Raw genomic sequence first — 113,145 nt, forward strand, 5'->3', positions numbered from 1 at the left:
ACTTGCCATCGGCGTCGTCGTTGGTGCTGGCGGATTGAGTCGCCTGGCCGGTGTGGCGGTGGTCAGTCGCCGAGAGCCTCGGCGATCTCGCATTCGCCGTCCAGGAGCACCGTCTCGTGATTACGGATCTTTCGTTGCCCCAATAGATAGACCAGGGCCTGGGCCACGTTGGCTCTGGAGATCTGGTTGTTGCCCCCGGTCTCGTCCAGCGACGTGGCCACACGGCCGGTGGCGTCGTCGTCGGTGAGCCGGCCTGGCTTGACGATGACATGGTCCACCTTGCTGCTGCGCAGGTAGGCATCGGCAGCGAACTTGGCGGCCATGTAGGGCCTGAGCTTCTCCGGCGCCTGCAGCGGCTGCTCGGCGCGCATGGCGCTGACCATCAGCATGCGATCCAGCCCCTGGCGGCTGGCCTCGTCCGCCACCCGCGTAGCGGCGTAGAGGTCGATCAACAGCGTCTTGTCGGGCCCGGTGTTCGGGCCGGAGCCGGCGGTGAACAGCACCTGTTCGCAACCTTCGAAGGCGGAGGCGAAGTCGCCCTCCAGGTCGGCGACGACCGTCTCGATACCTTGTTGCTCGAACCAGTCGCGTTGCTCGGCGCTACGGATCATGGCGCGAATCGGATGTCCCTGGCGGTGGGCGATGGCGCAGACCTGGCGGCCGATCTGGCCGTTGGCACCTATCACGAGTGTGGTCATGTCGGCCTCCTTGTCGATACCTGGAAATAACCATGGCGTCGATGGGGAAGACTTTCAACGGGGGAGACTTTCAATGGGGAGGCGAATCGATGGCGACGCCGCCCGCAGGCCAGTACCCTGTGCGTCTTTCCCTCACCCACCCGCTCAGGAGCAGCGATGAATCCTCAGGACCTGGAACGCCTGGTTACCTTGCCGATGCCTTTCGGCAAGCATCAAGGCACCTTGATCGCCGATCTGCCCGGGCCTTACCTGGCGTGGTTTGCCCGGGTCGGGTTTCCCCCCGGAGAGATCGGACGCCTGCTGGCGCTGATGCACGAGATCGACCACAACGGCCTGAGCGACCTGCTGGAGCCGTTGCGACGCCGCGGCTGAGCGGCGCCACCTGGCGGGGAGAACCGGTCGCCGTCGTCAGACCGCACCCTTGTCGGTCTAGCTTAAACCGCGTCCTTGTCGGTCGAGGTCAGACAGCATCCTTGTCGGTCTCGCCGGTACGGATACGAATGACCTGCTCAAGGGGGGTGGCTGAAGACAGCTGCCATCGTCGGTCAGACCGCGTCCTTGTCGGTCTCACCGGTACGGATACGAATGACTTGCTCAAGGGGTGTGACGAAGATCTTGCCATCACCGATCTTGCCGGTGTTGGCGACCTGGACGATGGCTTCGATGACCTGCTCGGTCATACCGTCGTCGACCGCCACCTCAAGCTTCACCTTGGGCAGAAAGTCGACCACGTACTCGGCTCCCCGGTACAGCTCGGTGTGGCCCTTCTGACGGCCAAAGCCCTTCACTTCAGTGACGGTGATGCCCTGAACACCGATCTCGGAGAGCGACTCGCGGACGTCGTCGAGCTTGAATGGCTTGATAATCGCGGTCACCAGTTTCATGGCGGGTTCCTCATCCTGTCCGTGTGGGGGCGGCGTCGGTCGTGCCTGGCGCCAACCCGTTGGCGGCGCGCCGTTGCGCCTGTCCTGACTAGTGTGACAAAGCATACCCCTGGCGAACAGCAATAAAAAAGGCCCCCGAAGGGGCCAGGAGGAGCACGCCAGCTCACTGGTGTCGCGGGTAAGCTCAGGCTTACTTCTTGGCGACGTTAAACTCGGGGTAGGCTTCGAGACCACATTCGGCCAGGTCGACGCCTTCGTATTCTTCTTCTTCGCTGACACGCACACCCATGATTGCCTTGATGATCAGCCACACGACCAGGCTAGCGGTGAAGACCCAGGCGAAGATGCCGATGATGCCGAGCATCTGTGCGCCGAAGGTGGCGTCGGCGTTGTTCAGCGGGACCGCCAGGACACCCCAGATACCGGCCACACCGTGGGCGGAGATGGCACCGACCGGATCGTCCAGGCGCAGCTTGTCGAGGACCACGATGGCGACCACCACCAGGACACCGCCGACTGCACCGATCAGGGTGGCGCCGAGGGCCGTGGAGGACAGCGGGTCGGCGGTAATGGAGACCAGGCCAGCGATGGCGCCGTTCAGGGCCATGGTCAGGTCAGCCTTGCGGAACCAGATCTTGGCCAGGATCAGCGCGGCGATGACACCCCCGGCGGCGGCAGCGTTGGTGTTTACCAGCACCTGGGCCATGTTGTTGGCGGAAGACACGTCGGAGAGCTTGAGCTCGGAGCCGCCGTTGAAGCCGAACCAGCCCAGCCACAGGACGAAGGTACCCAGGGTCGCCAGCGGCATGTTGGCACCGGGGATGGCGTAGATGGCGCCGTTCTTGCCGTACTTGCCCTTGCGCGGACCGAGCACCAGCACACCGGCCAGGGCTGCAGCGGCACCCGCCATGTGGACAATGCCGGAACCTGCGTAGTCGGAGAAGCCTGCTTCGGACAACCAGCCGCCGCCCCAGGTCCAGTAGCCGGAGACCGGATAGATCACGGCGGTCATGACCACGGCGAAGGCCAGGAAGGCCCACAGTTTCATGCGCTCGGCGACAGCGCCGGAGACGATCGACATGGCGGTGGCCACGAACACGACCTGGAAGAAGAAGTCGGCGCGGGCCGAGTAGTAGGGCGCGTCTTCACCACCTGCCAGCACCGCATCGACGCTGTTTTCGGCGCCGATCAAGAAGCCGAGGTTGGGGATGAAGCCGCCGGCGTCGGAGGAGTACATCAGGGCGTAGCCCACCAGCAGATACATGGTGCAGGCGACCGCGAACAGCACGATGTTCTTGGTCAGAATCTCGGCGGTGTTCTTGGCCCGGACCAGGCCGGCCTCGAGCATGGCAAAACCGGCGGCCATCCACATGACCAGGGCGCCGCAGATAAGGAAGTAGAAGGTGTCCAGCGCGTAGCTGAGTTCACTGATATCGACCATGGAAGTGTCTCGCTATATTTTTATCGGAAGTCGGGTCAGGGGACGGGGATCAGACCGCGTCGGAGCCGCGCTCGCCGGTGCGAATGCGGATGACGTCTTCCAGCGGCGTGACGAACACCTTGCCGTCACCGATCTTGCCGCTGTTGGCCGCGTTGCAGATGGCTTCCAGCACGCTGTCCAGTCGGGCCTCGTCGATCGCAACCTCGACCTTCACCTTGGGCAGAAAGTCGACGACATACTCGGCGCCGCGGTATAGCTCGGTGTGGCCCTTCTGGCGGCCGAAGCCCTTGACCTCGGTCACGGTGATGCCCTGGACGCCGTTGTCGGCCAGCGCCTCGCGGACGTCGTCCAGCTTGAAGGGCTTGATGATGGCGGTGATCAGTTTCATGGCATGGCTCCCTACGTGCATAAGGTGGCGGCTTGTTTCCGCTCGGTGCATGGATATCTATGCATAGCGATATACGTGCCATAAATTTGGCGAAAGCTTTGTTTACAATGGCTTGTGGTTGTTTTGGAAAGCGAGAGACGAAAAACACCCGCGAGTTTGCGGCACTGCATCAAAGTAAATGCACTGTTTTGGTGCTGGCGCGTATTGGTGGTGCGTCATTGGTGAGCATGTTGTGCTTGGTAGAGTGTTGGGCCGCGTGCTGCGTCGCGTGCCGGGGCGCGTGTAGGTATCAGGGAGTCGCCAATGCGCCGGGCGCCAATGGGCAAGGGCCACGAAGCATGCGTTGGGCGCCCGGCTTGCGTATCCTGTCGGCAACGGAGTTCCCATCGACGTTTCAAGGAGAGCCATCATGGTCAGTCAGGATCGCATCAGCCGTTTGGCACAGCAGATCGGCGAGCGCTTGCAGGGCGCCTCCCAGGCCCCGGAAGACATCCAGAAGGGGGTCCAGCAGGTGGTGCGTGGCGCCTTCGATCGTCTCGAACTGGTGTCACGCGAGGATTTCGACATCCTCATGGACGTGTTGCAGCGCACCCGCTCCCGGGTCGAGGCGCTGGAAAAGCAGGTGGCGGCGCTGGAGAGCCTGGTCGAGGAACGTGCAGCGCCCGCTGGCGAAGCGACCGCGGCGCCTGCCGTGGCCGAGGAAGCCGCCGAGGTGCCGGTGCCGCCGGTGCCGGAACAGGGCAAGCAGGACGAGGCGTCGAGCGGTTCAGCCGACAAGCCCTCCGCCTGAGGCTTCGGACGCAGAACGTCACAAGATATGCCGGCCCGCCCTGGCGGGGGGCCGGTATGCGGCGCCGGTGAGGTGGGCGTGCTCTACTGGTCATGAGCCTTCCGTCAGGCAGGGAGCCCATGACGCTTGCCATCATTGCCACCCGTGCGGGACTGGGGCTGGACGCCCCCGAGGTGCAGGTCGAGGTACACCTGGCCAACGGCCTGCCGGGCATGACCCTGGTCGGCCTGCCCGAGACCGCAGTGCGCGAAAGCCGCGAACGGGTGCGCAGCGCCCTTGCCACCTGCGGCCTCGACTACCCGCTACGCCGTATTACCCTGAATCTTGCTCCCGCCGATCTGCCCAAGGAGGGTGGACGCTTCGATTTGCCCATCGCGCTGGGTCTGCTGGTGGCTTCCGGCCAGTTGCCCGCCGCCGCACTGGAGGGTGTCGAGTGCGCCGGCGAACTGGCCCTCGATGGTCGGTTGCGGCCAGTAACCGGCATGCTGCCCTTCGCCATGGCTACCCGTCAGGCCGGGCGGCGCCTGATCCTGCCCGAGGCCAACGCCGATGAGGCGGCCTTGGTCAACGGCCTGGAGGTGCTGCCGGCGGCACACCTGCTCGACGTCGTCGCCCACCTGGCCGGGCGCATTCCCCTCGCTGCTCACCTACCCGCCGCACCGCCGCAAGACGGGCCTGCGGCGCTGGATCTGTGCGATGTGCGTGGCCAGTATCAGGCCCGGCGAGCGCTGGAGGTGGCGGCGGCGGGTGGGCACAACCTGCTGTTTGCCGGGCCGCCCGGCACCGGCAAGACGTTGCTGGCCAGCCGACTGCCCGGGCTCTTGCCGCCGCTTGGCGATGACGAGGCGCTGGAGGTGGCGGCGATTCGCTCTGTGTGCGCGCTTCCCCTGTCCGATGGCTTTGGCCGTCGTCCGTTTCGTTCGCCCCACCACACCGCCAGCGCGGTCTCGCTGGTCGGTGGCGGCTCGCGTCCGCGGCCCGGCGAGATCTCGCTGGCCCATCGCGGCGTGCTGTTTCTCGACGAGCTGCCGGAGTTCAGTCGCCAGGTGCTGGAGGTGTTGCGCGAGCCGCTGGAAAGCGGCGAGATCCATATTGCCAGGGCCAGCCACGAACGACGATTTCCTGCTCGTTTTCAACTCGTTGCAGCAATGAATCCTTGCCCCTGCGGCCATCTGGGGGATCCGCGCCAGGACTGTGTATGCACCGCGTCCCAGATCCAGCGCTATCAGGCGCGCCTGTCCGGCCCTTTGCTAGATCGCATCGACCTGCAGGTGGAGGTGCCGGCGCTGCCGGTGGAACAGTTGACGTCGCATCGGCCGGGGGAAAGCACCGAGATGGTGCGCCGACGCGTGATGGCGGCGCGTCAGCGTCAGCAGCAGAGGGGAACGCTCAACGCCCAGCTCGCCGGCGCCGCGCTGGAGCGCGCCTGCGCCCTGGAGGTGGCCGAGCGCACCTGGCTGGCGCAGTCGCTTGAGCGCCTGCGGCTGTCCGCCCGGGCCTACCACCGGGTGCTGCGGGTGGCGCTAACCCTGGCCGACCTGGCCGGGCGCGAACATCCGAGCCGTGATGACCTGATCGAGGCCATCGGCTATCGCCAGCTGGATCGGCTGTTGCGCAAGGGCTGACGGGCGCCGCACGGTCGCTCCATGCACCCGTTTTCGCCAGGCATAGTCCCTGCCCGGGTCCAGGCTTCGCCCGAGAAGTCGACGAGCGCAGGCACTTTTCAGCAAGCCCTAGAGCGCATCGGCGTCGAAGGCGCCGCTGATGACCGTGGACCACAGCGCGGCACCGTCGCCGGGGCGGCGCAGGCGGAGTTCGAAGCGGTAGGGCAGAAGCTCGCGGTCAGACAGCGTCAGGCGCGGGCCATCGGCGATCAGTCGGCTGTCGACCAGCCATTGATTGGTGTCGGCGGCGGGGGTATCACCGGGCTGCCAGTCCAGCACCTGAGGGCCGTCGTCGATCGCCAGCAGGCCACGGGTCAGGCTCTCCTGGACACGGCCGACGCCGAGCTCCAGCTTTTCGTCGACCTTGGGCGGGGACAGCAGCAGCACCTGATCGGCCAGGGTTTCCCCTGCCAGGGCCGGCGCCTCGGCGACCCGCTCGGCCGCCTGTTGGCCAAGGCCCAGCAGCGCCTGGCGCAGCGTCTCGGGGCGCTCGGGGGCGCTGGCACAGCCGGCCAGCCAGACCAGCAGCACCAGCACCAGCCAGGGCAGCAGGGAGGCGTGGCTGCCGGCGCGGTGTACCGTCTGTCGGGTCAAGCGTCTGGGCATTGAGATGACATCCTTTTCGGTAGAGGCCCTTCACTGAGCTGTTGTTCCAGAAATTGGCGCACTTCGGCGAAAAGGTCCAGGCGGATGGCCTCGGCCTCGTTGACCAGATGGTGGCGGGCTTGCGGGTGACAGCAGATGTGAGCGCCGGGAAACTTCTTGCCGAGTACCGCCAGATTCCAGGGCCCGTCCACCGTCAGGTCCTTCTCGCCTTGCAGGATCAGGGTCGGTAGCTGGCATGGGGGTAGCTGCATCAGGCGGGGCATCCAGCGGCGCATGGCGCTGACCCAGCCGGTGGGCAGGCGCACGGGCTGGAGCGGGTCCTGTTCACGCAGAAAGGTGGCGAAGTCGTCATCATTGGTGTTCGCCCGAAACTTGCGCGGCACGCTGGAGACAAAGGGGCTGACCAGGCGATGGACCCAGGCTGCTCGGGTCCAGCCCCAGGGTCTGACCAGGGGCGCCAGCAGCACCAGCGCCGACCAGTGGCCGTCATCGCCCCGGCTCAGGGCATCGGTGGCCAGGATGGCGCCGCCGGTGCTCTGACCGACGCCGACCCAAGGTCCCTGGGCCAGGCCGGCTTCGCTCAGGTGCTGCTGAAGCGTACGCAGGCAGTCGCCGTAGTCGGCAAAGTCGTCGATGTCGGCACGATCCCCACTGGACAGCCCGTGTCCCGGCAGATCCCACAGCACCACCGTGAGCTCGAGTTCCAGCAGCAGCTCGAGCAGGTGGCGGTACAGGCCCAGGTGGTCGTAGTAGCCGTGAACCACCACCGCGGTGCCCCGAGGGCGGGGCGGGCGCCATACCTGAGTCCACAGGCGGAAGCGTGGCGTCTCGATATTACCCGCGTGCAGCGTTACCCCTTCGGTGAGCAGGACATCGAGCCGATAGTGCGCCAGATAGCGTTCAAGGGTCGTTGCCATGGCCGGGGCGGCTGTCGCCACCAAGCCTTCGCCTTGTCTTGCCACCGGGGTCAGCCGTTCGATGGTCTCAAGGGGCGTGTAGTCGGTCATAGCGTCCTCCGCTGGGAAGGGGCGGTGGCGTGCGTTGCTCGGCACTCGGTTGTGCTGGGACGGCCAGATGGCGTGGAGGGTAGCGTCATCACCCTGCGCCTGATTGCACCCTGACCGATCGTTGGCCACCTGCTTCTTCTGACACCGTCCGGAGGCCGTCGTTGCTCACCTGTGCCATGGAGGTATGGCCTTCGGCGTCAGATGAGGGAGTCGCCAGCACACGTCAACACCTTCCTGTCTGGGCTTCCTTGCCTGTTCCATGCTAGCGACCCATCGAGTTCGGCACCACTGTTTCCCAATCGACAAGGCCCTCGACAGCTCATCATTTGGTCTAGCCTTGAGCGGTAGAGCGGGGTTTTCGGTTTACAAATGGAATGATTTTCCACAAAATCATTCTGGAGCAGTCACCTTTTCCCCTGTCCGGCTGGAAGGTGCCAGGGGGGCACCCAAGGCCCAACGAGGAGCTAGACCCAATGACGCAACGCATTTCTCGCCATCGCCTGCAGGTGGCCGCCGAGCTGGACCAGTTCATCACCGAACAGGCGCTGCCTGGCACGGGGATCGATGCCGATGCCTTCTGGAAGGGCGTCGATGCCATCTTCCACGACCTGACGCCGACCAACCAGGCCCTGCTGGCCGAGCGCGACGCGCTGCAGCAGAAACTCTCGGCCTGGCACAGTGAGCACCCGGGGCCGGTCAACGACATGGCCGCTTACCAGGCCTTCCTCAAGGAAATCGGCTATCTGGTCGATCCGCCGGCCAAGGTCGAGGTGACCACCGAAAACGTGGATCGCGAGATCGCTTCCCAGGCGGGCCCCCAGCTGGTGGTGCCGGTGAACAACGCACGCTACTCGCTGAACGCCGCCAACGCGCGTTGGGGTAGCCTCTACGACGCGCTGTATGGCACCGACGTGATCAGCGAAGAGGATGGCTGCGAGAAGGGCTCGAGCTTCAACCCCAAGCGCGGCGAGAAGGTCGTGGCTTACGCCCGCAATGTGCTGGACCAGGCGGCACCGCTGGCGACCGGCTCCCACCGTGACGCGGTCAAGTACTTCCTGCGCGATGGCCACCTGGTGGTGTCTCTGGACGGCGGCCGCGAGACCGGCCTGAAGGAGCCGGGCAAGCTGGTGGGCTACCAGGGCGACGCCTCCGCGCCGAGTGCCGTGCTGCTGTCCCACCATGGCCTGCATCTGGAAATCCAGGTCGATGACAGCCACCCCATCGGCAAGACCGACCCGGCCCACGTCAAGGACGTGGTGGTGGAAGCCGCGCTGACCTCCATCATGGACTGCGAAGACTCCGTGGCGGCGGTGGATGCCGAGGACAAGGTGGGCGTCTACGCCAGCTGGCTGGGCCTGATGAAGGGTGACCTCACCGCCGAGGTGGCCAAGGGCGGCAGTTCCTTCACCCGTCGCCTGAATCCGGATCGCGACTACGTCACGCCGGATGGTTCCGAGCTGACCCTGCCGGGACGCTCGCTGCTGTTCGTGCGCAACGTGGGTCACCTGATGACCAACCCGGCAGTGCTCGACGCCGACGGCAACGAAATGCCCGAGGGCATTCTCGACGCCATCATGACGTCGCTGATCGCCCTGCATGACCTCAACAAGGGTGACGATCAGCCGCGCAACTCGCGCACCGGCTCCGTCTATATCGTCAAGCCGAAGATGCACGGTCCCAAGGAAGTGGCCTTCGCCAACACCCTGTTCGGGCGTGTCGAAGACCTGCTGGGCATGGCCCGCAATACCCTCAAGATGGGCATCATGGACGAGGAGCGCCGCACCTCGGTCAACCTCAAGGCCTGCATCAACGAGGCCACCAGCCGGGTGGTGTTCATCAACACCGGCTTCCTCGATCGCACCGGTGACGAGATGCACACCGCCATGGAGGCGGGCCCCATGCTGCGCAAGGGCGACATGAAGGGTGCCGACTGGATTCAGGCCTACGAGCGCAGCAACGTGCTGGTCGGACTGGCCTGTGGCCTGCGCGGACGCGCCCAGATCGGCAAGGGCATGTGGGCCATGCCGGACCTGATGGCGGCGATGATCGAGCAGAAGATCGGCCACCCCAAGTCGGGCGCCAACACCGCCTGGGTGCCGTCTCCCACCGCTGCAGCGCTGCATGCCCTGCACTACCACCAGATCGACGTGGCCCAGGTCCAGCGCGAACTCGAGGAGCTGGACGAAAGCGAGCAGCGCGATGATCTGCTCAAGGCGCTGCTGACCGTGCCGGTGGTCGCCTCCGCCGACTGGAGCGACGACGAGATCCAGCAGGAGCTCGACAACAACTGTCAGGGCATCCTCGGCTACGTGGTGCGCTGGGTCGAGCAGGGCGTCGGCGCCTCCAAGGTGCCTGACATCCACGACGTGGGCCTGATGGAAGACCGCGCTACCCTGCGGATCTCCAGCCAGCACATTGCCAACTGGCTGTACCACGGCGTAGTCGACGCGGCGCGTGTGGAAGAGACGCTCAAGCGCATGGCCAAGGTGGTGGACGGTCAGAACGAAGGCGACCCGGCCTACACCCCGATGAGCCCTGACTTCGACAAGTCCACCGCCTTCCAGGCGGCCAGCGACCTGATCTTCAAGGGGCGTGAGCAGCCGGCCGGCTACACCGAACCGCTGCTGCACCACTGGCGTCAGGTCCACAAGGCGAAGTAACACACTCGGGACGCCACCGAGTACGCCAAGCAAACGCCGCGATCCAGGCGGCGTTTCCCTGGACACACCCCCGGGACTCCCCGGGGGTGTGTCGTTGTGTCGAGGGGAAAGCGCACAGCAGCGAGGGCGTTGAGGCGTCGTATCCGGGCTTGAGTTATGGTGAAGCTATCACGAGCCGGATTGCCTTCAGGGAGAGAACCATGACCGTGATGACCGCCGCCGCCATCGAGGACTTTCTGGACGACGTCTTTCCCCAGCGCATGGGCACCATCGAAGCCGTCTCGGAGATGCGGGCCACCATGAGCCTGGCCATCGAGGATGAACACTTGCGGCCCGGCGCCAGCGTCTCCGGCCCGACCATGATGGGACTGGCGGACGTCTGCCTGTACGTGGCCATCCTGGCCCAGATCGGGCCGGAGCCCATGGCGGTCACCAGCAACCTCAACTGCCACTTTCTACGGCGCGCCCGGGGTGATCGCGATCTGATCGCCAACGCCCGCTTGATCAAGCTGGGACGCCGCCTGGCGGTGGGTGAGGTGGAGTTGTTCTCTGACGGAGACGAGGCGCCGGTGGCGCACGTGACGGCGACCTACGTACTGCCCGATAACGACTGAGAGGCTATCTCACACGCGGGCTCGCCATAGTCCCCAGGCCAGCGCCAGCCAGCCAAGCAGCAACAGCACGCCGCCGAGCGGTGTGATCAGCCCCAGTGGGCCGAGCCCGACGCCGTAGAGCCCGGCCAGGGCCATGGCGTACAGCGAACCCGAGAACAGCAGGATACCTGCCGACCACAGCCTCAGTGCCGTCAGCTGGGCGGCCAGCGGCTGCTGGGCCCGCCAGGCCAGCAGCGCCAGGCCTGCCAGGGTGTGCCAGGCCTGGTAGCGCACCCCGGTGGTAAAGGCGGCGGTCAGACGCTCAGGCAGGCGTCCGTCGAGGCCATGGGCGGCGAAGGCGCCGAGCGCCACCATCAGGGCGCCGGACAGGGCGAGGGTGATCCACCAGTGACGATCCGGCATCGAGGCTCCTTGACGACGAGAGAGAGGAATCTGCCCTCAACCGTACCCCGCGGCGGCCCGAGCCGCTACAATGTTGCCCCCGCGACATCTTGATAATGAGGTGGCCATGCAGATTCAGCTAAATGGTGAGTCCCACGCCCTCGACCGTGAGCAGACCGTGGCGGAGTTGATCGACGCCCTGGGTCTGGGCGGGCGCCGCATCGCCGTCGAGCTCAACGAGGACATCCTGCCGCGCAGCCAGCACGGCGAGACCCGCCTGGCGGATGGCGATCGCATCGAGATCGTCCATGCCATCGGCGGCGGCTGAGGCGAACCACCCGCCAGCAGATACCGACGACTATAGAGGTGCCGCTCGAAGGCGGCCTGGTTCCGTTTCGTGAGAAGGACTTGAGCATGACCGACATCTTTCAGGACAGCCCGCTGCGGGTCGCCGACCACGCCTTTTCCTCGCGTCTCCTGGTGGGCACCGGCAAGTACAAGGACTTCGACGAGACCGGCGAGGCGATCGCCGCCAGTGGCGCCGATGTCGTGACCTTCGCGGTGCGTCGCACCAACCTGGGGCAGGAGGCCGGTGAGCCCAACCTGCTCGACGTGGTGCCGCCGGAGCGCTATACCCTGCTGCCCAATACCGCCGGTTGCTACAACGCCAAGGATGCCGTGCGCACCTGTCGGCTGGCGCGGGAACTGCTCGACGGCCACAAGCTGGTCAAGCTCGAGGTGCTGGGGGACGACAACACCCTCTATCCCAATGTGGTGGAGACCCTCAAGGCCGCCGAGACGCTGGTCGCCGATGGCTTCGACGTGATGGTCTACACCAGTGACGACCCCATCGTCGCCAGGGAACTCGAGGCCATCGGCTGCTGCGCGGTGATGCCGTTGGGCTCGCTGATCGGCTCCGGCCACGGCATCCAGAATCCGCACAATGTGCGCCTGATCATCGAGCAGGCCAAGGTCCCGGTGCTGATCGATGCCGGCATCGGCACCGCCTCCGAGGCAGCCCTGGCCATGGAACTCGGCTGTGACGGCGTGCTGATGAACTCCGCCATCGCCCACGCGCGCCAGCCGGTGCTGATGGCCGAGGCCATGAAGCATGCCGTGCAGGCGGGACGCCAGGCGTTTCTCGCCGGCCGCATGCCGCGTCGCGGCGCCGAGGCGTCATCGCCGTTCGCCGGCCGCATCAACGCCTGAAGCCGGCAGGAGCGGCATGGCCCGGCCTGCCGCTCCTGCTCAGCTTTCTCGCCCTGACACTTTCACCACGCCCCCAGACATCATCATGACCGACCAAGATCGCCCCGACGAGGGCAAGACCACCGGCCCGGAAGGACCGGACGCACCGCTGCATCGCCGTGGTATCAAGAGCTATGTGCTGCGGGCCGGGCGCATGACCCAGGCGCAGACCCGTGGGCTTGAGGAAGTCTGGCCGCGGCTGGGACTGACCCTCGCCCAGGGGCGCCAGGACCTCGATGCGCTGTTCGGCCGCCAGGCGCCCAGGGTGGTCGAGATCGGCTTCGGCATGGGAGCGTCGCTGATCGAGCAGGCCGAGACCCATCCGGACACCGACTTCATCGGAATCGAGGTACACGCCCCGGGCGTCGGCAAGTTGCTCGACGAAGCCGACAAGCGTGGGCTGACCAACCTGCGGGTCTACCGCGAGGATGCCCTGGCGGTGCTGGAGCAGTGCCTGCCCGAGGGCAGTCTGACCACCCTGCAGCTGTTCTTCCCCGACCCCTGGCCGAAGAAGAAGCATCACAAGCGGCGCATCGTCCAGCCGGCGTTCGTCGAGCTGGTGCGGACTCGCCTGGCCAGCGGTGGAACCCTGCACATGGCCACCGACTGGGAAGCCTACGCCGAATGGATGGCCGAGGTGATGGAGGCAGCCCCGGGCTACCTCAATACCGCGACCCCGGAGACGGCGCCCTATGTGCCGCGTCCCGACTTTCGTCCGCTGACCAAGTTCGAGGCGCGGGGCGAACGGCTCGGTCACGGTGTCTGGGACCTGATCTTCCGCCGCGTCGACTGACGCCGGCATCGGCGGCGCGGCCCTGGCCGCGTCCCCCGGCCGCCAGCGCCCACAGGGCGCCACCCAGCGACAGCACCAGTCCCGCCAGGCCCAGCCCATCCGGGCGCTCGCCGAACAGCGAAAGCGTCATCAACAGCGTCACCGCCGGGGTCAGCGCGATCAGCGCCGAGGTCGGGGTCACCCCGAAGCGCCCCAGGCACGCCACGAAGAAGCCGTAGCCACCGAAGGTGGCCAGCACCACCAGCCAGCCAATGGTCAGCCAGGCGTCCAGCGTCGCCGGAGGCAGCGCCGGCAGGCCTGGTTCGAGCATCACCGCCGCCAGCATGAACACCAGCGTTGCCGCGCTCAGCTGCAGCGCCAGGCGGGTGATCAGTGACAGCGGCACCACACCGCCATTCTCCTCGCCGGGCCTGGCGGTCGCCGGCGGCGTCAGGATGCTGCCGATCGATACCGCGGCGACTGCGACCAGCGGCAGCAGGTAGGCCCACCAGGGGGCGCCGCCGACGCTGCGCATGTCGCCAGCGATCATCGCCATGGCGCCGAGCGTCGCTACCCCCATGCCCCACCATTGCGCGCTGTCGCTGCGCTCCTTGAGCAGGTGCCGTGCCAGTAGCGCCGCCGCCAGCGGCTGCAGCGCGCCGATCAGCGCCGCCACCGAGGCGCTCACACCTTCGGCCACCGCCACCAGCATCGTCAGCAGGTAGACGCCCACCGTCAGACCACCGGTCAGCAGCTCGTGGCCTGCCTGGCGCCAGCTCGGGCGATGCCCCGGATGGCCCAGACGACAGACGACCAGCATCCAGGCCAGCAGGGTCGCCAGGGCAAAGCGCCAGGCATAGAGCCCCATCACCGGCACGTCCAGGTCCACCGCCATGCGACTGCCGACGAAACCGCTGCTCCAGCAGACCACGAAGCCCGTGGCGACCATCAGGGCACCCGAGTGCTTGCCCAGTTGCCGGGGAAGCTGGTGGAGCAGGGGGATCAGGCGGGGTAGCAGCGTCTGCATGGGGCCTCCTTGAGCACGGGTGGATGACGGCAGCGCTGGATAGACGAAGCGCTGGATGAGCAGTCTGCCGTGGTGCTAGCCTTTCGAGTAGCGAAACGTTTTTCACGCTGACTTCAATAATATTGAAGTCTTCGGGTAGGGTGGTCTGGCGCCATAGGGGGAGTAACGATGACCGAGAACACGGGAGCGGCGCTGGATCTGGAGGCGCTGCGCAGCTTTGTGACGGTGGCCCAGCAGGGCAGTCTGGCGGCGGCGGCGGAGTTGCGACACCGCACCGTCAGTGCCTTGAGCATGCAGATCAAGCGCCTCGAGCAGCGTCTCGATGCGCGCCTGCTGATCCGTGGGCCGCGCGGAGTGTCGCCGTCGCCGGCCGGCGAGGCCTTGCTGCAGGAGGCGCGTGAGCTGCTGCGCCAGCACGACGGCCTGGTGGCGCGACTGACCGGACAGGGACTCAGCGGGCGGGTGCGCTTCGGCATGCCGGAGGGCTACGCCCCGCATCTGGTCGAGCAGGTGCTGCCTGACTTTCTGGCCAGCCACCCCAATGTGCTGCTGGAGGCGGTCACGGCGCCCAGCGGAGAGCTGGCCCGGCGCCTGGAGCGCGGTGAGCTGTCGCTGGCGGTGGCGCTGGACCGTCCGCATCAGCTGACCAATGGCGAAACGCTGTGGCAGACCTCGCCGGTGTGGGCGGCGTCCCGTGAGTTTCGCGTCGCCGACGAGGCGCCGTTACCGCTGGCGCTCCATCCGCTGGACTGCCCATTCCGCTCGCTCGGGGTCGAGGCCCTGGAGAGTCAGGGGCGCGACTGGTACGCGGTCTTCACCAGTACCAGCATCCATGCGGTGGAAAAGGCCGTGGAAGTCGGCCTGGCCGTGAGCATCCTCGATCGCCAGCGGCTGACGCCGCGCATGCGCGTGCTGGATGAGGCCGAGGGCCTGCCCCACCTGGGTACCAGTGACGCCTGCCTGTACTTCAGCCGGCGCATCGCCGCAGCCTCATGGCCGGCGGTGGAAGCCCTGGCGGGGCTCTTGCGCCAGCGTCTGAGCGGTGCAGGCCCCTGGGCTGCGAATAGTCGCGAGGCCAGGCCGCTGGCACTGGGGTGAGATGAACGAGAGCGGTGAGACGCAGGGAGCGGTGCGACGAACAGGAGCCAAGGCCTTGGGGGCGAGGCTGAACAGAAGCGTCGATGGCCAGAAAAAAGAAAACCGCTCCCGGGGGAGCGGTGAAAGGACCGTGACTAGCAATGAGGAGGAGAAACCAGATAGCGACTGGCAATGTCTGGTATCTGGTGTCGGCGGCTCATCAACGCCGACAACCTCAGCGTAAATCATTCTCATTTTCTTCGTCAAGCGTAACGAGAATATTTTTTATTAAGGCGGTGTGTCCGCTCACACTCGCTGGCTTTCTGCCAAGGGGAACGCATGCGAGGGGCGGCGCCAAGACAGCAGGCGAAACCGGGCGGAGGCTCGGGATGGCGGAATCAAGCGGTGGCAGGACGTCGTGGGCAACGAGGCGAAGGAGCGCTGGCCGCGGGACCGAACCAAGCGGCCATGAAAAAGCCGCTTCCAGAGGGAAGCGGCGAAAGGACCGTGACTAGCAATGAGGAGGAGAAACCAGATAGCGACTGGCAATGTCTGGTATCTGGCGCCGGCGACTCATCAACGCCGACAACCTCAGCGTAAATCATTCTCATTTGTTTCGTCAACACAAACGAGAATCTTTTTTAATAAAGCCTCGCCTGGCCCCTCAGGTCAGCTGCATCCACAGCGGCAGGCTGATCATCGCCGCCAGGGTCTGGGCGGTTATCAGTCCGGCCATCAGCTCAGCGTCACCACCCAGCTGGCGTGCCAGAATATAGGCGGAGGTGGCGGTGGGCAGGGCGGCGTACAGCAGCGCCACATCCTGGCTGACAGGGTCGAGGCCCAGCAACCACGCCAGCATCAGCACCAGCGCCGGCATCAGCACCAGCTTGACCAGGCTCGAGACCCACAGGCCAAGATCGCGCCTCAGCAGGGCCTGGGGTCGCAGTGCCACCCCTACGGCCACCAGCCCCAGCGGCAGCGCCGCTCGTCCCAGCAGCTCCAGGGTTCCTGCCGACCAGCCTGGCAGGCCGATCCCCGAGAGATTGAGCCCGATGCCGATCAGGCAGGCGAGGATCAGCGGGTTCTGGGCCAGGGCGAGCAGTGAGCGCCATAGACCCGAGCGGCCGAGGGTGCCCGCGGCGATAAAGGTCAGCACGCACAGCACATTGACCGTGGGAATCATCAGCGCCAGGGCCACCGCTGCCACCGTGGCGCCCTGGGGACCGTGCAGCGCAGCGGCGCCGGCGACGCCGACATAGGTGTTGAAGCGCACCGCGCCCTGGAAGACAGAGGTAAAGGCGGCGGCGTCGAGATTCAAACGGGGCTTGAGCCACCACAGCAGGGCGGAGAGCACCAGCATGGTGCCCAGCAGCACCAGGGCGAGCCTGGCCACCGGTACCTGGCTGATGTCCGCCCTGGCCAGGGTCGCCACCAGCATGGCGGGAAACAGCAGAAAGTAGATCAGGCGCTCCATGCGCGCCCAGAAGTCCCCGCCTGGGATGCGTCCGACACCCAGCACGGCGCCAAGCAGGATAAGCAGAAAAAGCGGGCCCAGGGCCGCAGTGATGGAGGCCATGTACGTTCCTTGTCCGGGCGAGGCCGGTGGCAGAATAGTGCGCCGTCGAGCGTGAGTAAGCGCGCGTTGACGGCTGCGACATTGTCGCGCAGGGGGCGTCGGAGTTTTGCTGATAAGCTTACCCTACGCCCATTCCCTTTGGAGGCAGCCCTCCGACATGCATTCGCGCCAGTCCCCAGCCTCGCGCGGCGCCCGTCGTCCTCGGCTTCGCCTGCTGATCACGGTGACCGTGGTCACCTTGCTGATCGCCCTATGGTACCTGCTGCGCTACGAGTTTGGCGATCACCAGGAGACGACCTGGTATCCGGCCGCGCCCGGCTGCGATCTGCACCAGGGGCCCTGCGGCGTCGGCCTCGAGGAGGATGAGCGGCTGACCCTGGCGATCCCGGTGGAGGGTGACATTCGCCCGCTGGAGTCGTTGCCCCTCGAAGTACGCATCGACGGCGTGGAAGCGCAGAACGTACGGGTGGTGTTCGAAGGGGTCGGCATGGACATGGGCGAGCATCGCTTCCACCTCGACGCCGTGCAAGGCGGCGAACCGGGCCGCTTTCAGGGGGTGGGACAGCTCGGCATCTGCACCCGTGAGCGCATGACCTGGCGTGCCCGGGTCAGCTTCGATGCGCCGCGTGGGCGTCTCGGAAGTACCTTCGATCTGGACGTGGAGCGAAGCCTGCCATGACCCGACGGCAACGACAGCAGCAACGACGACACGGCTTCGATCGACGGACCCTGGGGCTGGTCCTGGCGGCGGTGGTGATGCTGGCGGCGGCCCTGTTGTGGACCTTCAAGCCCTGGCAGCCCGTCGAGCAGGACGGGCTGGTCGCTGGTGAGATACGCCTGGCGTCGACCGTGGGCGATTTTGCGCTGAGTGATCTCGATGATGACCAGCTGGCGGTGATCTTCTTCGGCTACACCTGGTGTCCCGACGTCTGCCCCATGAGCCTGGCGGTGGTGCGCCAGGCGCGCCAGGCACTGCCCGAAGAGCAGCGTCGGCGGGTGGTGCCGTTGATGATTTCGGTGGACCCCGAGCGTGACACCCTGGAGCGGTTGTCGGAGTACCTTGAGGCCTTCGGCGACGACTTCATCGGCGCCACCGGTAGCCAGGCCGAGCTTGCCGATATCGGCGAGCGCTACGGCGTCGTCTGGCGCAAGGTCGAGACGCCGGAATCCGCCGTGGAGTATCTGGTGGATCACTCGGCCTCGCTCTATCTGGTGGACGCCAGCGGCGAAATCATCGAGCGGGTATTGCACGCCCCGACCCCGGGGCCGCTCTCGGCGGCGCTGGATCGGGCGTTGAACTAACTTCCTGCCAAGCCTAGGCCTCTAGGCAAGCAGGCGCCTCAGGGCGCCTGCTGTAGCCTGTCGAGGGCGCTCAACCTGCCCGCGCTCTTGGCAAATCCCTTGCCACGCCTCAGGGCGCTTCCTGCAGTCTATCGACCATTTGCATCAGGGCGCTGACCTGACGGCCGTCCCGGCTGTCATGCAAAGGGTCGCGCTGCCAGGTACTCTCGCTGAACCCCCACCAGTCCCAGCATCCCTTGGGATTGGCCAGGCTGGCCTCGGCCTGGGGGTAGAGCACCACCAGGTCGTTGCTCTCGGCGTAACGGTTCAGGCCGCTTGCCCGAGTGAATGGCGTCGCCGCGCCTTCATCGTCATCCACGCCCATCTGGCAGCCATGCAGCGCCACCACCAGTGCGCAGTCGCCGCTCTCGCACTGCTTCGGCAGATAGACAAAGCCGGTGTCGGCGAGTCCCTTGGCGTCGAACTCGCTCTGGTCGAAGGCCAGCAGGCGCTGGTCGTCGGCCTCGCCGGCGGGCGCCAGATCGTCCCACCACCAGCCCAGCGCCTCGCCGGCCAGGTCCAGGCCGCAGTCGAGCAGGAAGGGCGCACCGCCCTCTTCGCAGTCGGCCAGGTCCGCCTCGCCAGCGGCGTCCAGCGCCGGCCAGCCGTGCCCCGCGCCGTCCTGAAACACCGCCTTCAGTTGATCATCGTCGGCGAGCCAGTCACGCCATTGTCGAGCGGCGGCGTGTCCGACGTCGGGATCGATGGTGCCATCGTCCTCACCGTGCCAGAGATACACCTTGAGGTCGTCGAGCGATTCAGCGCTACCCGCGCGATCGAGCTCGCGGTAGTCCGCAAGGCGGCTGTCGATCGCCGCCAGGTCGGGGTCGCCAAGGCGAGTGAACATGCACTGACCCAGCGCCACTCCCAGCTCGCCCCGGGCACAGCCCCAGGGGCCGGCGGCGACCAGCCCGAGCGCATCGAAGCGCTCGGGCCAGGCCACCGCCAGCTGCGCGGCCATGTAGCCGCCGGACGAGACACCGATGGTGGCCAGACGGTCCTTCGAGAGACCCAGCGCGGGCAGGGCGTCGGGGGAGTCGGCCGAGGCCTGTGGTGCCAGCACGAAAAACGCCAGCCCCGCGAGGAGGCTGGCGTTGGCACGACTAAGGTGAGTCATCGACTCAGCCTTCGTCGCTGGGGTTCACGTCAAGCAGCTCGACCTTGAAGATCAGGGTCTCGTTGGGGCCGATGGGGCCCTGGCCACGCGCGCCGTAGCCCAGCTCCGGCGGAATCACGACTTCCCAGGTGTCGCCCACGTTCATCATCTTCAGGGCTTCCTGCCAGCCCTCGATGACCTGGCCCACCTGGAAGGATACCGGCTCGCCGCGCTCGTAGGAGCTGTCGAACACGGTGCCGTCGATCAGCTTGCCTTCGTAGTTGACCTGCACGGTGTCGCCGGCCTCGGGGGAGGCGCCGTCACCTTCCTCGAGCTCCTTGTACTGCAGCCCGGAGTCGGTAGTGGTAACGCCGTCCTTGTCGGCGTTCTCGGCCATGTAGGCCTCGCCTTCCTGCTTGTTGGCGTCCGCCTGCTGGGCCATCTCTTCGGCACGTTGCTGCTGTTCTTCAGCGCGCTTGGCCATGGCCTCTTCCTGGAACTTGGTCAGGGCGGCGGCGATCTCCTCGTCGGTCATGTCGAGGCCGTCGTCGGCGAACACGTCCTTGATCGCCTCGCTGAAGGCATCCGTGTCGAGGTCTTCCACGTCTTGCTTGATGCTCTGGCCCAGGGTCACACCCAGGCTGTAGCTAAGCTTTTCCTGGTCGCTCTCGGGGGTGGAGAAGGCCATGGGAGCGGCGCCCAGCAGGGCGATCAGGGAGGCGGAAGTCAGCAGTGTCTTCATGGAAATCCTTGGCTGGCGCGTTGGCCGTAGTGTGAATGTCGTTGTTGTGACTGTAACAGGGGCAAAAGGGTTCCGCACCCGCCGTGCGTTACCCCCTACGAGGCAGGCCCGGGCATGACCCGGGCCTGTGGTTGCGGCTGCGTCTGTGGTTGCCGTGATGAGTGTGGCGCTAGACCACCAGGGTCGGGCACTGCGCCGACCCCGACACCCGCTGGGCGACACTGCCCAGGATCAGGCTGGCGTCGCCGTTGGTGCCCTGGGCGCCGATCACGATCAGATCGCACTCGCGCTTGCGAGCGAAGCGCACGATGGTGCGCGAGGGGCGGCCTCCCTTGACGAAGGCGCGCACCTTTTCCAGCGGCACCCCCAGTTCCACCGCGTGGTTCTTGGCGTGCACGGCGATCTCCGAGGCGTACTCCTTGAGGGCATCGTCGGGCAGGTCCAGCTTGTCCGGGCGAACCATCGACAGGGAGGCCTCGAGCAGACTGTGGTGCTTGAACACGCATAGGATGTAGAGCTCGGCGCCGGTCAGGTACTGCAGCCCCACGGCCTTCTCCAGCGCCTTGAGGGCGCCCTTGGAGCCGTCCACCGCCACCAGGATTCGATTGAACATCGGTCTCTCCTCAAGCTTGGTCTCCGCGCAGCTGACAGACGCCGCCTAGCGGAAGGCGACGTCGCGCAGGAACAACGCAATCTGCGGGAACATGATCAGCAGGGCCGCGGCCAGGATCAGCAGGAACACGAACGGAGGTGTGCCCTTGATCACGTCCAGATAGGGCCGCTTGAAGATCGCGATGGCGGTGAAAATGTCGCAGCCGAAGGGTGGCGTCGCCGAGCCGATGGCCACTTGCAGGGTGATCAGGATACCCACCAGCACCGGGTCGAGTCCGGTGGCCTCGATGGCCGGCGCGAAGATCGGCGTCAGCACCAGGATGACCACGATTGGGTCGACGAACATGCAGGCGACGAAGAAGGCGATGCAGATGGCGATCAGCACGCCCGTGGGACCCGCTTCGTTGATCCCGGCCGCCTCGAGCATGGCCTGCGGGATCTGGGCGAAGGAGATGATCCACGAGAAGCCGTTGCCCACGGCGACCAGGATGAACACCACTGCGGTGATCAGGCCGGTGGACTTGGCGATGGCGTAGATGTCGTTCATCTTCAGCGATCGGAACACCACGAACTCCAGCAGCACCGCGTACAGCACGCAGGCCGCGGCGGCCTCGGTGGGGCTGAAGATGCCGCCGTAGATGCCGCCGACGATGATCACCGGGAAGCCCAGCGGCCACAGCGCCTGACGCACCGCGGAGAGACGCTCGCTCCAGGACGCCTTGGGCTCGGTGGGGACGTCGCGGATCACCGCGTAGAGCACGCAGTAGATGGAGAACATCAGCAGGATCAGCAGGCCCGGCCCGATGCCGGCGATGAACAGCTCGCCGATGGAGGTGCCCGAGATCACGCCGTAGATGATCATGCCGATGCTGGGCGGGATCAGAAAGGCGATGTCACTCGAGTTGATGATCAACGCCAGGGTGAAGGAGTCGGAGTAGCCGGCCTTGAGCATGCGCGGGCGCAGCGGCGAGCCCACCGCTACCACGGTGGCCTGGGTCGAGCCGGACACGGCGCCGAACAGGGTGCAGGAGGCCGCGGTGGATACCGCCAGGCCGCCCTTCACGTGGCCGATGAAGGCCATGACCATGTTGATCAGGCGCTCTGCCGACTGGCCGCGGGTCATGATGTCGGCGGCGAGGATGAACATCGGCACGGCGATCAGCGAGGCCGGCCGGATGCCCGCCATCATCTGCTGGATCAGCGTGTCCATCTGGTCCAGGCCGTTGAACATCATGAAGAAACCGATGACCGCCGCGGTGATCAGCGGGATCATCATGGGGAAGCCCAGCAACAGCAGGGCGATCATGGTGGTGACCATTATGGTTGTCATTGGGGCTGTCCTCCTGCTGCCACCGTCGCGTCACTCATACTTCGGTCTCCGTATCCTTGTAGCCATCCAGCACGCCGGTCGACAGGTAGACGTCGCGGGAGGTCAGGTTCTTGATGGCGGTGAGCAGGTACTGGATACCGGTGATCAGAAAGCCCAGCGGTACCCACAGGTAGATCCAGAAGATCGGGATGCCAAGGGCGGGCAGAATGCGTCCCTTGTCATACAGGTCGACGATGTAGATCACCGAGTAGTACAGCAGGAAGAACATCACCAGAGAGGTAAACAGGGAGATGAAGATCATCAATGCCTTGCGGCCACCTACCGGCAGGGCATCGTAGATCGCCGACATGCGAATATGGCGCCCGTGGCGCGCCGCATAGCCGATACCGGCAAAGGTGATCATGATGATCAGAATGCGGTTGATCTCGCCGCTGAAGAAGATGCTCTCGCCGAGCACGAAGCGGCCAACGACGTTGGCGATGGTATTGGCCGCCATCAGCAGCACACCCACTGCAAGAATGATGGCTTCCAGCTTGCTGATCCACGTATCGATGGTGCCCAGAAAACCAGGCAACCCCGAGTGGTAGTGCTGTTCGGATTCTTCTTCGGTCATGATGGGATCCTTGGTCGGGAATTCCGGGAGAAACGCACGTACCTGTATCGCAGCGTACGCCCTCTGGGTCGCGGTTCGCAGCCATCTGGTCAACGCTGGATGCACGCAGCGCGCCTGGCGTGGCGGCGACTGTCGGGTCGCTATTCAGGGCTCTGGAAACACAAAAGGGGCAGCCGGGTAGGGCTGCCCCTTTCGGGAGCGATGGCTCAGACGAGGATTACTCCTCGCCGGACTGAACCGCTTCCAGGTCAGCCTTGAACTGGTCGAGCAGTTCCTGACCGCCTTCACCGGTCATCTCGATGAACTTCTCCTCGACCTGCGGAGCGCGATCCTTGAAGGCCTGGATCTGTTCGTCGTCCAGGCGAGTCACGGTGACCTCGTCAGACGCTTCCTGGATCTTGCCGAGGGCTTCTTCGGCGAGGCCCTGGATGTGCTCGATGGTGGTGTCGTAGGCGGAGTCGGTGGCGTCCTGGACGAGTTGCTTGTCCTCGTCGGACAGGCCGTCATAGAAGTCCTGGTTGGCCATCATGGCGGTGGTGAACCAGCCGTGGCCGGTGAAGGTCAGGTTCGGGGAGACCTCGTACAGACCGCCGGACTCGATCCAGAAGATCGGGTTTTCCTGACCGTCGATGATGCCGGTCTGCAGACCGCCGTAGACCTCGCCCCAGGGCAGCGGCGTGGGAGTCGCGCCGAAGGCGTCGTAGGTCTCTGCCAGCAGCGGGTTGGTCATGGTGCGGATCTTCTTGTTGTCGAAGTCCTCCGGCGAGGTGATCGGCTCGTCGGCGGTGACCACCATTTCCCCTTCCGGGTACATCTGCATCAGCTTCAGCCCGTGCTCGGCGTAGAGCTCGGGGAACATCTCGTTGATCGCCTTGCTCTCGTCGAAGAACTTCAGCACGGTTTCTTCGTCGGTGGGCAGCAGGTAGGGAATGAAGAAGATCTGGGCTTCGGGAATCAGCGCGCCGGTGAAGCCGGGAGACTGGTTGACGAACTGCAGGATGCCGTTCTGGGTCTGCTCCATGATGTCGTCGGATTCACCCAGTTCGCCGAAGCGGTAGACCTGGACGGAATGGTCGGAATTCTCCTCGACGTACTGCTTGAACGCCTGGGCAAAGACGTCCTGGACATCGCCCTCGTACTCTTCGTGGGCGTAGCGCCAGTTGTCGGCCATGGCGGTGGAGGAAAGACCCAGCATCAGGGCGCCGATGCTGGCGGTGGTCAGCAGCTGTGTTGCCTTCATTCTTGTGGTTCCTCTGCAGGTGTTGGAGCTATGGGCGGATCGCGCTCGCCTGTTGTATTGCTTCGTGTCTCGCTTCGGAATCTCGGACCTTGTGCTATTGGCGCGAACAAGATCGATCATGCAAAAAATGCAGGAATTCTCATGCAGTTAACGTCAGGCTAGCGCGCTGCCGGAAGAGGGTCAAGCTGGCTTTCCACGCTTCTTATGGCCATAAGTTGCGTTTTTTTCTGCCGTTGTTGGCTAGAAAGCAGCACATTTTCTAGACCTTGGAGTCTGGCGGGTATCGGCGAGAAAGCCAGTTCGTTCAGGCTAATTTTCATGAGCATCTGCAGGCATTGTTGCTCGGCTTCGAGCTCCGCCTGCTTGATCCGCGAGCGAACGCTCGCCACCTGCGAGTCGGCTTGCGCCTGGGGCTTCAGATCCCTGCGCAGTCGGCGCAGAGGCTGGGTGACCTCGCGCTGCCAGGCGGCGACCTCTGACGGCAGCGCACCTGCCTGGGCGCCCTGTTGATACAGCCAGCATCGCCACAGCAGTTCACACACATCCCAGCCGTGCTCATCCTGCAGCGTCAGGCAGGCTTGCTCGACGCCTGGCCGGGCATAGATTGCCAGGGCGAAGTCCCATAGCGGCGAAGTCGCCAGGCGAGGGCGCAGGCGAGCGGTGAATTCGGTAGAATCGGGGTCCAAGACGATATCCTTCTTTTATTAGAGAAGCTCGCGGGTGCCCGGCCCGGCGGGCTCATCCCGATGGAGCCGTGATGATTGCACTGCGCCAAGTAACCTTGCAACGCGGCGCCGAGCCGTTGTTCGAGGGTGCCGACCTGACCCTGCACGCCGGCCACAAGGCCGGTATCGTGGGCCCCAATGGCGCCGGCAAGTCCAGTCTGTTTGGCCTGATCCTCGGCGAGATCGGCGCCGACAAGGGCGCGGTCGAGATGAGTGGCGGCCAGCGCATTGCCCATATGGCGCAGGAAGTCGAGGCGCTGTCTCGCCCCATCATCGAGTACGTGCTCGACGGGGATGCGGAGCTAAGGCGTACCGAGGTTGCCCTCGCCTCTGCCCAGGCCGACGGTGACCATCACCGCGAGGCCGAACTTCACGGCGCCATCGAGGCGCTGGACGGCTACAGCGCGCCAGCCCGCGCGGCCCAGTTGCTGGTCGGGCTGGGCTTTGCCCAGCACGATCTGGACAAGCCGCTGTCGGCGTTCTCCGGTGGTTGGCGCATGCGAGCCAACCTGGCGCGTACCCTGTTCATGCCCTCCGACGTGCTGCTGCTCGACGAGCCGACCAACCACCTGGACCTGGACGCGCTGCTGTGGCTAGAGCAGTGGCTGACGCGCTATCCCGGCACCCTGTTGCTGATCTCCCACGACCGCGACTTTCTCGATGCGGTGTGTGACCACATCGTGCACTTCGATCGTCGCAGCCTGGTGCTCTATCGGGGCAACTACACCACCTTCGAGCGGACCCGCGCCGAGAAGCTGGCGCTGCAGCAGGCCCAGGCCGAGAAGCAGCAGGCGCGTCGCGAGGAAATCGAGAAGTTTGTCGCCCGCTTTCGCTACAAGGCGACCAAGGCGCGCCAGGCCCAGAGCCGACTGAAGATGCTCGAGCGCATGGGCGACATCGCCCTGGCCCACGTCGATTCCCCCTTTCACTTTAGCCTGCCGGCGGCGGACAAGACGTCCCATCCGCTGCTGGTGATCGATGACGCCAGCCTGGGCTATCGTCGTGAGGACGGCAGCGAGCGCACCCAGCTGTCCGACGTGAAGCTGACCCTGCTGCCGGGACAGCGCATCGGACTGCTCGGTCCCAATGGCGCGGGCAAGTCGACCCTGATCAAGTCGCTGACCGGCGATCTGCCGCTGCTCTCTGGCCGTCGGGTGCCCGGCGAGCACCTGGCGGTGGGCTACTTCGCCCAGCACCAGCTCGAAGGCCTCGATCTCAAGGCGACCCCCTTCACCCACGTGCAGCGCCTGTCGCCCCAGGCCGCCGACAGCGATATCCGCAACTTCCTGGGTGGCTTCGGCTTTCCGGGAGACGACGTGTTTGCCCGGGTCGAGCTGTTCTCCGGCGGCGAGAAGGCACGCCTGGCGCTGGCCCTGATTGCCTGGCAGAAGCCCAACCTGCTGCTGCTCGACGAGCCGACCAACCACCTGGACCTGGAGATGCGCGAGGCGCTGACCGAGGCGTTGGCGTCGTTCGAAGGGACGGTGATCGTGGTATCCCACGACCGCCACCTGCTCAAGGCCACCGTCGACGAGTTCTGGAAGGTCGCCGACCATCGGGTCGAACCCTTCGATGGCGACCTGGAGGATTACCGGGCCTGGCTCAAGTCACGCCTGGAAAGCGATCGTCGCGCGGCCAGGGAAGACAAGGCCGACAGGGCCGAGGCTGGCCAGGCCGCCCCGCGGGAGGATCGCAAGGCCTCGCGCCGCGCCGCCGCCGAGCTGCGCGAGAAGCTCAGGCCCTTGAAGCGCGAGCGGGACAAGGCCGAAAAGGCCATGGAGAAGGTCCAGGCTGAACTCGGCGAGGTGGAAGCGCAGCTCGGCGACGCCGAGCTCTACACCGACGCGGCGCGCAAGCAGGAACTGACCGACTGTCTGGCGCGCCAGGGCGAGCTCAAGGCGCGCCTCGAGGAGCTGGAGGCCGACTGGCTCGCCGCCGAAGAGGCGCTCGAGGAAATGAACGAGGCGCTGTCGGGCTGAGCCACGCTCGGTTCGATAGCGCCTCGGGTCGCTGGGTCGCCCGATAGCAGGGGCGAGTGGGTGTGGCGAACGGCTATTGCGAGTCGCACCGGGGTGAGGCGGGCACGCTAGCGGGAGCCGTGTCGCTGGCTTCCATGCGCGCGGCCAGCCGCTCGCGCTCGGCCTGCTCGTCGGCCAGGCTCTTGTGAGGCAGCAGCAGATTGAGCAGCACGGCGGTGAGCGCCGCCACCACCACGGGTGATCCACCGATCGCCATCTCGATCGTGTCCGGCAGCGCGGCGATGGCCTGCGGCGCCGCGGCGAGCCCGAGGCCCAGCGCCAGCGCCAGGCTGGCGATGGTCATGTTGCGCCCGGACAGCTCGTCGCGGGTCAGCAGCTGGATACCGGTCATGGTGATCATGCCGAACACCGTTATGGTGGCGCCACCGAGCACCGGATAGGGAATGGTGGTCATCAGCGCGCCGAACTTCGGCATCAGTCCCGCCGCCAGCAGAAACAGCGCCGCCAGTGCCAGCACCGAACGACTGATGACCTTGGTCATGGCGACGATACCGACGTTCTGGCTGAACGACGCCGTCGGCAGAGCCGCGAACAGGGCACCGACCAGAGTGCACAGGCCGTTGCCCAGCAAGCCCCCGGACAGCTCCCGATGGCCCAGCTCGCGATTCATGCCACCGATGGTGGTAGCGGATAGATCACCGATGGTCTGCACCGAATTGACCACGCAGATGATCACCATGGACAGGATCGCCACCGGCGCGAATTCGAGCGTCACGGGGAGCGGGCGCGGCGCACTGAACCAGGCAGCCTGATGCACCGCAGTGAAGTCCACCATGCCCAGCGCGAGTGCCAGCGCGTAGCCCACCACGATGCCGCAGATGATCGCGGCGAGCTTGATGAAGCCCCGCCCGAACTGGGAAATCGCCAGCACCACGGCCAGAGTGACCAGCGCCACCAGCCACTGCCTGCCGCCACCGTAGTCAGCGCTGCCCTTGCCCCCGGCCATGTAGTGGATGGCGATGTCGTAGAGCGACAGGCCGATCACCAGCACCACCACCCCCGCCACCACCGGCGGAAACAGGTGACGCAGCGGGCGTATACCGAACCCGACCAGCAGCATCGCCGTGCCGCCGATCAACTGGGCGCCGAGGATGCCGCCGAGGCCATACTGGGCGCCCACGGCGGTCAGGGTGGGCACGTAGGCAAAGCCGACACCGAAGATGGTCGGCAGGCGGGCACCGAAGCGCCAGACGCCGAACAGCTGGATCAGCGTCGACAGCGCCGAGGCCACCAGCGAGATCTGGATCAGCAGCAGGGTTTCGGCGGTGGAGGCGCCGATGGCACCGGAGACGATGATCGGCACCGTGATGGTACCCATGATCATGGCGAGGATGTGTTGCAGCGACAGTGGCAGGGCACGGCTCAGTGGTGGCCGGCCGTGGAAGTCGAAGACCGAGACGCTGACGGGGTAGCGGGCGTTGTTCATGGATACGATCACCGGTTGTTTTTGTATACAGGTGATTGTGGTAAATGTTTCCATAAACATCAAGGCGAGACGGGGCGAAACGAGGCAGCCTGGTTTACCGCCCCGCCGACATCGCGTTGCATCGGGCTTTTGAAGATCAGACAGGCGGCAGGACGCCGCGTGCGCTGCCTATTGGCGCTCGGCGCCAGGAGGGGGGCTCAGCTCTCCAGGAGAAAGGTCACCGGCCCGTCGTTGATTAATCGTCCTGAAGGTGAGCTGCATGTTGGTGCTCGCGCCAGGAGGGGCTCTCAGCTCTCCAGGAGAAAAGTCACAGGCCCGTCGTTGATCAACCGTCCTGAAGGTGAGCTGCATGTTGGCGCTCGCGCCAGGAGGGGGCTCTCAGCTCTCCAGCAGAAAGGTCACCGGCTCGTCGTTGATTAATCGTTCTGAAGGTGAGCTGCATGTTGGCGCTCGGCGCCAGGAGGGGGCTCTCAGCTCTCCAGCAGAAAGGTCACCGGCCCGTCGTTTATCAATGCCACCTGCATATTGGCGCCGAACTCGCCGCTGGCCACCGGCGCATGGCGCTGGCGGGCCTGGTCGAGCAGGTAGTGAAACAGACGATCGCCTTCGGCCGGCGGCGCCGCGCTGGAGAAGCTGGGACGCAGCCCCTTGCGGGTATCCGCGGCCAGGGTGAACTGGGATACCAGCAAGAGGCCACCGCCGGCCTGCTGCACATTGAGATTCATCTTGTCCTGGTCATCGGCGAACACGCGATAGTGCAGCAGCTTGTGCAGCAGGCGGTCGGCCGAGGCCTCGTCATCTCCTTTTTCCACCCCGACCAGGGCCAGCAGGCCGTGGTCGATGGCGCCGACGGTGCGATCCTCGACCTCGACACTGGCACGGCGGACACGTTGGATCAGGGCTTTCATGCAGGGCTTCCTCTGGCAACGGGTGGGGGATTGCACACAGCAGGGCCCGCTAGCCTAGCACGGGCCTGCCTGGCCAGGGAGGCGCCGGCGTCACCGCCCCAGCAGAGCGTCGCGGAAGTCGCGGTCCAGGGGATCTTCACCGAGCCAGATGGCGAACATGGCGTTGGCAAGCGCCTTGTCGTTGGAGCGGTACAGCGGGGCACCATTGAGCGCCAGGATCAGGCTCTCGCCATCCCAGGTCAGCGAATAGCGGTCGCCCGGCGCGACCGAGCGATAGCTGTCGACCAGCGCGGTCAGTGGGCGGCGAATCGACGGAAAGTCCACGGCACCGACCTGCTCGCGTACGGTCTCGAGGGTGGTGCTGGCGAAGTCATCGGCCTCGATGGCATGGAAGTAGTGCAGCACCAGCCGGCGCGGGACGTCGGACTCGGGAGCGGGGCGGGGGTACCCCGCGGCCTGGTAGTAGGCGCCGGCGTAGGCGTCCCACACCAGATAGGTGAAGAGCCCGTGGCCGATCATCTCGTAGCGTCGGCCGTCGTCGATCTGGGTGGCAAAGCTAGCGCTCTTGACGCTGACCTGCTGCGTCGACGTCTGGGCGTTGGCCTCGGGGGGCGCGGCCATGGTCAGGGTCAGACAGGTGATCAGGCTGACGGCGGCAAGCAGCCGAACCAGCGGGTGCTGTCGGGGTTGTCGCGAAGGCATGATGAAACTCCCGTGACATGATGTTGTACACATCATGGCGCGAGATATGACTTATGTACAGTTTTTGTAGAGCGTTCTTCCCGTGACTACCAGGCGCGGCACAGCATGATGTCGCAACGGGGCTCCGCCAGCAGACGCTTGGTAATCTGACTGCGTCTGCCCGCCTGACTGCGGTTGCCCAGCGCCAGCAGATCGGGAGGCTGACGGCGCAGATGGGCGATCAACACGTCCAGGGGGTCGCCCTGTTCCAGCACCAGTTCCAGTTCCGGCACCCGATCGAATTCCGCCATCAGGTGGTCGATCTCCTGTTCGAGCTGCTGTCTAAGTCGGATGACCTCACGATCGCGCCACTGGGCGAAGTCGGTATCGGAGCCGAGTTCGCGCTCGCCCGGCACGTCCCAGGCGTGGAGCAACTCGAGGCGGGATTCCGGAAAGTGTCGCAGGGTCTCGCGCAGGGTGCGACGGCAGGTCAGGGAGAAATCCACCGGGACCAGGATGTCGTTCCACGGCTCTGCGGGGGGCTGGCTGACGGTCAGCACCGGACAGGGGGCGCTCAACAGCACCCGGGCCAGGGTGGTGCCGCCGATCAGGTCGGGGTGTCCGCGCTTGCGATGGGTGCCGAGGATGATCATCTCGGCGTTGCGATCGTGGGCCTCACGGATGATCTCGGCGTAGGGGGCGCCGGTCACCGTCTGCACCAGCAGCGGCGGTTCGGCCAGTGCGTAGTCCTCGCGCAGGTCGGTGGCGATGGCGTGGATGTCATCTACTACCGCACCTTCCAGGTCGCGCAGCACCCGGTGGGGCAGATAGGGATCCAGCACGTGCAGTACATCGAGACGGGCGCCCATCTCGTTGGCCAGGCGGATGGCGCGGCCGAAGGCGGAACGGTTTTCTGCCGACAGGTCACAGGCAAACAGCAGGGTGCGAGTCATGGCTCTGCCCTCACGACGCCAGTGGGTGAACCTTCAGCATGGGCGGACGTGCCGATTCGCGCAAGCGACGGTGTCGTCAGTCCCTGTCAGTGCACGATAGCGCCGTCCTGCGCTCGGATCAGATCAGACTCGGCGTGGCGTGGCTTTCACGGCCAGCCATCGCCCGCCGCTGCTCCTGCCGCTACCACCAGGCGTGGAAGTGATGCACCGGGCCGCGCCCCTGGCCCACCGACAGCCGCCGGCTGGCGTCGAGCGCCTGGTGCAGCCAGCGCTTGGCGTCGCCGATGGCGTCGATGACCTGCGCCTCGTCGGCGTCCTGTGGCAGATGGGCCAGCTTGGCGGCGATCGCCGAGGACAGGGCACAACCGGTACCATGCAGGTTCTGGGTATCGATGCGCGGCGCCGGCAGCCAGCGATCGCCACCGGGTGAGGCCAGCAGGTCGGGACAGCTGTCACCATCGAGATGACCACCCTTGAGCAGCACATAGGGGGCGGACAGTTGCTTGAGCGCCGGCAGCATCGCCTCCATGGCATCGGCGCTGGTGGGCGGCTCGACCCCCAGCAGTACCGCCGCCTCGGGCAGGTTGGGGGTGATCACGTCGGCCAGCGGCACCAGCACATCGCGTACCGCGCTGATCCCGGCCTCATCGACCAGGATGTCGCCGCTCTTGGCCACCATCACCGGGTCGAGCACGATCCAGCGGGGACGCCTGGCCTCGAGCGCTTCACGCAGGGTCTCGGCGACCTCGCGGCTGGCGACCATGCCGATCTTCACCGCGTCGATGCGCACGTCGTCGAGCAGGTGATCGAGCTGCACCCGGATGCTCTCTGCAGCCACCGGGTGCACCTCGCGTACCCCACAGGTATTCTGCGCGATCACCGCGGTGATGACGTTGGTGGCATAGGTGCCCAGGGCCGACAGCGTCTTGAGGTCGCCCTGGAGGCCGGCACCGCCAGAAGGGTCGGAGCCGGCGATGGTCAGCGTGTGAGGGATGGATACGGTGTGGGACATGAAAGACACCCGAAAGTCAGCAGAAGACACAGAATACAAGAGGCGGCGCTGAGAGAGCCAATGTCGAGCGCATCATGCTGAGTCTGTTTGTCATGGCGTTCGCCAGCGCCACCCTGCTGCCCGGAGGGTCCGAGCTATGGCTGGCCGGGTTGTGGTGCCGGGGCGAAGCGCCGCTGGCACTGTGGCTGGTGGCCACCCTGGGCAATACCCTGGGCAGTCTGGTCAATGTCGCCCTGGGCCGCTACGCCACCCAGTATGTGGATCGGCGCTGGTTTCCCGCCTCCCGGGCGGGACTGGCACGAGCCCAGCGCTGGTATCGCAAGGGCGGAGAAGCGAGTCTGCTGCTGGCCTGGCTGCCGGTGGTAGGGGACCCACTGACGGTACTCGCGGGAATCGCCCGGCTGCCGTGGTGGCGTGCCACGCTGTGGATCGTCGTCAGCAAGGGCGGGCGCTACGCGGTGCTGCTGTGGTTTGCCGAACGCTATTTCAGCTGCGGCTGATCACTGCTCGAGAGCGAGTGCTTCGAGCAAGGCTCGAGAGTCGACACGATGTCCTCCCGTGCCCCGAAAACGGACAGGGGCCGCGCGAGGCGGCCCCTGGGCTCGGGTGTCAGCGATGCTCGACACCTTCTGGATGGGTTACTCCTGGCCGAAGTCGGTGCCACCGTCCGGGTTGCGGGCGTTGTAGTAGGCCTGCTCGGAGATGGCGTGGTAGTTCACCACCTTGTCCTGGAAGTCGCGGTACGACTCGTAGATGCGACCGGCGATATCGCTGGAGTCGGCCAGTTCCTGCACCACCTCGGCGGAGATCTCCTGAGCCTGGGCGAGCACGTCGTCGGGCAGCTTGCGCAGCTGGACGTCGTGTTCGTTGATCAGGGTGGCCAGGGCATCGTTGTTGCGCGCGGTGTACTCGTCCAGCACGTCCTGGTTCACGTCGCGTACCGCGGTGCGCAGGATCGCCTGGAGGTCGGCAGGCAGCTCGGCCAGGGCCTCATCGTTGACGATGGCCTCGAACATCACCGTCGGCTCATGCCAGCCCGGGTAGTAGTAGTACTCGGCGGCCTGGTGCAGGCCGAAGGCCAGGTCGTTGTACGGACCGATCCACTCGGTGGCATCGATGGCGCCGGACTGCAGCGAGGTGAAGATCTCGCCGCCGGGCATATTGACGATGGCCACGCCCATGCGGTTCATGACCTCACCACCGAGGCCTGGCATGCGCATCTTGAGGCCGTCCAGGTCGTCGACAGAATTGATTTCCTGGTTGTACCAGCCGCCCATCTGTACGCCGGAGGCGCCGGCGGTCATGACCTCGACGCCGAAGTCATCGTAGAGCTCGTTCCACAGCTCCAGGCCGCCACCATAGTGCAGCCAGGCGTTCATTTCCTGGGCGTTCATGCCGAAGGGCACGGCGGCGAAGAACTGGGCGGCGGGCGCCTTGCCCTTCCAGTAGTAGGAGGCAGAGTGGCCCATCTGGGCGGTGCCTTCGGCGACGGCGTCGAAGACCTCGAAGCCCGGTACCAACTGGCCGGCACCGAACACCTCGATCGTCAGGCGGCCGTCGGACATTTCCTCGACCAGCTTGGCCAGACGCTCGGGACCCTGGCCGACACCGGGGAAGTTCTTCGGCCAGGAGGTGACCAGCTTCCACTCGAAGGTGTCCTGGGCCTGGGCCTGGGCTCCGACCAGCAGTAGACCGGAGGCACCGGCGAGGGTAATGGCCTTGGCGATTGAGCTGCGTTGCATGTAAGTCCCCTTTGTATGGTATTGGCGTTGTCGGGACCTGCCGGCCAGGGTAGGGCCGGCGGGTAGTTGGCGTCTCGCGGGATGGCCCGAGACGCCGTGAAGCGGGCGATGGCTCGTCGGGCAACTATAGACGCCGGGGGCGCCCCCCGGCGTGGGCTGCCGTCCACGCATCGCCAACGCGCCGGATCAGAACGGCTCCGGCAGCCAGGTGGCGAGCTGCGGGCCAGCGTCGAGAGTGAAAGGGCCCGGCGCAGAGGTTTTCGGCATCAGAACTGCTCCGGCAGCCAGGTGGCGAGCTGCGGGAAGAATGACAGGGCCAGCAGCATGCCGAGCTGAAGCACGATGAACGGAATGACGCCTCGGTAGATCGCGGACGTCGGTACCGACTCCGGGGCCACCCCGCGCAGATAGAACAGGGCGAAGCCGAAGGGAGGCGTCAGGAAGGACGTCTGCAGGTTGATCGCGATCATGATGCCCAGCCAGATTGGATCCAGGCCCATGGCCAGCAGAATCGGACCGACGATCGGCACCACCACGAAGGTGATCTCGATGAAGTCGAGGATAAAGCCGAGCAGGAAGATCACCAGCATCACGATGATGGTGGCGCCGACTACCCCGCCAGGCATGTTCTCGAACAGATGGGTGACCAGCTCTTCACCGCCGTAGGCGCGGAACACCAGTGAAAACAGCGCCGCGCCGATCAGGATCAGGAACACCATGGTGGTGACGTGGGTGGTGGAGCGCAGCACGTCCTTGAGCGTGGCCAGATCGAGGCGACGATAGGCCAGAGCCAGCACCAGGGCGCCGAAGGCACCCACCGCGGAAGCCTCGGTGGGGGTGGCCAGTCCGGCAAGGATCGAGCCGAGCACCGCGACGATCAGCACGATGGGTGGCACCAGGCCCTTGAGCAGCAACAGGCCGATGCCCGAGGTGTGGCCCAGCTCGGCCATCAGTTCCTGGCGATCGGCGGCAGGGGCGGCGCTGGGCTTGAACAGCGCCACCAGGCTGACGTAGACGATATACACCAGCACCAGGATCAGGCCCGGGACCAGCGCCCCCATGAACAGATCGCCCACCGACACCGTCTTGGGACTGAAGATGCCCATGGACAGCTGGGCCTGCTGGTAGGCGCTGGACAGCACGTCACCAAGCAGCACCAGAGCGATGGACGGCGGGATGATCTGACCCAGGGTGCCGGTGGCGCAGATGGTGCCGGTGGCCAGCGACTGGCTGTAGCCGCGCTTGAGCATGGTCGGCAGCGACATCAGGCCCATGGTGACCACGGTGGCGCCGACGATGCCGGTGGAAGCGGCCAGCATCATGCCGACCAGGGTCACCGAGATGCCGAGTCCGCCGCGCAGCGAGCCGAACAGCAGGGCCATGGCGTCGAGCAGGGTTTCGGCGACCTTGGACTTCTCGAGCAGCACGCCCATCAGCACGAACAAGGGCACCGCCAGCAGGGTGGTGTTGGTCATGATGCCGTAGAGGCGATTGGGGAAGGCGTTGAGGTAGCTGCCGTCGAAGTTGGCATCGATGCCGAAGGACTCCAGGCCGTAGCCGAGCCCGGCAAAGGCCAGGGCGGTACCGGCCAGCGACAGCGCGACCGGAAAACCGAACATCAATACCGTACAGATGACACCGAACAGCACCAGGGGCATGAACTCCAGCATTTACAGGTGCTCCTCGTCGGCGTCATGGGGAAGGGCGTTGGGGTCGAGACGTCCCTTTAAAATCAGGATATTGCGGTAGATCTCGACGATGCCCTGGACAATCATCAGCACGGCGAAGGCCGGTATCAGCGTCTTCAGCAGGAACACCCCGGGGATGCCGCCGGCGTCGGGCGAGCCCTCGAAGATGGCCCAGGACTTGCCGACGTAGCCGAGGCTGGTGGCGATCACGAAGCCCATCACCGGCAGCAGCAGCAGCAGGGTGCCGAGCAGGTCGACCAGCGCCTTGCGCCTGGGCGACATCGCGCGATAGAAGATGTCGACGCGCACGTGTCCGCCGTGCTTCAGGGTGTAGGCCGCCGCCAGCATGAACACGGCGGCGTGCATGTACATCACCGATTCCTGCATGGGGATGCTGTTGACGCTGAAGGCATAGCGCAGCACCACGATCAGGAACTGGATGATCATCATCGCCAGGATCAGCCAGGAAAGGCCCCTGCCAAGGCGTTCGGATAAGGCGTCCAGGGCCGCCAGTGGCCCCGGCAAGCCGGAAGATGTAGACATAGGAACTCGCTGGTGGTGTCAGGGCGATCATTGTCCAGGCTGGCGCCCGGGCACGCCGTCGCCAGGGCAGGACGTCGGCTTGCCGGGGGGACCTGGCGTCATGGATAGTGTGGCACGCGGAGACATTAGCGAATCTCGGTGCACGTCAACGCTGACTATACGGCAGTCGAGGTAGCACTGTCATGACACCAAAAGTCGAGGTCCGCTGGCGTGGCGTCCGCCGCCGACAGGATGGCTCAGGCAGGCTGCTCGGGCTGATCGGCCTGGATGGCGGCGAGGCAGGGCTGGGGCAGGCGAATATCGACGGCCACCGGCAGGTGGTCCGAAAACAGTCGGTCGAGGACTTCGGCCTCATCGGCCTCCAGCGACGACGACAGCAGGATATGGTCCAGCGCTCGGCTGGGGCGCCAGGAAGGGTAGCTCAGTGCCGGTCGCACCGGATGCAGCGGCAACGAGGCGCAGAAGCGGTCGTGGGCGTGCAGGCGATCCGGGGTGCAATTCAGGTCCCCCATCACCACCACGTGCTTGAGTGGCTGGATCAGCTCGCTGAGGTAGTCGAGCTGCAGGTTCTGGGTGCGCTGGCCCAGGGCCAGGTGGGCGACGAACAGGTGCAGGGCCTCGGGGCCCTGGCCGAAGCGCGCATGGATGGCGCCCCGGCCGGGCAGGGTCCCCGGCAGACGGTGCTCCTCGATGCGGCTGGGTGCCAGCCGGGAGAGCAGGCCATTGCTGTGCTGGGCAAGTCGACCGAGGTTGCGGTTGAGCTGCTGATAGTGGTGGGGGAAGCCGCCTTGCATGGCCAGGTACTCGAGCTGATTGACCTGGTTCGAGCGAAAGCTGCCGCCGTCCACCTCCTGTAGCCCCACCATGTCGAAGTGCGACAGCACCTCGGCGATCATGTCCAGACGTCGTTGCCGACGTGGGTGAGGCAACAGGTGCTGCCAGCTACGGGTGAGGTAGTGGTGGTAGGCCGAGGTCTGGATACCCACCTGCAGGTTGAAGGTCACCAGCCTCAGGTGACCTCTGTCCAGCGTGGGGTGGCGTTCCTCGGCCAGTGACGTCATTGGGCTCCAGACTCCTGTTCGCTGCGGATCTGCTCCACCAGCGCCTCGGCGATGCGCGGCATGTTGTCGAGGCTGCCGGCGGTGCTCGGCGAGACGATGTAGCGACCATCGACGATCAGCGCGGGGACGCCCATCAGTTCGAGGTTGCGCATGGTGGCGCTGGCGCGATTGATCTGGGACTTCACGCCGAAGCCGTCCAGCGCCTTGAGCGCCTGCTCTTCGCTGACACCGTAGTCGCTGAAGAAGGCGGCGATATCTGCTGGCTCGGTAAGCTGCTCGCCTTCCTGGTGGATGGCGTCGAAGAAGTCCTCGTGCACCTCGTCGAGGATCTCGAGCTGCTGGGCGGCATAGAAGGCCTTGGCGTGCTTGACCCAGGTCTCGCCCAGGGTTGCCGGCATGCGTTCGAACTCGACGTCATCGGGCAGCTCGGCGACCCAGGCGTTGAGCGGATCTTCCAGCGAGTAGCAGTGCGGGCAGCCATACCAGAACACTTCGGTCACGTTGATCTTGCCATCGTCGCTGCCCAGCTCGACCTGATTGGGGGCGACGGTGTAGTCCTCGCCCTCGGTGATCGAGGCGGCGACCGCCATGGTCGACAGGCTAAGGCCAGCGAGGCCCATCATCAGTGACTTCAGCATAGAATGTTTTCTCCTTGATTGAGGCGGGCATGCCATGGCGGCGCGAGGGCGCGACGAACCTGGAGCCGCAAAGCGAACGCTGTTTTGAGTCTACAACGTTCGAAGGGTTCCCGAATATCCCGATTGGGCAGACGTCGCATGTCTATCTTTGCTGGTAAACGCAACGGGGCGTCCACAAGGGCCGCCCCGCGGGACGCATCGAAAGGTGAATCGATCAGTGCAGGCCCTGGACGTAGTTGGCCACGGCTTCCATGTCGGCATCGCTCATCTTGGCGGCGATGTCGGCCATCACGCCACCGGGGCTGTTGGCGCGGGCGCCGGAGGCGAATGCCTGGAGGGTGCTGACCACATAGCCGGCGTGCTGGCCGGAAAGCCCCGGATAGACCGCCGAGCCGATGCCGCTGCCGGTCGGGCCATGGCAGGCGCTGCAGGCCGGGATGCCCTTGGCCAGGTCGCCAGCGCGGTAGAGCGCCTCGCCGCGCTCGAGCAACGCCTCGTCATCCTTGGCCTGCCCCACCACCGGGTCCTGGCCGGCGAAGAAGGCGGCCACGTCCCAGGCGTCCTGGTCGCTGAAGTTGTCCACCTGCCCCGCCATCTGCGGCACCGGACGGGTGCCGTCACGGATGTCGATGATCTGCTTGGCCAGGTAGGAGGCCTGCTGGCCGGCCAGGTTGGGGAAGGTCGGCGCGATACTGGCGCCGGTCTGGCCGTGACAGGCGGCGCAGGCGGTGGCCTTGTCGCGTCCTGCGGCGGCGTCTGCGTCACTCTGGAGGTCGGCATGGGCGGCGCCGACGACGCCGATGGAGATTGCCAGGCTTGCCAGTAACTGTCTCATCGCTAGTTCACTTATGCCGTTTTTAATGTTTTCACGGTCCCGCGGAAGGCGTGGCCTTCACTGCAGGGGGAAGCGCCCGCGCTGAGGCCGGTCGCTGGCGACAGCGGCACAATGTTATGATGATTCCCCGGGTCGCAGCCGCCTCAAAGCTTACTATAACCAAACACCCCGGGGGCGGGAATGCCAGGGCCCTCGACCCTACCTTTGATCACCGTCAGGATTTCTTCCATCTCATGGCTTTCAACTACTCCTTGGCCCGATTCCTCACCAGTGCGCCGACGCTGGCCCGATGCCCCGAAGACAGTGGTGTCGAGGTCGCCTTTGCCGGACGTTCCAATGCCGGAAAGTCCAGTGCGATCAACACCATCACCCAACAGAAGGCGCTCGCTCGTACCTCCAAGACGCCGGGGCGCACCCAGCTCATCAACGTCTTTTCGCTGGGCGAGGACAGCGAGCGCCGGCTGGTGGACCTACCCGGCTACGGCTACGCCAAGGTGCCCGAAAAGGTCAAATTGGATTGGCAGCGCCACCTGGCCGAATACCTCCAGAAGCGAGCTTCGCTCAAGGGGCTGGTGCTGGTGATGGACGTGCGTCACCCATTGACCGAGTTCGACCTGGCGCTGCTGGATGTGGCCGATGAGCGCGACCTGCCGGTGCATATCCTGCTGACCAAGGCCGACAAGCTGAAGCAGGGCGCGGCCAAGAATGCCCTGCAGCAGGTGCGCTCGCGGCTGCGTGAGTGGGAGGACCTGGTCAGCGTGCAGCTTTTCTCGGCGCTCAAGCGCCAGGGCGTCGACGAGGCCCATCGGCGCCTGGACGGCTGGCTTGCGCACGAAGGCTAGCCAGCCTGACGAGCCCGCCGGCTACTTGTACGTGGCGGTGACCTCCAGCAGCCCCTTGACGCGCCCACCGGATGCCTGTTCGGCATAGCGGTAGTAGCTGACGCGTAACGGAACCTTGGGCGCCTCCCCCATCAGGCCAACCGCTCGCGAGCCAGACAGGTCCACGGGATCGAAGTCGTGGGCCGAAAAAGCGTCGATTTCCAGCGCCAGCCCGATGCCCTTGGCGCCGTTACCCGAGGTGTCGGCGTTGCCGAGGATGCCTTGGCGGGCGTTGATGACGCTGGCGCCGCCCGAGCGTATGGACAGATCCGCCATGTTGACCTCATCGCAGTTGTTGAAGCTCAGGTAGGCTGTGGTGGTGCCTCCCCGAGATCCGGTGCTTGGCAGTTCACTGAGGTCGATATCGGGCAGGGTGATGTAGGGGGTCCACATCTTGCAGGTGCTCTCGATCACGGTGATGTAACCGGCGCCAACGCCAACTACCGTACCGGTATAGTTGTCGCTGGCGCCGGTGCTGGTCGCCACGTGGGTATGAGGCGAGTAGGTAAACTGTCTGTAGTAGCCCGGTTCGGTGTCGCCATGGCGTACGATCGGTATCTCGGTCACGACGCTGCCGGAGACACAGCCAGATGCATGGTTGGCGGTGCGCAGGGAAGCGACCAGGGTCTGGTGGTGATGGCCGCCCATGCTGGTGTCGGCCTTGTCGAAGTAGAAGCCTTGCACTGAGCTTTCGGCGTCACCGGTGGCGCTGTCGTAGGAACCCTGGGTATCGAGCAGGATATAGACGCGGCCGTCGCTGCCGGTCTGGCAGGCGTAGGTGGTGTGGAAGGAGGCTATCCCCGCGGTGTTGCCTTCCGGCGTGGTGCCGGACAAGGTCGAGGGGTAGGACATGCCGGTGCTGTAGAGGCCGCAGGTACCGGGCGGGCGTACGGTGTCGCAGGTAGGGCGTGCCGCCAGGGCTGGCGCGATGCCCAGGGGCAGGGAGAGAGCGGGCCCCAGTCCTGAAACACGCCCCGAAAGCAGTCCCGAAGACAGCCCCGAAACAAGCCCCAGTCCCGAAACCAGGGCAAACGCCAGCCCGAGCTTGAGCACTCGTCGCAGGTGAGGCCGGGTCGGCGGTGATGAAGCGAGGGGGCGATAGAGCGGGCGGGGCATGGCGGCAGGCACTCAGGGAACAGGTGCCTGCCGGTTTACCACGTGGCGCCGGCGGTCGCCGGGGTTTTTCTCGCTTTATTGATCCTGATGCTCACCGAGCAGGGCTGGCAGCTCGGTGACCCGAGACAGTCGGGTCACGCCGCGTGGCAAGGGAGCCGTCTCGGCCTCTGGCGGCGCGATCCAGATCGCCCGCAAGCCCAGGCGAATCGCCGGCAGCACGTCTTCCTCCCAGGAATCGCCCACGTGCAGGGTCTCGCAGGCCTTGACCTGAAGCCGTGCCAGCATCGCCAGAAAGGGCCGTGGATCGGGCTTGGGTGCGAACATCTCGCCGGCAGCGATACGCGCCTGGAAGTGGCGGGCCAGCGGCAGACGGTGGAAGGCCACGTTGCCGTTGGTGATGCTGCCGAGACGATAGCGGCCCTTCAGCCTTTCCAGCATGGCGTCGGTGTCGGGGAAGGGAGTGACGAGGATGCGCAGCGAGTGAAAACGCTGCATCGCCAGCGCCGCCCACCAGTGAGCCGCCGCCCGGTTCACGCCGCTTTCCTCCAGCAGCTGGATCAGGGTGCGCTCACGCAGCCAGCTGAAGTCGCCGCGCCGCGACCAGCTGCGCCTGGCCAGAGCCTGGCGTTCACTCAGGTAGTCCGAAAGCGCGATGGGGGGCGTCAACGGCTCCTCGCGGCCGCGCTGCCAGGCGCCGAGCTGTTCGGTCAGCCAGTCGACGTGGCCCTGCTCGGTGCGCTGCATGACGCCGCTGTTGTCCCACAGGGTGTCGTCCAGATCGAAGGTGATGGCCTTGAGTCGGCTGAAATCGTCCGCTGCCGCGTGGTCGATCAAGGGGTGTCTCCGGGATGGCTGTCGTCGCTCCGGCTGCGCCGCGCGCGGGGGTGGGCCTTGTCGTAGCTCTCGGCCAGGTGCTGCCAGTCCAGCCGGGTATAGACCTGGGTGGTGGACAGGTTGGCGTGGCCCAGCAGCTCCTGGACGGCGCGCAGGTCCTGGCTCGATTCCAGCAGGTGGCTGGCGAAGGAGTGGCGCAGGCGGTGGGGATGCAGGTGCTCCGGCAGGCCGCGCCGGCGGGCCTGGGTGACCAGGCGTGCCTGGATGGCACGATGGCCCAGCCGGTGGCCCTGCTGGCCGACGAACAGTGCCGTCTCGCCGTCGGCGGCCAGCACCGAGCGCACGCCGAGCCACTGGTCGATGGCCTGGCGCGCACGCGAGCCCACCGGCACCTGGCGCGGCTTGTTGCCCTTGCCGAGGACCCGCACCCGGCCGCCGTGAAGGTCGGGGAGATCCAGCGCCGCCAGCTCCGCCAGCCGTAGCCCGCTGGAATAGAGCAGCTCCAGCATCGCCTGGTCGCGTACCGACAGCGGCGAGCCGTCGTGGGGGGTGTCGAGAAAGCGCGCCAGCAGGTCCACGTCCACCGGCCGCGGTAGATCCTTCGGCGCCCGGGGGCCGCGGCTCAGGCCGACCGGGTTGTAGTCGAGTCGGCCAGCCGCCACCAGGTGTTCACACAGTCGCGACAGGGCGGCGCGGCGGCGCTTCAGGCTGCGCGGTGCCATGCCTCGGCTGCGTTCGGCGGCCAGAAAACGCCTGAGCGTGTGGGACGTCAGGGCCTGATCATCCGGCAGCCTGGCGTCGGTGTCATTGGCCTGGGCGTTCCACCAGTTCTCGAAGGTGGCCAGGTCACGCCGGTAGGCGTCGACGGTGGCAGGACTGGCGGTGCGACCCAGCTCATCGAGAAAGTCCGCTACCGCGCCGGCAAGCTGCCACTTGGCCGTCGTCTCAGCCGTCGTCTCAGCCACCTTTTCAGCCATCATCACGCTCGCACAGGCGCACGCTCAGGCGCACCAGTACCTCGGCCAGGTACTCGGTAAACAGGGTGTCCATGCTGGCACGGAAGTGGTCGGGATCAGGGCTTGCCAGCACCACAAAGCCCTGGGGCTCGCCCAGGGTCATGCGGGCGATGGCGCAGGAGCCCGACTTGGTCGGCGCCTTGGCGTGGGGCAGCAGGCGCTTCCAGTCGGTGGGGGTAAGACGGGTACAGCGGCTGGCGCGCCCATCGAGCAGCGCGGTCAGGCGCTGGCCGGTGTGGTCGTCGAGCACGTGACGCGGGGCCTGGGGCGGTCTGGGGTCGCGATCGGTCAGGCTGGCGGGGCACCACAGCGACACCGCTGGCGTCTGGAAGCGCTCGCTTAGCTGGGTGGCCAGGGCCTGGCCCAGGGCGTCGTTGTCCTGTGCTTCCAGCAGCGCCAGCACCAGCTCGCGGGTACGCCGATACTGCGCCTCGTTGTGGCGGGCCGAGTCGAGCAGTTGCTCGAGCCGCAGTTCCGCGCCTTCGGCGCGCTTGCGCAGGTCATGGACCAGCCGTTCCAGCAGCGAGGTGGCGCCCTGGGTCTCCGGGTGGGGAATCGTGAGGCTCTGCAGCAGGCCTTCGCGACCGACGAAGAAGTCCGGGTGGCGTGCCAGCCATTCGGCGACGCGGTCCGGGTCGAGCGTCTTGCGGGGCTCTGGGGCGGCTTGAGGCATGCGCGTCTTCCTGTTGGAGTTCAATGTCTAGGCTGGATCGAGTTTCCGGGAAAGCGAGGGACCGGTACCTTGCTGGCAGCTTAGCCCAGTCCCGTCGAGTCCTGTGCGCCTGGGGTCAACGCAGCGGAATTCGTCCATCGAACACCCGCTCGGCGGGGCCGGTCATGATCAAGGGGCGCTCGCCACCTTCCCAGCGGATCGTCAGGCTGCCGCCGGGCAGGTGGACGGTCACCGGGCTTTCGAGCAGGCCCTGGCGAATGCCGCAGGCCACCGCAGCGCAGGCGCCGGTACCACAGGCCAGGGTCTCGCCGCTGCCGCGCTCGAACACCCGCAGGCGAATCTCGTGGCTGGAGACCACCTGCATGAAGCCCACGTTGACCCGCTTGGGAAAGCGCGGGTGGTGTTCGACCAGCGGTCCCAGGCGCTCCACCGGCGCCTGGTCGACGCTGTCGACCTTGATCACCGCGTGGGGGTTGCCCATGGAGGCGACGGCGATCTCGAGGGTCTCGCCGTCGACCTCGAGGGTGTGACGCAGGCGGTCCTCGTCGGCCTCGAAGGGCAGGCTCGGCGGGGCGAAGCGCGGGGCACCCATGTCGACGCTGACCTGCTCGTCGTCATGCACGTCCAGCACCAGCGGGCCGCCGGCGGTCTCGACCCGGATCTGGCGCTTGTGGGTCAGCCGCTTGTCGCGTACGAAGCGGGCAAAGCAGCGCGCACCATTGCCGCAATTCTCGACCTCGCTGCCGTCGGCGTTGTAGATCCGGTAGCGAAAGTCCATGTCCGGGTCCCGCGGCGGTTCCACCACCAGTAGCTGATCGAAACCGATGCCGAAGCGCCGGTCGGCCAGACGGCGGATTTCCTCGGCCTCGATGCGGGCCCGCTGGGTGACCAGATCGACCACCATGAAGTCGTTGCCCAGGCCATGCATCTTGGTGAAGTGCAGAAGCATCAGCGCGGTGCTCCTGACGTCGATCCCGATGCCGATCCCGGTTGCGATTCGCCGGGCAGCGACTCACCGGCCCAGAGGTCCTCGAGGGTCTCGCGTCGGCGAACCACCTGATAGCTGTCGCCGTCCACCAGTACCTCCGCCGGACGCGGGCGGCTGTTGTAGTTGGAGGCCATCACGAAGCCGTAGGCGCCGGCCGAGCGCACCGCCAGCAGGTCGCCCGGCGCCACCGCCAGTTGGCGCTCCTTGCCGAGGAAGTCGCCGGTCTCGCACACCGGGCCGACCACGTCATAGACGTCGCTTGCGCGGTCCAGGCGAGTGTCGACTTCGATGATCGCCTGCCAGGCCTGGTACAGCGAGGGCCGAATCAGGTCGTTCATGGCCGCGTCGACGATGGCGAAGTTCTTGGTTTCGCCGGGCTTCACGTAGGTCAGCCGGGTCAGCATGACGCCGGCGTTGGCGGCGATCGAGCGGCCCGGCTCGAACAGCAGCGTCAGGCGCTCTCCGCCGTCCCAGCGCGACAGGCGCTCGAGCAGCTTCGAGGCGTAGTCGAACGGGGCCGGCGGCGTCTCGTCCCTGTAGGGCACGCCGAGGCCGCCGCCCAGGTCGAGGTGCGAGACCTCGATGTTCTCCTCGCGCAGGCGGTCGAGCAGCACCAGCAGACGCTCCAGGGCGTCGAGGAAGGGAGCGATCTCGGTGAGCTGCGAGCCGATATGGCAGTCGAGTCCGGTGACCTTGAGGTGCGGCAGTTCGGCGGCCAGGCGGTAGACCTCCAGCGCTTCATCCACCGGGATACCGAACTTGTTGTCCTTGAGCCCGGTGGAGATATACGGATGGGTGCCCGCGTCGACGTCGGGATTGACCCGCAATGACACCGGCGCCACCTTGCCCAGGCGGCCTGCCACTTCATTGAGCACTTCAAGCTCTGGGCGCGACTCCACGTTGAAGCACTTGATGCCGACCTCGAGCGCGCGCGCCATCTCGTCGGGGCGCTTGGCGACGCCGGAGAACACCACCTTGGCCGGGTCACCACCGGCGGCCAGTACCCGCTCGAGCTCGCCCCGGGAAACGATGTCGAAACCGGCACCCTGGCGCGCCAGTACGTTGAGCACCGCCAGGTTGCTGTTGGCCTTGACCGCGTAGCAGATCAGATGCGGGTGGCTACCCAGCGCCTCGCGGTAGGCCTGGAAGTGACGCTCCAGGGTGGCACGTGAATAGACGTAGCAGGGGGTGCCCACCGCCTCGGCGATGCGGGCCAGAGGCACTTCTTCGGCGTACAGCTCGCCGTCTCGGTAGTTGAAGTGATCCATGCTCAGCTCTCGTCCTCGGTCGCGCTCTGGTCGCTTTCCTGGCTGTCCTCTTCGCCCTGTTCGTCCTCGACGGTTTCGCGGGGGCCGTAGCGCTCCGCCGCTTCTTCGTCACCGGGCAGGTACAGGGGGCCTTTCTGGCCGCAGCCCGCCAGGGCCATCAGGGCCAGCAGCAGGGCCGGCAACAGGGCGGGTCGCAGCACCTTGACGAGGCGGTTCATTGGGCGCCTCCCTGGCCGGTCGCAAGGGTCTTGAGGGCCTCACGGGCGCGCTGGGCAGCGGCGCGCACCTGGTCGGGGGCGGTGCCACCGATATGGTTGCGGGCGGCCACCGAGCCTTCCAGGGTCAGCACCTCGAACACGTCCTCGCCGATGACGTCGGAGAACTGGCGCAGTTCGTCGAGGCTCATGTCCGACAGATCCTTGCCGCTCTCGATGCCGTAGGCCACGGACTGACCGACGATTTCATGGGCGTCACGGAAGGCCACGCCCTTGCGTACCAGATAGTCGGCAAGGTCGGTGGCGGTGGAGAAGCCCTTGCGAGCGGCCTCGCGCATGGAATCGCCCTTGGAGACGATGGCCGGGACCATGTCGGCGAAGGCGCGCAGGCACCCCTTGACGGTATCCAGGGTGTCGAGCAGCGGTTCCTTGTCTTCCTGGTTGTCCTTGTTGTAGGCCAGCGGCTGCGACTTCATCAGCGTCAGCAGGCCCATCAGGTGACCGTAGACGCGGCCGGTCTTGCCGCGCACCAGCTCGGGCACGTCCGGGTTCTTCTTCTGCGGCATGATCGAGGAGCCGGTGCAGAAGCGGTCGGGCAGGTCGATGAAGTCGAACTGGGCGCTGGTCCACAGCACCAGCTCCTCGCTCATCCGCGACAGGTGCATCAGCAGCAGGCTCGCGAAGGCGGTGAACTCGATCGCGAAGTCCCGATCGCTGACCGCGTCGAGGCTGTTCTCGGCGGGGCGCTCGAAGCCGAGCAGCTCGGCGGTCAGGTGACGATCGATGGGGTAGGTGGTGCCGGCCAGGGCGGCGGCGCCCAGCGGCAGCACGTTGACCCGCTTGCGGCAGTCCAGCAGGCGTTCATGGTCGCGGGCCAGCATCTCCTGCCAGGCCAGCAGGTGGTGGCCGAAGGTCACCGGTTGAGCGGTCTGCAGGTGGGTGAAGCCCGGCATGATGGTGTCGGCCTCGCCCTCGGCCAGCTCGATCAGCCCGGCACGCAGCCGCGCCAGCTCGCTGGCGACCAGGTCGATCTCCTCGCGCAGGTAGAGGCGAATATCGGTGGCCACCTGGTCGTTGCGCGAGCGCCCGGTGTGCAGCTTCTTGCCGGTGATGCCGATCTTCTGGGTCAGCCGTGCCTCGATGTTCATGTGCACGTCTTCCAGCGCCACCGACCACTCGAAACGCCCTTCGGCGATCTCCGTCTCGATCTCCTTGAGCCCGGTCAGGATGGCGTCACGTTCCTCTTCGCTCAGCACGCCAACCTGGGCGAGCATGGTGGCATGCGCGATGGAGCCCTGGATGTCATGGCGGGCCAGGCGCTGGTCGAAATCGACCGAGGCGGTGAAACGAGCGACGAAGGCGTCGGTGGGTTCGCTGAAGCGGCCGCCCCAGGACTGGTTGGTGGTCTGGCTCATTGAATGGACTTCCTGAATGACGATGCGATGGCGACGTGATCGGTGGCCGGCGCCGAGGGCGCTGACGGAGCCGGCAGCCGTTGTCGTTGGTATGCCCAAAGTGTACCAGAGTCGGCCCTTGAGGCGAGGGTGCAGCGGGCCGGCAAGGAAGGTGCGGCATCAGCCCCTGAAACGAGGGTGGCAGCGGGCGCTTCCGGCAGGCGCGGCAACGGGTCCCGTCGCCGTCGATTTTACTGACGGAGACCGTGCTTTATGATGACGCCATTCATTTAACATGGCGGACGCGGCGATTTGGTCGCAAGCCCGACCAGGGAGAGCAACGTGCAACAGATGTCCAGGCTGCGTATCGCGACGCGCAAGAGCCAGTTGGCCCTATGGCAGGCCGAACATGTTCGCGATCGCCTGATGGCGATTCACCCCGGGCTCGAGGTCGAGCTGGTACCGATGTCGACCCGCGGTGACAAGATTCTCGACACGCCCTTGGCCAAGGTTGGCGGCAAGGGGCTGTTCGTCAAGGAACTCGAGGAGGCGATGCTCGACGGCCGCGCCGATATCGCGGTGCACTCCATGAAGGATGTGCCGATGCAGTTTCCCGAGAGCCTGGGGCTTTCGGTGATCCTGGAAGGCGCCGAGCCCACCGACGCCTTCGTCTCCAATGACTATGCTCGCTTCGAGGACCTGCCCGAGGGCGCCCGTCTGGGTACCTCCAGCCTGCGCCGCGGACTGCAGATGCGCGAGGCCCGTCCGGATCTCGAGGTCATCAGTCTGCGTGGCAATGTCCAGACACGCCTGGCCAAGCTCGACGCTGGCGAATTCGATGCCATCCTGCTGGCCACTTCCGGGCTCAAGCGGCTGGGGCTGGGTGAACGTATCGCCCAGGAGCTGCCGCCGGAGATCTGCCTGCCGGCCTGTGGTCAGGGCGCGCTTGGCATCGAATGCCGCATGCACGACACCGAGCTGGTGTCGCTGCTGGCACCGCTCGACGATATCGAGACGGCGACCAGAGTGCGTGCCGAACGGGCCATGAATACACGTCTGGAAGGCGGCTGCCAGGTGCCCATCGGTGGGCACGCCATCTATCAGGACGATGGCAGAACCCTGTGGTTGAGAGCCCTTGTCGGCACGCCCGACGGTTCCCGCGTGCTGCGTGCCGAAGGGCGTGGTTCGGTGGACGAACCCGAGGCGCTGGGGATCCGCGTCGCCGAGCAGCTGCTGGAGCAGGGCGCCGGGGATATCCTGGCCGAGGTCTACGGACCGCGTTGATGGGCACTCCGGTACTGATCACCCGGCCCGGCGAACGCGCCCAGGCGCTGGCCGAGGCCATCGAAAGCAAGGGGTTCAGCACCGAGCGGCTCGAGGTAATGCGGCAGGAAACTGTGCCAGAGACGGCAGATGTGCGCTCGGCCTGGCTCGACATCGACCACTTTCATAAGGTGGTAGTCATCAGTCCCGCCGCCGCCGAGCGGTTGGTCGAGGCGCTGGATCGCTACTGGCCACAGCTGCCCCAGGGGCTTGAACTGTACGCCGTCGGGCAGGCCACGGCGATGGTCTTGCACCAGGCGCTGGGGCTAAAGGTGAGGGTGCCTGCCCCCGCCGCCGGAGAAGAGACCAGCGAGGCCTTGCTGGCGCTGGCCTCGCTGCAGCGCCTGGAGCACCAGCGAGTGTTGCTGGTGGCGGGCGAAGGTGGCCGCCCGCTGCTGGGCGACACCCTGGGGCAGAGGGGCGCGCGTGTCACGCGTCTCGAGGTGTATCGACGTCGCCTGATCACTCCCGACGCCGGGGCCAGAACATGGCTCGAACAAGGGGGCTATCAGGCGTTGGTGGTCAGTAGCGGAGAAATCCTTGAACATCTGGCAAGATGGTGTTCAGAGGCCGCCTTTCAACAACCGCTTGTCGTATCCAGCCAGCGGTTGGCTACACTGGCGAAAACGCTGGGATTTCGCATCCCGGTCGTGGCGTCTGGCGCGTCTCCTGCGGCGCTGGCGGCCGCGGTGGCAAGGACCTGCGACCCAGAGGATGGCGAATGAAGATCTCTAAAAGGGCTAGCGACAGATGAGCAACCAACAGCACGATCAGGACGAGCAGCAGACCCCGTCCGCTTCCGGCCAGCAGGGCACAGGAAGCGCGACCTCAGGCACGGACGCCTCGAAGGGCGGCGCGGGCAAGGGGGGCTCCCAGCGGCGGTCGCGGCGTCGCGACAAGAGTGGCAGCAGCTCGACCGGATCCACTTCGTCCAGTGCCAGCGCGGCATCCTCCACACCCGCTGCGGCGACGGGCGGCTCATCGCCTGCCGGCGCCACATCGTCGAGCGCAGGCACCGCCAAGGCCACGCCGAGTGACGCCGCTCCGGTTGCAGCGAAGGGCGCCGCCGGGGACAGTGCCAGCAAGCCAAGTGCCAGCAAGCCCAGCGACAGCAAGCCCAGTGCAAGCAAGCCCGACAATAGCGGCAAGGCCAGTGCCGGCAAGCCCGGCGATGGCAAGCCCGGCGATGGCAAGCCCAGTGACACCAAGGCCAGTGGCGCCAAAGCTAGTGACAACAAGCCCAGTGACAACAAGCCCAGCCCAGCGGCAGGCAAGGGTGGTAACGGTGGGGCTTCCGCCGGCGCCGGCGGTGCCGCGACCTCGTCTTCCGGTGGCTCTGGTAGCAGCTCTGGTGGCGGCAAGGCCGGCGTCGTGGCCCTGGTGCTGGTGCTGATCCTGATCGCCGGTGTGGCCTTTGTCGGCTGGAAGGGCTGGCAGCTGCAGCAGGCCATGTCCGCGCGCATCGACCAGCTCAAGCAGAACAGCCCCAGCGTGGCCGAGGTCCAGGAGCTGTCGTCCCAGCTGGAAAGCGGCCTTGCCGAGCGTCGCGAGACCATGGGCCAGGCGGTGGACGGCATCAAGAGCGACTTCGACGCCTACAAGTCCGACGTCAACCAGACCCTGGATCGGGTACTGGCCGAGCTGTCCAAGGAACAGAACGCCGACGAGCGTGACTGGCTGCACGCCGAGGCCGCCTACCTGCTGCGTCTGGCCAATCAGCGCCTGCAGCTCGAGCGTGATGTCGAAGGTGCTGCGGCGCTGCTGCGCACCGCCGACGCTCGCCTGGAAGAGGCCAACAATCCGGCACTGGTCCCGGTGCGCCGCGCCATCGCCGAGGAGCTTGCCGCCCTGCAGACGGTGCCCAAGGTTGACCGGACTGGCCTCTACCTGGCCCTGAACGCCCAGCAGGAGCAGATCGCCGGCCTGCCGCTGGCCCAGGACATCGAGCAGTTCACCGCCGATACCACCATCGAGGAGGCTCCTTCCGGTGCCTGGCAGGAGCAGCTGGCACGGGTCGGTGAAGAGCTCAAGGAGCTGGTGACGGTACGCCACCACGACCAGGCGCTGGAAGCCCTGATCACCCCGGAGCAGGAGTCCTATCTGCGTCAGAGCCTGCGCCTGGTGCTGGAGCAGTCCCAGCTGGCCCTGCTCAAGGAAGAGACCGGCCTGTACGAGGCCAGCCTCGACAAGGCCATCACCCTGCTCGAAGGCTACTACGACGTCGACGACGAGTCGGTGCAGTCGGTGATCGCTCGTCTGGGCGAGCTCAAGGGCAAGTCCATCCGCCCGGAGCTTCCCGATATCAGCGCTTCCCAGCAGGCGCTGGCCCGGTTCATCGAGCAGCGCTTCGAAGCGGGCGCTTCCGGCCAGGGAGATAACGCATGAGAAAGCTGATCCTGCTCATTGTCGTTGGCCTCGCGCTCGGGGCGCTGTTCGGTCAGCTGATGATGTCGGTGCCCGGCTACTGGCTGGTGCGGGTGGGCGACACCTCCTTCCAGACTTCGTTCTGGTTTGGCCTGGTGATCCTGCTGGCCCTGTTCATGGTGCTGCACTTTGCCCTGCGCGTGCTGTTCCGCCTGAGCCGTCCGGTCAGCCGCTTCAAGGTGTGGAACTCGCGGGCACGCAATCGCACCGCGATGAAGCGCACCGTGCGCGGCCTGGTGGCATTGGCCGAAGGCCGCTGGAAGCGCGCCGAGAAGGCCCTGGTCAAGGCCGCCGATGACTCCAGCACCCCGCTGGTCAACTACCTGTCTGCCGCCCTGGCGGCCCACTACCAGGGCCGCTATGACCAGGCCGACACCCTGCTGAAGCGGGCCCACATCTCCACCGACGGCGCCGATCCCGCGGTGGGCATGATGCAGGCCCAGCTGATGCTGGACCGCCAGCAGTACGAGGAAGCACTGGCGATCCTGACCCGCCTGGACCGTCATCTGCCGCGCCATCCCCAGGTGCTCAAGCAGCTCAAGGCCGCCTATATCAGCGTCAGCGACTGGGATGGCCTGCGTCGCCTGCTGCCGCGTCTGGCCGACCAGCAGCTGATCGCCCGGGAAGAGCGTGAACAGCTCGAGCTGCAGGCCTACCGCGAGCTGATCCTGCAGGAGACGCGCAATCCCGAGGATATCGAGCGGGTGCGCAACCTGTGGTCCGACATGCCCGAGTACCTGCGCACCAACATCGACCTGCTGGTGCTCTACGTCGAGACGCTGGTGCGCTGCGACGAACAGGTGATCGCCGAGAAACTGCTGCGCCACTCGCTCAAGACCAACTGGGACAGCCGTCTGGTGCTGCGCTATGGCCTGCTTGGGGTGGACGCTTCACGTCAGCTGGTGACCGCCGAGAAGTGGCTGCAGGAGCGGCCCAACGATCCCGACCTGCTGTTGACCCTGGGGCGTCTGGCGCTGCGCAACGCCTACTGGGGCAAGGCCCAGGAGTACTTCGAGGCGAGCCAGCGTCAACGTCCCAGCGGAGTGGTCTGTGCCGAACTGGCGCGGCTCTACGCCAACCTGGGCGAGCACAACAAGAGCCAGCTCTACTATCGCCAGAGCGTCGAGCTGCTCGACAAGTCGCTGCCCTCGTTGCCGCAGCCGAGCGACGCTCAGCAGGCCTGAGCCAGGCGTTCGATCTACTACGCAGTACCCACAAACGCCACGGGCGGGGCTTCGGCCCCGCCCGTGGCGTTTGTGGTTCTGGTGGGTGGGTCTCGAGCGCAGCGCCAGCCAAGGGGACTGCGGTGTGGCGTCACCATGCTGAAGGCGAGTACAGGCCCGGCGTGCAGCTGCCGCCACGCCTGTGTTGTCAGAGTTGTGGCGTCAGGGCGTGGCGGCAGAGCGTGGCGTCAGGGCTCGGCACCCTGGCGATTCGATCAATAAAAAAGGGGCGGCCCGTAGGCCGCCCCAGAAGCGTTGCAGGTAAGGTCTGTCAGTTGCCGTCGGGGTCGTAGTCGCCCCTGAACTTGGCGTTGGTCTCGGCATCCTCGCGGGTCTCGTGCTCGCGGGGCGAGTCGATACTGCCGTCCTCGCCGGGCAGCGGTGCGGTATCCCTGGCTTCGCCGGTCGCCACCACATCCTTCTCGACCAGGCGCAGGTTGGCGGCTGGCGCCTGGCCCTGCTTGTCTTCGCCAAAGAAGATCGTGGTGTGCGGGAAGGGGATCTCGATGCCCGCCTCGTCCAGGTGCAGCTTGACCAGACGGTTGTAGGCACGGCCCACCGCCCACTGGTTGCCCGGGGTGGTCTTGATGCGTACCCGGATGTTGACCGAGCTGTCGGCCAGGGCGATGACACCGGCCACCTCGAGGGGTTCGAGGATCTCGGACTTGAGGTCCTCGTCGGAGGACAGTTCGTCGAAGGCGTTGCGCAGGGCGACGATCGCCTCGTCCACGTTCTCGCGGTAGGCGACGCCGTATTCGCCCACATGGTAGCCGAAGCCACGCATGTAGTTGGAGACCACATCGACGCTGGAGAATGGCACCAGATGGTAGGTGCCGTGCAGGTCACGGATACCCACCGAGCGGATGCTGAGCTTCTCGGCGGTGCCGGTGATGCCGCCCAGGGTCACCACGTCGCCGGTATTCATGGCGTTTTCCACCTGGATGAAGATACCGGTGATGATGTCCTGCACCAGCTTCTGGGCGCCGAAACCGATGGCCAGACCGAGCACACCGGCACCGGCGATCAGCGGTCCGATGTTGATGCCGATTTCCGACAGCACGATCATCGCCGTCATGGTGACGATGGCGATGGCCAGGGCATTGCGGAACAGCGACAGCAGCGTCTGGGCCCGGGCCGAGGGCATGCCGCGGCCGGTGGTCGGATTCAGCTTGTGTTCGATCAGGCTGGCAAGGCCGATCCAGACCGCCGCGGCGACGATCAGAATGATGGCCACGTTGATCACCTGGCTGACCAGCACGCGACCCGCTTCGGAGGCGTACCAGGTGGCCATGTCGAACACGCCCCAGGCGTTGAGCAGGGCCATGGCGGCGACGATCAGGATCAGCACGTTGAAGGCGCGCAGCATCGTCGGGACATAGGAGTTGAGGCGTGCCTCGAGCAGCGGCAGCTTCTTGCGCAGCTCACCGGACAGGGTGATGCGACGACCGATGGCCTGGGCCAGCAGGCGCGACACCAGCATGGCAGCCAGCACGATACCGAGGGTCTTGAGGGTCGCGATCAGCACGAACGGCAGGGCGTCCTCGGGGCGTGTCAGGGTCAGCACCAGCACCACGGTGAAGTAGGTGATCGCCAGCAGATGCCAGATGCGGCCGAGCAGGCGCAGCGCGACACGGGAGGCCGACAGGCTGGACCTGACAGCGGCATCGAACAGCCCATCGCGCAGGCGGCTGCGATTGATCAGCACCACGGTGATGGCGTACAGGTAGGCGCCGATCATGATCAGGGCGCCGATGCCCTCACCGACACGGTAAGACAGGTAGGTGTTGATCAACGGGACCACCACCATCAGGCCGTAGCCGGTAAGGCCAATCAGCCGGGCGATCCAACGGTTCCAGTAGGACGCGCTGGGCGCGGTGATGGGCAAGAGACGCAGGCCCTCGTAGCGTGAGGCGAACAGCATGCGCACCGCCGCCTTCAACAGCTCGATGACCAGGAAGGCATTGAGGAACAGCGACGCCCGGGTCGACAGGCTGCCCGTCTCACCGATGGCGAAGGTAGCGGCCAGGTTGCCGCCGACGTAGGCAAGTCCCACCACGGCGGCGTCCACGATCACCGCCAGCACCACGCACAGCACCAGGCGGATGGTGGGGTTGAGGTTCTGACCGTTCTGCGAATATTGGCTCAACCGCGTGAACAGTGGCCTGACCAGGCGCCTGATGATCACGAACAGCACAAAGGTCGCCAGAATCACCAGGCCGAGGTTGATCGCCGCCTGGGTGAACAGATCGAAGTTGAGTTCGCCTTCGGTCAGGGCGCCGTCGATCATGCCACCGAAGATGGCGGCGAGATTCTCGAACTGATTGCCGAACTCGCTGACCACTCGGCTGGTCATGTCCGCCAGTTGCTTGGGCAGGGTGGCCTCGGCGGCGCTGTCGACGGCCTGTTCACCGGCGGCCTGGGCCTGTTCGGGGGCGTTTTCCGCCATCTGTCGCAGTTGCTCGATCAGCTGGCTGCGGGCCTGTTCGTTTTCCAGCAGGTCGGCCAGGGTCGAGTAGGCCGGACCGTCACTGGAGGAACCGCCAGAGCCGCTGGCGTCACCGCCCTGCTGGGCGATGGCAGGTCCCGCGAGCAGCACGAGCGCGAGCATCAGCACGCTGAAGAGTCGAGAGCAGAGTCGTGATCGCATCACGCAAACCTTCTCCTTTGGTGGGTGGGCCCGTCGGGGCAGAGGGGCGTCCTTGGACGAATCTGTCGCAGGCTAACATGCCCGTTTGCCGCTTGTACGCAATCAAGGATGTACAAAAGTTGTACGGATTGCCAATTCTGTGCCATATTGATCGTGAACGCATCCCATGCGCTTCATCCCTGCTAGGCAAGCACAACTTCGCCGCCCCCTCGGGCGGCGTTTTTTTTAGATTTTCAGCACCTTCAGCATCTTTGATCTCCCGCCTTCCGAGGCTCGGCATTGTCTGTGCCTTGTCGCTTTACGGGCCATCTGCGATCAGCCCGTTTCGCCACGCCGAGGGCGAGGTCCAGCGGTATTGCCACCGGTCACGACATCGACCAGGTATTTGCATACCATGGCGGTTTTGGCCGAGGCGATTCGTGATGGAGTGGTGGACGCTGGCAGCGGTAGCGCTGGGGGGCGCCGCAGGAGGCATGGGGCGACTGTTCGTCAGTCGTCGGGCAGCGGCCGCCTGGGGAGTGCGCTTCCCCTGGGGGACCCTGATCGTCAATCTGCTGGGAGCCTTTGTTATCGGCCTGCTGGCCAGTCGCCTGGTGGCAGGCTCGACCGCGGCACTCATGCTGCTGAGCGGGGTGATGGGCGGCTTCACCACGGTGTCCTCCTTCAGTCTGCAGACTCTGGACCTGATGCGCGAAGGTCGTCATGCAGCGGCCGCGCTCAACGTCTCGTTGACCCTGCTGGCCGGCCTGGCCGCCGTGGTGGCGGGACTTGCCCTCGGGGGTGGCCTGTGAGGTGTCGGCAGAGGGGAGAAGCATGAGTCAGGCAACAAGCGTCTGGCGGCTCTATCTGGCGGTGGGCCTTGGCAGCGCCCTGGGATCGGTGTGTCGCCTCTTGACCGGCGTCGCGGTCTCGGGCCTGGTGGCGTCGTCCTTTCCCTGGGCGACCCTGCTGGTCAATGTGCTGGGATCCTGGTTGATTGCCCGCTTTGCTACCCATGCGGCCCTGAGCGACAGCCCTCGGCTGGCGAGGCTTCATCCGCTTGTCGTGGCGGGCTTCTGTGGAGGTTTCACCACCTTTTCGCTGTTCAGCCTCGAAGCGGCCCGCCTGGCCATCGGCGGCAGCCCCTGGCTGGCGCTGGCCTATGTGGTGCTGAGCGTGCCGCTATGGCTGGCGGCGGCCTGGGCCGGTGACGTCAGCGCACGGCGGGCCCTGGTCAGAGGCTCGTCCGAGTAGCCCAGACGCTCGTCAGAGTAGCCCCGGCGGTCGTTCAAGTAGCCCAGGAGTTCGTCTCGGCAAGCCAGGCGGTCGTGCCAGGCGCTCGTGCCAGGCGCAATCCCGCTGGACCGGCCTCCGCGAGCCAGCGGAAAGCAGGCCAGACCAGCGCGAGCCAGAACAGCACGAGCCAGAACAGCGCGACCAGAACGAGGCGGGCCACCCTGGAGCGCAGACTCCGGGGTGGCCCGTTGGCGTTTCTTGAACTTTTCTTGTTCGTCGCTGGGTGCCCGCCATGGCGGGCCCGTGCCGAGCACTCGATGCTCGGCACCTTCCGCCTCCGCCCTGCTTACTTGGCCTTGGCGTCCTTGCCGGCGGGCTTGGCGGTCTTCTTCGCTGCCTTTTCGGCGGCCTTTTCCACGCTCTTGCCGGGCGCCTGGAAGTGCTCCCTCACCAGGCCCAGCAGTCCCTGGGTCGAGGCGTCGAAGTCCTGGCTGCGCTCGTCGATCTTCTCGCTGATCTCGCCGGCGATGCGCTTGCCCAGCTGGACACCCCACTGGTCGAAGGAGTTGATGTTCCAGATCACCCCCTGAACGAACACCTTGTGCTCGTAGAGCGCGATCAACGCGCCCAGGTTGCGCGGTGTCAGTTCGTCGAGCAGCAGCACGCTGGAGGGGCGGTTGCCGGGGCAGCTGTAGGGGTCCAGGTCACCGCCCTTGCTGCTGCCTTCCATAAAGGCGTTGGCCTGGGCCAGCATGTTGGTGAGCAGGGCGAAGTGGTGGTCCTCGACGCCGGGCTCGGGCTTCAGCGAGGCGATGAAGTCGATGGGCACGTAGCGGGTGCCCTGGTGCAACAGCTGGAAGAAGGCGTGCTGGCCGTTGGAGCCGGTCTGCCCCCACACGATGGGGCCGGTCTTGTAGTCCACCGGGCGACCGAAGATATCGACCGACTTGCCATTGGACTCCATGTCGAGCTGCTGCAGGAAGGCCGGCAGCTGATGCAGGGCCTGGTCGTAGGGCACGATGGCCTGGGTCTCGGCACCGACGAAGTTGATGTACCAGATACCGATCAGCGCCATCAGCACCGGCATGTTCTCGCCGAGCGGGGCGTTCTGGAAGTGCTGGTCCATCTCGTAGGCGCCTTCGAGCATCTCGATGAAGCCTTCATAGCCGATCGCCAGGGCGATGGGCAGGCCGATCGAGGACCACATCGAATAGCGACCGCCGACCCAGGCCCAGAATTCGAACACGTTCTCCTCGCGGATGCCGAACTCCATGGCGGCCTTGCGGTTGGTCGAGGCGGCGATGAAGTGAGCGCCGATGTCGGCGTCATCGCCGGCGTTCTCGACAAACCAGCGCCGTGCGGTGCGGGCGTTGAGCAGCGTCTCCTGGGTGGAAAAGGTCTTGGTCGAGACGATAAACAGGGTGGTGGCCGGGTCGAGGCGGCTCAGCACCTTCTGGATATGCGCGCCGTCCACGTTGGAGACGAAGTGGAAGTTCAGGTCCGCCTGGCGGTACTTGAGCAGGGCGCGGCTGGCCATGTTGGGGCCGAGGTCGGAGCCGCCGATGCCGATGTTGACCACGTCGCGAATACGCTCGCCGCTGTAGCCCTTCCAGTTGCCACTGCGGACCTCTTCGGAGAAGCGCTTGATCTGCTCGCGGGTGGCGTGGATCTCCGGCATCACGTCCTTGCCATCGGCGATGACCGGGCTGTCACCCAGATTGCGCAGCGCCGTGTGCAGCACCGGCCGGTCCTCGGTGACGTTGATGATGTCGCCGGAGAACATTTGGGCGCGACGCTGGACCAGTGCCGAGTGTTCGGCCAGCTCGACCAGCTTCTCCAGCACCGCGTCGGAGATCTGGTGTTTGGAGTAGTCCAGAAAAAGCCCGCCCACGCGCAGACTCATCTTGTCGAACCGCTTCGGATCCTTGGCAAAGTAGTCGCGAATCCGGTCGTCGGCGGTCTCGTCGCGAAGCTTCAACAGCGACTGCCAGGTCACGCTTCGGGTCAGCTGGAACACGGGAGAATCCTCGATATTGGTCAGTTGTTATCGCTGCGAGAGGAAATCCAGGCGTTGGCATCCGGGATCTGCATCTCGTAGTCCTGGCCGAGCCAGGGCGAGCTCATCATGAAGTCGGCGCTGGAGGGGTTGCAGGCCACCGGCACATTCCACAGGGCGGCCAGGCGCAGCAGCGCCTTGACGTCAGGGTCGTGGGGCTGGGGGGCGAAGGGGTCCCAGAAGAAGATCAGCAGGTCGAGTCGTTGCTCGGTGATGCGAGCACCGATCTGCTGGTCGCCTCCCAGCGGACCGCTCATCAGGCCTTCCACCTCCAGCCCCAGGGTGCGGCTGAGCCGCGCGGCGGTGGTGCCGGTGCCGAGCAGCTGGTGAGCGATCAGGGTGTCCTTCCAGCGGGAGGCCCACTCCATCAGTTCCTGCTTCTTGCCGTCGTGGGCGACCAGGGCGATGCGCTTGCGAGCCGGCAGAATGCGGCTGACTTCCTTGACGGGTTGGGGCATGGGGCCTCCGGGATAAAGGCGTGGTGAATGGTGTCACCGGGATGAGGGATACCTTAGAGCGTTGAAGGTAATATTACTACGGCTTGGCGATGCGACTAAGGTCTAGCGCTGGCCTTCATAGAGAAGGCGCGGGCAGTAAGTTGTCGAAATTTCGTGCTTATTAGAGTGTCCTTCATCAATGTTTTTGGAGAAATGTTGTAAGTTTAACAAAATAGTGCTTGAGTCCCGGCGCTGTCTGTACCACATTGGTGCCCACTGACGACGTCCTTGCGGGGGATTTGCATCTTTAGTGAATCCGCCTACCGTCGACTCACCAGCTTTCACGCAAGAACGCTTTCGCCGCTCAGGGGGATATTCGCTATGACGCTCAAGGTTGCCATCAACGGTTTCGGACGTATCGGTCGCAACGTGCTGCGCGCACTGTACGAGAACGGTTACCGGGACCGGATTGAGGTCGTTGCCATCAACGATCTCGGTGATCCTTCGCTCAACGCCCACCTGCTGCGCCATGACACCGCTCACGGTCACTTTCCCTTCAAGGTAGAACATGACGAGGAGAGTCTGAGCGTCGATGGCGACCGTATCGCTATTCTGTCCGAGCGTGACCCGGCCAGCCTGCCCTGGGCGAAGCTCGGCGTGGACATCGTGATGGAGTGCACGGGCCTGTTCACCACGCGCGCCGACGCCGGCAAGCACGTCGAGGCCGGTGCCGCCAAGGTGCTGGTCTCCGCGCCTAGCCCCGACGGCGACGCCACCATCGTGTTCGGCGTCAACGACGGCGTGCTCAAGGCCAGCGATACCATCGTCTCCAACGGCTCCTGCACCACCAACTGCCTGGCGCCGGTGGCCAAGGCGCTCAACGACGCCGTCGGTATCGAGAATGGCCTGATGACCACGGTCCATGCCTACACCAACGACCAGAACCTGTCTGACGTGTACCACAAGGACCCGTACCGCGCGCGTAGCGCCACCCACTCCATGATCCCGACCAAGACCGGCGCTGCCGCTGCCGTGGGCAAGGTGCTGCCGGAGCTCAACGGCAAGCTGGATGGCCTGGCCGTGCGCGTGCCGGTGATCAACGTCTCGCTGGTGGATCTGGTGTTCAACGCCTCGCGCGACACCACCAAGGAAGAGATCAACGAGATCGTGGCCAAGGCGGCGGAGAATTCTCCGGTGCTCAACGTCAACGCCCAGCCGCTGGTGTCCATCGACTTCAACCACGATCCGGCCTCCTCGACCTTCGACGCCAACCACACCCGCGTCAACGGTCGCCTGGTCAAGGTCATGGCCTGGTACGACAACGAGTGGGGCTTCTCCAACCGTATGCTGGATACCGCCCTGGCCATGCAGGCCGCCAAGTAAGCCAATAGCCCCCGCCCGCTGCCATCGGCGGGCTTGGTGTGGCACTCTGATGGTCGGGGCGATTCGCCGCCCTCATCATTGGTACAGACGCCGAAGCAGTCACTGTTTCGGCGTCTTTGCGCGCAAGGAATGCCATGCTGCCCGAATACTCCTGGCTCGCCTGGGGCCTGATCATCCTCTCCACCTACCTGACCGGCATCTCCAAGGGCGGCTTCGCCGGGGGCTTCGGTACCCTGTCGGTGCCGCTGATGGCGCTTGCGATAGATCCTATCGCCGCCGCTGGCCTGTTATTGCCCTTGCTGCTGGTGATGGACGTTCTGGCGGTCAAGGCCTGGTGGGGGCACCAGGACATGGCCGAGGTGAAGCGATTGATCCCCGGCATGGCGATCGGCGTGGTGGTGGCTACCCTGGTGGCGGGCAGCCTCGACGAGGACCACGTCAGGCTGCTGCTGGGGGTGATCTCGCTGTTGTTTGTCGCCTACATGATCGTGAAGCCGGCGGCCTCCAGGCCGATCGCCTCTTTCTGGGCCTGGCCCGCGGGCATCGCCACCGGTATCACCAGCTTTATCGCCCACGCCGGCGCCCCGCCGATGAACCTCTACCTGGTGCCCAGGCGCCTGCCCAAGACCACCTTCATCGCCACCACCACATTGGTGTTCGCCGCGGTCAATACCATGAAGCTGCCGCCTTACCTGTGGCTTGGCGAGATCAACCTGACCAGTATCTGGGCGTCGCTGGCGCTGGTGCCGGTGGCCTGGTTCGGCATCAGGTCTGGCCTGTGGCTGCAGCACCGGGTCAACGAGCGGTTGTTCTACCGGCTGGTGATACTGGCCATGGCGGTGGTCGGGGTACAGTTGATCATCAAGGCACTAGCCTAGCGACGGGCTGTAGCGGGCTCACGCCGACATGAAGTCGTTCCAGCGCCGCACCAGGTAGTTGTGCTCGTCCATCACCGTGTTCCACACCGCGATGCGGCTCATGCGCGTCATGTAGTCGCCGCCGTCGCGTACCTCACCCTTGTGGATCATGCCGCAGGGGCCTGACGGTCCGGCGAGTTCCTCCGCGGCGGGCTTGCCGGCGTACCAGTAGTCCCATTCCGCCGCAGACAGGTGAGGGCGGGTCAATTCAGGGGTCGAGATGTAGTAGCCCTGTCGTGCCATGACGGCGCCGGGCCAGCCCGAGATCCACCAGTTGAGATACTCATAGGCGGCGTCCAGGCTGCGGCCTTCGATGCTGCGTGACAGCGACATGCCGCCGTACCAGGCGCGATAGCCTTCCCTGGGTGCCGCCATGCGCACCTTGAGCTGGCGCTGCTTGAGGTCGGTCATCGCCGGTGACCACAGGCTCTCGATGCCGACGCGACCGCGCAGCATGTCCGAAGAGGCCTGGTCCTGGTTGCTCCAGAAGGTGCGGAAGTGCTGAGCCCGCTTGAGCTCGATCAGGCAATCGATCAGGCAGTCGATCTCGGCGACGCTCAGGTTGCCCAGGTCCTCGAACTGCACCAGGCCAGCGGCCTTGGCGGCCAGGGCCGCGTCGATGGCGCCGATGGCGCTGTCGTTCTGCAGGCTGACCATGCCGCGCCAGCGCGGGTCCAAAAGCCAGCCCCAGCTTTCCTGCTCGCTGTCGAGGCCGTGGGGCAGCATGTCCAGGCGGTATCCGAAGCTGTCCACGTTGTGGCTGACCGGCAGCATGGTGATGCGCTCGCTGGGACGGGCGCCACAGCTGCCGTCGGCCTGGATATAGAGCCGGTCGACCGGATTACCGCCGGCACCGAGCGGCGCGTGGGGCGTCAGTCGGCCGGTCTTCGGCAAGTCGTTGATCGCATCCCAATGGTGGATGCGTGAAAGCTCGATGGGCTGGATGGCCCCGGCCGGCCACACGAAATCGACGTTGTGAAACCACTGGTCGTAGATGTCGAAGCTGTCCGGTGCCAGCACTCCCGCACGCTGTGCCGCCACCCCGTCCATGACGGTGAATTCCAGGCGCAGGCCCAGGTCCTCGCGAGCGCGCTGGCGAATGCTCTCCAGCAGTGTCACCGAGGTGCCCAGTACCCGCAGGGTGACCGGACTGCGCTGGACAAAGGGGGCGCTGGGCTTGGCGGTGTCAGGCATGCAGGATCCTTGGGCTGGGATGGTCGCTGACCTTGTCCATGAAGGTCGCAAGCGATTGTGTCACGCGCTCGGCGTCGATGTCCCGAGTGATGAAGATCAGCTCCGAGCGGCGGTCGTCCGAAGGCCAGGCCTCCACGTGCTCCGGCGGGTGGATGGTGTGCTGGACACCGTGGAGTACCACCGGTCGATCGTCGCCCTGGACGTGGAGCACGCCCTTGACCCTGAGGATATCGCTGCCATGGCGGTTGAGCAGCATCGACAGCCAGATGCCGAGGCAGGTCCAGTCGACCTCGCCCTCGAGGCCGAGGCGGAAGGAGCGAATATCGCCGAGATGCTCCGGATCATGCTGAGGTGGCTTGCGCCAGGGGCCGAGCCAGGATTTCACCTGGCCGGGGGTGAAACGCTGCAGGTGCGGTCCGCTGGCGAACAGTTCATCACTGGGCTGACGTAGCGCCTCGGCGCCCAACCGCTGGGCCGCCGGGTTGATCGTATCCAGCATGGCCTCGAGCCCTGCCAGGGTGTCTTCCTCGACCAGGTCAGCCTTGCTGATCACCAGCTTGTCGGCCACCGCCACCTGGGCCTCCCAGACGGGGTGCTGGGCGCGACTGTCGACGGCGTTGAGCGCGTCGACCAGGGTCAGGTTGGTGCCGGGGCGCAGGTGGTGGCGCAGTACCGGGTCGGCGGTGATGGTCGAGGCAATCGGGCCCGGATCGGCGAGCCCGGTGGTTTCCAGCACGATCCGCTTGAACGCCGGGATCTCGCCGTCCTGGCGTCGGGACAGCAGGCGTCTGAGCGCCTCTGACAGTTCGCCGCGGATGGTGCAGCAGACGCAGCCGCTGGACAGCAGCACCGCATCCTCGGCGATCTCGCCGAGCAGGCGGTCGTCGAGACCGACATCGCCGAACTCGTTGATCAGTACCGCACTGTCGCCGAAGGCTTCGCTGGCCAGCACCGACTTGAGCAGGGTGGTCTTGCCGGCGCCCAGAAAGCCCGAGATCACGTGCACCGGCACCAGCGGTGTCGTCTCGTTCATGGTGGTGTCCTCGTCGTGGTGGTCTGGGGTCATTGCAGCGAGGCCAGGAAGGCGGGATCGAGCGGGTCGAGTTCATGACCGCCCATGCGTTCTGCCTGCAGCCATACGCCGCCCAGATCCTGCACGATCTCGCGCTTGCCGGTGGCGGTGGCGAGCACGAAGCTCGCTGCCTGGAAGTCCTCGATGGTGATCCGGCGGGGGCTCAGCACGCGATTGATCAGGGTGACCCGGTAGGCGCGGGCGCGCCTGCGCGCGAAGTGGGCCTGCTCGGGGTCCTCGATGTTGGTGCTCCAGTGGCTTTCGCCGCCGAGTGCGCCGCACAGTCCGCACATGCCAACCTCCGATGGCGCCGTCGGCGCCGAATGAATGTGAGTTACGCCGTCAGCGCCGAGCTGGCGCCAAGGGCCACCCGCAGCAGCGCTTCGTCCTCGCCGCAGGGGCCGCTCAGCTGCAGGCTGGTGTGCTGGCGGTCGTCGTCGCGCCCGCTGGGCAGCGCCACCGCCGGCGAGTCGAGCAGGCTCGCCACCATGCTCAGGCGCAGCGTCGCCAGATTGACCTCGGCGAAGTGCTCGGGGTCGGCTTCCAGCGGCGCGAGCAAGGGCGCCACATGCGCCACCGTGGGCGTCAGCAGGGTCGCGCCCGCGAGCTCCTCGCGCAGCCGCGTCTTGAGCGCCTGACGCAGGCGATACAGGCTGACCACGCTGTCCGGGGGCATCTGGCGGGCGGCCTCCAGGCGCTTGCGTACCCTGGGGTCCATGGCCTCGGCATCGGGGCCTTCCAGCAGGGCGCGGTACTCGGTGTAGGCCTCCGCCGCGCCCAGCCAGCCGTGGCGGGTGATGGCCTCCAGGGTGTCGGCGACGCTCGCCACGCGGCGACGGACGATGTGGAAGCCGGCGGCCTCGAGACGGCTGGCGCAGGCCACCAGATTGTCGCCCACGGCGCGGGATACCCTCGGGTCGTCGAGGCATCTTGCATCGAGCACGATCACCGACTGTTCGGGCACGGCGGCGGCACGAACCAGCGGCGCGCTGCCGCGCATCGTGTCGTCGATGGCCAGGCAGTCCTCGAGGGTGCTGGCGATGACGCCGATGGTGTCCAGGCTGTCGGCCAGCGGTGTCACTCCCAGGCGCGAGTGGCGGGCCTGGGAGGGACGATAGGACACCAGCCCATTGAAGGCCGCGGGGACGCGCAGCGAGCCGGCGGTGTCGGTGCCGATGGCGGCCGGCACGATGCCTTGGGCGACCGCCACCGCGGAGCCGGAGCTGGACCCGCCGGGGGCCCTGGGCTCGTTCTCGTTTCTGCTTTCGTGCTCGCGCTCGCGCTCGCTCGAGGTGGGGGGAGGGGTATGGTGCGGCGTACCGTAGTGGGGGTTGAGGCCAAGCCCCGAGTAGGCGATCTCGGTGAGGTTGGTCTTGCCGATGCAGACCATGCCCGCGCCGGCTGTGTGGCGTACCGCCTCGGCGTCGCGCTCGGCCGGCGTCTTGCCCAGCACCTTGCCGCCGGCGGTGGTGGCGGTGCCGGCGATGTCGAACAGATCCTTCCAGGCCAGCGGCACGCCGTCCAGCGGCCCGCGCAGGGTGCCCGAGCGCTGACGCTGGGCACAGGCCTCGGCCTCTACCAGGGCGCGTTGTTCGGTCAGCGAGATAAAGACGCCGTCACTGTCGGCGGCCCGGGTCAGGCATTGGCGGGTCAACGCGACCGGATCGAGTTCGCCGCGTCGGATGGCCTCGCCGATGGCCAGGGCGGTGAAGGGTTGTGCAGGCATGCACGTCTCCTGTAGCGGGTGGTGGGCGCCGCCGCGGGCGGCGCCAGACGACGACTCAGCGATCCTCGCGCTTGAGCGCGGAGTCGGGGATGTCACCGGTTTCCAGGCGTTCGAAGCGTCCCTGCTCGGTGTAGACCCAGTTGCGGCCCACCGAGGTGGCGAGGAATCGGTCGTCGTAGCCGGAGGTGATCTCCTCCTGAGGATAGCGCCGCAGCACCCAGGCTTTCATCAGTACGATATAGACCACCAGGGCCGAGCCGAAGCCTACCGCGTAGGCGTACTCGAGGAAGATCAGCGCCAGGCCGCCGCCGATGATCCAGGCGATGAGGCCGGCGGGGTTGAAGCCGCCGCTGAAGCGGAACTGGCCGTTGGGATCGTACAGCGCCGGAACGTTGAGGCGGCGCCTGCGCAGCAGATAGTAGTCGGCCACCATGATGCCACCCACCGCCGACAGCACGGCGCCGTAGTAGCTGAGGAAGGTGAACAGGTTGTTGAGGATCAGCCAGGGCATCGAGGCGGTGCCGATGATGCCGGCGATGACCAGGGCGACCGGGTAGCTGACCCTTGGCGCGCCGGCGTTGACGAAGGTCAGCGCCGCCGGGATCAGGTTGGCCGCGTTGTTGGTCGACCACTGGGCCAGGATCACCATCGCCAGCAGTGCGATCAGGGTAAGGCCGCCGCCCTGTCCCTGGATGACGGTGACCGGATTCCAGTCACCGGCGGCGATGAAGGACACGCCGCCGATCAGCGCGATCCAGGCCTGGGTGGCCGGCAGCGCCAGAAACTGGGCGACGAAGACGTTCTTGTTGCGCTGAAAGAAACTGCGCTCGCCACCTTTTGTCTTGAGGAAGCGGGTCAGGTTGGGGATATCCACCGCCAGCGCCGACCAGAACGCCATGTTGGCGAAGAACAGGCCGAGCGCGGCCACATTCTGGTCGCCGACGAAGGTCCAGATATTGATGCCCTGGGTCTCGGCGAGCACGTCGAGGGTGAAGTACATCCACACCGAGATGGCCACGATGCAGGGGGCGGCGATCGACGCCAGCAGCTCCACCGCGCGGATGCCCAGGGCGGTGTTGACGATCTGGACCACGGCAAACAGCACATACCACAGGATCCAGTTGTCCAGGCCCCACAGGTACTCGACGATGCCGTTCAGGGCCAGCGCACCCAGGTAGGTCTGCACGCCGAACCAGATGGCCGCCACCACCCCGCGGGATACCGCCGGCAGGTGGGTGCCCTTGAGGCCGAAGGGCGCGCGCAGGTAGACCGCGAACGACAGTCCATGTTCGGTACCGATGTCGGCGGTCAGGCTCATCACCACGCCGAGTACCAGATTGGCCAGAAAGATGATGGCGACGACCTGTATCAGCGGGAGTCCGGCGACCCCGCCGGCACCCAGTTGGAAGGTGGCGATGATCACCGCCATGCCGATCCACAGCCAGATGAAACCGAAAAAGCCGATGGTGCGTTGATTCAGCCAGACCGGCAGGATCGCCGCTTCCAGCAGGTGGTCGCCGCTGTTGCGGGCTGCCGCCGAAGTGGCGGGGGTGGGGGCGTCTTGTGGTGTAGCCACGGGAGCGCTCCTTGAATGTCGTTGGTTGTTGTTGGAGGCGATAGCGACGTCGGACGAAGAGAACTCTCCGTTTCGCATAAATGCAGTATGGATACAAAAATCATTTTTTGGCAAGGGCCGTCCTGCGCCTTAAGCCGCATAGGGGCCGAGGACAATCTGTAATAGGCTGTTTTCCGGTAAAAAGGCTTTTTTGTGTTCGTGCAGACGGGCATGGATCTTGTGAAGTTGGCAACAAACGTCATTTCCGAGTGGCTCGAAAGGGTCCTGAAGAGGTGTCAAGATGGGCGCTTGTTGTCGGGCCGCCGGGCCTGTGATCGTGGCCGCCGGAAGTCGGCGGCCCACTCATACAAGAGGTTCGGTGCGTGGACGTCATGGAGGAACAGGTTCTGAGTACGCCAGCAAGGTCGATCAGGCAGGAGGGCAGTCGCGCCCCACGCTACGCGATGATCCAGGACTCGCTGCGGGACGCCATCGAGTCCGGGCGGGTGCCGCCCAATCAGGTATTGCTGGAAGGGCCTATCGCGCGGTTGTTCGGCACCAGCCGTGGGCCGGTGCGCAAGGCACTGGAGCTTTTGCATCAGCAGGGTCTGATCAGCCGCTTTGAAGGGCGCGGCTTTCTGGCGACGCCTGACCCCGAGGCGGTGGAGCCGGCGCGGGAGGCGCTGACCCCTGAGCGTCTTGGCCTCGGCGCCGATGAGGCGCCGGTGGTGGATGCCCGCCCGGCGGCCGAGCGCATCCACGCCGAGGTCGAGGAGGCGGTGGCCACCTGCCTGGCGTTTGGTCACTTCCGCATCGTCGAGACCAGCCTGAGCGACTACTACGGCGTCAGTCGCACCGTGGCGCGGGAAGTGCTGGGACGGCTGCGCAGCCAACGGCTGGTCGAGAAGGATCGCCACTCCCATTGGCTGGCAGGTCCCTTGACCGCCCAGGCGGTGGCCGAGGACTACGAGATTCGAGTGCTGCTGGAGCCGGCGGCGCTCAAGGCCTCCGGCCCGCTGATCGAGCGCGAGGAGCTCGAGGTAATGCGCGACCGGGTGCAGCGACTGATCGATCACCCCGAGCAGCAGTCTGCCGCGACCATCGCTCGACTGGAACGTGACCTGCACCAGGGTTGCCTGCGCCACTACCGCAATCGCAAGGCCGGCGAGATGATCGCCCAGAGCCAGTTGCCGGTCATCGTCAATCGCATGTTCTTCCAGACGCTGGGGGTTCCTCGGGACGAGCCCCTGTTGATGGAGCACAAGCTGGTGATCGATCACCTGCTGTTTGGCGCCTTCGACGCCGCCGCCTCGAGTCTGCAGTCCCACCTCCAGGCGGCTGCCGAGCGCACCCGCCGTCGGCTCAAGGTGCTGTCGGTGTTCCCCGAACCCGACCTTCCCCCCTACCTCCAGCGTATCGTCTGACGCCAGCGCAGGGCGCAGGGCGGGCGTCGGCGCCGCCTTGCGCTCCGTCCTCCGCATGTTCCTTTCTTTCCGGTCTCTTGCCTTTTGCGGCCTTTCCTCAAGTCTTGCGGTCGGCCTGCACCAGGCCGGCGCGCTGTTGTTGCCTGGCTTTTGGCTTTTGGCGCGCCCTTTGTCGCCGCGTTCCTTGTTCCATTTGTCACCTCTGCCGATGCCCTGGCCACTGCGTGCTGTCCTGTCCTGTCACCCCCCCCCCTGGTCTAGAAGTAAAAAAAGTCAGTTGGATACCGTGCCCATAAAAAATGACGTTTTATTCGATCGGCATTTTTGGGGCTCGTCTGTTCTCACCCATTGGTCGAAGAAGGTTTGCACTTTTGGCTGTTACTGAAAGCCTGAATGGTCGGCCTTGTATCGCCAGCCTTGCCTGTAACCGGGCCTGAGTCGCAGGTTTTGGTCATTGGCGAGCGTCGTGACGCGCTGCTCTACGCCTGAAATCTCCGTCTTGACAAAAATGACCTTTGTATCCAGTCTTCAATTGATGGCGGTCGACACAACCGCTGACGCCGCAGGACCGATGGCACGTCGGTAGTCCAGCAAGTGCACGACCGACACCAGGGCCAGTGGCGGCACCGCAAGCCCCAACAAGACCAAGCAACAAGACGAGGTGTTCAAGATGGCGAAGAAAGAGATTCTCTGTGCATTTGGTGTCGACGTGGACGCCGTGGCCGGCTGGCTCGGTTCCTACGGTGGCGAGGACTCCCCCGACGATATCTCCCGCGGCCTGTTCGCCGGCGAGGTCGGTGCACCGCGCCTGCTCAAGCTGTTCGAGCGCTACAACCTGAAGACCACCTGGTTCATTCCTGGCCACAGCATCGAGACCTTTCCCGAGCAGATGAAGGCGGTGGTCGACGCCGGTCACGAGGTCGGGGTCCACGGCTACAGCCACGAGAACCCCATCGCCATGACCCGCGAGCAGGAACGCGACGTGCTCGACTACAACATCGAGCTGGTGACCCAGCTGTCGGGCAAGCGGCCGACCGGCTATGTGGCGCCCTGGTGGGAATTCAGCCCGGTGACCAACGAGCTGCTGCTCGAGCGTGGCATCAAGTACGACCACAGCCTGATGCACAACGACTTCCACCCCTACTATGTGCGCGTTGGTGACTCCTGGACCAAGATCGACTACTCCAAGCCGGCCAAGGAGTGGATGAAGCCGCTGGTGCGTGGCGAAGAGACCGACCTGATCGAGATCCCGGCCAACTGGTACCTCGACGACCTGCCGCCGATGATGTTCATCAAGAAGTCCCCCAACAGTCATGGCTTCGTCAGCCCGCGCCAGCTGGGCGAGATGTGGCAGGACCAGTTCGACTGGGTCTACCGCGAGAACGACTACGCGGTGTTCACCATGACCATCCACCCCGACGTCTCCGGCCGTCCTCAGGTGCTGATGATGCTCGAGCGACTGATCGAGCATATGCAGAGCCACGAAGGCGTGCGTTTCTGCACCTTCGACGAGATCGCCGACGATTTCGCCAGCCGCCATCCACGCGGCTGAACGCGCCATCGCGCCTCCCCTGACAACCACACCACAACGATAACGAAAGAGGGTGACGTCAATGACCGAGCCAACCCAAACCGCGCCCTCCGGGGCCCGTCCCGACGCGGACGAGCCCTGGAACGCTGTCATCACCAAGAAACAGATCGGCTATGCTTCGCTGGTCTGCTTTATCGCCTGGGTGGCGTCGGTCTACGACTACACCCTGTTCGGCACCCTGCTACCGGTCATCGCCGAGGACTTCGGCTGGACGACCGCCAAGGCCACCGCCATCAACACCTGGGCCACCATCGGGGTGTTCCTGGTATCGCTGGTGGTCGGCACCATGCTCGATCGCTTTGGCCGTAAGAAGACCCTGATCCTGCTGGTGATCGGCGGCGCCGTCAGTTCCGGCCTGTCCGGTATCGCCATCGGCGCCGCTTCCATGGTGATCATTCGCGCCTTCTCCGGCTTTGCGGTCTCCGAAGAGGTGGTCAACGCCGTCTATCTCAACGAGATCTACAAGAAGGCCAAGGGTCGCGGTTTCATGTACAGCCTGGTGCAGAGCGGCTGGCCGGTCGGTGCCCTGCTGGCCGCCGGCATGACCTCGCTGCTGCTGCCGATCGTCGGCTGGCGCGGCAGCTTCTTCGTCGCCGCCTGCGCCTCGATCATCGTTATCGTGATGGCGGTCAAGCTGCCCGAGTCGCCGGTGTTCGCCGCGATCAAGGAGGTCGAGCGGCGGCGCAAGGCGGGTGACGCCGAGGGCGCGGCCCAGCTTGCCGCCGAGCACGACGTCGAGGTCAATACCGGCAGCAACCTGGGCCTCAAGGGCGTGTTTGCGCCGGAACTGCGTCGTCACACCATCTCGCTGTCGCTGGTCTGGCTGTTCAGCTGGATGGCGATCCAGGTGTTCGCGGTACTGGGCACCACCGTGCTGGTGGAGGCCAAGGGCGTCAGCTTCGAAAGCTCGCTGTACGTGCTGATCCTGGCTAATGCCGTGGGCTTTGTCGGTTACCTCAGCCACGGCTGGGTGGGCGACCGCATCGGTCGGCGCAACACCGTGCTGATGGGCTTTCTGCTCGGTGGCGTCGCCAGCATCCTGATGCTGCTGGGCCCGGCCAGCGACGGTTTCGTCTACCTGATGTACGCCGTCACCCTGTTCTTCCTGCTCGGTCCGTTCGCCGCCATCCTGTTCTACATGGGTGAATCCTTCCCGCCCCATGTACGCGGCACCGGGGCCAACGTGGCCCACGTCATGGCACCGGTGGGGGCTATCATCGGCTCCGGTCTGGTGTCGGTGCTGCTGACCGCGGGTGTCAGCATGACCTGGTCGGCGATCCTGGCGGGCTCGCTGCCGCTGGTGCTCAGTGGACTTTTGATGTTCGGCACCCGTCATGTGGACCATCGTGAACACGACACCCTCGAGGAGGCGGTGGCATGAGTGCTCTGACACGCGACGATGGTCTGGCCGGCAAGGTCGCCATCATCTCCGGTGCCGCCAGTGGCATCGGCCAGGCGCTGGCGGTCAGCTACGCCAGGGCAGGCGCCAAGGTGGTTGCCGGCTACTACCCCGGTGACCCCCATGACGTCGAGGCGACCGTCTCGGCGGTGGCCGATGCCGGCGGCGAGTGTGTGGCGGTGGCGCTGGACGTGCGCGATGGCGCCCAGTGCGACGCCCTGGCCCAGGCCGCCATTGACCGCTTCGGCAGGCTCGATATCGCGGTGGCCGGTGCCGGCATCCTGCGTCAGGCCGCGCTCGAGGATCTGACCGACGACGCCTGGAACGACATGCTGTCGGTGGACCTGACCGGCGTGATGCGGATATTTCGCAGCGCGGCGCGGGTGATGACGGGGCCTGGCGCCATGGTCGCGGTGTCGTCCATCGCCGGCGGCGTCTATGGCTGGGACGAGCACGCCCACTACGCCACCGCCAAGAGCGGGCTGATGGGCCTGGTCAGGTCGCTGGCGGTGGAGCTTGCCCCTCGGGGCATCCGCGTCAATACCTTGATCCCCGGGCTGATCGAGACCCCGCAGTCACTGGACCCGGTCAACTCCCTGGGCCCGGATGGCCTTGCCGCCGCAGGCAAGGTGATCCCCGCCGGCCGGGTCGGCCACGCCGATGAGGTCGCTCGCACGATACGCTTTCTGACCAGTGACGACGCCTCCTACGTGACCGGCCAGCAACTGATCGTGGACGGCGGCTTGACCGTGCGCTGGCCGAGCTGAGGCCAGCCGTCAAGGCGCCGGCCAAGGCGCATCCAAGCCAGCGACGCGAGGCGAGGGCGGCGGCCCTCGCCTCGTGCCCCCAGCGAGTGGAGAGAATCCCATGTCACAGAAACTTCAGGGCAAGGTTGCCCTGGTGGTGGGCGGCGCCAGCGGTATCGGCCGTGCCATCGCCAACCTGTTCCACGCCGAAGGTGCCACCGTTGCGGTGGCCGACCTCAACGCCGATGCCTGTGATCAGGTGGCCCGCGCGCTGCGCGCCCGGGTCAGCACCCATCGCGTCGATGTTTCCGACGAAGCCTCGGTGAAGGCCATGGTCGATGAGGTGATCAGCACCCACCAGGTGATCGACGTGCTGGTCAACAGCGCCGGCATCCTCGACGAGACGCCGTTTCTCGAGATGACCAGCGAGACCTTCGACCGCATGATCGGCATCAACCTGCGCGGGGTCTTCCTGGTCAGCCGCGCGGTGGCCCCGCATATGGTCGAGCGCAAGGCCGGGCGGATCATCAATGTTGCCTCGCAGCTGGCGCTCAAGGGCGGCATGGGGCTGTCCCACTACTGCGCCGCCAAGGCCGGTGTGCTGGGGCTGACCAAGTCCATGGCGCGGGAGCTGGCACCCTTCAACGTGCTGACCAATGCCATCGCGCCTGGCCCCATCCTGACCCCGATGCTCGAGGGACTGAGCCCGGAATGGATCGCCGACAAGGAGGCCGAATTGCCGCTCGGACGCTTCGGCAGGGCCGAGGAAGTGGCGCCTTCGGCGCTGATGCTGGCGGCGTCTCCGGATGGCGATCTGTACCTGGGCCAGACCCTCGGTCCCAATAGCGGCGACGTGATGTAGCGGCCAGACAGGAGTCCGTGAATGCTCACCCTGCTGCTGGTCAAGTGGCTGTCCACCGCCCTGGTAGTGATCGGCGTGTCGGTGGCGGTGGTGCGCCTGGGGCCACGCCTGGGCGGGGTGCTGGCCGGCACCCCGATCGTGCTGGGCCCCGGCTACTTCTTCATGCTGGGCGAGCAGCCCGGCGCCTTCGTTGCCGAGGCGGCGCTGGGCTCGCTGCACGCGATGTTCGCGACCCTGGCGTTCTGTCTGGCGTATGTGCTGCTGGCGGGGCGGCAGGGCGCGCTGGCGGCTGTCGCCCTGGCCGCCGTGCTATGGCTGCCGGTGGCGGCGCTGGCTGCCGTCTTGCCAGGCGGCACGGGTCTCGCGCTGGTGCTGTTCATCGCTTGCCTGGCCCTGGCGATGCGGCTGATGCGCGCGCTGGGCTTGTCGCGGGCGGCGGTGTCGGCGCCGCTAGTCTGGGCCGACCTGCTGATACGCGGCACCCTGGCCGGGGGCATCGTATGTCTGGCGACCGTGGTGCTGGCGGATATCGCCCCGGCGCTGTCCGGCGTCGCCCTGAGCTTCCCCATCGGCATGCTGACCATCGCCCTGACCCTGCACCAGCGCTACGGCGCCGAGGTCGCCCGGGCCACCCTGGCCGACACCCAGCTTGGCATGCTCAGCCTGGTGGCCTTCAGCGCCGTCCTTGCGGCAACCGCCGCGCACCTTTCCCCCGCGCTGTCCTTTGGCCTCGCCCTGGCTGCCTCGCTGGGCACCAGTAGCGCCCTGTGGGCGTGGCAAAGGCGTCTGCACAGCCCGCGTCACGCGTGAGGCCGGGGAAGGGGTGCGCGCGCCCCGCCCGGGCTCTTGTCGGGCCTTGCTCCAGGCAAGGTGCGATGAACCAAAAAAAGCCCCGCCGTAGCGGGGAAATGCCTCACGAATATCGCTACTGCGCTACTGCGGCCCAGCCGCCGCTGTCGACCGAGGCGAAGATGGCGTCGATCACCCTGAGATTGGCGATGGAATCCTCCAGCCCATAGAGCCCGACCTCCTCACCGCGCAGGGCGCGGCAGAAACGACTGACCTCCTGTTCGTACTGGTCCATGGGCGGGAAGGTTTCCGTCTTGGGGTCGCTCTGATAGAGGTCGAAGACGTTGTCGTGAACCACCCGGGTCGGGCGCTCGACCGGAGCGATAAAGGGCTCTGGCAGATCGATGGCACCTTGGCTGCCGACGATGTGCAGGTGCTGTGCGGCACTGGTGGCGGTGGAGACCATCAGGCTGGCGTGGCGCCCCTCGCCGTAGTCGAGCAGCACGCTGGCGACGACGTCCACGCCATGTTCCGGGTCGCGGCTGGCGTGGGCCATCACCCGCCGGGGTTCGCAGCCGAAGGCGAAGCGAGTCGCCATGGCCGCGTAGCAGCCGACATCATAGAGCGCGCCACCGCCGAACTCCGGGCGCATGCGGTAGTTGCCGGGGTCGTCGAGACCGAAGGTGAGCATGGCCTGGACCATGCGGATGTCGCCGTAGTCGCCGGCCTCGATGCGCTCCTTTACCGCCAGCCAGCGCGGCTGGTGGCGCACCATGAAGGCCTCGCAGAACAGCAGTCCCGGCGGTACTCTGAGGCTCGCCGCCTGTGCGGCGGTAAGCGCCAGGGGTTTTTCGCACAGCACGTGCTTGCCCTTGTCCAGCGCCTTCTGGGCCAGCTCGATATGCAGATGGTTGGGCAGCGGGATGTAGACCGCCTCCACCTCCGGGTCGTCGAGCACCGCTTCGTAGCTTGCGTAGGCGCGCGGAATATCCATCTCGTCGGCGAACGCCTGGGCCGATTCCTGGTTGCGTGAGCCCACCGCCAGAACCTCGGCGTGGGCGCTCGCCCGCATCGCCGGTATCAGCTTGATGCGCGCAATATTGGCGGTGGAGAGTATGCCCCAGCGTACCGGTGCGTCGATCATGGTCGGGTTCCTTGCGGTCAGGGTGTGAGTTGTGCGGATGAGCGCTGCTGGGGGGCGGGCACCGATACCCAGCGACGCTCCTGGCAGGAGACGTCGATGGCGGTGAGGATATTCTGGTTGTGGCGGCCGAAGGCGAAGTCGGGGAAGCAGCCGGCAGATGAGGCGATGCCCTGGACCAGGTCGTGGACCTCGATCACCTTGACGTCGAAGTAGCCGATGCCGCCACCACCGTAGTCGAACGGAAAGAAGGCGCGGAACTGCGGCACCTGGGAGCCCGCCAGCAGGGTCTTGAAGCCACGATCCTCACGCCGGTCGGCATAGCGAAAGAGCTTGAGCTCGTTGAAGCGCTCGCCGTCCATCACCAGGGTGCCCTCGCTGCCGCTGACCTCCCAGCCGATGCCGAAGACCTTGCCGGCGGCCACCCGAGAGCTTTCGATCACGCCGCCGGCACCGTTGGCGAAACGCACCAGCGCCTGGGTCTGGTCGTCGTTCTCGACCTCACGACGCTCGGCGCCTGCGGTCGCCTTGCTGGCGTAGCCGGCGCCCTCGCCGGCTCCATCCACCACGGGCCGGGTCGCAAACAGGATCTGGCTCTGGGCGCAGACCTCCTCGATATCGCCCATCAGGAACTGGGCGACGCTGATGGTGTGGGCGCCCAGGTCGCCCAGTGACCCGGTGCCGGCCTGCTGGCGCGAACAGCGCCAGGACCAGGGCAGCTCGGGATCGTTGAAGAAACCCTGGTCGAAGGTGCCGCGAAAGCGTATCGGTGTGCCGATGGCACCCTCGTCGATCAGCCGCCTGGCGAGCAGGGCCGCCGGCGTCTTGATGTTGTTGAAGGCGACCATGGTCTTGACCCCGCGGGCGCGGGCCGCCTCGGCCATCTTCGCCGCCTGGTCATCGTTCATGGCCAGGGGCTTTTCGCAGTAGACGTGCTTGCCATGGTCGATGGCGGCCATCGCCATGTCGAAGTGCAGGGCGTTGGGCGAGGTGATGTCCACCACCTCCACCTGTGGGTCGGCGACCAGCTCCCGCCAGTCGCCGTAGGCGCGCTCGACGTCCAGTCGTTCGGCGGCGGCCCTGGCGGCCTGATCGCCCTGGTCGGCGATGGCGACCAGGCGAGGACGCAGCGGCAGATCATGGTAAAGGGTGCGGGCACGGCGATAGGCATCGGCGTGGGCCTGACCCATGAAGCCGCTACCGATCAGGCCAATGTTGAGCGCCTTGGACATTCGCTTGTCTCCGCTGGTGGGCCACGTCGGTCACGTCGGCCGGGGATGGTGAGGCTGGTCGAGCCGGGCGATCACCGGCGTAGCCTAGTTGGCGTTGGGCAGCTCATAGTCGGGCTTTTCGCTGGGCATGCAGGCGCGCAGCAGTTCCACCGAGCGCACCACGCCCTCCCGGCGCGACAGGTTGATATCCTCGTGCTCGATGCTCAGCACGCCGTCCTGGTAGCCCCCGGCCTGCAGCCAGTAGCAGAAGTCCTTCCACCACTCGAGTTTCTGGCCGTAGCCGAGGGTCACGTAGGACCAGCCGCGATCACGGAAATCGCCCATGGGCTGGTTATCCAGACGGGAGGTCAGGCCCACCGCCGCCGGGTTGAGCGCGGTGTCCTTGGCGTGGACATGGTAGATGTGGCGGGCGTAGCGCTGGACCACCTCGATGGGATCGGCGCCCATCCACAGAAGGTGGCTGGGATCGAAGTTGAGGCCGACGATGTCGCCGATCTCGCCATGCAGGCGCAGGAAGCCCGGCAGGTTGTAGACCAGCTGGTTGCCATGCATCTCCAGGCATAGTTCACGAATCCCTTCGCCGCGGGCGTGGTCGGCCAGCTTGCGCCAGTAGGGCAGCGCGACCTCGTTCCACTGGTAGTCGAGCATCTGGGCGGTTTCCGGTGGCCAGGCGGCGGTCACCCAGTTGGGGAAACGGTCATCCGGGCCACCGCCAGGCAGACCCGACATCAGATTGACCCGGGGCACCTCGAAGTGACGGGACAGCGCGATGGCTTGCTCGACCACCCTGTGCTGGCGCTCGCCATCGGTGGGGTGCAGCGAGTTGCCGTTGGCGTTGAAGGCGGAAATCGTGACGCCATGGTGGGCGAGCCTGGCCTTGAGGTCCTGGCGTGCGGCTTCGCTGTCGAGCAGTGCTGCGGCGTCGAGGTGGGGCGAGTCCGACCAGTTGCCGATGGAAAATTCCACGCACTCGATGCCCTGTTCGGCGCAGAAGGCGAGCAGGTCGTCCAGTGACATATTGGCCAGGCTGTCGGTGACGAGGCCGATTTTCATGTGATGCTCCTGTCAAGCGAACCCGCCCATGAAGGGCGGGCGAGGTGTGGATGATCAGTACCGACAAGGCCTGCTCGGTGAGTCGCCGGCCTTGCCATGGTGGCGGATGGCCATTGGGTGAGGTGGCCGCTTAGCGATAGCCCTGCTGAGTCAGCTCGATGACCTGTTCGGCGTTTTCCTGGGTGATGAAGTTTGGCCCGGTCTGGATATTGTTGGTGGGCTTGAGGCCGTAGCGGTTGTACAGCGCCAGCGAGATGATCGGCAGGTAGCCCTGAAGGTACTGCTGCTGATCCATGGCGAACAGCATCTCGCCATCACGAACCGCTTCCAGTGTCTCTGCGGACAGGTCGAAGGTGGCGAAGGCGATCTGGCCCATGGCGCCCTGGCTACGGAATTCGTTGATCAGCGGGTCGGTGGCCAGCGATCCCAGGCTCAGCACGCCGTCGGTGTCCGGGCTCGAGTTGAGGTGGGCGAGCACGGCATTGGTGATGGCGGTGGGATCCTGGGTGGTGGAGATCTGTTCGGCACTGCCGTCGAAGGCGTCGGTAAAGCCCTTGCAGCGGGCGTCAAGCTGCGACTGGCCGGGGGCGAAGTTGATACAGATGGGGCTCTCGACGCCGGCTTCCTTCATGCGCTCACCGGCCATCTTGCCCGCGCGGTACTCGCTCTGACCGACATAGTTGAGTGCGCCGATCTCACCGGCGATCTCTTCGCCGGTGTTGAGCACCACCACCGGGATACCGGCGGCGATGGCCTCGCGCACCGGCTCGGCGAAGGCGCTGGCATCGGGCATGGTCAGCGCCAGGCCATCGGGTTGGGTGGCAATCGCCTGCTCGATCATCCTCAGCATCTGGGAGGTGTCGTACTGGGCCGGAGAGTTGTAGAGAAGCTCCACTCCCATCTCCTCGGCGGCATCCTCGAAACCGCGCTTGAGGACGTTGCCGAAGGGGTCCGCCGCGACGATATGGGTGATCGCCACGAACTTCAGCGGGTCGGCGTCCTGGGCAACGGCCGCCTGGCTCGCCGACAGCGCCATGGCGCCAGCGACCAGGGCGCCGGTGATGGCCCTGGAGAACGGGATGGGGCGCTTGACCCCGGTGTGTGTTGCGCTGGTCTTGTCGGTGCTCTTGCTCATGGCTGTACTCCGATTGTTGTTGGTGTTGCGGGTGATCGTGCTCAGGGGTGTCACGTTGATGCAGCGATTCAGGCGCGTCGGTCCTGCGCCATCCGGTCGAGTGCCCGGTCCAGGCGGTCGGCGTCCCAGTCTTCGTCCAGGGCCAGTGTCAGCAACTCGCATTGGCTCTGGGGGGCCATCCCGCCCTGGGGCGGGGTGCGATCCAGATTGGCCGGGAACGGGTAGGCCTCGGCCAGGGCGGTCACACCTGCGCGGATCGCCGCTGTCCAGCCATCGCGCTGAAAGCGGGCCTTTAGCGCGGGAAAGCCGGCGCGCACCAGGCGTGTGTTGTCGACGCTCTCCATGGCACGGCCAAAGGCCGAGGAGATCTGCAGCAGGTTGGCCATGCGCCGCAGGTCCTGGCTGTCGTTGTCGCCAGCGGCGTGAAACAGCGCCGGGTTGAAGAACAGGCCGTCGCCCCTGGTCAGCGGAAGCTGAACGCGATGGCGGGCGAATACTTGCTGGAAGGCCGGGTCGCGGTAGGCCAGATAGCCTTCGGGGTAGCGCTGGGAGTGAGGCAACAACTGGGTTGGTCCGCTTTCCAGCGGCATGTCGTCGTGGGCCACGGCGCCCTGCAGCGTCAGGTGTTGTGAGGCGACCTGCAATGACAGCGGGTAGCCCAGCGCCTGTGCCTCGCTCAGAAAACCCAGGTGATAGTCGCGATGAGGCAACTGAGCGCGCCCGCCCGGTTTAACCACATTGACCTGGGAGGTGATCTGGTAGCCCGGGCCAAGCCAGGCTTCGGCCACCAGGGCCAGCACCGGGTTGGCGTAGTAGTCGACGAAACCGTCCGGGTCGGCCTCGCCGTGCTTCTGGAAGGCATTCCACAGGCGATCATTGGCACCCGGCGCAGCAAAATGGTCGCCCTGCTGGCCGTGTCCCCGTTCAGCTTCGATCAGCGCAAGAAAGCTCTCGCTGGCGCGGTCCACCGTGGTCCGCTCCATCATTCCGGTGATCGCCAGCACCCCGGGACCGTCCAGCAGGCAGTGATGCCACTCGTCAAGCAGCGTGCGCCGCCGCTGCGGGTCGGCGAGACAGTCAAGGGCATGGCTTGCGCGGTAGAGCGGGATGCCGGAGACGATGCGCTCGGCCTGGGGCAGTTCTTCGGCATTGGTCGTCGATTGGACCAGGGCCTCGAAGGCGGCCACATCAAGCTGGGTTCGATCGATGAAATGCTCCATCGTCTGTCCTCCTCAGTCAGGCCAGCGCATGGCGGCGGGCGGCTGCGGCGCGCTGTCGTGACAGCCCAGCACGCTCTGGTCCATGTCGACGATGGTCCCGGTCATCATTCCCGAGGCGTCGCTGGCCAGGAAGGCCACCGCGCTGGCGACCTCTTCCGGTTCCAGCAGGCGCCCCATGGGCTGCGCGCGGGCGGACGCTTCCAGCCAGTTATCCTCGGCACCGTGGGTATCCGTCTGGATGCGGTGTTCGCCCGGGGTGTTCATCCAGCCGATGTTGAGGCCATTGACGCGGATGCGATTGCGCAGCAGCGAGTAGGCGGCGTTGCGGGTCAGGGTGGCCAGCGCCCCCTTGCTGCCGCTGTAGGCGCAGATGAAGGGCTGGCCGCCGTGGCCGGACATGCTGAGGATATTGACCACGCGGCCTTCGATACCGTCGCGGATCATTCGCCGCGCAGCTTCCTGCATCAGGAAGAAGGGCGCCTTGGTGTTGACCGCGAACAGTCGGTCGTAGGCGGCCTCGTCGGTGTCGAGCAGGGTGCCGCGCTCGGTGTTGCCGGCGCAGTTGATCAGCATGTCGATGCGCCCGAAGGCCTCATCGGCCTGGGCCACCAGCCGGCGGCAGTCGTCGACCCGGGTCATGTCGGTGGGCACGAACAGCACCTTGGCGTCCTCACCCAGACCCTCGAGCTCGCGAGCCAGGGCTTCGCCCTTGTCCCGCTGGCGCCCGCAGATGACCAGGCCGGACAGGCCACGACCCAGCAGGTGGCGAGCCACCGCCTCGCCCAGTCCCTGGGTGGAACCGGTGACGATGGCCACCTGACCTTTGAATGAACGATCTTGCATGGAAACTCTCCCTGTTCAGGCCGCCTGGCCGTTGCCGTCGGCGCGCTGAAATTCTGCAAGCTCGGCGTCCAGGCTCTCGAGCTCGGCGCCACCGGCCATCATGTTGAGCACTTCCTCACGGCTGACCTCGTCCTTGCGGAAGGTGCCGAAGCTGGAGCCGCGCTTGAGGATGGTGAAGGCGTCACCCACCGGATAGGCGTGGTGCACGTTGTGGGTGATGAAGATGACCGCCAGGCCATCGGCGCGGGCCTTGGCGATGTAGCGCAGCACCACCGAGGCCTGCTTGACCCCGAGCGCCGAGGTGGGCTCGTCGAGGATCAGCACCTTGGCGCCGAAGTACACCGCCCGGGCGATGGCCACGCACTGGCGCTCGCCACCGGAAAGGGTGCCGACCGGCTGAGCCGGATCGCGCACATCGATACCGATCTTGGCCATCTCTTCCTTGGCGACGCGATCGGCGAACGTCCAGTCGACGCGACGGGTCGGTCCCCAGCCCCTGGTAGGTTCGCGGCCCATGAAGAAGTTCCGGGTGATCGACATCAGCGGGATCATCGCCAGATCCTGGAACACCGTGGCGATGCCGGCATCGAGGGCATCCGAGGGCGAGCTGAAGTGGGCCTCCTTGCCGTCGACCAGGAACTCGCCGTGGGTCGGTACGTGGACCCCCGAGAGGGTCTTGATCAGGGTCGACTTGCCGGCGCCGTTGTCACCCAGCAGGCACATGACCTCGCCGGAGTGAACCTTCATGGAGATGCCGCTCAGGGCGATCACGCTGCCGAAGTGCTTGGCTACGTCGCGCATTTCGATCATCGGGACGGGAGCGTTCATTACTTGGCCTCCAGCGCCTTGCGACGCACGTAGTTGTTGAACAGCACCGCGATCAGCAGCATCGCGCCGAGGAATACCTGGAACCAGTCGGTGTTGACGCCGGTATAGAAGATGCCCATCTGCACCATGCCGAAGATCAGCGCACCGAAGCTGGCGCCGATGGCGGAGCCGTAGCCGCCGGTGAGCAGGGCGCCGCCGATGACCACCGCGATGATCGCCTCGAGCTCCTTGAGGATGCCGCGGATGGAGTCGGCCGAGCCGGTGTCCATCACCTGCAGGGCGGCGAACACGCAGGCGGCGAAGGCGGTGAACATGAACAGCACGATCTTGACCAGATTGACCGGGACACCGACGTTGCGTGCCGCTTCCTTGTCGCCGCCGCAGGCGAAGATCCAGTTGCCGAAGCGGGTGAACAGCAACACCCAGGTGGCCAGCGCGGTCAGGCCGAGCCACCACACGATGGAGACCGGGATGCCGCTGACGGTGGGATTGCCGGCGAAGTTGGTACCGATCACGCCGATCTCGGACAGCCAGAGGAAGAAGCCCTCGCCGACCTCGCCGCTGAATAGCGCCGCGAACCAGTCGTTGCCGATGACGTCATGGACCCCGCCGATCTGAGTGCGATCCGCCATCAGGCGGGGAATGCCGATAGCCACCCCGCGCAGGATGAACAGAAAGCCCAGGGTGACAATAAAGGAAGGCAGTCCGGTCTTGACCACCAGCCAGCCGTTCAAGGCGCCGATCGCCAGGGCGCAGCCGAAGGCGAAGGACAGCGCCGCCCAGATGGGCCAGCCGTACTGCACCGCAGGGATAGCGATCAACATGCCGGCGAAGCCGATCATCGAACCGATCGACAGGTCGAACTCGCCACCGATCATCAACAGCGCCGCCGCTACGGCCAGGATGCCGAGCTGGGCAGAGACTTCGAGGAAGTTGATGACCCCGGCGCCGGAGAACATGCCGGTGCCCGAGGCAACCAGGGCGAAGAACACGATGACCAGCAGGGCGCCGGCGACGGAGCCGAACTCCGGTCGGTGCAGGGCTTTCTTCAGCGGACTGACGTGGGCAAGACGCTCGTCCTTATCTTGGCTGGTGGGAGAGGCGGTGGTGCTCATGGTGACTCCTTGTGAGGGTCGTCTTGTTGTAGGGGCGGAGACGTCCGCAGTGTTGATGGACGTGTTTCGAACTCGCGGACGGATGTTTCGATTCGTCGTGTTATGAAATGTAGATTCCAAGGGAGAAATTAACAATTCAAAAATTCTATACTTTGGTCTATGCGGAATGTTTGTTCCTTTTTGCGTAGGCTGGGCAACAGGCTTGGGGGCTGCCGGGGTCTCACTGTCGATCGACGATTGATCGTGGTAATCCCGTTCGCCTGAAAGCCACCAAGGCATACCCCTTCGCGGCAATGCACATGGATACAAGGAGCAGACGATGAAACTGGCATTGATCGGAGCAGGAAGGATCGGCAGGGTGCACGCACTGTCCATCGCCGCCCACCCCGAGGTCACGTTGGCGGCGGTAGTGGATGCCTATCCCGAGGCCGCCGAGACCCTGGCGCGGGACTTTGGCTCCCGGGCTCGGGACATCGATGACGTGTTCGAGGACCCCGAGATCGACGCCGTGCTGATCGCTTCCAGCACGGCGACCCATATCGACTACCTGGAGCGCGCCGCATCGGCGGGCAAGGCAATGCTGTGCGAGAAGCCCATCGCCCTGGATCTGGCGGCGTCACGGGCGACCGCCGAGCGTGTGGCGCAAAGCCTCTGCGCCTTGGCCTTCAATCGTCGCCATGACCCGCAGTTTTCGGCGCTCAAGGATCAATTGGGGCAGGGCCGCATCGGCAAGCTGGAGACGCTGGCGATCACCAGTCGCGACCCCGAGCCGCCGCCCCTCGAGTACGTCAAGGGGTCAGGTGGGCTGTTCCGCGACATGATGATCCACGACTTCGACATGGCCCGCTGGCTGCTCGACGAGCCCATCGTCAGCGTCCACGCCAGCGGCAGTTGTCTGGTGGACCCGGCCATCGGCGAGGCCGGGGATGTGGACAGCGCGGTGGTGGTGATGAAGACGGCCTCGGGGCGCTTGTGCACCATCAGCAATTCTCGGCGCGCGGTATACGGCTACGACCAGCGCATCGAGGCCTTCGGCAGTGACGGCATGTTGCAGGCCCAGAACGAGTGCGACACCCGACTCAAGTTCGTCGGCAAGCAGGGCCAACTGGAGGAAGCGCCGCGCTGGTTCTTCCTCGAGCGCTACGCCGAGGCCTATCGCCGCGAGCTTGACGATTTCTACCAGAGCTGGCGGGAAGGCCGCGCGCCCCGCGCCGGTATCACGGATGGTGTCGAGGCGTTGCGGTTGGCCGAGGCGGCGGATATCTCACGTCGCGAGGGGCGCACGGTCTACGTCGAGGAGGTGTGAGCCCCGGGGCTCTGGGCTTGTGACTCAATCTTTTCCAGCAAAGCGATGAGAGTCACGCACCACCAGCCGGCCTGGGAGCAGCGTTGGGTCACCAGGGATACGTCGATCGAGCAGGTGTGTGATGGCGCTGTCCACCACCGCATCGAGGTTCGGCTGGTAGCTTGTCAGACGGTAGCGCGGTGAGGCGGCCAGCTCGATATCGTCGAAGCCGACGATCGCCAGCTGTCCGTCGAGGCCGGCCTGGTGCAGGGCATCGAGGGCGCCGATGGCAAGGATGTCGTTTTCGCAGAACAGCGCATCCAGGCGCTGTGCCGCCGGTGTCCTTTGCAGGTAGTCGTGCATCGCCTGATACCCCAGAGCGTGGCGATAATCCGTGGCAGCCAGCGTGGCTGCCAGGGTCAGGCCGTGATCCTCAAGCGTCTGGCGATAGCCGTCGAGACGGGGCAGTCGTGATCTGCCGCTGTCGGGGCCGGCCAGATAGCCCAGCCGTCGATGACCTTCGCCGAGCAGCAGCCGGGCGATTTCGGCGCCAGCCGCATGCTCCTGAATTGCCACGATCTGCACCCCGTCCACCTCGGTGGTACGAAACAGCTGCACCAGTGGCACGTGCTGGCGCTCTGTGGCAAAGCGCACGATGTCCTCGCTCAGCACCGTGCCGAGAAACAACAGCCCGTCGACCTGGAAGCGCTCGGCGATATCGAGCAGCTCACCGGAGCGCACCGGTGGTGAAATATTCAAGAGTATCGACAGCTGGCCCCGCTGTTGCAGCGCCAGGGTGGCGGCATTCAGCATCGCCTGGGTATGCGGGTTGGCGAATTGATCGACGACGACGCCGATCAGTTGAGTGCGTCTTGTGGTCAGGCTTCGTGCCAGCAGGTTGGGGCGATAGCCCAGGGCTTCGGCGGCCTCCATCACGCGCTGTCGGGCATTCTCTGAGATCGAGGCGCCGGGAGTGAAGGCCCGCGACACCGTCCACTTGGAGACACCGGCCCGTTCGGCCACCTGGGCGGAGGTCACCTTGCGACCTTGGTCGCGATCGGAACGAATATTCATCGATGCTCCTTGACGGAATTTTTCATTCCATACTAGGCTCGTGCTGGCCTATTTGCAACCGGTTGCATCGGGTCGGATGACGGTGTTGACCCTCTTGAGGTGTTGGCATAGGTCGCCGTCGGAAGAGCCCTTTGTGCCCGCGCCGCCGCCGATGCGTCCACCCAAGCAACGGCGAAACCACACAGCCATATGACAGGACAATGCCATGAAGCTCTCCATCTGTACCGATGTGATGGCGGACCTCAGCTTTACCGAGATGCTCGACAAGTGCGTGGCGCTCGGGGTGGAAGGTATCGAGATGACCGGTGGTGGCTGGTCGCCGGCGCCACATTTTCGTGCCGACGAACTGCTCGCCGATAGAAGCCTGCTGGCCTCACGCCTGAAGGAGATCGACGCCCGGGGACTGAAGATCGCCGCCTTGAACTGTTCCGGCAATCCGCTCGACCCGGGGGAACTCGGCGAGCGCCACCGAGGTGAGATCGAAAAGACCATCCGGCTCGCCGGTGAGATCGGGGTCGAGCGCATCGTCACCATGTCGGGCCTGCCGGCGGCGGCGCCGGGGGACAGCGTGCCCAATTGGCTCGTCTACACCAAGAGCTGGCCCGATGAGATGCCCGAGCGCGATCGGTACCAGTGGGAAGACTGCGCCTTTCCCTACTGGCACGGCCTGGTGAGGCTGGCCGATGAGGTCGGTGTCGAGCGATTCGCGCTGGAAAATTTTTCGGCGATGCTGGTGTGGAACCCCCAGACCCTGTTTCGCCTGCGTGACGAGGTCGGGCCCAAGGTCGGCATGAACCTGGACCCTTCGCACCTGTTCTGGAAGGGCGCCTGCCCGATCGCCGCGGCCAGGGCACTGGGCGATGCCATCCACCACTGCCACGGCAAGGATACCCGCATCGAGCGGGGGCTGGCCGATGTCAACGGTCTGCTCGAGCTCGCCGAGGTCACCGACGTCGCCAATCGCGCCTGGAACTATGTGGCGGTGGGGGCGGGACATGATCTTCAGTGGTGGAAGGAGTTCTTCTCGGTGGTGCGGATGCAGGGCTACAACGACTGGGTCAGCCTCGAGATGGAGGACTTCACCATGTCCACCGAGGCCGGTATCCAGTCGTCGATCGACGCGCTGAAGCAGACCATCAGTCGTTAGCGATATGAATATGCTGGTCAAGGCTGCTGCCAAGATGGCCTGTCCGCGGCTGGCGGAAAAGGGAAGCGATGCACCATAAAAAAGCCCCGCCGGTGGCGGGGCAAAGAGAGAGACGTTCCTTGGTCCGCCGATGACGCCAGCCCTTACCTGGGCTGCCGGAATCGGCGGAGTTTGTACGGCTACTGTTGCTGCACGATCCACTCGTGTTCAGGGTCGTTCTTGAACTTCCATTCGCGCTTGGGACCGGCCATCACGTTGAGGTAGTAAAGCTCGTAGCCGTGAGGTGCACCCACCGGATGGTAGCCCCGAGGCACCATCACGCAGCAGCCATTGTCTACCGCCATGGTCTCGTCCAGCGAGCGGTCATCGGTGTAGACCCGCTGAAAGGCGAAGCCCTGGCTCGGATTCAGCCGGTGGTAGTAGGTTTCCTCGAGGATCGACTCCTCGGGCAGATTGTCGACGTCGTGCTTGTGGGGCGGATAGCTCGACCAGTTGCCTGGCGGTGTGTAGACCTCGACCACCAGCAGGCCGTCGGCGGGTTCGGTCTCCGGCAGGATGTCGTGGATATGCCGAGTGTTGGTGCCGCCGCCGCGGGTGGAGCACTTGACCTGCTGTGGCGCGATCAGCCTGGCCTTGTGGTTGCCGTGGCCCGGTGCGCTGCACACCGCGATCTCGAGATCGGTCAGTGCCTCGACCTCGAAGTCCGCTCCATCGGGCAGGTAGACCGAGTAGGGTGGCACCTTGTCGAAGATGTCCATGCGCTCGCCGATGTCCTCCCAGCGTTCGCCGGCGCCGGCGACGGTGGCACGTCCGCTCAACAGCACCAGGCAGTGTTCGCGAGAGCCGGTCTCGCCGCTCAGACGCTGGCCCTTTTGCAGCCGGTGGACACGAAAGCCGACGTGGTCCCAGCCAGCGGATTGCGGGGTGACTTCCAGCACCTTGCCGTCGGCGTCGGGGCTCTGGGGGCGTACAAGAAGCGATGTCATGGACAGGATCTCCTGTTGGTGGCCTGCCCGGTCGCGCAGGGCGCGGGGCGTGGGCGGGCCAGAGTGTCGAGGGGCGAGCTGGCGGCTAGCCCGAGGCAGGGGCCTCGGGAGACGAGCCCTTGTCGGCGGCGCTGTCCTGGCGCACGCCCAGGGCGATGGCCATGCTCTGGGCCAGGCACAGGGTGGCGGTGAGGCCGCGGAAGCTCTTCACTTCCGCTTCCTGTACCACCAGGGTCACGTCGGCGACGCGGGCCAGCGGGCTCAGGGTGGAATCGGTGATGGCAACCACCGGCACGCCTTTATCACGGGTCTGTTCGGCTACTTCGCGGGTTTCCGATGCGTAGGGCGAGAAGCTCACCGCCAGCAGGGCGTCGCGGGGACCGATGGCCCGTGCCTGTTCCTGATGCATACCGCCCAGGGCATTGATCAAGAAGCAGCGTTTGTCGACGTGGTTGAGTGCGTACTGCAGGTAGCTTGCCACCGGGAAGGTGCGGCGCATGCCCATCAGGTGCACCGCCTCGGCGCCTTCCAGAAGGTCCAGCGCGCTCTCCAGCTGACGCGGGTCGGTACGCCCGGGGAGTTGCTCGAGCATTTCCCGGTTGGCGTCGGCAAATTCCCACAGCAGTTGAGAGCCGCTGGGGGTTTCACCGGTGGCGGAGCGCACCGCGTGGATGCGCTCTGAGTAGTTGGGCAACTCATCCACCAGGCGTGAGCGAAACAGCTTCTGCATGTCCGAGAAGCCCTTGAACCCAAGGCTGTTGGCAAAGCGAATCAGCGTGGACGGCGTGACGCCCGCCTGCTCGGCCAGCCTCGCCACGGTGGAAAAGGCTACTTCCTGCGGGTGATCGAGCAGAAAACGCGCCGTCTGCTGCAGGCGACGGCTGAGGTCGGGGTACTGCTCGGTGATCTGCGCTTCCAGCGCGCTGAAATCCTGAGGTAGCTCTGCCATGGCGGTTCACTCGGTTGCAGGGTGTTGCCCAGCGTTGGCCGTCGTCTGGGATCACCCTAGTCAATTGGGAATAAAAATTCCATTTATGCTTTAGTATAGAACGTTCGAATGGAACGTTTCATTCAGTGCCAAGGCTATCATTGTTCCCCTGGAGGGGGAGGGTCGCCTTGTACTTTGGTCGACAAGTTGCGGCCACGCCGTCGGTCTTAGTGGGCTAGAAGCCGAGCCCAGATGATTGATTAGCGGGAAAAAGCCACAATCAGCTGAATGCCAAGGCACTAGAGGAGGAAACATTCCCTCTATTTGACCTTGGGAATTTTTGTTCTAAAGTGCGACCTAACCGGTTGCAAAACAGTTCTGATGTGACGTTTCCGGCACCTTCTTCTCGGCTCAGGGAGCGCCCCATGCCATCTCGATCACTGCACTTTGCCCTTAACCATATGGTCTGTCCTCGCTACTCCATCGAGCAGCTGATGCGCCTGGCCGTCGAGCTCGGCATCGACGCGGTGGAGCTGCGCAACGATGTCGGCGACAACAGCCTGGCGACCCTCGAGCAGGCCGTTGCCGCCGGAGAGCTGGCCCGGGAGCTGGGTCTGAGCGTGCTCAGCGTCAATGCGCTGTATCCGTTCAATGTGTGGGACAAGGAGCGCGCCGTTCAGGCCGAGCACCTGGTCGAACGGGCAGCGGCGGCGGGCGCCCGGGGGCTGGTGCTGTGTCCGCTGGTCGCCACGCCCGAAGATGCACCAACAGCCACCGATGTGACCAAGGCGCTGGTGGAGCTGGGGGCAATCCTGGATCGTCACGGGCTCGTGGGGTTCGTCGAGCCACTGGGCTTTCCTGACTCGTCGTTGCGACTCAAGGCTGACGCTGTGGCCGCCATCGACGAGGCCGTCGCCATCCTGGGGCCATCGGAGCCGGCGCGCTTTTCGCTGGTGCACGACACCTTTCACCATCGAGGGGCCGGTGAAGAGTCACTGTTCGCCGCGCGCACCGGCCTGGTTCACCTGTCCGGCGTCGAGGATCCGACGCTGACCTTCGACGCCATGCTCGACGGCGACCGGGTGCTGGTGGGTGAGGGCGATCGCCTCGACAACGTCGAACAGGTGCGTCGCCTGCTCGCCGATGGTTATCGCGGTTACCTGTCCTTCGAGCCCTTCGCCGAGTCGGTACACGCGCTGCAGGATCCGGCGGATGCCCTCGCGCGCAGCATTGACGTCATCCGCGATGGAGTGGCCTGAATCGCCGCCGTGACCGCCACATCCATCGAGGTTGACCACGCTGCGATCCGCCCGTGTCGTGCTGAACGCCACCCACCTGGTTCAGTGACAACGTCCTGAACCTGAGCGTGAACAATGATAAGGAGACTTCCATGAAAATCGCCCTCGACCCCTTCATGCATCGCCACGTGCCCCTGGAAAAGCTGCCGCGCCTGGCCAAGGACCTGGGATACGACTATCTCGAGCTGTCGCCCCGGGATGACTTCTTCGACTGGTTCGTCCACCCCCGGGTGTTCCCGTCCCGCCTGCGCTCCTTCAAGCAGGCGCTCAAGGACAGCGAGGTCGAGATCGCCTCGCTGCTGCCGATGTTCCGCTGGGCCAGTCCCCACGAGGACGAGCGCCAGGCGGCGGTGAAGTACTGGAAGAAGGCCATCGAGGTGGCGGTGGAAATGGGTGTGGACACCATGAACTCCGAGTTCGGTCGTGGCCCGCACCCCGAGCGTGGCAGTTGCTCAGCCTGCTGCCATGGCGGCGCCACCACCGAATCCAGCGAGGCCGCCTGGTGGCGCTCGATGGAGGAGCTGGTACCGATCTTCGAGCGCGAAGGCATCCAGCTCAACGTCGAGCCACACCCGGATGACTTTGTCGAGACGCTGCACCCGGCGGTGGACATGATTCGTACCATCGACTCGGACAACGTGAAGTTTCTCTACTGCGCACCCCATACCTTCCACTTTGGCGATGACATGGCGCAGATGATCCGTGACAGCGCCCCGGTGCTGGCCCACGTCCACGTGGCGGATACCTTCAATCACAAGGGATCGTCGGGGCTGCGCTACATCATCAATCCGCCGGGCTCCACCGCACGCATCCACCAGCATCTGGATATCGGCCAGGGCGAGATCGACTGGGATCTGTTCTTCAAGACGCTGGCCGAGGTCGGCTTCGACGGCATCATGACCGCCTGTGTGTTCGCCTGGGAAGAGCGCGCCGAAGACTCCTCGCGCTTTATGCGCCAGGAGATCCAGCGCTACGTCGATACCTACTTCAACCCACGCTGAGGCTCGTCCTGGCCGCGCTACCTCCACGCCCTGTCCGACGCCACCGGGCGGGGCGACTTGCCGCCCGGTAGCGTAACGGCAGGCTCCCGTGCTTCCCGGACACTGCTACGACCAAAGATGAACTGAATCGGCTGTTCCAGAGATTGAACGAGTGGAATATCAGTTCTATCATGGATTCAAATAGAACGAACAATCCAAAGTCGTCGGGACGCCCGTCACGGGCAGAGCACGGCTTATCGTGACCACACCAGGGTGACGCCATGACCACCAACAAGACGCTGGACCTAATCTGCCTGGGCCGAGCGGCCGTGGATTTCTACGGCGAACAGATCGGCAGCCGGCTCGAGGACATGTCGTCCTTCAACAAGTACCTCGGCGGCTCGTCGGCCAATATCGCCTACGGTACCGCTCGCATGGGGCTGAAGTCTGCCATGCTGACGCGGGTCGGCGACGAGCACATGGGGCGCTTCGTACGCGAGGAACTGGCCCGGGTGGGCGTGGACGTCAGTCAGGTCATCACCGACCAGGAACGACTCACCGGTCTGGTGATCCTGGGCATCAAGGATCAGGACACCTTTCCGCTGATCTTCTATCGCGACAATTGCGCCGACATGGCGATCAGTGCCGATGACATGGATCCCGAGTTCATCGCCTCCAGTCGGGCGCTGTTGATCACCGGTACCCATTTCTCCACCGACGGCACCTATCAGGCCAGCAAGACCGCCATCGAATACGCCAAGGCGGCCGGCACCAAGGTGATTCTCGATATCGACTATCGTCCGGTGCTGTGGGGCCTGACCTCGCTGGGTGACGGCGAGACCCGCTTTATCTCCGATGATGGTGTCAGCGCCCACCTGCAGACCATTCTGCCGGACCTGGACCTGGTGGTCGGCACCGAGGAAGAGGTCCACATCGCCGGTGGCAGCACCGACACCATCACCGCGCTCAAGCGCATTCGCGAGCTGAGCGATGCCTCCATCGTGCTCAAGCTGGGGGCGCAGGGCTGCACCGTGCTCGACGGTGAGATTCCCGACAGCGAGTCCGAGTTCGAGGTATTCACCGGGGTACGTGTCGAGGTGCTCAATGTGCTGGGTGCCGGTGACGCCTTCCTCAGCGGTTTTCTGCGCGGCTGGCTCAACGGCGAAAGTCATGAGCAAAGCTGTGCCTACGCCAACGCCTGCGGGGCCCTGGTGGTCTCCCGCCACGGCTGTGCCCCGGCGATTCCCAGCAGCGAGGAACTCGACGACTACCTGAGTCGCGCCGAGGATATCCCGCGTCCCGACCTGGACACGCGGCTCAACCACCTGCACCGGGTCACCACCCAGCGTAGCCCGACGCAGTGGTCGGATCTGTGCGTGCTGGCCTTCGACCATCGCAAGCAATTCTACGACATGGCCCGGGAGGTCGGCGCCGACCCTGGAAGGATCAAGACGTTGAAACGGCTGCTGGTGCAGGCGGCGGAGCAGGGCGCCGGACATATCGGTGACAGCCAGATGGGCGTGCTGATCGACGACACCTACGGTCAGGATGCACTCAACGACGTGACCGGGCGCGGCTGGTGGATTGGCCGCCCGGTGGAGTTGCCGAGCTCGCGTCCCATCGAGCTGGAAGGCGGGCGCAATATCGGTGCCCGACTGGCCGCCTGGCCTCGCGAGCACATCGTCAAGTGCCTGGTGTTCTACCACCCGGAGGACCAGCTCGACCTGCGCCGCACCCAGGAGCGCCAGGTGGTGGAGCTGTATGACGCCTGCCTCCGGACCGGGCACGAGCTGCTGCTCGAGATCATTCCGCCCAAGGATCAGCAAAGCGATGACGATACCTTTCTCAACGCCATGCAGCGCTTTTACAACCTCGGCGTCTATCCCGACTGGTGGAAGCTGCCGCCGCAGACCCCCGCGGCCTGGGAGCGCATCAGCGTGCTGCTGGCACGACGGGCCCCCCACTGTCGCGGCGTGGTGATGCTGGGGCTCGATGCGCCCCTCGAGATGCTCAAGAAGGGCTTCATGGACAGTGCCGGGTTCGACGTGTGCAAGGGCTTCGCGGTGGGGCGCTCGATCTTTGCCGAGCCCAGCCGTCGCTGGCTCGCCGGCGAGGCCGACGACCAGGCGCTGATCGACGATGTCGTCGCCAATTACCGCGAACTGGTGGACTGCTGGAAAGAACGCCAGAGCGTCTGAACGAGAATGAGCGAAATGGGGGTGAGCGTGGTAGCGCTCCCAGACCATGACCAAGATAACGATAATCCGGGTCCTCTCAGGACCCGGCAGCCATCTCCGAGAGCATTGCCATGTCCACGATTCGACTGACCATGTCCCAGGCGGTGATCCGCTACATGCAGGCCCAGAAGGTGAACGTCGCCGGCCAGATCAAGCCGCTGTTTCCCGGCGTCTGGGCGATCTTCGGCCACGGCAACGTGGCTGGTCTCGGCGAGGCGCTGTATCAGGCCCGTGAGACGCTGCCGACCTACCGCGCCCACAACGAGCAGGCCATGTGCCACGCCGCCATTGCCTTCACCAAGACGCTCAATCGGCGCCAGGTGATGGCCTGTACCGCCTCCGCCGGTCCTGGTTCGGTGAACATGGTAACCGCGGCGGCGGTGGCCCACGTCAATCGACTGCCGCTACTGCTGCTGCCGGGCGACACCTTCGCCACGCGCAAGCCCGATCCGGTGCTGCAGCAGGTCGAGAACTTCCACGACCACACCCTGACCTCCAACGACTGCTTCAAGCCGGTGAGTCGCTTCTTCGATCGCATCACCCGGCCGGAGCAACTGCTGACGTCGCTGCCCCAGGCGATGCGGGTGCTGACTGACCCGGTGGAGTGTGGTCCGGTGACTCTGGCGCTGCCCCAGGACATCCAGACCGAGGCCTACGACTACCCCGAGCACTTCTTTGCCGAGAAGGTACACCACCTGCGCCGTCAGGCCGCCGACCCGCGCGAGCTCGACGAAGCCATCGCCTTGATCCGCTCGGCCGAGCGACCGCTGCTGGTGGCCGGTGGCGGCGTCCACTACGCCGAGGCGCTGGCTGAGCTCGACGCCTTCGTCAGCCGCTACCAGGTGCCAGTGACCGAGACCCAGGCGGGCAAGGGCGCGCTGCCCTGGGACCATGCCAGCAACGTCGGCACCCTGGGTGTGACCGGTTCAGCCGCCGCCAACAGCTTGGCCCAGGAAGCGGATCTGATCATCGCCGTGGGCACCCGGCTTGGCGATTTCGCCTCTGGCTCCCGGGCGCTGATCAACCCCGAGGCGAAGATACTGTGTCTCAACGTGGCCTCCTTCGATGCGGTCAAGCACTACGCCCAGCCGCTGGTGGGCGATGCCCGCCTGAGCCTTGTCAGCCTGAAGGACGGGCTCGAGCAGGGCACCGCCCCGTGGCGGCCGGCCTCGTCCTGGAGCGAGCGGGCGGCCGCGCTGCGCGATGACTGGAATGCCACCGTGGAACGGGTGACCCAGGATCGCGGCACCGGGCTGCCCTGTGACGCCGAGGTGGTGGGGGCGGTCAACCGCGCCGCCGGCGAACGCGACATCGTGGTGTGTGCCGCGGGGGGGCTGCCGGGCGAGCTGCAGAAACTGTGGCGTACTCGCTTCGATCGCGGCTACCACATGGAATACGGCTACTCCTGCATGGGCTACGAACTTGCCGGAGGCCTCGGCACCAAGATGGCGCTGCCCGATTCAGAGGTGTTCGTGATGGTCGGTGACGGCTCCTACCTGATGATGAACTCGGAGATCGCCACCTCGGTAATGCTGGGGCACAAGATCATCGCGGTGGTGCTCGACAATCGCGGCTATGGCTGCATCCATCGACTTCAGCAATTCTGCGGCGGCCCCGGCTTCAACAACCGGCTGGAGGACTGCCTGAGCGTCGAGGCCGGCGCGCCCAAGACCGACTTCGCCGCCCACGCCGCCGCCCTGGGCGCCAATAGCGAGAAGGTCGCCAATATCGCTGAGCTTGAGCAGGCCCTCGAGCGCGCCAAGGCGTCCGACATCAGCTATGTGATCGCCATCGACACCGATGGCCTCAACGACACCAAGGAAGGTGGTGCCTGGTGGGACGTGGCGGTGCCTGAAGTCTCGCCGCGTCAGGAGGTGGTGGACGCCCGCGAGCGCTATCAGTCCCACAAGGCGCGTCAGGCCAGAAATCTCTAGGCCCGAGTCCGCTCTGCCACAACAACCAAATATTCCAGGCGCGCCGGCGCCTGGAGCACCGAACGCCGGAGGACGCCATGAGCATAAGACTGGGCATCAACCCCCTGACCTGGACCAATGATGACCTGCCCTCGCTGGGCGGAGACACCCCGCTGGAGACCTGCCTCGCCGAGGGACGAGAGGCCGGTTTCGACGGCTTCGAGCTGGGCCACAAGTTCCCCCGCGACGCCGCCACCCTGGGGCCGATCCTCGAGCGTCACCAACTGTCGCTGGTGTCAGGCTGGTACAGCGCCGAGCTTTTGACCCGCAGCGCCGAGGAGGAGATCGCAGCGCTGACGCCCCATCTGGAACTGCTCAAGGCGCTCGGCGCCAGGGTCATGGTGTTCTGCGAGGTCTCGCGCTGCGTGCATGGACAGATGGGGGTACCGCTGAGCCATCGCCCCACCATGAGCGACGAGGAATGGACGCTGTTTACCGAGCGCCTTGACCAGGTGGCCGAACACTGCCAGCGCGAGGGCGTGCAGATCGCCTATCACCACCATCTGGGAACGCTGGTGGAATCCGAGGCCGACATCGACCGGCTGATGGCGGCCACCGGACCGGCGCTGGGCCTGCTGCTGGACACCGGCCACCTGGTGGCTGCCGGTGGCGATCCGTTCGGCGTGCTCGAGCGTCACGCTGCACGCGTCAACCATGTGCACTGCAAGGATATCCGTGCCGAGGTGCTGGCCGATGTGCGCAACCGCAACCGGAGCTTCCTGGAAGGGGTACTGGACGGCATGTTCACCGTGCCCGGTGATGGCTTCATCGACTATGGCCGGTTGTTCCAGGGGCTGGTCGCGCACGACTACCAGGGCTGGGTGGTGGTGGAGGCCGAGCAGGATCCCGCCGTGGCCCATCCACTGACCTATGCCCGCAAGGGCTATGACCATCTTGCACGCTGCTGCGACGAGGCCGGGCTGGCCCTGGCCTCGTGACAGCGACCCCCGTGCCGATGTCTTCAGTCATCTGTTCGATAACTCTTTGTATCAGGAGCACCGCATGACCATTCTGGGCAACTTTATCGCCGGCCAGCCCCAGGCCAGCCACAGTGGCCGCACTGCCGAGGTCTTCGACCCGGCCAGCGGCGAGGTGACACGTCAGGTAGCACTGTCCAGCGCCGACGAGACCCGTGACGCCATCCGCGTCGCCGACGAAGCCTTCCCCGGCTGGGCCAAAATGTCACCGCTCAAGCGTTCACGCATTCTGTTCAAGTTCAAGGCGCTGGTGGAAGAGCACGCCGACGAGATCGCGCGGCTGATTTCCTCCGAGCACGGCAAGGTGTTCTCCGACGCCAAGGGCGAGCTGACACGCGGGCTCGAGGTGGTGGAATTCGCCTGCGGCATACCGCACCTGCAGAAGGGCGAACATTCCCTCAACGTCGGCACCGGTGTCGACAGCTTCTCGCTGATGCAGCCGCTGGGCGTGTGCGCCGGCATCTCACCGTTCAACTTCCCGGCCATGGTACCGATGTGGATGTTCCCGGTGGCGCTGGCCTGTGGCAACACCTTCGTGATGAAGCCATCGGAGAAGGATCCGTCCACGCCGATGCGTCTGGCCGAGCTGCTCAAGCAAGCCGGCCTGCCGGACGGCGTGTTTAACGTGGTCAATGGCGACAAGGAGAGCGTGGACGTGCTGCTCACCGATGAGCGGGTGCAGGCGGTCAGCTTCGTCGGCTCGACGCCCATCGCCGAATACATCTACGCCACGGCGTCTGCCCACGGCAAGCGGGTTCAGGCGCTGGGCGGCGCCAAGAACCACATGGTGGTGATGCCCGATGCCGACCTCGACCAGGCGGTGGATGCGTTGATGGGCGCGGCCTACGGCAGCGCCGGCGAGCGCTGCATGGCGATCTCGGTGGCGGTGCCGGTGGGCGAGGAGACCGCCGAGCGGTTGCGCGCCAAGCTGGTCGAACGGCTGCAGACGCTGAGCGTCGGCCCCGGCATCAAGGAGGGGCCCGACCACGACATGGGGCCGCTGGTCACCCGCGCTCACCTGGACAAGGTGGTCGGCTATATCCAGGCCGGCGTCGACGAGGGCGCCGAGCTGGTGGTGGACGGACGCGAGGCGACTATCGACAACGCCGGCAATGGCTTCTTCGTCGGGGGGTCGCTGTTCGACCACGTCACGCCGGGCATGCGCATCCACCGCGAGGAAATCTTTGGCCCGGTGCTGGCGATCGCCCGCGTCGACAGCTTCGAAGACGCCCTGGCCATGGTCAACGACCACGAATACGGCAATGGTACCGCCATCTTTACCCGTGACGGCGCCGCCGCTCGCCAGTACTGCGAGCGCATTCAGGTCGGCATGGTCGGCGTCAACGTGCCGATCCCGGTGCCCATGGCCTTTCACAGCTTTGGCGGCTGGAAGCGCTCGCTGTTCGGCCCGCTGCATATGCATGGCCCCGACGGCGTGCGCTTCTACACCCGCATGAAGACCATCACCCAGCGCTGGCCCAGCGAGGTACGTGATAGCGGCGGTCACTTCACCATGCCGACGCTGTAGCTGTAGCTGTGGTCCTGTGACTGCGTATGACGCCGTAGCGGTGCGTGTGTCGCCTTGGCGATGCATCAAGCGTCCCGCTTCGGCGTTGGTGCCCTGTCCCGTCGGCGATGCTGCGGCGTACCGGGGGCGGATGCTATCCGGTTGCGCCGTTTCACGCTTGCCAAGGCGCTGAATCCGGCGCCTTCTTTTTGGCTATCGCGGCAGGTGTTGAAGCGTGGGACTGGAGCGAGTGGTTAAGGCGGATAGATGATGTTTGTGTGCGCCAATTCAGTTAAAGGTGTCGTCATGGATTACGTTATTTACAATTTTGTCGGATCAGGCGTTCGAGTCGACTAAAGTATAGAACGTTTGGTTTGTTGTTTTTTCTTTCGGAATGTATGTTTCATTTGGTGCGGGCCGTGGAAAAGCATGGACCGCCGAGGTTGGAGTCCTGACCGTTTGCAACCGGTCACAAGGGCCATCGATCCTCCAATAACAAGTGGACAACGTTATGAGCACAGAAGCGGCAGGGGCGCAGGCGACCGCGACAGCGGACGACAACGCCCAGAGCGAAGAGCTCGAATATCAACGCATTCCCCCCAGCCGGCAGTTGAGCGGCAAGTACTTTCTCGGGGCCTACTCCGGTGAGCACGTGGCCGGCACCGAATTCGTCATCGGCGCAGCGCTGGTCACCTTAGGTGTTTCCACCGGTGATCTGATCTGGGGCCTGATTCTCGGTAATTTCATGGCGGTGCTGTCCTGGGCCTGGATCTGCAGTCCGGTGGCTACCCGCACCCGCATGACGGTGTACTGGTTCCTGGCCCGGCTTGCCGGCAAGAAAATTTCCACCGTCTACAACATCCTCAATGGTGTCTTCTACGCCGTCATCGCCGGCGCCATGATCACGGTCTCGGCCTCGGCCTTCCGGGTGCTGACCGATATTCCGCCCCAGGTGGGACTCTATCCCACCAGTGCCAGCTTCGTGATCCTGGCGTTGCTGGTCGGCGCCTTTACCGTCTGGCTGACACTCAAGGGCTTCAAGCGCATCGCCAACTTTTCCACCGTATGCGCGCCCTGGATGGCGATCATGTTCCTGGTCAGCGGTATCCTGTCGATCCCCATCGTCACCCACCTGGGCGCCGAGCAAGGCATCGATGGCCTGGGCAATGTGCTCGGTGCACTGGTGTGGACCGGCGTTACTCCCGAAGGCGAGCCTGGCATCAACATGTGGGTCATCGCCGCCTGGGCCTGGGGCATCAACCTGCCGATGCACCTCGGCATGAGCGACATGAGCATCCTGCGCTTCGCGCGCAAGTCCTCCTACGGCTACTTTTCGGCCTCTGGCATGTACATCGGCCACTTCATGGCCTGGGTCTGTGCGGGCATCCTTGGCGCCACCTCGGCGATGCTGCTCAAGGAAGCCATGGTCGATCTTGATCCGGGCGCCATCGCCTTCCGTCTGCTCGGCGCCATGGGGCTGGTGGCGGTAGTGATCGCCGGCTGGACCACTTCGATCCCCAGCCTCTATCGCTCTGGGCTCGCATTCCAGGCGGTGTTCCATCGTCACAAGCCGTTCAACGTTGCCCTGGTGGTGGGGGCTGCCACCACGGTCGTCGCCTGCTTCCCGTTCGTCTTCGGTTCGCTGCTCAACGTCCTGTCCTACTTCGTGATGATGATGGCCCCCATCGGCGCGATCATCGCCGCCGAGCATTTCCTGCTGCCGCGCCTGTCGATCCGCCCGCTGTGGCGCGAACATCAGGGGCTCGAGGACAATCGTCCGGCCATGCTGACCTGGGCCATCGGGGTGATCCTCGGCGTCGTGCTCATTGCCCTGCCCCAGGTGCATCTGTTTGTCGTGTTTCTCCCGGTGTGGACCCTGAGCTTTCTGCTCTACCCGCTGCTGTGCCGCCGGATGGGCGCGAACACCGAGTCCGGTATCGACTATTACGAAGAGGCCTATGGCCCGGTGGATCCGCCGGAACTGCCCGGCGAGTCGCCCCAGGCGCAGCCCGCGGTCAATCGTCGTGATCCGCTGTACCTGATCTCGTTTGCCTGCCTGGTGATCATCATCCTGGCGGCACTGTGGTCATGGACCGGTGACAACGCCGCTGTCGTCGACTACGTGGAAACCTTCAAGTGGCTGGTGATTCCGCTGTCGCTGGTGTACTTCGTGTGCGCTTCGATCTGGATTCATCGTCGTCGCCCGGCGGCGGCGCTTGCCGCAGACGATCCCCATGTGTGATGACCCCAACCCTCAACAAGGCTAAGTGACATGGCCGCCCGAGCGATCGGGCGGCCACGCCACCTGGCTCTGGCACCAGCGCCGCGACGCTGGTAGAGCCTCGACGCTGCCCACACGACGTTTTCGACCCATGGGAGGGCAGCAGGTGCGATTTCAACAAGTGGTCAATAACAGAAAGGAGCCAGACATGACGCTATCTATCGGCATCATCGGTACCGGAGCCATCGGCAAGGAACATATGCGCCGGCTGAACCATACCCTCAAGGGTGCGAGGGTGGTGGCCGCCAGTGATGTCGGCCTCGAGCAGGCGCAGGCCGCCATCGACGAGGTCGGCATCGAGGCCAGGGCCTATGCCAGCGGCCACGACGTCATCAACGCCGCCGAGGTCGACGCCGTGGTGGTGACCTCCTGGGGACCGACCCACGAGGAATTCGTACTGGCCGCCATCGAGGCGGGCAAGCCGGTATTCTGCGAAAAGCCACTGGCCACCACCGCCGAGGGCTGCCTGCGTATCGTCGAGGCCGAGATTGCCTCGGGTCGTGCGCTGGTCCAGGTAGGCTTCATGCGCCGTTTCGACTGGGCTTACCGCCAGCTGAAGGCGCTGCTCGACGAGGGTGGCATCGGCCAGCCGCTGATCGCCAAGTGCGCGCATCGCAATGCCCAGGCCAACTTCTCCGGCGATGCGGGCCTGATCGATTCCTGCGTCCACGAGTTCGACGTGATGCGCTGGCTGCTGGAGGACGACTACGTCAGCGCCCAGGTCATCCAGCCGCGGGTTTCCAGCCTGGTGGAGGGTGATCTGCAGGACCCCTCGCTGATCATCCTGCGCACCCGCAAGGGCATGGTCATCACCATCGAGAGCTTCCTCAACTGCCAGTACGGCTATGACATTCGCTGCGAACTGGTGGGGGAGAGCGGCGTTGCCGATCTGCCGCAACCGGCGAGCGTGCCGCTGCGTCACAGCGCACGGGATTCTCTGGGCGTGATCACCCACTGGAAGGACCGCTTTATCGACGCCTTCGATGTGGAGTTTCAGGAGTGGGTCGATGCCACCGCCAAGGGCGAGCGGCATGGCCCTACCGCCTGGGATGGCTATGTGGCGGCGGTGACCAGTGACGCCTGCGTCAAGGCGCGGCATTCGCAGCAGGTCGAGCCGATCGCGTTGGCCGAGCGTCCCGCCTTCTACCGCTGAAACTGGTGTCACGCTGCCTGCCCTGATAGCGCGGGCGTCTGACATCATTGGCCACGGGCGTCGCTATGCTCGGCGCCCGCGACTTTTTCTTGGGGCCACGAGTGTCTTGGCGCCGTGGCACGAATCACGCCAGTCGAATATGCTGTTGGCCGGCCATTCCCGCCAGATCCTGAAGCCTGGCGGGAGCATAAGCAAAACGAGGCACTGGCCACGCCCGCTGTCGACTGGAGACCCCCTCAATGCGTCATCTTCGAAGCCGTGGCCTCAAGGCCCTGACGGCTGTGCTCGCCGGTAGCGTCGTGCTGACCGCCGCAAGCGCCCACGCCCAGACCCGCCTGACCTACAAGTCCGCCTCCGCCGGCACCGCCTACTACCAGATGGGAGTGGAGCTGTCCGAGGCGATCAAGGCCGGCACCGAGGGTGACATGACCCTGACCCTGGAAGAGAGCCAGGGCTCGGTGCAGAACGTCATGGAGGTGATGGCGCGTCCCGGCAACTACGTCTTCACCTCACCGCCCGGCCTGGTGACCCGCGCCCGCGAGGGTACCGGCCCGTTCGAGAGTCGCAACCATCCGCGCTTGCAGGACATTCGTGCACTCTTCCCGATTCCCTCGCTGACCATGCACTTCGTGGTGGCGGGCGAGCAGGACACCCTCGGCATCGATGAACTGGCCGGCAAGCACCTGCTGATCGGCCAGGGCTCCTTCGGTGCCCGCGAGGCCGCACGCTATCTCGAGCTATTCGAGCTCGCCGACCAGGTCGAGGTCGACGATGCCGACGTGGGCAGCGCCCCCGACGCGCTCAAGAACGGCCAGATCGACGCTTTTGCCACCGCCAGCTCCTTCCCGGCACCCAACGTGATCGAGACCGCCGCGAGCCATGATGTCGGCCTGGTGTCGTTCACCGAAGCACAGGTCGAGGCCACCGGCGCCGCGCCCCAGACCATCCCCGCCGGCACCTACGCCGGTATCGACGAGGACGTGCTGACCACCTCGCTGCCGGTGGTGGCCTACACCACCAGCGCGATGGACGAGGACACCGCCTACACCCTGACCAGGACCTTCTGGGAGCGCCGCGAGGCCATGGCCGAGACCTCGCCCTGGTGGCAGGCGATCTCGCCGCAGATGCTGACCAACCTCGAGGGGCCGCTGCACCCCGGCGCCCTGCGCTACTACGACGAGGTCGACGTGAAGGTGCCCGAGGCCCTGCGCTGAGACGATCCTGCCCAGATCTCGACCCGGCGGGCCCCTGTGGGCCCGCTCCGTTTCATCGATGATGTGCTGAATTCATGAACTCAAGCGACGCTTCTTCGTCGGCCGCAGCGGCTGACGCGCGTGACCCTGTTCGTTCGCCGTGGCCGGGTGCCCCGTTATGGATCGCGCTCGGTGCCCTGTCGGTGGTGTTTCACCTGGGGTTGATCTTCCACGGCCTGACGCCGGCACTGATCAGTCGGCCACTGCACATGGCGCTGGTGTTGCCCTGGGTGCTGGTGTTTTCCGCCCGCACGCCGTGGCAGCGCATCAGCGGCCTGGGGCTGACCGCCCTCGGTATCGCCGCCTGCGGCTATATTGCCTTGAACGAGGACGCCCTGAGCGGCCAGTACGGCTTTATCGACACCCCCCTGCAGATGGCGGTGGGTCTACTGCTGATTGTGGTGGCGCTGGAGGCCGCCCGGCGTGCCATCGGCTGGCCGCTGCCGCTGGTGACCGCGATCGCGCTGGGCTATGCGGCCCTGGGCCAGTACGTGCCCGGCGAGTTTGGTCATCCTGGCCTGCCCATGGCCAGCCTGGTCGGTTCGCTGACCATCGCCGAGGGCGGGCTGTGGGGCAAGCTGACCGGGGTCAGTGTCTCGGTGGTGGCGATCTTCGTGATCTTTGGTGCGGTGCTCAACGCGGGCGAGGCGGGGCGTGGCTTCATGAACCTGGCCGGCGCCGCGGCGGGCCGCCTGACCGGTGGCGGCGCCAAGGTATCGGTGATTTCTAGTGCGCTGATGGGCTCGATCTCGGGCTCGGCGTCGGCCAACGTAGCTTCCACCGGAGCCATCACCATCCCGTCCATGGCGCGACTCGGCTATCCACGCTCGCTGGCGGCGGCGGTGGAAGCGGTGGCCTCGTCCGGGGGCCAGATCATGCCGCCGTTGATGGGCGCAGGGGCCTTCGTCATGGTCGAGCTGACCGGCACCCCCTACACCGAGATCATGGCCGCGGCGCTGCTGCCGGCCTTTCTCTACTTCGCCACGGTGTGGCTCGGCATCAACGCCTTCGCCACCCGTTTCGATCTCAAGCCGGTGGCCGCCGAGGACCGCCCGGCAGCGCGTGAGGTGATCACCACCGCACTTTTCTTCGCGGTGCCCTTTGCGATCCTGCTCGAGCGCATCTTCCACGCCGGCAATACCCCCCAGTACGCCGCCAGCGTGGCGATCTTCGCAGGCCTTGCGCTGTTGGCCATGAACACCGAGCTGAAGGTGTCGGGGACGGAGTTCCGCGCCCGCCTGGCCCAGGCAGCGCTGACCGCCGGGCGCCAGATCGCGGTCATCGGCGCGATCATCCTGTGCGCCTCCCTGGTCATCGGGGTGCTGTCGCTGACCGGGCTCGGGGTCAAGGTCACCTCGGCGATACTGTCGCTGTCCGGTGGGCAGCTGTGGCCGGCGCTGCTGCTTACCGCCCTGGCCTGCCTGGTGCTGGGCATGGAGGTGCCGACTACCGCCGCCTACGTCATCTGCGTCTCGGTGGCGGGGCCGGCGCTGACCGAACTGGGCCTGCCGCTGCTGACCGCCCACCTGTTCGTGTTCTGGTTCGCGCTGCTGTCCACCATCACCCCACCGGTATGTGGTGCGGTGTTCATCGCCGCCGGCATGGCCGACGAGAACTGGCTGAAGGTGGCGGGCAAGGCCATGGCGCTGGGGGTCGGGCTCTACGTCATTCCGCTGGCGATGGTCGCGCACCCGGCGCTGCTCGACCTTGGCTCCGGCGTCTTCGCTGCCCTGGCCACCACCCTGGGCGTGCTGATCGGCCTCGGCCTGGTGTCCTACGGGCTGATCGGGCGTTTCGCCTGGTGGCTCAGGGCTGCCCTGGTGGCACTCGGGCTCGGTGTCATCTTCGTACCCTGGCCGGTGTAAAAGCGTGGTGGCAAGTATCGCGTCGCTCCGTCAGGTTTAGCCTCGATCCGCGCGACGACTCGTTTCCCTGAAGTGCTCTGCCATGGCGTCGTTGGCGCCCAGCATCGGCCCCTGCTCCCTGTCCGGGAACAGGGGCCGATTGGCGTAAAGGATCCAGGTATCCAGGGCGGGCCCCAGGGGCTGAATCAGCCGCAGCCGGTCGGGATGACGCTCGATGGCGTCCTCGGCGACGATGGCGGCGTCGGCCTGGCCGTCCAGCAGTTGCTCGAGGGCGGCGACGATGGTGGGGGCGTCGTGTTCCGCGAAGGTCGAAAGGTCGGTGTAGTGGCGGGTGGCGGGCTGTCGCAGCACGCTTTTCGGCTGGGCCACGTCAGCGCGGGCTACCAGCGCCAGCGGGCGGCTGGGGGCGATGAAGGCGTCCACCGGAAAGGCGCGATGCATGAAGCGCCCGACGCAGTCGGCGTGGCTGGGGTGGGCGCTGACCTGCAGCACATAGTCGTAGCCCCCGGCGACCAGTTCCTCGAAGGCGCCGATGAAGTCATCCACCAGGCTGATCCGGGGCTCGATGTCGGTGAGGTCAGGCTCCTTGAGCCTGCGATCATCGAGGTAGCGGGCGAGCACCAGGGCGTGGTTGCTGTCCTCGGGGCCGAGGGTGGCGAAGTGCATGGCGGTCTTCCCCTGTGGTGTGGTGCGTGGATAGCCATTGATGGATGCGGAGCAAGGAGTCGTTCGGGGTGACGGGGGGGCGTCGGGCTCTCCCTGTCGCAGGAACCTTGTAGGCGAAAGCTTGCTGTCGGGCAACTCTGGTCGCACTGTCAGGGCGCTTCGTCTCTGGCAGAATAGCCCTCCTACCGGGCAAGCGATCAAGGAATCCCAATGGCTCACCTGTTGCGCATCGTGATGATCCACGGCCACCTCGAGGGGGTGGTCGAGCTGGACGTCGACGGCCATACCAACATCTGCGGCACCAACGCCTCGGGCAAGACCACGCTGCAGCGGCTGGTCCCGGTGTTCTACGGTGAGCTGCCCAACAAGGTGGTGCCCAAGACCCGCAAGAAGTTCGACGCTTTTTATCTGCCCAACCGCAACAGCTACCTGATCTACGAGTACCGCCGCGAGGCGGGCAACGTCTGCCAGGCGGTGCTGACCCGCAAGAGCGACGGTGGCGTCGAGTATCGCTTTGTCGGTGCGCCCTACCAGCCCGGGCACTATCTGGTGGAGAGCGAGGCCGGGGTGGCGGCGCTGGACTACAGCGACTGGGCCAGCCAGCTGCGTCGTGAGGGAATTCCGGTGTCGCCCAAGCTCGGCGCTACCTCGGAGTTTCGTTCGGTGATCCAGAACGACTTCACCCACCAGCAGGGCAACCGCAAGGAAAGCCTGCGCCTTCGCCAGATGGCTGCCCAGTTCAGCCTGGTCAAGCCGGAGCATCGCATCCGTCATATGGAGAAGCTGATCAGCGCGGTGCACGCCAAGGAGGGCAAGATGGATACCCTCAAGACCATGCTGGCGGCGATCTTCGAGGAGGACGGCGTCGAACTGCCGGTGACCCGCATCCGCAATACCAAGGCGCGGGAGTGGATCGCCCAGATGCGCCAGTCCAAGCGACTGGAACCGCTGGAGCGATCGCTTGGCAAGCTCGATGAGCTCGATCAGGAGATCGCCGAGCGCGAGACGACCCTGTGGCAGTTGAAGCCCCAGCTCGAGGCCGACCGCCACCGCGCCGAGCGCACCCTGGCCGACGCCGAGGCCGAGATCGGCAACCGCCAGCGCGAGTTCCAGGAGCGTGAAGCCGCCTACGAACAGGCCCGCGATGCCCTCAACGACCGCTTGAGCGAGATGACCAGCGAGCTGGAGCAGACCCAGCGCGAGCTTTCTGACCTGCAGGCGACCTTCGAGGCCTACGAGGAGGCCGACATGCCGGCGCTGGAGCGTGACGTCCAGGCGCTGCCCCAGTGGCGCGACCAGAGCCAGCAGCTGCGCGAGCACCTGGCGGTGATGCAGAACGCCTTCCAGGAAAGCCAGTCACGCCTTGAAGGACGCCTGCGTGAGTTGGGCGATGAGCTGGCCCGCCAGACCGAGGAGACCCAGGCGCGCATCGACGAGCTGGGCGAGACCCGCGAAGAGCTGCGTGACCAGCAGTGGCGTCAGGAAAGCGAGCTCGAACAGCGCTACCAGCAGCAGCGCCAGGAGCTCGACGAGAGCTACCGTGAGCGCCTGGAAAGCGGCGTCGAGCGGCTGGCCGAGCTCAAGGCCCAGTTGGCCGCCAGCGCTGCCAGCGCCGAGGAAATCCAGGAGGCGGAGCTGGCCCAGGCTCGCCTCGACCAGGCCCAGACCGACCGCGAGGCGGCGAGCGAGACGCTGGGGGCGCTGCGCGAGGAGCTCGACACCCTCAAGCGCGCCCGTGATCAGGCCGAAAAGGAACTCGACGAGGCCCGTCATCAGCTCGCCAGGGCCGAAGCTCACACCTATGGCCTGCACCAGCAACGTGATCCGGCCCAGGGCACACTGCGTCATTTCCTGCGCTTCCATCGTCCCGGCTGGGAGCAGCGTCTGGGCAAGGTGATCGCGCCGGAGCTGCTGGAGCGCCGCGACCTGTCGCCCCGTGTCGGCGAGCAGGACCACGATGAGCTGTTCGGGGTGGGCCTGGATCTGGCCGCGGTCGAGGTGCCCGAGTACGCCCAGGAGGAGGCCAGCCTGCTGGCCGCCATCGAGCAGGCCGAGGCCGCCCAGGTGCGTGCCGAGAGCGCGGTGCAGGCCGCCGAGCGCCAGATGAAGGCGGCCAACGAGCGGGTGCAGTCCGCCGAGGAAGCGGTGCGCCGTGCGCGCATGGAGCTCAAGCGCGCCGAGTCCGAGGTCGACTACGCCCGCGACGCGCGCAGCCAGCTGCAGGAGCGTCACGCCCGCCAGCAGAAGGCGCGGCGTCAGGGCCTGGAGGAGGCGCTGGCCGCCCAGCGCGCCAGCCACGATGGGCTGAAGGAGGAGAAGCGCGCCGCCCTGGATACCCTGGCCAAGACCCACCAGGCGCAGATGCTGGAGGTGAAGGCCGACGGCCAGAGCCGCCTCGACGGCGTCGATGACCAGATCCGCCAGTTGAAGCAGTACCAGAGCGACCAGAAGAGCGAGCATCAGCGCCAGCGCAAGGAGCTAGAGGCGGCCTTCGACCGTGAACTGCAGGAGCAGGGCGTGGACCTGGCCTCGCTGAAGGACACCAAGGCGCGACTGGCCTCGCTGGACGAGCGTATCCGGCTGACCGCTTCGCGCCAGGAGCAGCTGGAAGACTATCGCCGCTTCATGCGCCTGGACTGGGGCCAGCGCAAGCCCGAGCTGGTCGACAAGGAAACCCGGCTGGTACGCGACAAGGAGGGTGCCGAGCGCGAACGAGAGCAGCGCAAGGCCGAATTCCAGTCCGACCGCGCCGCCCACCAGCAGGCGCTGGGCGAACTGAAGGCCCAACGCAGCGCCGAGGCCGAGGTGATCGACGCCTTGAAGCCACTGCTGGTGCAGGTCGAGCAACTGCCGCTGGACCCCTCTCCAGCGCCCCGGCACGATGCCCCCGGCGACGTCCACGAGCGCATCGAGCGCACCCGCCAGGCGCTGTCGGAGCGTGGGCGCGAGATGGACGCCCTGCGCAAGGGCTGCGAGCAGGTCGAAAGCGAGCTGATCAAGGGCGCCAGCACCGGCTTTGTCGATACCATGAGCGCCGAGCGCGCCAAGCTGCGCGAGGATGACGCCGCCGACGGTGCCGAGCCCAGCCCGCGCCGGCTGCTGCCGCTGCTGCGCGGGATGCTCAAGCTGCTCGAGGACCAGCAGCAGCAGCTGGTCCAGCAGGGGCGCAATCTCGGCGCCGATCTGGACAAGTTCTTTACCGTCTTTCGTGACCTCAACCGGCGCATCAGTGCCCAGAGTCGGCGGCTGTCCGAAGAGGTCGCCGACGACCTGCGCCTGGAGGGCATCACCAAGGCCGAAGTGCGCATTCAGTCGACCATCGACGAGCTGGGCTTCTGGGAGCCGCTCAAGCGCTTCGCCCAGGACTATCGCGACTGGCAGGAGACCGGCGGACTGCCGGGGGACGACTACCTCAATGCCCTGGCCGACGTGGTCGACCTGCTGCGCAGCGACCAGCAGTACAGCTTCGAGAGCCTGCTGCGCCTGGAATTGCACCTTAACGAGGGCGGCACCGACCTGGTGATCAAGAACGATCGCCAACTGCTCGAATCCTCGAGCCATGGCATGGCCTACCTGATCCTGTGCAAGTTCCTGCTGGCCTTTACCCGATTGCTGCGCGGCCAGGCCGAGATCAGCGTGCACTGGCCCATCGACGAGATCGGCACCCTGGCCTATCACAACGTCGAGAAGCTGTTCGAGGCCTGCGACAGCAACCATATCCACATCGTCGGCGCCTTCCCCAACCCGGAGTCCGACGTGCTGCTGCTGTTCCACAACCGCTACCTGATCGACCGTGACGCCGCCCAGCCGGGCCGGCGCCGGCTCAAGCGCATCGAACCGCGGTTGAGCAAGCTGGCTCAGCGTCTCAAGCAGCGCAGCGCCGAGGAGGTCACCCAATGATCGAACATGGTCCCCTGCTCGAACGGCTGCTGGCCGGCGAGTTCATCTGCGCCGTCAGCGACGAGAGCGCCTTTCGCAAGCTCCAGGACGAGGAGGTGCGCGAGCAGATCGACATCTACCTGCGCCCGCTCAACCGCCGCCTGGCCACCAACGAGGATCGCAGCGTCCACTTTCTGGCCTGGCGTCAGCTCAACGAAGACGCCCGCGAGCAGCTGTCGCGCCAGCTCGGCGAGACCGTCAACAGCCTGCTGCCGCTGCTCGAATGGCTGCAGCTGGTGCAGGAGGCGCTGGGCCAGGACTCCCTGGCGGCCCCCGGCGACGTGCTCAAGCCCGCCGAGTTCAGCGCCAAGTGCGAGGACAACCAGAGCCTGCGCGAGCGCCTGGAGCGGCTGGCCACCGATCCCTTCTTCGGCTCCCAGAGCGAGCAGCTCGACGCCCAGATGAAGCAGGTGTTCAAGCGTCTGAAGGAGCACGGCTACCTGCTGCAGCCCCACGCCGACCGCCAGGTCTTTCTGGTGACCGCCAAGATCGACTATCTGGTGGAGCTGGTGCGCTTTATCCGCGATGAAGAGAACCTGCCGGTGGATGACGAGGCGCCGGCCCGCCAAGAGACGCTGCTATGAGCGAGGAACACTCGCTCGAGAGCCGGCTGGTTGCCACCGGCACCGAGCGGCTGTCGCTGCTGGGGCGCTACGCCGACGTGCTGATGCAGGGCTATACCCGCGACGAGGTGCCGCTGGAGACCCTCACCGAAGGCGCTCTGCGCAAGCTGTTGGCGGCGCGGATTGTGTGGCGGCCCGACGAGCACGGCGCGGTCAAGCTGACCCCCAAGGTGCGCGAGCTGATCGCCGAGATGCTGGCCGACGAGACCCGCCGCCACGTCAACGCCGACGTCGGCGAGACCCTGGAGCAGATCCGCAACCTGGTGCAGAGCTACCGCGAGGCGGTCAGCCTGGGCGAGCACTGGCAGCAGGGGCCGCTGATGCTGCGTCTGCGCCAGGAGGTGGACGACCTCAACGGCCGCTTCGCCGACGCCATCGACAGCCTGTGGCAGCGGCTCAACAGTGACTTCGGCTTCGTCAGCCGACTCAACGATAAGATCCGCGAGAACGACCGCGCCCAGAAGCAGATCGTGCGCCTGCTCGACGGCATGGCGCTGATCGACTTCGACGAGCTGATCGATCTGGTCGGCAGCGACGGCTCCCTGCGCAAGCTGCTGATCAGCCAGCTGCAGCAGCAGTTGAGCCAGCACTACACCAACCTGCGCGAGGTCCAGGGAAGACTGATCGAGCTGATGGCGCGCTTTCGTCAGCAGCAGAAGCAGAGCCGGCTGGTGGCTGGCATGGCCGCCTTCCTGCGTGAGCATCCGGGCTTTGTGCCGGGCAACTACACCCGCCGCAGCGAGGTGCCGGAGCTGTTCAACCACGCAAGCCCGCTGCACGCCGCCGCCGCCCCGGCGCTGGATCACCATCGCGACGCCGAGGTGCTCACGGGGCTGCTGCACCAGTTGCCGGTGGCGGTCCACCGGCCGGAGCAGGCTGAGGTGGCAGGCCCTGCCATGGTCGAGGCGCAGAGCATGGTCGAGGCCCGCCAGCAGGCGCTCAAGCAGGACGTCGAGCGCTTCTACCTGGACGTGGTCGATCAGCAGGCGCCCGCCGCTGGCGCCTCGTCGGGCACCAGCGCCCTGGCGTATCTGAGCGAGAGCGAGCTCGAGTGGGACCCGGAGATCTGGCTGTTTCAGGTCATCGCCGAGTACCAGGGCCTGCCCCGTGAGGAGCAGCGCGCCTTTCGGCTGATCCCCGACGAGAGCCCGGCCGGGCCCTTCAACGACGTCCAGTTGATCCACGACGTCAGCCTGGCGCTGGTGGTCTAGGCAGAGGTGATACGTGATCGAACTGAGTAACCGTGCGCGCAATGTCCTGAAGAACATTCAGGGAGAACTGGATATCTCCCCCCGCACCGAGCGCAAGCGCGAGACTGCAGCTATTGCCAATATCGAGGCCTGGTGCGACGCCCACGATATTTGGCTGGATGGCTATCGCTGGGGGAAGACGCTGCGCTTTGACCGGCGTCTGTTGGCCGACATTGATGCCATGCTCGACAGCCTCAAGCAGCCGGGGTTGGGGCAGTCGCTGAGTGGCTTGTCCACGGTCGAACAGGCGAAGCTCGGGATCTGGGAAGACAAGAACGTGCGCGAGCCACCCCGACGCTATCGGGTGCTGGTGAGCGCACCAAGCACCCAGCATCGCCCCGGGTTTCCGGCAGTTGTGAGAGAGACCCTTGAGGTAGATGGGCGAACGCTTGAGCTTGCCGCCTTCGACGCCCTGGTACAGGTGGAGAATCTGGATAGCGTCCATGAGTTGAAAGTGACGCAGGCGGAGCTGGGTGGTTTCGCCAATCCGCTGGTGGTCTATCGCGGTGATAAAATCTATCGCAAGGGCTTCGATGACTTGGTGGTGGCCTGGGGGCGGCGCTTTCGCGACCAGCGACCGCACCTGTATCTGGGCGACTTCGACGCTGCCGGTGTTCGCGAAGCGCTTTCCAGCGGCGCTGACGGGATGTTGCTGCCACGCCTTTCCTGGCTAGCGCACGAGGCCGACTCACAGCACCAACGCGCGGAGCAGCTACCGTACAAGAAAGCACTCGAACGCCACTGCGCGCGTCTGCCCGCCGCCCACCCCTTGCGCGACTACCTCGCGCTGATCCTCGATCAGCAGCGTGGCCTGCGCCAGCAGTGGTTCGCTGGCCCCCTCGAGGCTGTGGCGCTGCGCTGAGTCATTTCCCTAGAGCTGGCGCCGCCAGCGATTCTCGATGGTGTCGAGTTCCGCCGGGCCGTATAGCGCCTGGGGGTGGCCGCCGTAGTGCGCCCATAGCTGGTCACCGAAGTCGAAGTGCCACCATTCGCTGGGCAGGTTGGTGAAGCCCTGGGCGGCCATGGTGTGGTAGAGCAGGCGGCGATTGTCGCGGACCTCACGTTCGGTCGCGCTGGGGGCCTCCTTGGCTTCGTAGAAGGCCGTGTGGGAGGCCGGTATCGCCTCGTCGAACAGCGTACCCATGGGCAGCGGCAGGCCGTCTTCATCGCACAAGGTCACGTCGACCGCGCCACCGCTCAAGTGCGGACTGGGGCCGGTCGGGCTGGTGCTCGGCTCTGCGACGAACTCCCGGGTGCGCTCGAGCAGTTCATCTTCGGCGATATCGGGGTGATTACCGCGAATCGCTTCCATCAAGGTCTCGAACAGGTACTGCTGGACCCGCCAGGGGCGCCAGCCGTCGAGCACGATCAAACCAACGCCCTGGGGCAGCGAGCGTGCCGCGGCGAGCACCCGGCGGTAGACGCCTTCGCGCACATAGCACTCGTTGATCGCCCCGGGGATGCCGAGGCGGGCGTAGGCCGGAAATACCTTTACCGGCGCCGGTGCCAGGCTCATCGGCACCAGCGGCTCGTCGAGCCCCTGGATGGCAATCTGGCGTAGCTGCGACCAGGCCGGTTCCGACGCGAGGGGGATCGGTGTGTGGCGCGGATCGCGGCAGGCATCACGAGAAGAGCGATCTTGGGTCATGGTTGCCTCATCCCAGGGTGGTCGGGAGCCACAGGGTCAGTGACGGCACCAGGATCAGTGCCACCAGGACCAGCAGGGCGATGACCACGAAGGGCCAGATGGTGCGAAACAGCGCGGTGATCTCCAGCCGGCTGACGGCGGCGGCGACAAAGACGCAGGCACCCATGGGCGGCGTGATCAGCGCGATGGTGATATTGAGGGTGATGATGATGCCCAGATGGACCGGGTCGATACCCGCCATCATTGCCACCGGGGCAAAGATCGGCGTCAGCAGCATCAGTGCCGAGACTTCCTCCATGAACATGCCGGTGATGAAGGTGATCAGGCTCAGCAGCAGCAGGATGACCACCGGGTTGTCGACGTAGGGGGTCAGCAGTTCGACGAACTGGTTGGGTACCTGGGCGTAGGACAACAGCCAGCTCACCGTGCTGGAAGCGGCCATGATCACGAAGATCGCCGCCGTCAGGCGGGTGGTGTCCACGCAGGCCCGCCACAGCCCGGCCAGGCTCAGGTTGCCGGCAAGCACGCCGTAGAGCGCCACATAGGCGACGGTCAGCGCGCCCGACTCGGTCGGCGTGACCAGGCCCATGACGATGCCGGCGACGATCAGGAAGGGCGCCATCAGCGCGGGCAGCGCCCCCAGGGCGGCGATGCCCAGCTGGCGCGCCCCGGGCCAGCCATCGCCCCTGGGCAGGCCCTTGCGCCTGGCGTAGACGGCGTTCATGCCCATGAAGGCGGCGCCCAGCAGCAGCCCGGGGATGACGCCTGCCAGAAACAGGTCACCCACCGAGGTATTGGTCAGAGAGGCGTACAGAATCATGAAGATGCTGGGAGGGATGATCGGCCCGATCAGCGAGCTGCCGGCGGTGAGGCCGGCGGCAAAGGCGGTGGAGTAGCCTTCCTTGCGCATGGCCGGTACCAGCAGCGAGCCCAGCGCCGAGGTGTCGGCCACCGCCGAGCCGTTGACGCCAGCGAAGAACACGCTGGAGACCACATTGACGTGGCCCATGCCGCCACGCAGGTGGCCCACCAGCAGGCGCGCCAGGGCCATCAGCCGGTCGGTCAGTTTCGAGGCGTTCATCAGGTTGCCGGCGAGGATGAACAGCGGGATGGCCATCAGCGAGAAGGCGTCGATGCCGCCGAAGAACTGCTGGGGCATCATGCGCGGGATCATCGACAGGTCGACGAAGGCAAAACCGACCACCGCGGTGGCCAGCAGCGAGATGAACAGTGGCAGGCCGAGCAGCACATGGATGATAAACACCGCCAGCATGGCGAGGGTCATGAGTGCGGCTCCTCGGTGTCCAGGGTGGGCAGCGGGTGAGGCCCGTGGCACAGCGCCATCAGCGCCAGCAGGGCGAACCCGATAGGCACGGACATCACCGGTACCGCGCGGCTGATGCCAAGCCCCTGGCTCTGGAAGATGGCCACCGACTGGGCGTACTGGAAGCTGAACCAGGCACCGCCGATGGCCAGCACCAGGGTCAACAGCCACTGGTACCAGGACAGCAGCCTGCTGGCCAGGCGCGGAATCAGCCGCTCGATCAGGGCGACACGCATATGGCCGCCCTCGATCCAGACGCTGCCAAGCGCCAGCATCACCGCGCCGATGATCAGGTAGCGGGCCAGCTCATCGGTCCAGATCGGCGCGCCGCCGGCCAGGTAGCGCGCGAGCACGCCGTAGAGCATGGCGAGCAAGTCGATCACCAGCAGGGCGCTGGCGACCCATAGCGATAGTCGCCGCAGGGCCATCAGCGGCGGAGAGTGGGCAAGTGACCAGGACATGGGCAAAGGCTTCCACGGCAGGGGTGAAGATCGGCGGAGCGCCCTCGGGCAGCATCCAATCGAGGATTATCCGGAGATTGAGGCTTTCCAGCGACCGGGCTTTAGTGAAAAGTCCCAGTTTAGAGGGGCTCAAGGCAGCCGCGCTCTGGGCAGCGCCTGGTCGACGGGTATGGCCACCAGGCGCTTGCTTGGGCTGTCTGGCTCAGGCCCGCCAGGGCCTGAGCACGGTCTAGCGGTTATTCGCTGCTGAGCTCGACGCCAGCGTCATCCAGGGCCATGTCGATGTAGCGCTGCTCGATGTTCTGATCCTTGAGCCACTCCAGATAGGCCGGCTGGCCCTGCTGGCGGAAGGCCTCGAGCTGGTCGGCGCTGGGACGGATGACCTCCATGCCCTGCTCCTCGAGGTAGGTGATGCGCTCGTCGACCTTGGCCTGGTTGTGCTCACGAGCCAGCTGGTTGGCCTCGGCCACCGCCTCGCGGAAGGCCGCCTGGGTCTCTTCATCCCAGCCGTTGATCATGCTGGCGTTGCCCACCAGGAACTGGTCGGAGTACTGGATGTTGGCCAGCGTCAGGTAGTCCTGCACCTCGTACAGGCTGCCCAGGATGATGTACATCGGCGGGTTCATCTGGCCGTCGGCGACGCCGGTCTTCAGCGCCATGTAGACCTCGGTCCAGGGGATCGGGGTGCCGGAGGCGCCAAAGGCTTCGTACAGGGCCACCTGACTCGGGTCCATGGCGCGGAAGCGCAGGCCCTCGAAGTCGGCCGGCTCGGCGATCGGTGTCTTGTCGTTGGTGAAGGCCAGGAAGCCGCCTTCCTCGACCACCGCCAGCAGCTCAAGTCCGGCGCGGCCCTCGAGATCGTCCTTCACCGCCTGCCAGTAGGCGCCTTCGTCGAAGAAGGTGCGGGCGTCATCGAAATCCTTGAACAGGAAGGGGATGGCGCTGACGAATACCTCGGGAACGATCGGCGACATGCCGGCGAAGGAGGCGATGTTCAGGCTCGGCGAGGCCATGGTCTGCTCCATGCGCTCCTGCTCTTCACCCAGCATGCTGTTGGGGTAGAGCTTGAGCTCGAGCTCACCGCCGGTCTTTTCTTCCACCAGTTCCTTGAGGTTGGTGGCGAAGACGTGGACGGCGTTCTTGTCCGGATCCGGGGCGCCGTTGTAGCTCAGGTTGACGGTGGTGGCGGCCAGCGCCGAAGCGGCCGACAGGCTCAGCGCCGCAGCGGTGGACAGGGCGGCGACCAGGGGAAGGGGACGAAACAGGCTCATGGGACTCTCCGGTGTTGTCGTGTTGT

102 protein-coding genes and 1 pseudogene are annotated in these 113,145 nt (G+C 65.7%); 44 read left to right on the forward strand and 59 right to left on the reverse strand.

Annotation, left to right across the window (positions count from 1 at the left end):
* Positions 1–62 precede the first annotated feature (62 nt).
* The gene (locus RBB39_RS01055; RefSeq protein ID WP_306168671.1) at positions 63–698 is read right to left on the reverse strand and encodes an SDR family oxidoreductase; all 636 of its coding nucleotides are present in this window, start codon (positions 696–698) and stop codon (positions 63–65) included.
* A 156-nt stretch (positions 699–854) separates the two neighbouring features.
* Here RBB39_RS01055 and RBB39_RS01060 point away from each other — a divergent pair, with 156 nt between their 5' ends.
* Positions 855–1,070 carry a DUF3820 family protein gene (locus tag RBB39_RS01060; protein ID WP_045993906.1) on the forward strand — a complete coding sequence of 72 codons (216 nt, stop codon included), beginning with the start codon at positions 855–857 and terminating at the stop codon, positions 1,068–1,070.
* A 173-nt stretch (positions 1,071–1,243) separates the two neighbouring features.
* Here RBB39_RS01060 and glnK read toward each other — a convergent pair whose 3' ends face one another.
* The 3 genes from glnK to RBB39_RS01075 all read right to left on the reverse strand — a co-directional run bounded on the left by glnK (position 1,244) and on the right by RBB39_RS01075 (position 3,411).
* Positions 1,244–1,582 carry a P-II family nitrogen regulator gene (gene glnK, locus RBB39_RS01065; RefSeq protein ID WP_045993907.1) on the reverse strand — a complete coding sequence of 113 codons (339 nt, stop codon included), beginning with the start codon at positions 1,580–1,582 and terminating at the stop codon, positions 1,244–1,246.
* A gap of 190 nt (positions 1,583–1,772) precedes the next feature.
* Positions 1,773–3,023 (reverse strand): ammonium transporter, encoded by a 1,251-nt coding sequence (locus tag RBB39_RS01070; RefSeq protein ID WP_108131880.1) that lies wholly within the window; start codon positions 3,021–3,023, stop codon positions 1,773–1,775.
* A 49-nt stretch (positions 3,024–3,072) separates the two neighbouring features.
* Positions 3,073–3,411 carry a P-II family nitrogen regulator gene (locus RBB39_RS01075; protein ID WP_045993909.1) on the reverse strand — a complete coding sequence of 113 codons (339 nt, stop codon included), beginning with the start codon at positions 3,409–3,411 and terminating at the stop codon, positions 3,073–3,075.
* A 409-nt stretch (positions 3,412–3,820) separates the two neighbouring features.
* On the opposite strand from RBB39_RS01075, the gene RBB39_RS01080 reads away from it, so the two are divergent.
* Both RBB39_RS01080 and RBB39_RS01085 read left to right on the forward strand, forming a co-directional pair.
* Positions 3,821–4,201, forward strand: coding sequence for an accessory factor UbiK family protein (locus RBB39_RS01080; protein WP_045993910.1), 381 nt, complete (start codon positions 3,821–3,823; stop codon positions 4,199–4,201).
* A 119-nt stretch (positions 4,202–4,320) separates the two neighbouring features.
* Complete coding sequence (locus RBB39_RS01085) at positions 4,321–5,826, forward strand: YifB family Mg chelatase-like AAA ATPase (RefSeq protein ID WP_045993911.1); 1,506 nt, start codon at positions 4,321–4,323, stop codon at positions 5,824–5,826.
* 108 nt (positions 5,827–5,934) lie between these two features.
* Here RBB39_RS01085 and RBB39_RS01090 read toward each other — a convergent pair whose 3' ends face one another.
* Both RBB39_RS01090 and RBB39_RS01095 read right to left on the reverse strand, forming a co-directional pair.
* On the reverse strand, positions 5,935–6,471 hold the full coding sequence (locus RBB39_RS01090) for a hypothetical protein (RefSeq protein WP_239452583.1): 537 nt from the start codon (positions 6,469–6,471) through the stop codon (positions 5,935–5,937).
* Positions 6,456–7,478 carry an alpha/beta hydrolase gene (locus RBB39_RS01095; protein ID WP_052704447.1) on the reverse strand — a complete coding sequence of 341 codons (1,023 nt, stop codon included), beginning with the start codon at positions 7,476–7,478 and terminating at the stop codon, positions 6,456–6,458. Before RBB39_RS01095 ends, RBB39_RS01090 begins: the two co-directional genes overlap by 16 nt.
* A gap of 473 nt (positions 7,479–7,951) precedes the next feature.
* On the opposite strand from RBB39_RS01095, the gene RBB39_RS01100 reads away from it, so the two are divergent.
* Both RBB39_RS01100 and RBB39_RS01105 read left to right on the forward strand, forming a co-directional pair.
* Positions 7,952–10,138, forward strand: a complete 2,187-nt coding sequence (locus RBB39_RS01100) for a malate synthase G (RefSeq protein ID WP_045993912.1) — start codon at positions 7,952–7,954, stop codon at positions 10,136–10,138.
* A 200-nt stretch (positions 10,139–10,338) separates the two neighbouring features.
* Positions 10,339–10,752 carry a PaaI family thioesterase gene (locus RBB39_RS01105; RefSeq protein WP_045993913.1) on the forward strand — a complete coding sequence of 138 codons (414 nt, stop codon included), beginning with the start codon at positions 10,339–10,341 and terminating at the stop codon, positions 10,750–10,752.
* 9 nt (positions 10,753–10,761) lie between these two features.
* Here the strand turns inward: RBB39_RS01105 and RBB39_RS01110 are convergent, their stop codons facing one another.
* Positions 10,762–11,154: a DUF423 domain-containing protein gene (locus RBB39_RS01110; RefSeq protein ID WP_045993914.1), complete on the reverse strand. Its 393-nt coding sequence runs from the start codon at positions 11,152–11,154 to the stop codon at positions 10,762–10,764.
* A 106-nt stretch (positions 11,155–11,260) separates the two neighbouring features.
* On the opposite strand from RBB39_RS01110, the gene thiS reads away from it, so the two are divergent.
* The 3 genes from thiS to trmB all read left to right on the forward strand — a co-directional run bounded on the left by thiS (position 11,261) and on the right by trmB (position 13,174).
* Positions 11,261–11,461, forward strand: a complete 201-nt coding sequence (gene thiS, locus RBB39_RS01115; RefSeq protein WP_083970528.1) for a sulfur carrier protein ThiS — start codon at positions 11,261–11,263, stop codon at positions 11,459–11,461.
* An 86-nt stretch (positions 11,462–11,547) separates the two neighbouring features.
* Positions 11,548–12,342, forward strand: a complete 795-nt coding sequence (locus tag RBB39_RS01120; protein WP_045993915.1) for a thiazole synthase — start codon at positions 11,548–11,550, stop codon at positions 12,340–12,342.
* 85 nt (positions 12,343–12,427) lie between these two features.
* The gene (gene trmB, locus RBB39_RS01125; protein ID WP_045993958.1) at positions 12,428–13,174 is read left to right on the forward strand and encodes a tRNA (guanosine(46)-N7)-methyltransferase TrmB; all 747 of its coding nucleotides are present in this window, start codon (positions 12,428–12,430) and stop codon (positions 13,172–13,174) included.
* A gap of 58 nt (positions 13,175–13,232) precedes the next feature.
* Here trmB and RBB39_RS01130 read toward each other — a convergent pair.
* Positions 13,233–14,180, reverse strand: a pseudogene (locus RBB39_RS01130) (DMT family transporter); the annotation flags it as partial.
* 168 nt (positions 14,181–14,348) lie between these two features.
* Here RBB39_RS01130 and RBB39_RS01135 point away from each other — a divergent pair.
* Positions 14,349–15,278 carry a LysR substrate-binding domain-containing protein gene (locus RBB39_RS01135; protein WP_045993916.1) on the forward strand — a complete coding sequence of 310 codons (930 nt, stop codon included), beginning with the start codon at positions 14,349–14,351 and terminating at the stop codon, positions 15,276–15,278.
* 643 nt (positions 15,279–15,921) lie between these two features.
* On the opposite strand, the gene RBB39_RS01140 is transcribed toward RBB39_RS01135, so the two are convergent.
* Complete coding sequence (locus tag RBB39_RS01140; protein ID WP_045993917.1) at positions 15,922–16,833, reverse strand: AEC family transporter; 912 nt, start codon at positions 16,831–16,833, stop codon at positions 15,922–15,924.
* A gap of 157 nt (positions 16,834–16,990) precedes the next feature.
* Between RBB39_RS01140 and RBB39_RS01145 the strand changes: the two genes are divergently transcribed.
* Entirely contained in the window at positions 16,991–17,512 is a 522-nt protein-coding gene (locus RBB39_RS01145) for a hypothetical protein (protein ID WP_306168672.1), read from the forward strand.
* Positions 17,509–18,135: an SCO family protein gene (locus tag RBB39_RS01150; RefSeq protein ID WP_045993919.1), complete on the forward strand. Its 627-nt coding sequence runs from the start codon at positions 17,509–17,511 to the stop codon at positions 18,133–18,135. Before RBB39_RS01145 ends, RBB39_RS01150 begins: the two co-directional genes overlap by 4 nt.
* A 109-nt stretch (positions 18,136–18,244) precedes the next feature.
* On the opposite strand, the gene RBB39_RS01155 is transcribed toward RBB39_RS01150, so the two are convergent.
* The 7 genes from RBB39_RS01155 to RBB39_RS01185 form a co-directional block, all read right to left on the reverse strand.
* On the reverse strand, positions 18,245–19,291 hold the full coding sequence (locus tag RBB39_RS01155; RefSeq protein ID WP_287163602.1) for a PHB depolymerase family esterase: 1,047 nt from the start codon (positions 19,289–19,291) through the stop codon (positions 18,245–18,247).
* A 4-nt stretch (positions 19,292–19,295) separates the two neighbouring features.
* The gene (locus RBB39_RS01160; RefSeq protein ID WP_287163601.1) at positions 19,296–20,012 is read right to left on the reverse strand and encodes an FKBP-type peptidyl-prolyl cis-trans isomerase; all 717 of its coding nucleotides are present in this window, start codon (positions 20,010–20,012) and stop codon (positions 19,296–19,298) included.
* 169 nt (positions 20,013–20,181) lie between these two features.
* Complete coding sequence (locus tag RBB39_RS01165) at positions 20,182–20,625, reverse strand: universal stress protein (RefSeq protein ID WP_045993922.1); 444 nt, start codon at positions 20,623–20,625, stop codon at positions 20,182–20,184.
* Between the two features lie 45 nt (positions 20,626–20,670).
* Complete coding sequence (locus RBB39_RS01170; protein ID WP_045993923.1) at positions 20,671–21,954, reverse strand: TRAP transporter large permease; 1,284 nt, start codon at positions 21,952–21,954, stop codon at positions 20,671–20,673.
* Between the two features lie 34 nt (positions 21,955–21,988).
* The gene (locus tag RBB39_RS01175; protein WP_045993924.1) at positions 21,989–22,567 is read right to left on the reverse strand and encodes a TRAP transporter small permease; all 579 of its coding nucleotides are present in this window, start codon (positions 22,565–22,567) and stop codon (positions 21,989–21,991) included.
* A gap of 217 nt (positions 22,568–22,784) precedes the next feature.
* Complete coding sequence (gene dctP, locus RBB39_RS01180; protein ID WP_108131873.1) at positions 22,785–23,807, reverse strand: TRAP transporter substrate-binding protein DctP; 1,023 nt, start codon at positions 23,805–23,807, stop codon at positions 22,785–22,787.
* A gap of 158 nt (positions 23,808–23,965) precedes the next feature.
* Positions 23,966–24,493 (reverse strand): TIGR02444 family protein, encoded by a 528-nt coding sequence (locus RBB39_RS01185; RefSeq protein WP_261395267.1) that lies wholly within the window; start codon positions 24,491–24,493, stop codon positions 23,966–23,968.
* 71 nt (positions 24,494–24,564) lie between these two features.
* On the opposite strand from RBB39_RS01185, the gene RBB39_RS01190 reads away from it, so the two are divergent.
* The gene (locus RBB39_RS01190; protein WP_306168673.1) at positions 24,565–26,511 is read left to right on the forward strand and encodes an ATP-binding cassette domain-containing protein; all 1,947 of its coding nucleotides are present in this window, start codon (positions 24,565–24,567) and stop codon (positions 26,509–26,511) included.
* 73 nt (positions 26,512–26,584) lie between these two features.
* Here the strand turns inward: RBB39_RS01190 and RBB39_RS01195 are convergent, their stop codons facing one another.
* The 5 genes from RBB39_RS01195 to thiD form a co-directional block, all read right to left on the reverse strand.
* A complete protein-coding gene (locus RBB39_RS01195) occupies positions 26,585–27,997 on the reverse strand; it encodes a uracil-xanthine permease family protein (RefSeq protein ID WP_045993960.1) in 1,413 nt (470 codons plus the stop codon).
* 470 nt (positions 27,998–28,467) lie between these two features.
* Entirely contained in the window at positions 28,468–28,905 is a 438-nt protein-coding gene (gene dtd / locus RBB39_RS01200; protein ID WP_045993928.1) for a D-aminoacyl-tRNA deacylase, read from the reverse strand.
* 90 nt (positions 28,906–28,995) lie between these two features.
* Positions 28,996–29,607, reverse strand: a complete 612-nt coding sequence (locus RBB39_RS01205; protein ID WP_052704448.1) for a chalcone isomerase family protein — start codon at positions 29,605–29,607, stop codon at positions 28,996–28,998.
* Positions 29,608–29,693: 86 nt separating this feature from the next.
* Positions 29,694–30,539 carry a universal stress protein gene (locus RBB39_RS01210; protein WP_045993929.1) on the reverse strand — a complete coding sequence of 282 codons (846 nt, stop codon included), beginning with the start codon at positions 30,537–30,539 and terminating at the stop codon, positions 29,694–29,696.
* Between the two features lie 181 nt (positions 30,540–30,720).
* Positions 30,721–31,551, reverse strand: a complete 831-nt coding sequence (gene thiD, locus RBB39_RS01215) for a bifunctional hydroxymethylpyrimidine kinase/phosphomethylpyrimidine kinase (protein ID WP_045993930.1) — start codon at positions 31,549–31,551, stop codon at positions 30,721–30,723.
* Between the two features lie 74 nt (positions 31,552–31,625).
* Here thiD and RBB39_RS01220 point away from each other — a divergent pair, with 74 nt between their 5' ends.
* A complete protein-coding gene (locus tag RBB39_RS01220) occupies positions 31,626–32,051 on the forward strand; it encodes a YqaA family protein (RefSeq protein WP_045993931.1) in 426 nt (141 codons plus the stop codon).
* 138 nt (positions 32,052–32,189) lie between these two features.
* On the opposite strand, the gene RBB39_RS01225 is transcribed toward RBB39_RS01220, so the two are convergent.
* The 6 genes from RBB39_RS01225 to RBB39_RS01250 all read right to left on the reverse strand — a co-directional run bounded on the left by RBB39_RS01225 (position 32,190) and on the right by RBB39_RS01250 (position 38,058).
* Positions 32,190–33,293 (reverse strand): TRAP transporter substrate-binding protein, encoded by a 1,104-nt coding sequence (locus tag RBB39_RS01225; protein WP_045993932.1) that lies wholly within the window; start codon positions 33,291–33,293, stop codon positions 32,190–32,192.
* Positions 33,294–33,559: 266 nt separating this feature from the next.
* Positions 33,560–34,963 (reverse strand): TRAP transporter large permease subunit, encoded by a 1,404-nt coding sequence (locus RBB39_RS01230; protein WP_045993933.1) that lies wholly within the window; start codon positions 34,961–34,963, stop codon positions 33,560–33,562.
* Positions 34,964–35,524 (reverse strand): TRAP transporter small permease subunit, encoded by a 561-nt coding sequence (locus RBB39_RS01235; protein ID WP_045993934.1) that lies wholly within the window; start codon positions 35,522–35,524, stop codon positions 34,964–34,966.
* Positions 35,525–35,760: 236 nt separating this feature from the next.
* Entirely contained in the window at positions 35,761–36,585 is an 825-nt protein-coding gene (locus tag RBB39_RS01240; RefSeq protein WP_045993935.1) for an endonuclease/exonuclease/phosphatase family protein, read from the reverse strand.
* Positions 36,582–37,223 carry a thiol:disulfide interchange protein DsbA/DsbL gene (locus RBB39_RS01245; protein WP_045993936.1) on the reverse strand — a complete coding sequence of 214 codons (642 nt, stop codon included), beginning with the start codon at positions 37,221–37,223 and terminating at the stop codon, positions 36,582–36,584. Before RBB39_RS01245 ends, RBB39_RS01240 begins: the two co-directional genes overlap by 4 nt.
* A 214-nt stretch (positions 37,224–37,437) precedes the next feature.
* The gene (locus RBB39_RS01250) at positions 37,438–38,058 is read right to left on the reverse strand and encodes a cytochrome c (protein ID WP_045993937.1); all 621 of its coding nucleotides are present in this window, start codon (positions 38,056–38,058) and stop codon (positions 37,438–37,440) included.
* A gap of 233 nt (positions 38,059–38,291) precedes the next feature.
* On the opposite strand from RBB39_RS01250, the gene yihA reads away from it, so the two are divergent.
* Positions 38,292–38,900 carry a ribosome biogenesis GTP-binding protein YihA/YsxC gene (yihA, locus tag RBB39_RS01255; RefSeq protein ID WP_045993938.1) on the forward strand — a complete coding sequence of 203 codons (609 nt, stop codon included), beginning with the start codon at positions 38,292–38,294 and terminating at the stop codon, positions 38,898–38,900.
* Positions 38,901–38,921: 21 nt separating this feature from the next.
* Here yihA and RBB39_RS01260 read toward each other — a convergent pair whose 3' ends face one another.
* The 8 genes from RBB39_RS01260 to argH all read right to left on the reverse strand — a co-directional run bounded on the left by RBB39_RS01260 (position 38,922) and on the right by argH (position 46,464).
* The gene (locus tag RBB39_RS01260) at positions 38,922–40,055 is read right to left on the reverse strand and encodes a fimbrial protein (RefSeq protein WP_157033096.1); all 1,134 of its coding nucleotides are present in this window, start codon (positions 40,053–40,055) and stop codon (positions 38,922–38,924) included.
* A gap of 75 nt (positions 40,056–40,130) precedes the next feature.
* A complete protein-coding gene (locus tag RBB39_RS01265; RefSeq protein ID WP_239452584.1) occupies positions 40,131–40,889 on the reverse strand; it encodes an HAD family hydrolase in 759 nt (252 codons plus the stop codon).
* Positions 40,886–41,854 (reverse strand): tyrosine recombinase XerC, encoded by a 969-nt coding sequence (locus tag RBB39_RS01270; RefSeq protein WP_371931850.1) that lies wholly within the window; start codon positions 41,852–41,854, stop codon positions 40,886–40,888. The genes RBB39_RS01265 and RBB39_RS01270 overlap by 4 nt, the downstream gene beginning before the upstream one ends.
* Before the next feature lie 4 nt (positions 41,855–41,858).
* On the reverse strand, positions 41,859–42,578 hold the full coding sequence (locus RBB39_RS01275; RefSeq protein WP_045993941.1) for a DUF484 family protein: 720 nt from the start codon (positions 42,576–42,578) through the stop codon (positions 41,859–41,861).
* Between the two features lie 115 nt (positions 42,579–42,693).
* Positions 42,694–43,527, reverse strand: a complete 834-nt coding sequence (gene dapF, locus RBB39_RS01280; RefSeq protein WP_045993942.1) for a diaminopimelate epimerase — start codon at positions 43,525–43,527, stop codon at positions 42,694–42,696.
* Complete coding sequence (gene lysA, locus RBB39_RS01285; RefSeq protein WP_045993943.1) at positions 43,527–44,834, reverse strand: diaminopimelate decarboxylase; 1,308 nt, start codon at positions 44,832–44,834, stop codon at positions 43,527–43,529. The genes dapF and lysA overlap by 1 nt, the downstream gene beginning before the upstream one ends.
* A gap of 2 nt (positions 44,835–44,836) precedes the next feature.
* Positions 44,837–45,052: a lipoprotein gene (locus RBB39_RS01290; RefSeq protein ID WP_253028959.1), complete on the reverse strand. Its 216-nt coding sequence runs from the start codon at positions 45,050–45,052 to the stop codon at positions 44,837–44,839.
* The gene (gene argH / locus RBB39_RS01295) at positions 45,049–46,464 is read right to left on the reverse strand and encodes an argininosuccinate lyase (RefSeq protein ID WP_045993945.1); all 1,416 of its coding nucleotides are present in this window, start codon (positions 46,462–46,464) and stop codon (positions 45,049–45,051) included. The genes RBB39_RS01290 and argH overlap by 4 nt, the downstream gene beginning before the upstream one ends.
* A gap of 330 nt (positions 46,465–46,794) precedes the next feature.
* On the opposite strand from argH, the gene hemC reads away from it, so the two are divergent.
* The 4 genes from hemC to RBB39_RS01315 are packed head-to-tail and all read left to right on the forward strand — an operon-like array spanning position 46,795 to position 51,374.
* Positions 46,795–47,727: a hydroxymethylbilane synthase gene (hemC, locus tag RBB39_RS01300; protein WP_045993946.1), complete on the forward strand. Its 933-nt coding sequence runs from the start codon at positions 46,795–46,797 to the stop codon at positions 47,725–47,727.
* Complete coding sequence (locus RBB39_RS01305; RefSeq protein ID WP_045993947.1) at positions 47,727–48,491, forward strand: uroporphyrinogen-III synthase; 765 nt, start codon at positions 47,727–47,729, stop codon at positions 48,489–48,491. The genes hemC and RBB39_RS01305 overlap by 1 nt, the downstream gene beginning before the upstream one ends.
* Before the next feature lie 25 nt (positions 48,492–48,516).
* A complete protein-coding gene (locus RBB39_RS01310) occupies positions 48,517–50,151 on the forward strand; it encodes a uroporphyrinogen-III C-methyltransferase (RefSeq protein WP_045993948.1) in 1,635 nt (544 codons plus the stop codon).
* Positions 50,148–51,374: a heme biosynthesis HemY N-terminal domain-containing protein gene (locus RBB39_RS01315; protein ID WP_045993949.1), complete on the forward strand. Its 1,227-nt coding sequence runs from the start codon at positions 50,148–50,150 to the stop codon at positions 51,372–51,374. The genes RBB39_RS01310 and RBB39_RS01315 overlap by 4 nt, the downstream gene beginning before the upstream one ends.
* A 310-nt stretch (positions 51,375–51,684) precedes the next feature.
* Here RBB39_RS01315 and ybiO read toward each other — a convergent pair whose 3' ends face one another.
* Positions 51,685–54,060 (reverse strand): mechanosensitive channel protein, encoded by a 2,376-nt coding sequence (gene ybiO, locus RBB39_RS01320; RefSeq protein ID WP_045993124.1) that lies wholly within the window; start codon positions 54,058–54,060, stop codon positions 51,685–51,687.
* Between the two features lie 422 nt (positions 54,061–54,482).
* On the opposite strand from ybiO, the gene RBB39_RS01325 reads away from it, so the two are divergent.
* Positions 54,483–54,851: a CrcB family protein gene (locus RBB39_RS01325; protein WP_045993125.1), complete on the forward strand. Its 369-nt coding sequence runs from the start codon at positions 54,483–54,485 to the stop codon at positions 54,849–54,851.
* 22 nt (positions 54,852–54,873) lie between these two features.
* A complete protein-coding gene (locus RBB39_RS01330; protein WP_045993126.1) occupies positions 54,874–55,293 on the forward strand; it encodes a CrcB family protein in 420 nt (139 codons plus the stop codon).
* A gap of 328 nt (positions 55,294–55,621) precedes the next feature.
* On the opposite strand, the gene pgi is transcribed toward RBB39_RS01330, so the two are convergent.
* Positions 55,622–57,292, reverse strand: a complete 1,671-nt coding sequence (gene pgi, locus RBB39_RS01335) for a glucose-6-phosphate isomerase (RefSeq protein WP_045993127.1) — start codon at positions 57,290–57,292, stop codon at positions 55,622–55,624.
* Between the two features lie 20 nt (positions 57,293–57,312).
* Entirely contained in the window at positions 57,313–57,789 is a 477-nt protein-coding gene (locus tag RBB39_RS01340) for a methylglyoxal synthase (RefSeq protein WP_045993128.1), read from the reverse strand.
* A gap of 360 nt (positions 57,790–58,149) precedes the next feature.
* Between RBB39_RS01340 and gap the strand changes: the two genes are divergently transcribed.
* Positions 58,150–59,151, forward strand: a complete 1,002-nt coding sequence (gene gap / locus RBB39_RS01345) for a type I glyceraldehyde-3-phosphate dehydrogenase (protein ID WP_045993129.1) — start codon at positions 58,150–58,152, stop codon at positions 59,149–59,151.
* A 134-nt stretch (positions 59,152–59,285) separates the two neighbouring features.
* Positions 59,286–60,029, forward strand: coding sequence for a sulfite exporter TauE/SafE family protein (locus RBB39_RS01350; RefSeq protein WP_045993130.1), 744 nt, complete (start codon positions 59,286–59,288; stop codon positions 60,027–60,029).
* A gap of 18 nt (positions 60,030–60,047) precedes the next feature.
* On the opposite strand, the gene RBB39_RS01355 is transcribed toward RBB39_RS01350, so the two are convergent.
* Genes RBB39_RS01355 through RBB39_RS01375 form a run of 5 tightly spaced genes read right to left on the reverse strand, consistent with a single transcriptional unit; the run spans position 60,048 to position 65,636 of the window.
* Positions 60,048–61,262, reverse strand: a complete 1,215-nt coding sequence (locus RBB39_RS01355; protein WP_045993131.1) for a PotD/PotF family extracellular solute-binding protein — start codon at positions 61,260–61,262, stop codon at positions 60,048–60,050.
* Positions 61,255–62,295 carry a GTP-binding protein gene (locus RBB39_RS01360; protein WP_045993132.1) on the reverse strand — a complete coding sequence of 347 codons (1,041 nt, stop codon included), beginning with the start codon at positions 62,293–62,295 and terminating at the stop codon, positions 61,255–61,257. Before RBB39_RS01360 ends, RBB39_RS01355 begins: the two co-directional genes overlap by 8 nt.
* Positions 62,296–62,324: 29 nt before the next feature.
* On the reverse strand, positions 62,325–62,627 hold the full coding sequence (locus RBB39_RS01365; protein ID WP_045993133.1) for a hypothetical protein: 303 nt from the start codon (positions 62,625–62,627) through the stop codon (positions 62,325–62,327).
* A gap of 41 nt (positions 62,628–62,668) precedes the next feature.
* A complete protein-coding gene (locus tag RBB39_RS01370) occupies positions 62,669–64,060 on the reverse strand; it encodes an amidase family protein (RefSeq protein ID WP_045993134.1) in 1,392 nt (463 codons plus the stop codon).
* Positions 64,061–64,115: 55 nt separating this feature from the next.
* Positions 64,116–65,636: an NCS1 family transporter gene (locus tag RBB39_RS01375; RefSeq protein ID WP_239452561.1), complete on the reverse strand. Its 1,521-nt coding sequence runs from the start codon at positions 65,634–65,636 to the stop codon at positions 64,116–64,118.
* Between the two features lie 371 nt (positions 65,637–66,007).
* Between RBB39_RS01375 and RBB39_RS01380 the strand changes: the two genes are divergently transcribed.
* From RBB39_RS01380 to RBB39_RS01405, 6 genes are all read left to right on the forward strand, one after another.
* Positions 66,008–67,039 carry a GntR family transcriptional regulator gene (locus tag RBB39_RS01380; protein ID WP_045993135.1) on the forward strand — a complete coding sequence of 344 codons (1,032 nt, stop codon included), beginning with the start codon at positions 66,008–66,010 and terminating at the stop codon, positions 67,037–67,039.
* Between the two features lie 670 nt (positions 67,040–67,709).
* Positions 67,710–68,591: a polysaccharide deacetylase gene (locus tag RBB39_RS01385; RefSeq protein ID WP_045993136.1), complete on the forward strand. Its 882-nt coding sequence runs from the start codon at positions 67,710–67,712 to the stop codon at positions 68,589–68,591.
* Positions 68,592–68,652: 61 nt separating this feature from the next.
* On the forward strand, positions 68,653–70,011 hold the full coding sequence (locus tag RBB39_RS01390) for an MFS transporter (RefSeq protein ID WP_045993137.1): 1,359 nt from the start codon (positions 68,653–68,655) through the stop codon (positions 70,009–70,011).
* A complete protein-coding gene (locus RBB39_RS01395) occupies positions 70,008–70,796 on the forward strand; it encodes an SDR family NAD(P)-dependent oxidoreductase (protein ID WP_045993138.1) in 789 nt (262 codons plus the stop codon). Before RBB39_RS01390 ends, RBB39_RS01395 begins: the two co-directional genes overlap by 4 nt.
* A gap of 100 nt (positions 70,797–70,896) precedes the next feature.
* Positions 70,897–71,637: an SDR family NAD(P)-dependent oxidoreductase gene (locus RBB39_RS01400; RefSeq protein WP_045993139.1), complete on the forward strand. Its 741-nt coding sequence runs from the start codon at positions 70,897–70,899 to the stop codon at positions 71,635–71,637.
* Positions 71,638–71,658: 21 nt separating this feature from the next.
* On the forward strand, positions 71,659–72,447 hold the full coding sequence (locus tag RBB39_RS01405) for a hypothetical protein (RefSeq protein WP_045993140.1): 789 nt from the start codon (positions 71,659–71,661) through the stop codon (positions 72,445–72,447).
* A gap of 115 nt (positions 72,448–72,562) precedes the next feature.
* Here RBB39_RS01405 and RBB39_RS01410 read toward each other — a convergent pair whose 3' ends face one another.
* The 8 genes from RBB39_RS01410 to RBB39_RS01445 all read right to left on the reverse strand — a co-directional run bounded on the left by RBB39_RS01410 (position 72,563) and on the right by RBB39_RS01445 (position 80,993).
* Positions 72,563–73,570 (reverse strand): Gfo/Idh/MocA family protein, encoded by a 1,008-nt coding sequence (locus RBB39_RS01410; protein ID WP_045993141.1) that lies wholly within the window; start codon positions 73,568–73,570, stop codon positions 72,563–72,565.
* Positions 73,571–73,587: 17 nt separating this feature from the next.
* Positions 73,588–74,799: a Gfo/Idh/MocA family protein gene (locus RBB39_RS01415; RefSeq protein ID WP_045993142.1), complete on the reverse strand. Its 1,212-nt coding sequence runs from the start codon at positions 74,797–74,799 to the stop codon at positions 73,588–73,590.
* 84 nt (positions 74,800–74,883) lie between these two features.
* Positions 74,884–75,852, reverse strand: a complete 969-nt coding sequence (locus RBB39_RS01420) for a sugar phosphate isomerase/epimerase (protein WP_045993143.1) — start codon at positions 75,850–75,852, stop codon at positions 74,884–74,886.
* A 130-nt stretch (positions 75,853–75,982) separates the two neighbouring features.
* Positions 75,983–76,987: a sugar ABC transporter substrate-binding protein gene (locus RBB39_RS01425; RefSeq protein ID WP_052704377.1), complete on the reverse strand. Its 1,005-nt coding sequence runs from the start codon at positions 76,985–76,987 to the stop codon at positions 75,983–75,985.
* Between the two features lie 68 nt (positions 76,988–77,055).
* Positions 77,056–78,207, reverse strand: a complete 1,152-nt coding sequence (locus RBB39_RS01430; protein WP_045993144.1) for a phytanoyl-CoA dioxygenase family protein — start codon at positions 78,205–78,207, stop codon at positions 77,056–77,058.
* 12 nt (positions 78,208–78,219) lie between these two features.
* Entirely contained in the window at positions 78,220–79,050 is an 831-nt protein-coding gene (locus tag RBB39_RS01435; RefSeq protein ID WP_306168674.1) for an SDR family oxidoreductase, read from the reverse strand.
* A gap of 15 nt (positions 79,051–79,065) precedes the next feature.
* Positions 79,066–79,878: an ATP-binding cassette domain-containing protein gene (locus RBB39_RS01440; RefSeq protein WP_045993146.1), complete on the reverse strand. Its 813-nt coding sequence runs from the start codon at positions 79,876–79,878 to the stop codon at positions 79,066–79,068.
* Complete coding sequence (locus RBB39_RS01445; protein ID WP_045993147.1) at positions 79,878–80,993, reverse strand: ABC transporter permease; 1,116 nt, start codon at positions 80,991–80,993, stop codon at positions 79,878–79,880. The genes RBB39_RS01440 and RBB39_RS01445 overlap by 1 nt, the downstream gene beginning before the upstream one ends.
* 319 nt (positions 80,994–81,312) lie before the next feature.
* Between RBB39_RS01445 and iolG the strand changes: the two genes are divergently transcribed.
* Positions 81,313–82,299, forward strand: coding sequence for an inositol 2-dehydrogenase (gene iolG / locus RBB39_RS01450; RefSeq protein ID WP_045993148.1), 987 nt, complete (start codon positions 81,313–81,315; stop codon positions 82,297–82,299).
* Between the two features lie 24 nt (positions 82,300–82,323).
* Here the strand turns inward: iolG and RBB39_RS01455 are convergent, their stop codons facing one another.
* The gene (locus tag RBB39_RS01455) at positions 82,324–83,352 is read right to left on the reverse strand and encodes a LacI family DNA-binding transcriptional regulator (RefSeq protein ID WP_045993149.1); all 1,029 of its coding nucleotides are present in this window, start codon (positions 83,350–83,352) and stop codon (positions 82,324–82,326) included.
* Between the two features lie 205 nt (positions 83,353–83,557).
* On the opposite strand from RBB39_RS01455, the gene RBB39_RS01460 reads away from it, so the two are divergent.
* Positions 83,558–84,499 carry a sugar phosphate isomerase/epimerase gene (locus tag RBB39_RS01460; RefSeq protein WP_045993150.1) on the forward strand — a complete coding sequence of 314 codons (942 nt, stop codon included), beginning with the start codon at positions 83,558–83,560 and terminating at the stop codon, positions 84,497–84,499.
* Between the two features lie 179 nt (positions 84,500–84,678).
* Here the strand turns inward: RBB39_RS01460 and iolB are convergent, their stop codons facing one another.
* On the reverse strand, positions 84,679–85,485 hold the full coding sequence (iolB, locus tag RBB39_RS01465) for a 5-deoxy-glucuronate isomerase (RefSeq protein WP_045993151.1): 807 nt from the start codon (positions 85,483–85,485) through the stop codon (positions 84,679–84,681).
* 85 nt (positions 85,486–85,570) lie between these two features.
* The gene (locus RBB39_RS01470) at positions 85,571–86,434 is read right to left on the reverse strand and encodes a MurR/RpiR family transcriptional regulator (RefSeq protein WP_045993152.1); all 864 of its coding nucleotides are present in this window, start codon (positions 86,432–86,434) and stop codon (positions 85,571–85,573) included.
* Between the two features lie 404 nt (positions 86,435–86,838).
* On the opposite strand from RBB39_RS01470, the gene RBB39_RS01475 reads away from it, so the two are divergent.
* The 10 genes from RBB39_RS01475 to RBB39_RS01520 all read left to right on the forward strand — a co-directional run bounded on the left by RBB39_RS01475 (position 86,839) and on the right by RBB39_RS01520 (position 101,937).
* Positions 86,839–87,672, forward strand: coding sequence for a TIM barrel protein (locus tag RBB39_RS01475; RefSeq protein WP_045993153.1), 834 nt, complete (start codon positions 86,839–86,841; stop codon positions 87,670–87,672).
* A 131-nt stretch (positions 87,673–87,803) separates the two neighbouring features.
* Entirely contained in the window at positions 87,804–88,712 is a 909-nt protein-coding gene (locus tag RBB39_RS01480) for a sugar phosphate isomerase/epimerase family protein (RefSeq protein WP_045993154.1), read from the forward strand.
* A 260-nt stretch (positions 88,713–88,972) separates the two neighbouring features.
* The gene (gene iolC / locus RBB39_RS01485) at positions 88,973–90,889 is read left to right on the forward strand and encodes a 5-dehydro-2-deoxygluconokinase (RefSeq protein WP_045993155.1); all 1,917 of its coding nucleotides are present in this window, start codon (positions 88,973–88,975) and stop codon (positions 90,887–90,889) included.
* A 110-nt stretch (positions 90,890–90,999) separates the two neighbouring features.
* On the forward strand, positions 91,000–92,862 hold the full coding sequence (iolD, locus tag RBB39_RS01490; protein WP_045993156.1) for a 3D-(3,5/4)-trihydroxycyclohexane-1,2-dione acylhydrolase (decyclizing): 1,863 nt from the start codon (positions 91,000–91,002) through the stop codon (positions 92,860–92,862).
* Positions 92,863–92,939: 77 nt separating this feature from the next.
* Positions 92,940–93,839 carry a myo-inosose-2 dehydratase gene (iolE, locus tag RBB39_RS01495; protein WP_045993157.1) on the forward strand — a complete coding sequence of 300 codons (900 nt, stop codon included), beginning with the start codon at positions 92,940–92,942 and terminating at the stop codon, positions 93,837–93,839.
* A gap of 64 nt (positions 93,840–93,903) precedes the next feature.
* Complete coding sequence (locus tag RBB39_RS01500) at positions 93,904–95,406, forward strand: CoA-acylating methylmalonate-semialdehyde dehydrogenase (protein WP_045993158.1); 1,503 nt, start codon at positions 93,904–93,906, stop codon at positions 95,404–95,406.
* Between the two features lie 490 nt (positions 95,407–95,896).
* Positions 95,897–97,627 carry a cytosine permease gene (locus RBB39_RS01505; protein ID WP_108131839.1) on the forward strand — a complete coding sequence of 577 codons (1,731 nt, stop codon included), beginning with the start codon at positions 95,897–95,899 and terminating at the stop codon, positions 97,625–97,627.
* A 187-nt stretch (positions 97,628–97,814) separates the two neighbouring features.
* Positions 97,815–98,819, forward strand: coding sequence for a Gfo/Idh/MocA family protein (locus tag RBB39_RS01510; RefSeq protein ID WP_045993160.1), 1,005 nt, complete (start codon positions 97,815–97,817; stop codon positions 98,817–98,819).
* Positions 98,820–99,058: 239 nt separating this feature from the next.
* Entirely contained in the window at positions 99,059–100,033 is a 975-nt protein-coding gene (locus RBB39_RS01515; RefSeq protein WP_045993161.1) for a TAXI family TRAP transporter solute-binding subunit, read from the forward strand.
* 74 nt (positions 100,034–100,107) lie between these two features.
* Positions 100,108–101,937, forward strand: a complete 1,830-nt coding sequence (locus RBB39_RS01520; RefSeq protein WP_083970441.1) for a TRAP transporter fused permease subunit — start codon at positions 100,108–100,110, stop codon at positions 101,935–101,937.
* A gap of 36 nt (positions 101,938–101,973) precedes the next feature.
* Here RBB39_RS01520 and RBB39_RS01525 read toward each other — a convergent pair whose 3' ends face one another.
* Entirely contained in the window at positions 101,974–102,603 is a 630-nt protein-coding gene (locus RBB39_RS01525) for a hypothetical protein (RefSeq protein WP_071211124.1), read from the reverse strand.
* 210 nt (positions 102,604–102,813) lie between these two features.
* Here RBB39_RS01525 and RBB39_RS01530 point away from each other — a divergent pair, with 210 nt between their 5' ends.
* From RBB39_RS01530 to RBB39_RS01545, 4 genes are read left to right on the forward strand one after another with little or no spacing between them, the layout of a single operon-like run.
* Positions 102,814–106,503 (forward strand): ATP-binding protein, encoded by a 3,690-nt coding sequence (locus tag RBB39_RS01530; RefSeq protein ID WP_045993162.1) that lies wholly within the window; start codon positions 102,814–102,816, stop codon positions 106,501–106,503.
* Positions 106,500–107,126 carry a hypothetical protein gene (locus RBB39_RS01535; protein WP_045993163.1) on the forward strand — a complete coding sequence of 209 codons (627 nt, stop codon included), beginning with the start codon at positions 106,500–106,502 and terminating at the stop codon, positions 107,124–107,126. The genes RBB39_RS01530 and RBB39_RS01535 overlap by 4 nt, the downstream gene beginning before the upstream one ends.
* On the forward strand, positions 107,123–108,376 hold the full coding sequence (locus RBB39_RS01540; RefSeq protein ID WP_045993164.1) for a hypothetical protein: 1,254 nt from the start codon (positions 107,123–107,125) through the stop codon (positions 108,374–108,376). The genes RBB39_RS01535 and RBB39_RS01540 overlap by 4 nt, the downstream gene beginning before the upstream one ends.
* Before the next feature lie 13 nt (positions 108,377–108,389).
* Positions 108,390–109,277, forward strand: coding sequence for a hypothetical protein (locus RBB39_RS01545; protein ID WP_306168675.1), 888 nt, complete (start codon positions 108,390–108,392; stop codon positions 109,275–109,277).
* Positions 109,278–109,286: 9 nt separating this feature from the next.
* On the opposite strand, the gene RBB39_RS01550 is transcribed toward RBB39_RS01545, so the two are convergent.
* The 4 genes from RBB39_RS01550 to dctP (RBB39_RS01565) form a co-directional block, all read right to left on the reverse strand.
* Positions 109,287–110,063, reverse strand: a complete 777-nt coding sequence (locus RBB39_RS01550) for a M15 family metallopeptidase (protein ID WP_204248955.1) — start codon at positions 110,061–110,063, stop codon at positions 109,287–109,289.
* 7 nt (positions 110,064–110,070) lie between these two features.
* Positions 110,071–111,348: a TRAP transporter large permease gene (locus RBB39_RS01555; protein WP_045993165.1), complete on the reverse strand. Its 1,278-nt coding sequence runs from the start codon at positions 111,346–111,348 to the stop codon at positions 110,071–110,073.
* Positions 111,345–111,848 (reverse strand): TRAP transporter small permease, encoded by a 504-nt coding sequence (locus tag RBB39_RS01560; RefSeq protein WP_045993166.1) that lies wholly within the window; start codon positions 111,846–111,848, stop codon positions 111,345–111,347. Before RBB39_RS01560 ends, RBB39_RS01555 begins: the two co-directional genes overlap by 4 nt.
* Positions 111,849–112,084: 236 nt before the next feature.
* Entirely contained in the window at positions 112,085–113,119 is a 1,035-nt protein-coding gene (gene dctP / locus RBB39_RS01565; RefSeq protein WP_045993167.1) for a TRAP transporter substrate-binding protein DctP, read from the reverse strand.
* Between the last annotated feature and the right edge of the window lie 26 nt (positions 113,120–113,145).

The organism is Halomonas sp. MMSF_3323, from assembly GCF_030733595.1.
In the GTDB taxonomy this organism is placed as follows: Bacteria; Pseudomonadota; Gammaproteobacteria; order Pseudomonadales; family Halomonadaceae; genus Halomonas; species Halomonas litopenaei.

Coding starts and splice junctions, on each gene's coding strand:
- RBB39_RS01055 (WP_306168671.1), bottom strand. CDS start 698: ATGACCACACTCGTGATAGGTGCCAACGGCCAGATCGGCCGCCAGGTC.
- RBB39_RS01060 (WP_045993906.1), top strand. CDS start 855: ATGAATCCTCAGGACCTGGAACGCCTGGTTACCTTGCCGATGCCTTTC.
- glnK (WP_045993907.1), bottom strand. CDS start 1,582: ATGAAACTGGTGACCGCGATTATCAAGCCATTCAAGCTCGACGACGTC.
- RBB39_RS01070 (WP_108131880.1), bottom strand. CDS start 3,023: ATGGTCGATATCAGTGAACTCAGCTACGCGCTGGACACCTTCTACTTC.
- RBB39_RS01075 (WP_045993909.1), bottom strand. CDS start 3,411: ATGAAACTGATCACCGCCATCATCAAGCCCTTCAAGCTGGACGACGTC.
- RBB39_RS01080 (WP_045993910.1), top strand. CDS start 3,821: ATGGTCAGTCAGGATCGCATCAGCCGTTTGGCACAGCAGATCGGCGAG.
- RBB39_RS01085 (WP_045993911.1), top strand. CDS start 4,321: ATGACGCTTGCCATCATTGCCACCCGTGCGGGACTGGGGCTGGACGCC.
- RBB39_RS01090 (WP_239452583.1), bottom strand. CDS start 6,471: ATGCCCAGACGCTTGACCCGACAGACGGTACACCGCGCCGGCAGCCAC.
- RBB39_RS01095 (WP_052704447.1), bottom strand. CDS start 7,478: ATGACCGACTACACGCCCCTTGAGACCATCGAACGGCTGACCCCGGTG.
- RBB39_RS01100 (WP_045993912.1), top strand. CDS start 7,952: ATGACGCAACGCATTTCTCGCCATCGCCTGCAGGTGGCCGCCGAGCTG.
- RBB39_RS01105 (WP_045993913.1), top strand. CDS start 10,339: ATGACCGTGATGACCGCCGCCGCCATCGAGGACTTTCTGGACGACGTC.
- RBB39_RS01110 (WP_045993914.1), bottom strand. CDS start 11,154: ATGCCGGATCGTCACTGGTGGATCACCCTCGCCCTGTCCGGCGCCCTG.
- thiS (WP_083970528.1), top strand. CDS start 11,261: ATGCAGATTCAGCTAAATGGTGAGTCCCACGCCCTCGACCGTGAGCAG.
- RBB39_RS01120 (WP_045993915.1), top strand. CDS start 11,548: ATGACCGACATCTTTCAGGACAGCCCGCTGCGGGTCGCCGACCACGCC.
- trmB (WP_045993958.1), top strand. CDS start 12,428: ATGACCGACCAAGATCGCCCCGACGAGGGCAAGACCACCGGCCCGGAA.
- RBB39_RS01135 (WP_045993916.1), top strand. CDS start 14,349: ATGACCGAGAACACGGGAGCGGCGCTGGATCTGGAGGCGCTGCGCAGC.
- RBB39_RS01140 (WP_045993917.1), bottom strand. CDS start 16,833: ATGGCCTCCATCACTGCGGCCCTGGGCCCGCTTTTTCTGCTTATCCTG.
- RBB39_RS01145 (WP_306168672.1), top strand. CDS start 16,991: ATGCATTCGCGCCAGTCCCCAGCCTCGCGCGGCGCCCGTCGTCCTCGG.
- RBB39_RS01150 (WP_045993919.1), top strand. CDS start 17,509: ATGACCCGACGGCAACGACAGCAGCAACGACGACACGGCTTCGATCGA.
- RBB39_RS01155 (WP_287163602.1), bottom strand. CDS start 19,291: ATGACTCACCTTAGTCGTGCCAACGCCAGCCTCCTCGCGGGGCTGGCG.
- RBB39_RS01160 (WP_287163601.1), bottom strand. CDS start 20,012: ATGAAGACACTGCTGACTTCCGCCTCCCTGATCGCCCTGCTGGGCGCC.
- RBB39_RS01165 (WP_045993922.1), bottom strand. CDS start 20,625: ATGTTCAATCGAATCCTGGTGGCGGTGGACGGCTCCAAGGGCGCCCTC.
- RBB39_RS01170 (WP_045993923.1), bottom strand. CDS start 21,954: ATGACAACCATAATGGTCACCACCATGATCGCCCTGCTGTTGCTGGGC.
- RBB39_RS01175 (WP_045993924.1), bottom strand. CDS start 22,567: ATGACCGAAGAAGAATCCGAACAGCACTACCACTCGGGGTTGCCTGGT.
- dctP (WP_108131873.1), bottom strand. CDS start 23,807: ATGAAGGCAACACAGCTGCTGACCACCGCCAGCATCGGCGCCCTGATG.
- RBB39_RS01190 (WP_306168673.1), top strand. CDS start 24,565: ATGATTGCACTGCGCCAAGTAACCTTGCAACGCGGCGCCGAGCCGTTG.
- RBB39_RS01195 (WP_045993960.1), bottom strand. CDS start 27,997: ATGAACAACGCCCGCTACCCCGTCAGCGTCTCGGTCTTCGACTTCCAC.
- dtd (WP_045993928.1), bottom strand. CDS start 28,905: ATGAAAGCCCTGATCCAACGTGTCCGCCGTGCCAGTGTCGAGGTCGAG.
- RBB39_RS01205 (WP_052704448.1), bottom strand. CDS start 29,607: ATGCCTTCGCGACAACCCCGACAGCACCCGCTGGTTCGGCTGCTTGCC.
- RBB39_RS01210 (WP_045993929.1), bottom strand. CDS start 30,539: ATGACTCGCACCCTGCTGTTTGCCTGTGACCTGTCGGCAGAAAACCGT.
- thiD (WP_045993930.1), bottom strand. CDS start 31,551: ATGTCCCACACCGTATCCATCCCTCACACGCTGACCATCGCCGGCTCC.
- RBB39_RS01220 (WP_045993931.1), top strand. CDS start 31,626: ATGCTGAGTCTGTTTGTCATGGCGTTCGCCAGCGCCACCCTGCTGCCC.
- RBB39_RS01225 (WP_045993932.1), bottom strand. CDS start 33,293: ATGCAACGCAGCTCAATCGCCAAGGCCATTACCCTCGCCGGTGCCTCC.
- RBB39_RS01230 (WP_045993933.1), bottom strand. CDS start 34,963: ATGCTGGAGTTCATGCCCCTGGTGCTGTTCGGTGTCATCTGTACGGTA.
- RBB39_RS01235 (WP_045993934.1), bottom strand. CDS start 35,524: ATGTCTACATCTTCCGGCTTGCCGGGGCCACTGGCGGCCCTGGACGCC.
- RBB39_RS01240 (WP_045993935.1), bottom strand. CDS start 36,585: ATGACGTCACTGGCCGAGGAACGCCACCCCACGCTGGACAGAGGTCAC.
- RBB39_RS01245 (WP_045993936.1), bottom strand. CDS start 37,223: ATGCTGAAGTCACTGATGATGGGCCTCGCTGGCCTTAGCCTGTCGACC.
- RBB39_RS01250 (WP_045993937.1), bottom strand. CDS start 38,058: ATGAGACAGTTACTGGCAAGCCTGGCAATCTCCATCGGCGTCGTCGGC.
- yihA (WP_045993938.1), top strand. CDS start 38,292: ATGGCTTTCAACTACTCCTTGGCCCGATTCCTCACCAGTGCGCCGACG.
- RBB39_RS01260 (WP_157033096.1), bottom strand. CDS start 40,055: ATGCCCCGCCCGCTCTATCGCCCCCTCGCTTCATCACCGCCGACCCGG.
- RBB39_RS01275 (WP_045993941.1), bottom strand. CDS start 42,578: ATGCCTCAAGCCGCCCCAGAGCCCCGCAAGACGCTCGACCCGGACCGC.
- dapF (WP_045993942.1), bottom strand. CDS start 43,527: ATGCTTCTGCACTTCACCAAGATGCATGGCCTGGGCAACGACTTCATG.
- lysA (WP_045993943.1), bottom strand. CDS start 44,834: ATGGATCACTTCAACTACCGAGACGGCGAGCTGTACGCCGAAGAAGTG.
- RBB39_RS01290 (WP_253028959.1), bottom strand. CDS start 45,052: ATGAACCGCCTCGTCAAGGTGCTGCGACCCGCCCTGTTGCCGGCCCTG.
- argH (WP_045993945.1), bottom strand. CDS start 46,464: ATGAGCCAGACCACCAACCAGTCCTGGGGCGGCCGCTTCAGCGAACCC.
- hemC (WP_045993946.1), top strand. CDS start 46,795: ATGTCCAGGCTGCGTATCGCGACGCGCAAGAGCCAGTTGGCCCTATGG.
- RBB39_RS01305 (WP_045993947.1), top strand. CDS start 47,727: ATGGGCACTCCGGTACTGATCACCCGGCCCGGCGAACGCGCCCAGGCG.
- RBB39_RS01310 (WP_045993948.1), top strand. CDS start 48,517: ATGAGCAACCAACAGCACGATCAGGACGAGCAGCAGACCCCGTCCGCT.
- RBB39_RS01315 (WP_045993949.1), top strand. CDS start 50,148: ATGAGAAAGCTGATCCTGCTCATTGTCGTTGGCCTCGCGCTCGGGGCG.
- ybiO (WP_045993124.1), bottom strand. CDS start 54,060: ATGCGATCACGACTCTGCTCTCGACTCTTCAGCGTGCTGATGCTCGCG.
- RBB39_RS01325 (WP_045993125.1), top strand. CDS start 54,483: ATGGAGTGGTGGACGCTGGCAGCGGTAGCGCTGGGGGGCGCCGCAGGA.
- RBB39_RS01330 (WP_045993126.1), top strand. CDS start 54,874: ATGAGTCAGGCAACAAGCGTCTGGCGGCTCTATCTGGCGGTGGGCCTT.
- RBB39_RS01340 (WP_045993128.1), bottom strand. CDS start 57,789: ATGCCCCAACCCGTCAAGGAAGTCAGCCGCATTCTGCCGGCTCGCAAG.
- gap (WP_045993129.1), top strand. CDS start 58,150: ATGACGCTCAAGGTTGCCATCAACGGTTTCGGACGTATCGGTCGCAAC.
- RBB39_RS01350 (WP_045993130.1), top strand. CDS start 59,286: ATGCTGCCCGAATACTCCTGGCTCGCCTGGGGCCTGATCATCCTCTCC.
- RBB39_RS01355 (WP_045993131.1), bottom strand. CDS start 61,262: ATGCCTGACACCGCCAAGCCCAGCGCCCCCTTTGTCCAGCGCAGTCCG.
- RBB39_RS01360 (WP_045993132.1), bottom strand. CDS start 62,295: ATGAACGAGACGACACCGCTGGTGCCGGTGCACGTGATCTCGGGCTTT.
- RBB39_RS01365 (WP_045993133.1), bottom strand. CDS start 62,627: ATGTGCGGACTGTGCGGCGCACTCGGCGGCGAAAGCCACTGGAGCACC.
- RBB39_RS01370 (WP_045993134.1), bottom strand. CDS start 64,060: ATGCCTGCACAACCCTTCACCGCCCTGGCCATCGGCGAGGCCATCCGA.
- RBB39_RS01380 (WP_045993135.1), top strand. CDS start 66,008: ATGGAGGAACAGGTTCTGAGTACGCCAGCAAGGTCGATCAGGCAGGAG.
- RBB39_RS01385 (WP_045993136.1), top strand. CDS start 67,710: ATGGCGAAGAAAGAGATTCTCTGTGCATTTGGTGTCGACGTGGACGCC.
- RBB39_RS01390 (WP_045993137.1), top strand. CDS start 68,653: ATGACCGAGCCAACCCAAACCGCGCCCTCCGGGGCCCGTCCCGACGCG.
- RBB39_RS01395 (WP_045993138.1), top strand. CDS start 70,008: ATGAGTGCTCTGACACGCGACGATGGTCTGGCCGGCAAGGTCGCCATC.
- RBB39_RS01400 (WP_045993139.1), top strand. CDS start 70,897: ATGTCACAGAAACTTCAGGGCAAGGTTGCCCTGGTGGTGGGCGGCGCC.
- RBB39_RS01405 (WP_045993140.1), top strand. CDS start 71,659: ATGCTCACCCTGCTGCTGGTCAAGTGGCTGTCCACCGCCCTGGTAGTG.
- RBB39_RS01410 (WP_045993141.1), bottom strand. CDS start 73,570: ATGATCGACGCACCGGTACGCTGGGGCATACTCTCCACCGCCAATATT.
- RBB39_RS01415 (WP_045993142.1), bottom strand. CDS start 74,799: ATGTCCAAGGCGCTCAACATTGGCCTGATCGGTAGCGGCTTCATGGGT.
- RBB39_RS01420 (WP_045993143.1), bottom strand. CDS start 75,852: ATGAAAATCGGCCTCGTCACCGACAGCCTGGCCAATATGTCACTGGAC.
- RBB39_RS01425 (WP_052704377.1), bottom strand. CDS start 76,987: ATGAGCAAGAGCACCGACAAGACCAGCGCAACACACACCGGGGTCAAG.
- RBB39_RS01430 (WP_045993144.1), bottom strand. CDS start 78,207: ATGGAGCATTTCATCGATCGAACCCAGCTTGATGTGGCCGCCTTCGAG.
- RBB39_RS01435 (WP_306168674.1), bottom strand. CDS start 79,050: ATGCAAGATCGTTCATTCAAAGGTCAGGTGGCCATCGTCACCGGTTCC.
- RBB39_RS01440 (WP_045993146.1), bottom strand. CDS start 79,878: ATGAACGCTCCCGTCCCGATGATCGAAATGCGCGACGTAGCCAAGCAC.
- RBB39_RS01445 (WP_045993147.1), bottom strand. CDS start 80,993: ATGAGCACCACCGCCTCTCCCACCAGCCAAGATAAGGACGAGCGTCTT.
- iolG (WP_045993148.1), top strand. CDS start 81,313: ATGAAACTGGCATTGATCGGAGCAGGAAGGATCGGCAGGGTGCACGCA.
- RBB39_RS01455 (WP_045993149.1), bottom strand. CDS start 83,352: ATGAATATTCGTTCCGATCGCGACCAAGGTCGCAAGGTGACCTCCGCC.
- RBB39_RS01460 (WP_045993150.1), top strand. CDS start 83,558: ATGAAGCTCTCCATCTGTACCGATGTGATGGCGGACCTCAGCTTTACC.
- iolB (WP_045993151.1), bottom strand. CDS start 85,485: ATGACATCGCTTCTTGTACGCCCCCAGAGCCCCGACGCCGACGGCAAG.
- RBB39_RS01470 (WP_045993152.1), bottom strand. CDS start 86,434: ATGGCAGAGCTACCTCAGGATTTCAGCGCGCTGGAAGCGCAGATCACC.
- RBB39_RS01475 (WP_045993153.1), top strand. CDS start 86,839: ATGCCATCTCGATCACTGCACTTTGCCCTTAACCATATGGTCTGTCCT.
- RBB39_RS01480 (WP_045993154.1), top strand. CDS start 87,804: ATGAAAATCGCCCTCGACCCCTTCATGCATCGCCACGTGCCCCTGGAA.
- iolC (WP_045993155.1), top strand. CDS start 88,973: ATGACCACCAACAAGACGCTGGACCTAATCTGCCTGGGCCGAGCGGCC.
- iolD (WP_045993156.1), top strand. CDS start 91,000: ATGTCCACGATTCGACTGACCATGTCCCAGGCGGTGATCCGCTACATG.
- iolE (WP_045993157.1), top strand. CDS start 92,940: ATGAGCATAAGACTGGGCATCAACCCCCTGACCTGGACCAATGATGAC.
- RBB39_RS01500 (WP_045993158.1), top strand. CDS start 93,904: ATGACCATTCTGGGCAACTTTATCGCCGGCCAGCCCCAGGCCAGCCAC.
- RBB39_RS01505 (WP_108131839.1), top strand. CDS start 95,897: ATGAGCACAGAAGCGGCAGGGGCGCAGGCGACCGCGACAGCGGACGAC.
- RBB39_RS01510 (WP_045993160.1), top strand. CDS start 97,815: ATGACGCTATCTATCGGCATCATCGGTACCGGAGCCATCGGCAAGGAA.
- RBB39_RS01515 (WP_045993161.1), top strand. CDS start 99,059: ATGCGTCATCTTCGAAGCCGTGGCCTCAAGGCCCTGACGGCTGTGCTC.
- RBB39_RS01520 (WP_083970441.1), top strand. CDS start 100,108: ATGAACTCAAGCGACGCTTCTTCGTCGGCCGCAGCGGCTGACGCGCGT.
- RBB39_RS01525 (WP_071211124.1), bottom strand. CDS start 102,603: ATGCACTTCGCCACCCTCGGCCCCGAGGACAGCAACCACGCCCTGGTG.
- RBB39_RS01530 (WP_045993162.1), top strand. CDS start 102,814: ATGGCTCACCTGTTGCGCATCGTGATGATCCACGGCCACCTCGAGGGG.
- RBB39_RS01535 (WP_045993163.1), top strand. CDS start 106,500: ATGATCGAACATGGTCCCCTGCTCGAACGGCTGCTGGCCGGCGAGTTC.
- RBB39_RS01540 (WP_045993164.1), top strand. CDS start 107,123: ATGAGCGAGGAACACTCGCTCGAGAGCCGGCTGGTTGCCACCGGCACC.
- RBB39_RS01550 (WP_204248955.1), bottom strand. CDS start 110,063: ATGACCCAAGATCGCTCTTCTCGTGATGCCTGCCGCGATCCGCGCCAC.
- RBB39_RS01555 (WP_045993165.1), bottom strand. CDS start 111,348: ATGACCCTCGCCATGCTGGCGGTGTTTATCATCCATGTGCTGCTCGGC.
- RBB39_RS01560 (WP_045993166.1), bottom strand. CDS start 111,848: ATGTCCTGGTCACTTGCCCACTCTCCGCCGCTGATGGCCCTGCGGCGA.
- dctP (WP_045993167.1), bottom strand. CDS start 113,119: ATGAGCCTGTTTCGTCCCCTTCCCCTGGTCGCCGCCCTGTCCACCGCT.